Below are 115,343 nucleotides of genomic sequence, written 5' to 3'. Positions count from 1 at the left end.
GTGAGCCTTGAGCCCTGAGCCGTGTCTCTGCCCACACTCACCGGGGCTGCCTCCTCGTCGAGCATCGCGAAGAGGTCGCCGGTCGGGCGCACGACGCGTTCGGCCTCCCACAAGGCGCCGCGGCGATCGGTGCCGAAGCTGTTGAGCGCGCCAAGGCTCGCGAGCGTGTTCAGTTCGTCGCGCCGGATGCCCGTCGCCGCGACCAGCGCGTCGAGGGAGGACCAGCGCAGGGGGACGGCAGTCGGCAGTCCGCCTTCGCCTGTCGGCTTCGGCGGGACGAGTCGGCGGTCCACCTTCGCCCCTTGGGCTTCGGCGGACACGTCGGCAGTCCGGCCCGGTGCCCGGCGCCCGGTGCCCGGTGCCCGACTCGCTTCGTCCTCCCAATCGTGCGCGCAGACGCTGCAGTAGATCCGACAGCCCTCGCGATGCACGTCGCGCTCGAACATCGAGGGGTCGTCGGCGCCGCATTTGGGGCAGATCACGGGACGGGAATCGGGAGTCGGGAGTCGGGAATCGCCGAGTCGGGAGTCGCCGAGCCCACCGTTGGCGTGATTCAGCATGCCTTCTGAGCCTTGAGCCCTGAGCCTTGAGCCGCTCTCTGAGCCCTGAGCCATGAGCCTCGAGCCGTTCCCTGAGCCGTCTGCGATCTTCCTTCCCACCTCTTCGCGCAGCCCCTGCACCATCAGGAAGCCCAGGCGCACGGCGCCCTCGTCGGTGATGCGGCAGTCCCAGTGCGAGTGCTGCACGTCCACCGGCAGGAAACGCACGCCGTGGCGCTGCGCGTCCTTGATCAGCGTCGCCGGGTGGTAGAACCCGAGCGGCTGGTTGTTGAGCAGCGCCGTGTAGAACGCCGCCGGGTAGTACGCCTTCAGCCAGGCGCTCGCGTACACGATCAGCGCGAAGCTCGCCGCGTGCGACTCCGGGAAGCCGTAGAGCGCGAACGACGAAATCGACTTCAGGATCGTCTCGGCCGTCTCGCCCGTGATGCCGCGCTCGGCCATGCCGCTGCGCAGCCGCCCCTCGATCTGCCGCATTCGCGCTTCCGACCGCTTGAAGCCCATCGCGCGACGCAACTCCTCGGCCTCGCCGCCCGAGAAGCCCGCCACCACCATCGCCATCCGCAGCAGCTGCTCCTGGAACAGCGGCACACCCAGCGTGCGCTTCAGGATCGGCTCGAGCGACGGATGCGCGTACACGACCGGCTCGTCACCACGCCGACGCGCAAGATACGGGTGCACCATCTGGCCGACGATCGGCCCCGGACGGATGATCGCCACCTCGACGACGAGATCGTAGAAGCAGCGGGGCTTGAGGCGCGGTAGCGTCGCCATCTGGGCGCGCGACTCGACCTGGAACAGCCCCACCGTGTCGGCCTCCTGCAGCATCTGGTAGACGACCGGGTCGTCGGGCGGCAGGTGCGCGAGGTCGATGGCCGGCGGTGGATCGGATTCGAGGTCGCCGCCACGTTCGGCGCGCGCCTGCTCGGCCGCCGTCGTGTTGACGATCGTGATCGCCTCCTGCAGCACCGCCAGCATGCCGAGGCCGAGGAGATCGACCTTGACGATCCCCATGTCGGCGCAGTCCTCCTTGTCCCACTGCACCACCACGCGCCCCGGCATGCTCGCCGGCTCGAGCGGCACCACATCGTCCAGCCGCCCCTGGCACAGCACCATGCCGCCCGAGTGCTGCCCGAGATGCCGCGGGATGTCCTGCATCTGCATCCAGAGGTCACCGAACTGGCGGATCTGCGGCAGGTCGGGATCGACGCCGAGTTCGCGCAGGTGGCGCGCCAGCGTGTCCTGCGGGTCCTTCCACTCGAAGGGACTCATCACCCTGGCGAGCGTGTCGATCATCTCGGGCGGGCAGCCGAGCACCTTCCCCACTTCACGCGCCGCGCTGCGGCCGCGATAGGTGATCACGTTGGCGGTCATCGCCGCGCCACGCTCGCCGTAGCGCGTGTAGAGGTACTGGATCGCCTGCTCGCGCCGATCGCCGCTCGGCAGGTCGAGGTCGATGTCGGGCCACTCGCCACGCTCCTCCGAGAGGAAGCGCTCGAACAGCAGCTCCATGCCGACCGGATCGACGGCGGTGATCCCGAGGCTGTAGCAGACAGCGCTGTTGGCCGCCGAGCCGCGCCCCTGCGCGAGGATGTCCTGCTGCCGGCAGTAGTTGACCAGGTCCCACACGATCAGGAAGTAGCCGGCGAGATCGAGCTTCTCGATCAGGTCGAGCTCGCGCGCGATCTGCCGTCGTGCCTTCTCGGTGAGCGGTCGGTAGCGCCAGTGCGCGCCGGCCTCGGTGATGCGCCGCAGGAACGAGATCTGCGTCTCACCGTCGGGCACCGGATAGTCCGGAAAGCGGTACCCGAGATTGGCCAGCGTGAAGTCGAGCCGATCTGCCAGCGCGCGCGTGTTGGCCACCGCCTGCGGCAGGTCGCGGAAGAGCGCCGCCATCTGCTTCGGCGACTTGAGGTACCGCTCCGCGTTGGCGGCCAGCCGACGCCCGGCGTGCTCGAGCGTCGTGCCGTGGCGGATGCACGTGAGCACGTCGTAGAGCGGCCGCGCCTCGGGCGTGGCGAAGCGCACGCCGTTGGTGGCCAGGAGCGGCACGCGATACGCCTCGGCCGCAGACACGAGGATACGATTGTCGGCCTCCTCGTCGCGCGTGAGGTGCCGCTGCACCTCGACGTGCACCTCCCCACGCCCGAACACCCCGACGAGCTGATCGAGCAGGCCCGCGACGCCATGCCGATCGGCAGCCAGCATGGGCCGTCCGACGATCGCGACGAGCCCGGCGACCTGCCCGTCGAGATCGGCCACCGTGAGTCCGCCCTGCCCCTTCGCGGCCGCGAGCTTCATCCGCGTGACCAGCCGACAGAGCGATCGATACCCCTCGGCCGACGCCACGAGCACGGGCAGCCGCCAGATGAGCGGCGCGTGCAGGGACGTGCGTGCCGGGTCGCGCAGCGGGTTGCCCGTCTGCATCGTGAGCTCCGCCCCGACGAGCGCCCGCAGCCCCGCCTTGCGCGCCGCCTGGTAGAACCGCGGCGCCCCGTACACGCCGTCGCGATCGAGCAGCGCGAGCGTGTCGTAGCCGAGCACCTTCGCCTGCTCGACCAGCGCTTCGGGCAACGAGGCGCCGTCGAGGAACGAGAAGGCCGAGGCGGTGTGGAGTTCGACGTAGGGCACGGGAGTCGGGAGTCGGGAGTCGGGAGTCGGGAGTCGGGAATCTGGGGTCGGGAACCGGGGCAGGCTCAGAACTCGGTCAGACGGCGTATCGCGTTGCCTGCTGGTCGGCGACTCCCGACTCCCGCATCCCGACTCCCGTCCGCAAAAAGCAAACAAAAGGCGAAACCATCGTCGTCGAAAAAGGCCCCGAAGGCGGGGCCGATGGAGTGACGATAGCGCAGCAAAGAAAAGGCGTAAAGGGACGAATTTACGCGGTATCTGCCGACCTTATGACCTCGAGGAAGGCGGGCCCCACATCTTCGGCCTTGCGCTGGCCGACCCCATAGATGTCGCGGAGGGCGGCTTCCGAGGTGGGGCGAAGCCGGGCCATCTCGCGGAGGGTCGTGTCGTGGAAGATGACGTACGGGGGCACCCCGCGGCCGCGCGCCAGGCCCAGCCGCACCTCGCGCAGGCGCTCGAAGAGGTCGCGGTCCACGCCCTCCCACGACTCGGTCTCGACGCGCGACCGGCGCGGACCGGCGTCCTTGGCGCGGCGTTTCTGGCGGAACAGCGCGAGCGGCTGCTCGCTGGTCCCGTCGCGCATCAATTGGCGCCCCTCGGGCGACAGCACGAGCACAGGATAGTCACCGGGCGTCTGGCGCAGGTAGCCGAGCGCCGTGAGTTGCTCGATGTACCCGCGGACCTCGGTGAGCGGCACGCCCGCGAACAGCCCGAACGTGCTCAGCTGCGCATGCCCACGTGCCGTGACCGCCTCCGATGCCTTGCCGATGAGCACGGTCGCGACGTGCGCCGCCCCGAACCGCTGCTCCACGCGCGCCACGCACGAGAGCACCTTCCGCGCGATCGTCACGGCATCGTCGACCAGTTCGAGTTCGCCGAGGCACACGTCGCAGGCGCCGCAGTCATCACGGTCGTAGGTCTCGCCGAAGTACTGCACGAGGTGCCGGTGGCGGCACCGCGTGCTCGCGGTGTAGCGCTCGATGTCGCGCAGCAGGCCCTGCGCCGACTCGGTGAGCTCGCCGTTCTTCTCGAGCATCACGCGCCACTTCAGGAAGTCGGCCGCCGACGTGATCAGCACGCACTCGGCCTCGAGACCGTCGCGGCCGGCGCGGCCCGACTCCTGCTGGTAGTGCTCGAGCGACTGCGGCGCGCCCGTGTGGATCACGAAGCGCACGTTCGAACGATGGATGCCCATGCCGAACGCCACCGTCGCCACCACGATGTCGGCGCGCTCGGTGAGGAAGGCCTCCTGATTGGCCGAGCGCTCGTCAGAGGTGAGGCCCGCGTGATACGGCACCGCGCTCCAGCCTTCCTCCACGAGCCAGGCCGCGAGCGCGTCCACTTCCTTGCGCGACGGGCAGTACACGATGCCGGCCTCGCCGCGATGCCGGCCCAGCACGTCGAGCACCTGCTTCTTCAACTGGTCGCGCAGCAGCACGCGGTACACGAGATTGGGGCGATCGAAGGATCCGACTTCCTCGAGCGCGTCGCGCAGGCCGAGCTGCGCCACGATGTCGCGCCGCACCCGCCCGGTGGCCGTCGCCGTGAACGCGTGGATGCTGGCGCCGGGCAACTGCGCGCGAATCTCGCCGAGCCGCCGGTACTCGGGCCGGAAGTCGTGCCCCCACTGGCTGATGCAGTGCGCCTCGTCGACGGCGATGAAGCTGACGCCGACCTGCGCCAGCCAGCGCACGAAGCGATCGCCGCCCTCGCCAACGAGCCGTTCGGGCGCCACGTACAGCAGCCGCGTCGTGCCCTCGCGCACGCCGCGCGTCACCTCGCGCTTCTGCTCCTCGTCGAGCGCGCTGTGGTAGCAGGCGGCCGGCACGCCGTTGGCGGTGAGCCCGTCCACCTGGTCCTTCATCAGCGAGATGAGCGGCGACACGACGACGGCCAGTCCCGGACGCAGCAGCGCCGGCGCCTGGAAGCACAGCGACTTGCCGCCGCCGGTGGGCATCACGAGCAGCGAGTCGCGACCGGCGAGGATCGCGTCCATCACCGCCCGCTGGTGCGGCCGGAACTGCGTATAGCCCCAGTACTTCGCGAGGACGTCTTCGAGGGTGGCGGGAGGGGACGCGGTCGAACTCACTACAGGAGCGATCGTAGCTGAATCGGCAATTGGAAATTTGGCCTCTTCCGGGATCAGCGTGGGTAGAGGTCCAGGCCGCCGCAGTGAAAGTAGATGGCGGTGGTGAAGTGGTGGGCATTGCGGAAGCCGCCGGCCTTGCGCTTGATGCTCATGATCTTGCTGTTGAGGCCTTCGGCCACGCCGTTGGTGATGGGGTGCCTGACGTAGCGCAGCACGCCGTCGAGGTGCCGGTGGAGCATGCGGGCCACCTGCTTGACGGGTTCCAGGCGCGAGCGGATCGCCCACCCGTACCAGCGGGCGAAGAAGCGGCGGACCGCGGCGCCCTGCCGGTAGGTCCAGAGGTCGCGTAACAGCTCCTTGATCGCCCAGGCGCGGCCGACTTTCAGGTGCTGCCCCTGCAGCGCCGCGAACGCGTCCGTGCGATCGGCGGGCAGACGGTCCTCGCCGTAGAGCCAGAGGTATTTCGTGCCGGTGAGGGGCGAGGTGCCCTGCTCGCGCAGGAAGGTCCGATGCTCCTGCTTGCGCACGGTGTCCACCGCGCGCGTCATCTCGCGCATGATGTGAAAGCGATCGAACACGATCTTGGTGTCGCCCTGCGGCAGGCCGTCGACGGTGGCCCGGATGTAGGCCGGCCACATGTCCATCGCGACGGCCTGCAGCGCCTCGCGCTGCTCGGTGGTCAGCTGCGCGTAGTAGCCCTGCAGGCTCGCTGCCGTCCGGTCCTCGGCGACGTGCTGCACGGTCGCGGTCTCGAGGTCACACACGATCGTGTGATACCGCTGCCCCTTGCGAAACGCCTTCTCGTCGACGCCCAGGTAGCGCCGCGGCGCCGCGGTGCGCCGCTGGAGCCCCCGCGCCACCGCGCGGTCCATCACCCCCCACGCCTCGTCCCACGTGACGCGCGCGATCCGGCACGCGCCCGTGACCGTGCTGCACTGCGTGATGAGGTCGATAATGAGCCGCTCGAGCAGCAGCGTGAATCGGCTCCGCGGCGCCGCCCAAGGCACCCCGACCTGCCGAACGCCGTGCGTGGGACAGTCGACGCGCGGCACCCGCGCATGCAGGAAGGTCTGGTACTGGCAGGTGTCGAGATGCCGCCAGACCCGCTCCTCGGCATGGTCATGGCCCGGCGCCGCCGTCCCGCAGTCCGGGCACGTCCAGCGCGTGTCCGCGGCATGCTCCACCCACAGATCGACGCGCTCGCCCGAGGTGTCCAACGCCACCCGTGCGATGTGCCAGGGCGCCTGCAAGCCGAGGATCGTTTCGAAGAGCTTCGTGTCCTGCATCCGGTGGATCTACGCCACCGCTCGGCTCGGCGCAAGGCCGGCGAGCAGGCCGCTCACCCGCCGAGTGGCCCGCGCAGCCGGCCCGAGCTGCCCACGCTATTCCCGGAAGGACCGAAATTTGAAATTTGAAATTCTCGCGGGGCGCGGCTTCGCCGCCGCCCCTCGGGATGTCTCGAGCGAGCGAAGGCCGGAGGCCGAGCCGCCGATCAATTTCAAATGTCAAATTTCAAATTGCCACCGGAGTGTCAGAGTTGCGCGCCCGTCCCGTCACGTACACTGTCGCCGCATCCATCCAGCCGGCGCGACAGGAGTCACCTCATGCAGATCAACCCCTACGTGATCTTCGACGGCCAGTGCCGTGAAGCGTTCTCGACCTACGCGCAGTGCCTCGGCGGCACCGTCACCTTCTCCACCTACGGCGACATGCCGGGTGGCATGCAGCAGCCCGGCCAGTCGCCCGACCGGATCATGCACGCACGGCTCGAGGCGCAAGGCACCGTGCTCCTGGGCTCGGATGGCCCCGGCGGCGAGACCCCGAAGGACTCGGTGTGGATCTCCCTCACGCTGCATGACACGAGCGAGGCCGAGCGCATCTTCGGGGCAATGGCCGAGGGCGGCCACGTCGTGATGCCGCTGGCCGAGACCTTCTGGGCGCCGCGCTTCGGGATGCTGAAGGATCGGTTCGGCGTCAGCTGGATGGTCAACTGCGAACGCCCCGCCTGAGGGCGGCCCGGCGGGACCACGGCATGTCATGAGTCATGAGCCATGACTCATGACTTCGTGGGCGTCGACGTTCACGTCGACGCAGGCCCCATCACCCCGTCGCGGGTGCGCAGGAACGAGGTGAGGAACAGCGTCGCGAGCAGCAGGTCGATGGCGCTCACCGCGAGGACGGCGGCCGCCACCCGCCCACCCATGAACAGCCACAGCGTCGGCAGGAAGAACGCGAGCTTCTCGACGATCGCCGGCAACATCAGCGGGCGGAAGCGACGCACGTCGCTGGCGATCACCAGGAACGCGAGCTGCCACGCCAGGGCCACGCCCACGAACCCGTAGAAGTGCTCGGGGTGCGTGATCGCTGGTGGGTAGTCGCGGCCGATCTGCGCCTCCATGAAGTACTGCGGCAACAGGACGACGAGGCCGTAGATGCCGGCCCCCATGAACACGCGTCGCGCGAAGCGCTCTCCGGACGTCACGGGTTAAGTGTACGAACGGTCGGGTTCCGGGTTCCGGGTTCCGGATTCCGGGCACCGGAAGTCGGATCACGGGAGACGGGCCGAAGGCCCACTGACGAAGGCCGGCCTGTCCGCGCCGGTGAAGCCCTGCGGGGGCGGGCAGGAGTACCATCAGCCACGGAAGAGGTGGACCCATGAGCACCCCGCTCACCGCGCGTCGATGGTCGCCCTATGCCGCAGGCGCCGGCATCGGCGTCCTGTCCTGGATCACCTTCTGGCTGATGGGCGAGGCGCTCGGCACCTCGACCTCCCTGGCCGGCGCCGCCGGCATCGTCGAGGCCGCCGTGAGCCCGGCACACGTGCGCGAGACGGCGTACCTCTCGGCACTCGTCGTGGCCAAGCCGCCGGTCGACTGGCAGATGGCGCTCGACCTGCTGCTGCCCGTGGGCGCGTTCCTCGCGTGGAGACTGGGCGGCGGCGAGTCGGTGCCGTCGATGCCCGAACACTGGCGACGACGATTCGGGCCGTCACGCGTGCGCCGCGACGTCGCGGCGTTCCTGGGCGGCGCGCTGATGGTGTTCGGCGCGCGCCTGGCCGGCGGCTGCACATCAGGTCATTGCATTTCCGGCGGCCTGCAGTTGGCCGTCTCGAGCTTCGTCTTCACCGCCGTGCTCTTCGTGGCCGGCATCGTCACCACCACGGCGTTGTATCGAGGCCTGAGCAACGTCGAAGGCCGAGCGGCCGGGGAGCGATGACCATGGCATTCGATGCGGGCGTCTTCGCTGCCGGACGCGTCCTGCTCGCGGGCGCGTTCACCGGGCTGGTATTCGGGTTCATCCTGCAGAAGGCCGGGATGACGCGCTCGATCAACATCCTGCGCCAGTTCCTGCTCGAGGACTTCACGATGGTGAAGGTCATGGTGACCGCCATCGTGGTCGGCGGGGTCGGCGTGCTCGGGTTGCACCAGGCCGGCCTGGTGACGACGCTGCACGTGAAGGCGACGCTGCTCGGCGCCAACGTGCTCGGCGGCGTGCTGTTCGGCGTCGGCATGGCGGTGCTGGGCCTGTGCCCGGGCACGGCGATCGCCGCGATCGGCGAAGGCAACCGTGATGCGGTGATTGGCGTGCTCGGGGGGATCGCCGGTGCGGGCCTCTACGCCGAGACGCACCCGTGGTTCGTCGCACACGTGCTGCCGCTCGGCGCGTGGGGCAAGCTCACGCTGCCGTCGATGACCGGCCTGCCGTGGGGCGTGTGGATGGCCGTCTTCGCACTCGTGGCGGTGCTGCTCGTGCGGCGCCTGCCCGGCACGGCGGAGTAGTGCCACAGGTAATTGGAAATTGGAAATTGGAAATTCACGGCGGCTTGGCCTTCCGGCCTTCGCCGCGCCAAGCGTCGCCGGCGCGCGAGAATTTCAAATTTCAAATTTCAAATTTCGATTGACCGTGGCAACGCGCGTTCAATCGATCTCCCCCTCCACCCACCACTGCCCCGTCCTCCGATCCTGGAAGACGCGATAGGCGGCGCCGGTTTCGAGGGCCACGTCCCACTCGTCGCGGTCCCACGCCCCGTCGACCTCGGTGGCGGGCTGCCACCAGGCGCCCGACGACCGCCAGGGACCGGCGGCCTGCACGATGGCGCCGTCGCGGAAGGCCGTGTCGCGTGAATGGATGCCGAAACGGAGCGCGGTCGGCACGCGTCCCTGGCCGATCACCACCTGCACGGGCCACGGCTGGCGCAAGCGCCGCACGTGATAGCCGGCCGTGTCGAGCCAGCCCTCGCGCGCGGCTTCCCGCTCGTCCTCGCGCGCGCGGCCCGCATCGCGCGTGGCCGAGAGCCCGAGCGCGGCCAGCAACGCCGCCGGGCCGCCGTCGGGCCCTTCCGCGCCCGACGGCGTGAACGGCGCCATCGCCACGTCCCCCGGCCGATGCGAGTCCACGAGCGCCGGCGCGCCGGTGCGCCCCTGCCCCATCAGCGCGGTGAGCCGCGCCTGCAGCGACGCGAGCTGGTCGTCCGATGGCAGGGCCTTCCGCAACAGCGAGAACTGCACGATGCGGCCCGGCACCGGCTCGACGTCCACGGTGACCTTGTCGATCGCGGCGTGCGGTGGGTGCGCCTCGAGATCGAGCAGCAGCAGCGTGCGCAGCACGCGGGCCTCGCGCACGGGCACCGGCAGGTCGATAGCGCGCACGTGCACCTGCCGATCGGTGAGTTGCAGCGAGAGCCGTACGACGGCAGCGGCGCGGTCACGCGCCTCGAGATGCGCGCAGAGCGGTTCGAGCACGCGGCCGAGCACGAACGAGAGCGGCTCGAGGCCGTCGATGGGCCATTCGAGTTCGAGGGACTGCACGAAGGCGACCTCGACGGGCTGCAGCCGCAGCGGGCGCGGGTCGAGGCCGACGGCCAGGCGCTGCAGCCAGAGGCCGCGATCGCCGAGCCTGGCCTGCAGGTCGGCGGCCGGCAGGCGGCCGAGGGCGCCACACGTGGTGACGCCCCAGCGCTGCAGCGTGGCCAGCACGTCGGGCCAGGGACGGCCCGGAGGCACCCGCAAGGGCGCCGCCGGCACGGTCGCCAGCGCCGCCGCAGGCGTGTCGGGGGCGCCGGCAGGGGCCGCTCCCGGGTTCACCAGGCCGAGCCCCGCCGACAACCGGTAGTTGCGCGCGCCGCCGAGACGACGCACCCGCCCGGGGCCGTCGAGCGCGAGGTCGACGCCGGGGAGCGCGCCGAGCGCCTCCACCGGCAAGGGGGAGAGGGCCGCGGCCATGTCGCGGCCCGTGACGATCGCCTCCACGCCCGCGCCCGCGAGCACGAGTGCGGCCACCCAGGTGGGCGCGATCGCCACCTGCACGACCAGGTCGTGCTCGAGGGCGAGCGCGCGCGCCGCGGCGGCGATCTCGTCAGGGCCGCCGAAGAGGCGCTGCAGGCCCGACACGTCGAGCACGATCGCGCCATCGGCCAGGGACTCCCAGCGTGGCGTCATGTCGGCCGCCACGGCCGACAGACGCGTCAGCAGGTCCTCACGCGCGAGGCCGGCCGGGGCGGAGGCGAGATGGAGGGCGGCGAACATGGCGGCAGCAGTGCACGTTCAGAATTTCAGAATTTCAGAATTTCACGACAGTCCGCGCTCGCCTCGTGCGATGCGTACGGAAATTGTGAAATTCCTGAAATCCTGAAATTCCTGTCAGCCCGCCAGGGCGACCTGCACCTCGCGCGACGGCTCGAGGCTGGTGCGGTGACCGACCACGCGCAGGGCGCAGTCCATGCCGGCGAGGCGGCAGGCGCGCGGGCTCTCGCCTTCCCAGCGCGGACGGCCCTGCACGCGGACCGACACGCCACCGGCGCTGCGCGTGACGGGCTCGGCGCCGAGCACCACGAGCACCGACTCGCGGCCCTCCACCGCGCGGTGCAGGCGCAGCCACGTGGAGGCCGGCACCTGCCGCAACGCGAACGCAGGCATGTCGCACAGGTCGAGCGCGATGACGCCGAAGCCGCCGGCCTGTGCCACCAGGTGCGCCGCCTTCAGGGCACGCTGCAGGACGGTGTGCGTGAGATCGGGATCGCCACGACGAGGCTTGAGCGCGAGCACGCCCGGCGACAACGGCAGGCCCCGCACCCACAGCACGTGCGACAGCCTGACGCCGGCCGCCGCCGCGCCAGCCGGGTCACCCCGATCCACCGTGTCGATCCACGCCGCGACGTCGCCGCGGGTGGTCGCCGCGGCCAGCGTCGACACCAGCACGCGCGTGCGTCCCGACGAGGCCGGGCCGACGATCTCGGAGACGTGGCCCCGCGGCCAGCCGCCGCCGAGCGTGGTGTCGAGTTCGGGCAGGCCCGTGGACAGCAGGCCGGTGGCCGGCACCCGCCCGGCCAGGGTGCCGTCGAGCCGACGGGCCTGCAGCAACGCTTCGAGATGCGCGCGTGAGCGTGGGAGCGACATTCGATTTTGTTTCGCCTCCCGAGCAGCGTACCACCTCGACGGGTCGGGGACAACATCGGGCGTGTGCATGGCCGCAGGACGAGTCGTCGGCGTCCTTCTGACACTTCCCTGCCTTCGACCCGGCAGACATTGACTTTTGTCAGGGTCACTCCGGAATGCTGTGGCGGTTTGGCTGCCTTTTCGTGCAACGGCGTCGGGCGCCCTGGCGGCTCACCTCTTGCACTCCGTGAACTGTCCGTTCAGGAACACTCCGTTCACGTTGGAGCGCGCATGTCCAAGATCGCCCTGCTGGCGTCCACCCTGCTACTCACCTCGTCGGCCACGGCCGGCGCCGACATCCTCTATCAGACCTCGACGATTGGTTCCTCGGCCCGCATCTCCGACTTCGGCCAGACGTCACAAACGGGCTTCCGCTCCTTCGACGACTTCACGTTGCTCACCAACGGGTCGGTCGAGACGGTTCGCTGGAGTGGGTTCTGGATCGACCTGTCGGCCCCGATCCCAACGGCAGCGCCGAGCCCGGACGTCCTGTCGTGGGACATCGCCTTCTTTGCCGACAATGGCGGCGTCCCCGGCGCGCCGCTGGTCACCCACTCGATCGCGGCCGGCGCCGTGACCAGCACGTTCCTCGGCATCGGACAGTTCAGCGTCGGCAACATCTACAACGTCGCCTACTACGACTATGCCGTGACCCTCCCCGCGGCGTTCACGGCCACGGCGCAGACCAAGTACTGGTTCTCCGTCCTCTCGCGTTCGGACATCTATGAGCCGGCTTTCGCCTGGAGCGGTGGCACCGGCAAGGACGACTTCTCATTCCAGCAGCAACTGGGGCCAGGAATGTCGGTCACCAGTGCAGGGGTCCGAGCACGGGATCGCGCCTTCACGCTCGAGGGCACCGTGCCGGTCCCGGAGCCGGCCTCGATCCTGCTGCTCGCCACTGGCGCCGCCGCCCTGCTGCACCGCCGCAAACGCCGGGCCTGACGGCCAGCGTCGCCTCCCATCTCCCCGGCTCGCGGGAGGGTGCCGCGTCCGACAGGAAAGCGCCGGCTTCCCGGTCGGGCGCGCCCCGTGGCCCAGCCCGGCCGGCACACCGCCGCACCACACCGTCGAGCCTGTGGAAAACGGCCGGCATGCCGGCGCCCTCGTCTACTAGGATGGAGGGAGCAGCCGCGCGCCGGGTGGACCGGCGCCAGGGCTGCCACAAGGGAGATTCCGGATGCGACGTCAGATCGGCATGACCTTCGGCGCCGCGGCGCTCATGGCCGCGGGACTCGTCGGCGCGGCCCAGGCGCCGATGGTTCACGTGAACCTGCAGGACGGCAAGGGTCAATCGGTCGGCATGGCGATGATCTCGCCGGCCAAGGAGGGCGTCTCGATCGCGCTCTCGCTCAAGAACCTGCCGGCGGGTGAACACGCCATCCACCTGCATGCGGTCGCCAAGTGCGAGGGTCCGGCGTTCACCTCGGCCGGCCCGCACTTCAACCCGACCACCAAGCAGCACGGTCTCGAGAACCCGAGCGGTCACCACGCGGGCGACATGCCCAACATCACCGTGGGCGCCAACGGCACGCTCGAGAAGACCATCACCAACACCGCCGTCACCCTCGGCGACGGCCCCAACTCGCTGTTCACCAACGGCGGCACCGCGCTGGTCATCCACGCCAAGGCCGACGACCTCAAGACCGACCCGGCTGGCAACGCCGGCGACCGCATCGCCTGCGGCACGATCACCAAGGCCGCGCACTAGGTCGCGACTGCGGCAATGCTGCGATGCCGGACTGCCGCGAGGGCAGACCGGCATTCGCGGCCGTCACGGCTGATTTCCCTCCTCCCCTGACGTAGCCCCTGACCGTCGCGCAAGCGCGACGGCTGCGTCCGATGAAGGCGTCCGGCGGTTCGGGGTCCGACGTCCGACGTTGAAGACTCGCCGATCTGCGCCTCCGGCGCGCGGCGAGTTCGGCGTTCGGCGTTCGGTCAAACGTCAAACGTCAGACGTCAGACGTTACTTGTCCTGCGCCCACAGCAACTGCGCCGCGTAGGCCCGGTGCGGACGCCAGGACTCGGCGCGCTGGCGCAGCGCGGCAGGCGACGGCCGCGCCCCGAACTCGCTCGCCGCCGCCCGCAGCAGGCCGATGTCGCTCGCCGGGAAGGCATCGGGATGCCGGAGCGCCCGCAAGGCGATGTACTGGGCCGTCCACTCCCCGATGCCGGGCACCATCGTCAGTCGGGCCACGATCACGTCGAGCGAGGCGTGCGGCTCGAACAGGTCGGCGCGCTCACACGCCGCGCGCGCCAGGGCCACGAGCGTGGCGCGCCGCGCCCCCGGCAGGCGCAACGGCGACAGGTCGGCCGCCAGGACCTCGACTGGCGTCGGGAACACATGCGTGAGGCCGGGACGCACCAGGTCGGGCGGCAGCGCCGGGCCGGCGAGCCGCACGACGTGCGACACCAGCGCCCTGGCCGCGCCGATGGTGACCTGTTGCCCGAGGACCGCCCGCACGGCGAGTTCGAACGGCTCCCAGCCTCCAGGCACACGCACGCCCTGATGGCGCGCCAACAGCGCGGCCATCCAGGGATCGTGCCGGAGGTGACGCCCCATGGCGGGACAATCGCGATCGAGATCGAGCACGCGCTCGAGCCGCGCGGCGATCTCCACAGGCGCGGCGGGCGCCCGCATCGCAAGACGCACCACGAAGCCCGACCGCTCAGGCGCGTGCGCGACCTGCACCACGCCCGGCACTCCGTCGATGCGCAGCGTGCGTGCGTAGCAGTCATCGCGCAGCGACTCGACGCCCTCGAGCGCCCGGCCCTGGAGCCACGCCCGCATCGACGACCAGTCGTATGGCCCCTGGTACCGGACAAACGCCTCGATGTGCGCCAGTGTGGTCATCTCCGTACCTGCATCATCACAGACTGGCGACCGGCGTCGGCCCGCACACTCCGGTTTCGCTCCCGGCGGCGGGTCCGGCCGTGAGGCGTTGTACGATCGCGCACACCCATGAACGCTGTCTCGATCTTCAACGACGTCATCGGTCCGGTGATGCGCGGGCCGTCGAGTTCGCACTGCGCCGCGGCACTCCGGATCGGTCGCCTGGCGCGCGACCTGATGGAGGGCGAGATCACCGACGTGCTCGTCGAGTTCGATCGCGCCGGCTCGCTGCCGACGACGCACGAGAGCCAGGGCAGCGACATGGGCCTGTTCGGCGGCCTGCTCGGCTGGGAGGCCGACGACGAGCGGTTGCCAGAGGCCGCGCGGGCACTGGCCGAGGCCGGGATCACGCACCGCATCGAGACGGTCGACGTCGGCGATCCCCACCCGAACACGTATCGGCTCACCCTCCGCAACGCGCGCGACACCCACGCGCTGATCGCCATCTCGACCGGCGGCGGCATGATGGAGGTGCTCGGCATCGACGGCGTCCCGATGACGATGGACGGCGGCTACCACGAGACGCTGATCTGGATGCGTCCGGGCCCGGTGCCGGCATTCGGGGACGCCGAGGTGATCGTCCACGAGGCCGGCGACCTGCAGATCGTGCAGGTCAAGGCGGCGCGCTTCGTGGCAACCGATGGTGTGGAGGCCATCGCCGTCAGGAGGCTCGCGCCGGTGCTGCCGGTGCCTTCTCGCAAGGACGTGCAGGTGCCCTTCGCCGGCAGTGAGGACATGCTGCGCCATGACGGGGATCGACGGACGCCCCTGTGGCAGTTGGCCGTCGAGTACGAGCGGGCCCGCGGTCGCTTCAGCGAGGACGAGGTAATCGAACGGATGATCGCCCTGGTGCGCATCCTGCGTCGGTCGATCGCCAGCGGCATCGCAGGCACCAGCTACGCCGATCGCATGCTCGGGCACCAGAGCGGCCGCTTCCAGGCGTCGATGGAGGCGGGGCGACTGCTCGACGGTGGCGCGCTGAACCGCATCGTGCTCTACGTGACGGCGTTGATGGAGGTCAAGAGCTCGATGGGCGTGATCATCGCGGCCCCGACGGCCGGGGCGTGCGCCGCGCTGCCCGGCGCCGTGATCGGCATGGCCGAGACCCTGGGACACGATGAGGAAGCGATGGCGAAGGCGATGCTCGCCGCCGGGCTGATCGGCGTCTTCATCGCCACGCGCTGGACCTTCGCGGCTGAAGTCGGTGGCTGCCAGGCCGAGGGAGGTGCCGCGGCCAGCATGGCCGCCGCCGCATTGGTCACGCTCGCCGGAGGAACGCGCGATCAGGCGATCGCGGCCGCATCGATGGCCTTGCAGAGCATGCTGGGACTCATCTGCGATCCCATCGCCGGGCGCGTCGAGGCCCCGTGCCTGGGCAAGAACGTCATGGCGGCCAGCAATGCGCTGTCGTGCGCGAACATGGCGCTGGCCGACTTCGACCCGCTGATTCCGCTCGATGAGGTCATCGACGCGGCGAAGGACGTGGCCAGCCGGATGCCACGCGAACATCGCTGCACGGCCCTCGGTGGCCTGGCCATCACCCCCACCTCACGGGCGATCGAGCAGCGACTGGCCGCCGCGACAGTCGCGGGCTGCGGCAACTGCGGCTGTCGTTGAGCGGTCAGGGCGCGTCGCTTCGCAATCGCGGTGCGGTGGCGGCGACCAGCATCGACACCGCCGTGTAGAGCACGACCACCACGACGAGCCATCTCACGGTCGCCAGGTCGAGCGATCGCACGATGAAGGCGGCCAGCAGCACGCCGGGGATGCCGCCCATCGTCAGGCCCAGCGCGGGCCGCAGGCTGTAGCGCTGCTTGCGGACGAAGCGCATGCTGGCCACGGGCATCATGAAGGCGCAGGCGCCCATCATGATGGGAAAGGCCGCCGTCGGGTTCATGCCGAGCAGGCTCACGAGGATCATGCACGGGGCATAGAAGCCCACCCCGAGCGTCATCAGGGCGCCCGCCACGGCTGCCCCGCCGATGCCGATGGCCAGTCTGGGGCCCTCGAGCCCGAGGGTGTCGCCCCCGCCTGGGAACCAGCCGAACTGCGTCATCACCATCAGCGATGCTGCGGCGAGCAGGGCGCCTCCCATGCCCATCTGGATGCGCCGGCGCGACAGACCGGCGACCACGCCAGCCCCGAACCATGCGCCCGCGGCGGCCGCGGCGATGAGCAGCACCAGCGTCCACGGGTCCACCGCGATGATGCCGATGTAGATCAGCGCCTGGACCGTGACCGGCAGGGAGTGGCCGACGTTGAGCGTACCCGGCATGAGGTCGTCGGGCACCAGGCGCCTGAGCCTGAAGATCACCGTCGTCGGCGCGAAGCTCCCGATGCCGAGCGTATCGAAGAAGTTGGTCACCAGGCCGACGGCGTGATGCTCGGCGGTCGGCAACCCGGGACTGGCCTCCGGGGGCGCCGTGCCGGGCGTGCGTGCCTCCCGCACGGCGGCCACCCACACCATCACGAAGCCCAGGGCGAGGGCCGACAGCAGGATCAGGAGCGCTGCGACCATCGAGCCTCCGTGGGCCTCACAGCGCCACCAGCGTGCCGAGCCCATCGGCCGCGGCGCGCTCGAGCACGAGGTGAGCCACCGCGACATCCTCGACGGCGAGACCAAGCGACTTGAAGACCACGACGTCGCTGGCCGCCTGGCGGATGGGGACGCGCGATCGGACCACCTCCCCCAGTTCCGCGCGGATGTGGTCGGCCCCGAAGCGACCTTCCGCGATGCCCTGTACGACGTCTCCCGACTCGACGAGCGCGGCAGCGCGCGAGTCGACGACCAGGCGCGCGGCCGATACGAGTTCGGGGTCCATTTCGCGCTGGTCGGGCCGGCACGCGCCGACCGACACCACGAGGGCACCGTCTTGCACCCAACGCCGGTCGAGCACGGGATGCGGCGACGAGGTGACGAGGACGATGAGGTCGGCGCCGCGGCTCGCGGCCTCGGCCGAGTCCGATGCGACGAGAGTGGCCGCCACCTCGGTCGATATCTCCCGCACGAATGCCGCGAGATCGGCCCGCGGGCTCCACACCCGCACCTCCTGCAGCGAGGGCGCCTCGGCGACGAGCGCCCGCAGGTGACTGCGCGCCTGGGCGCCACTGCCCAGCAACGCCATGCGACGCGGGGGCGCCCCCTGCAGGTGGCGCACCGCCACGGCCGACACCGCCGCGGTGCGCGCCTCGGTGATGTGTGACCCGTCCATCACCGCACGCAGCATCCCGGTTGCGTCGTCGAGCAGCAGGATGGTCGCGAAGTGACTCGGCAGGCCTTGTGCGCGATTGGCGTTGAAGACGGTCACCAGCTTCAGGCCCAGTGCCGCGTGCGAGGCGATGTGCGCCGGCATCAGACCGAGATAGGCGCGCTCGGGGCCGACGAGCATCGAGGACCGGAGCGGCTGCACGACGTCGCCCGCTGACAGGGCGCCGAGCGCAGCTTCCATGAGGCCCACCAGGTCGACGCCGACGAGGGCGCGCTGCACATCCTGGTGAGTCAACAACCTGACGAGTGGCGACATCGCTGAGCTCCGTGACGGGTCATCCTACGCGATCGCCCCCCTGCTACCGACGCGCACCGGAACCTCCCGTCCGTGCCCCTGACCGTCGCGCACGCGCGACGGCTACGTTCCGCCTTCGCCAAGGCTCCGGCTGACAGGCCGACTCCCCGCATTCGACGTCAAGCGTTGCGTTACGCGTTAAGCGTTACCGTCTTCCCCGTCCTGGCCGCCTCGTAGATCGCCATCATGGCGCGCAGGTCCTTGAGGCCCTCCTCGCCGGGGGTGCGCGGGTCGGCATTGGTCTTCACGCACTCGGCCATGTGGTCCATCTCGAGGGCGAACTGGTTCCGATCCGGCAGTGTCCGCTGCTCGACCGTGCCGCCGCGGATGACGCGCATGCGCAGGTCCGAGTAGCTGAGGGCCGGCTCGAGTTCGAAGGCGGCCTTCTCGGCGTGGACGCGGAAGCGGTTCAGCCCCACGCCGTAGCTCGACACGCAGTTGGCCAGGAGGCCGCTCGGGAAGCGGAGCTGGAAGTTGATCGTCTCCTCGACGCCATCGGCGAACCGCACGTCACCGGGCGTCGTGTACGCCATGGCGTTGATGGCAATCGGCTCCTCGCCCGAGAGGTACCGCGCGGCGTTGAGCGCATAGATGCCGATGTCCATCAGCGAGCCGCCACCCGCGAGGCCCTTGTTCAGGCGCCACTGTTTCGGATCGCCGATGCTGAAGCCGGCCTCGCAGAGGATGACCTTCGGCTTGCCGAACTCCTGCTCGCGCGCCATCCGGATCATCGCCATGTTGTACGGCTCGTATCGCAGGCGGTAGCCGATCATCAGCTTCTTCCCTGCTGCCTTCGCCGCCGCGATCATCGCCTCGCAGTCCTGCGGCGTGTTGGCCATCGGCTTCTCGCAGAGCACGTGCTTGCCAGCCTGGTGCGCCCGCACCGTGTACTCGCGGTGCATGCTGTTGGGCAACACGACGTACACGATGTCGACGTCGGGGTTGTCCTTGAGGCGGTCGTAGGTGTCGTAGCTGTAGATCCCCGACTCCGGCACGCCGTAAGCGGTGGCCAGCGTCTTCGCCTTGGCCGCGTCTCCACTCACCAGTGCCGTCACCCTGGCGTGCCGGCAGTGCGCGAACGCCGGCAGGATCTGGTTGATGGACAGGCTGCCGAGACCGACGATCGCGAACCCGAGCTTCTTCTCGGGCGGGCCCGGCAGGCGCGGCTGCGCCGCCGCACGGGCGCCTGCGAACGAGGCCGCGGCGAGCGACAGGCCGGTGGACTGGAGGAAACGACGGCGGGACGGGGTGTGCTGTTTCATCATCGGCTCAAGGCTCAGGGCTCATGGCTTACGGCTCAGGGCTCAGGACTCAGGGCTCAGGGACGAAGGCCCGAAGGCCCAAGGCCCTCAAGAGTTCAGCTTCATCGTGATCGCGTCCACATCGTAAACGCACCCGCCCCAGGTGCCGCCGCTGGCGGCCTGCAGGGCGGCCCAGAGGCGCGTCGCGGCGGGCAGCTGCGGGTGCGGGGCGAGGTCCGGATGCGGCTGGCGTGCGGCCAGGGTGTCGGCATCCGGCAGCAGCTCACCGCTGGCGGCGTCGAGGCGCACGAGATCGACCGTACCGGTGAGCGCCCGGGTGTCGATCAGCACCCGCACGAGGTCGCCGTCGCGCAGGCGGCCGAGCGGGCCGCCGGCGAGCGCCTCCGGGCCGACGTGGCCGACGCACGGGCCGGTGGACACGCCCGAGAAGCGGGCATCGGTGATGAGCGGCGTGCCCTTGAATGCGGGCAGGTGCTTCAGGGCGGAGGTCACCTGGTAGACCTCCTCCATTCCGGTACCCATCGGGCCGATGCCGGCCACCACGACCACCTCGCCGGGCTTCAGCGCGGTCTCGGGATCGTGGCCCTTGATGGCCGCGATCGCCGCCTTCTCGCTCGTGAACACGCGCGCCGGCCCGGTGTGCCGGAACACGCCGTCATCGCCGAGCAGGTCGCGGGCGATGGCGGTGCTCTTGACGATCGCGCCCTCGGGCGCGAGCGTTCCCCGCATGAAGCACACGGTGCTCGACAGGCCGGCGGCCGCGGCCGACGACGGCGGCATGATGACGCGGTCCGGGTCGACGCCGTCGCGGTCGCGCAGGATGGTGCGGCAGCGCACCCGTCGCTCGCTCTGCGCCCACCAGTCCAGCACGGCATCGAGGGTGAGGCCACTGGCGGTCGGCACGCTGGTGTCGAGCAGGCCGAGCGCCCGCAGGTGCAGCAGGACCTCCGGGACGCCACCGGCGAGGTGCACGCGGACGGTCGGATGCGGGCCCGCCGGCAAGGCGTCGACCAGCCGCGGCACGGCGCGGTTGACCGCCATCCAGTCCTCGATCGACGGCCGTCGGATGCCGGCCGCATGGGCGATGGCCGGCACGTGCAGCAGCAGGTTGGTCGAGCCGCCGAAGGCCGCATGCGCGACCATCGCATTGCGGATCGATGCCTCGGTGACCAGCGTGCGCGCCGACCATCCGAGCGCACGCTGCGCCTGCAGGCCATGCACGGCACGCGCGGCGCCGTCGAGCCAGATCGGCTGCCCGGAGGGCGCCAGCGCGCTGTGCACCGGGGCGAGCCCGATGGCCTCGGCCACCACCTGGGCCGACGCCGCCGTGCCGAGGAACTGGCACCCGCCGCCTGGTGAGGCACACGCACGGCAACCGAGCGCCGCAGCCTCCTCGAGCGAGATCAGGCCGTGCGAAAAGCGCGCGCCGATGGTCTGGATGGTGCCGGCGTCCTCGCCGCGGTCGGAGGGCAGGGTGACGCCTCCGGGCACGATGGCCACCGGCAGGTCGCCGGCCCCCGCGATCGCCATGAGCATCGCCGGCAGGCCCTTGTCGCACGTGGCCACGCCCAGCACGGCCGAACGCGTCGGCAGCGACCGGATCAATCGCCCGAGCACGGTTGCCGCGTCGTTGCGGTACGGCAGGCTGTCGAACATGCCGGGCGTGCCCTGCGAGCGGCCATCGCACGGGTCGGTGCAGAAGCCGGCGAACGGCGTCCACCCGGTGGCGCGACAGGTCAGGGCTGCCTCACGCATGAGGAGGCCCACTTCCCAGTGCCCGGTGTGGTAGCCGAGGGCCAGCGGCGTGCCGTCGGGCTCGCGCATGCCGCCCAGGGTGCTGAGGAGCAGCGCCTGGGGCTGGCGCACCGCGTCTGGCGCCCACCCCATGCCGACGTCGAGCGACCAGCCGAAGAGGTCGCCACTCGGCTTGTCGCGCAGGTCGTCGGGGGTGAACGGCAGCTGCCCCTCGGGACCGGGGGCAGCCGTGGTGATGTCGTAGATCGCGGCGACGCCGCGATCGAGGGCGAGGGGGACGGAAGGCGTGGACACCTTCCGTCGATGCTACTGCGAGTCGGGCCTCGCTAGCGCACGGCGGCCGACGCCGAGGTGCCGGCAGCCGGGGCGGGCACCAGGCGCGCGATGCGATCCGGCTGGTTGAACGCGATGTAGATCGCGCCGTCGGGCCCCATCACCACGTCGCGCAGGCGGCCGACGTTCTTGAACAGGACCTCCTGCTTCACGCCGGTCGGCGTCAGCTCGAGGCGGCGCAGTTCCTGGGCGGCCAGCGAGCCGAGGATCAGGTTCCCCTTCCACTGCGGGAACTTCGTCCCCGTGTAGAACCCGATGGACGACACCGCGATGGACGGCACCCAGTACGTGAGCGGCTGCTCCATCCCCGGCGCGGCGGTCTTGTCGGTCATCGGCGTGCCGTTGTAGTTCATCCCGTAGGTGATCACCGGCCAGCCGTAGTTCTTGCCCTTTTCCACGAGGTTCAGCTCGTCGCCGCCGCGCGGGCCGTGCTCCACGTCATACAGCGCGCCCGTCGTCGGGTGCATCGTGAGGCCCTGCGGATTGCGGTGGCCGTAGCTCCAGATGCTCTTGATGGCAGCGGCCTTGTTCGCGAACGGGTTGTCGGCCGGGATCGTGCCGTCCTCGTTGATGCGATGCACCTTGCCGTTGGGGCGGGTCACGTCCTGGGCGTCCTGCTGCTGGCCGCGCTCGCCGATCGAGAAGAACACGTGGCCCTTGCCGTCGAACACGAAGCGCGAACCGAAGTGGACGTTGCCCGTGCGGTAGGTCGCGGCGGGCGCCTTGAAGACCTGCTGGACGTCGGTGAGCGCGTTGCCCTTGAGCTTGGCGCGGATCACGGCCGTCATCGCCGAGTCGTTCTCGCCGGGATCGCTGTACGAGATGTAGATCCAGCCGTTCTTCGCGTACTGCGGGTGCACGCCGACATCGAGCAGGCCGCCCTGGCCCTTGGACCACACGGCCGGCACGCCCTGCACGGGTTCAGGCGCGAGCACGCCCTTGGCATCGGCGATGCGCAGGGTGCCGCCCTTCTCGGTGATCAACATCCGGCCGTCGGGCAGGAAGTCGAGGCCCCACGGCGTGTTCACGCCCTCGAGGACCGTCTCGAGCTTGAAGGCGTGCTTCTCGCTCTGCACGGTGACGTTGGCGGCCGGCGCGGCATAGTTGGCGCCGGCAGCCCTGGCCTTTCCGGCGGTTTCGCGGATGTAGACAACCATCGCGCGGATTTCCTCGTCGGTCAGCAGGCCGCCGAAGGCGGGCATGCCGGTGGCGACGCGCCCGTTCTTGATCGTGGCCGCGAGCGAGGCGTCGTCACCGTTACCGGAGACCCAGGTGTCGTCGAGCATGCTGGGCGCCTGCGCGCCCTGCATGTTGGGCCCATGGCAGCTGGCGCAGACGTCGGTCCAGACCTTGGCGACGTCCTTCTTGGGGGGCGGAGCCTGTGCAAGCAGGAGGGGGCCGCCGACGAGCGCAGCGGTGCCCACAAGGAGAGCGGAAATGCGAAGCAACATCCCGACAGCGTAGCAGAACAGACAAGAGTAGAAGAGCAAAAGGGCAGAAGAGCAGAAGGCAGGCCGGGAAGGCGGAAGGGCCAAGGAAAAAGTCCTTCGCCCTTCCCGCCCTGCCTTCTTACCTTCTACTCTTCTTACCTTCTACCCTTCGCGATACCACTCCTTCACCGGCTCGTAACTGACGCCGAGGTGGTCCAGGGCTTCCTTCGGGGCGCCCGTCCACTTGGCGACGAAGGTGTTGCCCTTGTAATCGAGGTCGGCGATGCCGATCTTGCTGGTGAAGAAGCCGGTGGCCGTCAGGTCGCGGACGGCGCTGAAGAAGCGGACGCCGTGGGAGTGCTCGGGCCTGGCCTTGGCCGGGTACGCGAGCGCGTCGCAGATCTGGGTCTGCTGCGCGGCCGTGCACTTCACGAACGGCTGGCCGAACTGCTTGCGGCACTCGCTGTCGACCCACTTGATCCCGCCGCGCATCAGGAGCTGGCGGTCGGGCTGGTCGATCATCATGAAGTCGATGAACTCGGGCACGCCGGCGTCGCTGGCGTTTCCCGAGCGCTCGTCCTTCGGGATGATCAGGTTGGCGAAGGCGGTGACCGTCGCGTACTCGTGCGCGGTGAAGAACTTCGGCTTGTACGGTGCCTTGGCCGTCGCGGCGGCCTTCTTCGCGGTCTGCGCGTGCTGGTGCGCCTGCTGGGCTTCGGCCTCGGTCCACGCGATCCCGGCCATGGCGGGCGCGGTGCCGAGCACCTTGAGCATCTTGCGTCGATTCATGTCGTCCATGGTCGCGTCCTAGATCGAGAGCGCCTTGCGCTGGTCGGCGATGTACTCGCAGGTGCGCCACGCGAGCGCCATGATCGTCCACGTCAGGTTCTTGTCGGCCTGCGAGACGAACGGGCCCGCGTCGGCGACAAACAGGTTCTTCACCTCGTGCGCCTGGCAGTACTTGTTGAGCGGCGCCGCGTTCGGGTCGTCGCCCATGCGGACGACGCCGGCCTCGTGGATGATGCGGCCGCCGGCCGCCAGGCCGTAGTCCTCCTCGGGCCCGGGGATCCTGCCGAGGACCGTGCCGCCCATCTCCTCGATGAGCGCCTTGAAGGTCTCCATCATGTGACGGGCCTGCAGCCGTTCCTCGTCGCCGAACTTCCAGTGGAAGCGCGGCACGGGGATGCCCCACTTGTCCACCACGTTCGGGTCGATGTCCATGTAGGTGTCCTTGTTGGGCACCATCTCGCCGCGGCCGGCAAAGCCGATCGTCGCGCCCCAGAGGCGCCGGTACTCGTCCTTCAGGCCCTTGCCATACCCGCCGCCCGATCCACCGGGGTGGCGCTCGATGCCGCCCATGAAGCCGAAGCCCGGCATGCGGCGTCCGCCGCCCGGCTCGATGTGGTAGCCACGCGGGAACGGCAGCTTGTCCTTCACGTTGTGGAGCCACCACGGCATGTAGAGGTGCATGCCGCCGGTGCCGTCCTCGTTGTGATTCGGCATCCCGACCATCTTCGGGATGAAGCCCGACAGGCTGGCGCCGGTCGAGTCGGTGAGGTACTTGCCCACCGCGCCGCTGCCGTTGGCCAGGCCGTTCGGGAAGCGCGCCGACTTGGAGTTCAGGAGCAGGCGGGCGCTCTCGCAGGCGCTGGCCGCGAGCACCACGATCCGGCCCTGGACCGTCTTCTCCTCACCGGTCGTCGTGTCGATGTACGACACGCCGGTGGCCTTGCCCTCGGCGTTGCTGAGCACCTCGCGCGCCATCGCGCCGGTGACGATCGTCAGCTTGCCGGTGGCCATCGCCGGGGGCAGCAGCACGGTCGGCGACTGGAAGTTCGAGTGCGTCGTGCAGCCGCGCCCGCACTGCGCACAGTAGTGGCACGCGGCGCGGCCGTTCAGCGGCCGGGTGAGGATCGACAAGCGCGACGGGACGCAGGCGATCTTCAGCTTGTCGGCGGCCTGCTTGAAGTACAGCTCGTAGGCGCGCGGCAGGGGCGGCGGCTGGAACTTGCCGTCCGGCTCGTTGTGCAGGCCCGTCTGCGCGGCGTGGTTGGTGCCGAAGATGCCGACGAACTCGTCGAGCTTGTCGTAGTACGGCTTGATGTCGTCGTAGGTGATCGGCCAGTCGTCGCCGAGGCCGTCGATGCTCTTGCGCCGGAAGTCGTCCGGTCCCCAGCGCAGCGAGATACGGCCCCAGTGGTTGGTGCGGCCGCCCAGCATGCGCGCCCGGAACCAGTCGAACTGCGACCCCTTGCCTGCCGTGTACGGCTCGCCCGGCAGTTCCCAGCCCCCCCACGCGGCGTCGAACTCGCCGAACGGACGCTCGGTCGGCGCGCCGCGACGTGGCGACTCGTAGGGCCAGCCCAGCATCTTGCCGTCGCGCGCCTGGTCCCACTGCGGACCGGCTTCGAGCATGCACACCTCGGCGCCAGCCTCGGTCAGCACCTTGGCGGCAATCCCGCCGCCGGCGCCCGAGCCGACGACGACCACGTCGTACACCTTCGGGGAACGGATGACTTGCATCTGCGAGTGAGCCTCGTAAAGGGTCAGAAAAGTCCGGACATCCGAGTGTACCCCGACAGGCGCGGAGGGCGGGCGCGGTCGGAGACGGGGCCTACCTCGATGCCGGTTGCTGCTGGGTGACGCAGTGGATGGAACCCATACCCCAGACCAGCGGTTCGCACTGGATCGGCACCACGCGCCGGGTCGGGAAGAGGTCCTGGAGCATCAACTCGGCGTGCGCGTCGTTCTCGTGGCCATACATCGGGGCCAGGACCACGCCGTTGGCGATGTAGAAGTTGGCGTAGCTGGCCGGCAGGCGATCGCCCTCGGCCATCACGTGCCCGCACCCGGGCAACGTCACGATGCGCCAGGGCGAGCCGTCGGGCTGCCGCGACGCCTGGAGCCGCGCGAGGTTGTCGGCCAGCGGCTTGTGGTTCGGGTCGGCGGGATCGTCCTCGACCAGCGTGACGATCGTGTCGCGGGCGACGAAACGGGTGATGTCGTCGACGTGCCCGTCGGTGTCGTCGCCCTCGATGCCCTCGCCGAGCCAGATCACCTGCTGCACGCCGAGATACAACCGGAGGTAGGCCTCGATCTCGTCGCGCGACTTCCCCGGGTTGCGATTCGGGTTGAGCAGGCACTGCTCCGTCGTGAGCACGGTGCCGGCGCCGTTGACGTCGATCGACCCGCCTTCGAGGATGATGCCCGGCTCGAACTTCGGGATCCCGGCCAGCGCATCGAGGCGCGCGGGCACCGACGCATCGCGCATCAGCGACTCGTACTTGCCGCCCCAGGCGTTGAAGCCCCAGTGGTTGAACGCCAGTTGCCCGTCCTGCCCGAGCAGGAAGTTCGGGCCGTAGTCGCGGATCCAGGAATCGACGGTCTCGATCGGAATCAGCTCGAGGTTGGCCAGCACGGCAGGCCGCCCCGCGCAGCGCCGACGCACGTCCTCGGCCACGCCCTCGTCGTCGACGAGCAGGCACACGCGCTCGTGCGGCGTGAGCGCGTCGAGGAACTGCAGGAAGATCTCCTGCACCTGCGGCACCCGGTCGGGCCAGGTGACCGGGTCCTTCGGCCACGTGAGCCACGTGGCGGCGTGCGGATGCCACTCGGCCGGCATGCGGTAGCCGCGCGCGGCAGGCGTCGCGGCGCTTGCCGCGCCGGAGCCGGAGCGGTCCATCGGTGCTTCGAGAACTGGCGACGGGCGAAGGCGGGTCACGGCTCGATCAGCCGCTGCGTGATCGGCGCGTAGGCGTCGATGCGGCGGTCGCGGAGGAACGGCCAGTTCTGGCGCGTCTGCTCGATCAACGACAGGTCGCACTCCACCAGCAGGGTCTCTTCCTTGTCGGACGAGGCCCTGGCGAGGATGCGGCCGAACGGATCGGCCACGAACGACTGTCCCCAGAACTGCAGCGAACCCTCGAGCCCGACGCGATTGACCGAGACCACGAATACGCCGTTGGCGATGGCGTGCGCGCGCTGCGCGGTCTCCCACGCCGTGTGCTGCGCGAGGTTCATCTCCTGCTTCTCGCCCGGCAGCCAGCCGATGGCGGTCGGGTAGAACAGGAACTGCGCGCCCTGCAGCGCCGTCAGGCGCGCCGCCTCCGGGAACCACTGGTCCCAGCACACGAGCACACCGCAGTTGCCCCGCGACGTCTGGTGCACGCGGAAGCCGAGGTCGCCCGGCGTGAAGTAGAACTTCTCGTAGTACAGCGGGTCGTCCGGGATGTGCATCTTCCGGTACTTCCCCACCACGCTGCCGTCCTGGTCGAAGATCACCGCGGTGTTGTGGTAGAGGCCGGCGGCGCGCCGTTCGAACAGCGACGACACGAGCACCACCTTGTGCTTGCGGGCCGCCCTGGCCAGCACCTCCGTCGTCGGCCCGGGGATCGGCTCGGCGAGCTTGAAGAGCTCGGTGTCCTCGGTCTGGCAGAAGTACTGCGACCGGAACAGCTCCTGCAGGCACACGATGGTCGCGCCCTGCTTTGCCGCCTCGCCGATGCGGGCGATGGCCTTCTTCAGGTTCTTGTCCGGATCGGGTGAGCAGGTCATCTGCACGAGCCCGACGACGGGATTCGGCGTGGTCTTCTTCTTGGCCATCACACCTCACGCGTAGCCGTCGACCTTCAGGTCGATGGTCATCCTCAGTCGCGCTGCGCGTCGAGCTGAAGCTCGACGCCTACGTCGTTTCGTTACTGACCGTAGTATTGCGCGCGCTTCATCTTGAGGAACTCGGCCGACCGGGCCAGTTCGTCGAGGCCGTTCATGCCGTCCTCGATCGAGATCCAGCCCTGGTAGCCGACCGAGGCCAGGATGCGGAAAATCGTGTCGTAGTCGTTGAGCCCCTTGCCCGTCTCGCCGTGCTTGAGCGCCGCGCTGTAGCCCGTGCTGCCGTCGCCCTGCTTCAGGTCCTCGAGCGTCGCCCCGGGCGCGAGGTAGCGGTCGGAGGCATGCATGCTGACGACGCGGTGCTTCACCTTGTCGAGGAAGGTCAGCGGATCGTAGCCGCCGACCAGCGCGTTGGACGGGTCGTACTGGACGCCGAAGTTCGGGTGATCGATCTGCTCGATGATCTCCAGGAACACGTCCTCGGCCTGCGCAAACTCCGGGTACGTCCAGTTGCCGTCCTTGTAGTGGTTCTCCATGCAGAGCACGACGTCGCGTTCGGCCGCGTAGTCGAGCGACGCGCGGATGCCGTCCACGGTGCGCTGCACGCCCTCGGCACGCGACATCCCCGGGAGCCGCTGTCCGCTCAACGTGCGGCAGTACCGCACGCCGAGCGCCACCGACATGTCGATGGCGTCCTTCTGCCGCTGCACCTGGCGCTTGCGTTCCTCGGCATCGGGATGCGTGAAGTCGGGCGAGAAGCACAGGAGCGACGACACCTGCCCGGTCTCCTCGAGCACGTCACGCACGCGCCTGGCCGCGTCGGGACCGAGCGGCGCGAGGAACCCGTCGTAGTGCTCGATGCCCTCGCCACCGAGGGCCTTCGCATCGCGCAGCCACTGGAGATAGTCCATCCGGCCGGCACACAACTCGTCGAAGTAGCACTTGGGGAAGACGGAGATACGGGGAGGCATCAGAGACTTTGAAATTTGAAATTCGAAATTCGTGGGAGTCGGCGCCAGCCGACTACCACGCCGGCGGCGCGCCGACAGGGTACTGCTCGAGGTCCATCACCGAGCCAGTCACGCAGGCGGCCGCATCCGACACATAGTAAGCGACCGCGTAGGCGATGTCGGCTGGCTCGAGCAGCCGGCCGAACGGGCGCGTCGCGACCGCCTCGGCGACCCACTCGTCGCCCTTGCCCTCCTGCTCGCGCTTCACCTTGCGCTCGCCCTCGGTCAGCGTCCAGCCGGCGTTGATCTGGTTGACGCGGATGCGTACCGCGTTCAGCTGCGCCGCCGCGTTCTTGGTCAGCGTCTGCAGCGCGCCCTTCGACGCGGAGTAGGCCGTCAGCTTCGGCTCGCCGATGTAGGCGTTGACCGAGCCGACGTTCAGGATGGCGCCGCCGCCGCGCGCCTCGAGGTGCGGCACCGCGGCCTGCATCAGGACGAACGGCGCCCGCACGTTGATGGCGAAGATGCGGTCCCAGTCCTCCATCCGCGTGCTGCGGACGTCGCCGCGCGACGTGTCCGCGGCGTTGTTGACCAGGATGTCCAGGTGGCCGAACCGGGCGACCGTCGCCTCGACCAGCCGGCGGCAGGACGCCTCGTCCACCAGATCGCACGGCTCGAAGTCGGCGCGGCCGCCGGCGGCGCCGATGGCCGCGAGCACGCCCTGCCCTGCCTCCCGGGATCGCCCGGTCACCATCACCGAGGCGCCCAGCGCTGCCAGCTGGAACGCGATGCCCTTGCCGATGCCGGAGGTGGAGCCGGTCACCAGGGCGACGCGGCCAGTCAGGTCGAAGGCGTGCGGAAGGTTCGGACGGGTCGGATCGCTCATGACGTTCAGGGTGTGTCCTCGACAGGGTCGTAGACGCGGCGGACCGGCTTGCGTCGGCCAATGCCGCCGAGTACCTCGGTTTCGATGACCAGGCCGCGCGGCGACACGAGCGTGAACGTCTCCTCGATCGACAGGCCGTCGTCCAGGTGAGTCTCGCGCACGAGGCGTCCCTTCTTCCAGCGCGTCTCGGTCTCGACGACGCCGTTGACGGCCTGGTGCTTCTCCGGCTTGCCGTCGGTCCGGTACTTCACCGTGCGACCATCGTCGAAGGTGAACGAGATGCTGGCCGCGTCCTGCGTGATCGTCAGGCGACGCGACGGCTGCACCAGTTCGCGCACCAGGTCGGCGCGCTGCTTGCGCGCCTCCGGCGTCATGGGCGTCATCACGCCCGTGGAGCCGTACCCCCCGAGCGGGGCACGTCCGGCCGTCCCGAAGCCGCCGAGCGTCATCGGCCCCGAGTCGTCCGCGCCGTCGCCCGTGCCGCCGACGTCACTCGCCTCGGCGTTGTAGCGCCACGTGCCGGCGAGACTGGCCGGCGGCTGCGCGCCGAGGTGCGCGATGCCGAGCACCGCGACCAGCCCGAGACTCGCAAGGCGGACACGCATGAGGGGAGTGTGACACGGGGCGGCGCGAGGCCGCCCCCCGGAGTGCTGCCGAGGATTACCGTCGCGGGCCGTCGGGACCGTGCGGCAGGAGCACCGACTTGATGACCTGCCCGCTGTGCATGCCCTCGAACGCCTCATGCCAGTGCTCGAGGCCGGTGCGCAGGCCGACCACCTTGTCGGCGCCGGTCCGGCCGCCGGCCAACAACGCGATGACGCGCTCCCACACCGGGTAGTTGTGGCTGAACGAGCCGTGCAGCTTGACGGCCTTCTGCACCAGAGGATTGAGGTTGATGGGCACCAGGTCCGGGGACCAGCCCACCTTCACGACCGTCCCGTCCGGCTTGCACATCTGGAGGGCGGCATCGAGCGGCCGGCTGGCCCCCGACGCGTCGCACACCACGTCGGCGCCGAGCGGGTCGAGTCCGCGCACGACCTCCTCGAGCGACTGGTTGTCGACGTCGACCACGTGCGTGGCGCCGAGTTCCATCGCCACCTGCAGGCGCTGCCGGTCGGCCGCGCGGCCCGCGACCACGAGCGGGTACGCGCCGCTCAGCGCCGCCATCTTCGCGCACAGCAGGCCGATCGGCCCGGGGCCGAGGACCACCACCAGCTGGCCCGGCTTGATGTCGGCGTTGACGCACATCGACTGGTACGCCACCGCGTGCGGCTCCGACAGGCACGCCAGGTCGAAGGGCAGACTGTCGGGGATGTGGTGGAGGCAGCGGGCGGGCACCCGGACGTACTGGGCCATCGCGCCGTCGATGCCGTAGCCGAACCCCTTGCGGGTCGGGCACAGATTGTAGCGACCGGTGCGGCACATCATGCACTCGCCGCAGATGTAGGCGGCCGTCTCGCTGACGACGCGATCGCCTTCCTTGAAGGCCTTGACGGCGCTGCCGACCTGCGCGATGACGCCGCCGAACTCGTGGCCGAGCGTCACCGGCGCGTTCACCGGCCAGCTGTGCGTCAGGTAGGCCTGGTGGACGTCGGAGCCGCAGACCGACGCGGCGCCGACGGCGAGCAGGACGTCGGTCGGCCCGATCTCGGGAATCGGCACCTCCCGCAGCGCCACCTGCAGCGGTTGATCGAGGCCGAACTGCACGACGGCGGGTTGGAGCGCGCCCATCTACTTGCCCTCCGGGAGGCGCTTGCCATCAGCGCTCCACTTCTTCAGCGGGGTCTTCCGGATCTCGGTGCTGATCTCGCGCAGCACGGTGTGCAGGTCGTTGCTCGACGTCTTGAACTCGTTGGCGTCGATCACCAGCGGCGCGCCGAGGACGACCAGCGGCGCCCCGTGCGCGGGACATTCGATGGCCTGCGGAATCGTCAGGCCGCCCACCGCCTGCACCGGCACGTTGACGGCGTTGACGATGGCGTCGAGCTCGTCCATCGGGCTGAGCCCCTTGATCAGGCCGCGCTCGTCGAACCCGATGTGGTGGATGATGTAGTCGCACCCCAGCGACTCGAGCCACTGCGCGTTCTTCACGCGGTCCTCGGCCACCATGTTGTCGCCCATTACCCTGATGCCGTAGTGGCGCGCCGCGTCGACGACGCGACGGATGGTGGCCTCGTGCGCACGGCCCATCACCACCACGAGGTCGGCACCGGCCTTGGCCATCATCTCGGCCTCGAGGTAGCCACCGTCCATCGTCTTGAGGTCGGCCACGATCGGGTGGTCGGGAAACTTCGCCCGGAGCTTCTCGACGGCGTGCAGGCCCTCGGCCAGCAACAGCGGCGTGCCGGCTTCGAGCCAGTCCACCCCTGCCTCGACGGCGATGGCCGCCGTGTCGAGGGCTTCGTCGATGTTGGTGAGGTCGAGCGAGATCTGGACGATCGGGAACGTCAGCGAATCGAGGCGAGACACGCTGGCATTCTACTGAAATGCTGCGAGGCCGAGAACGGCCGACAATGTCGGGGCCCCCGAGGGCCTCCACATTGCCGGCATTGCCGGCATTCCGGGCATTTCAGGAAATCTTCTCTGCCTTGTATCCGCCCTTGCCCTTGTCGACCATGTAGATGGCGCCGAAGATGGCGACCAGCAGGATGGGCAGCGCCGACCAGATGGGCAGCACCTGCTCGGTGCCGTAGGTCTCGCTCAGCCAGCCCATGACGGGGCCGGACAGGGCGGTGGCGAAGCTCCCCGTCGCGCCGATCACCGCCATGCCGAGGGCGCCCGAGCGCGGGAACCGCTCCGACGTGATGCCGATCATCGTCGGCCACCAGAACGCGATGCCGACGGCGAACACGCCGGCCCACAGGAAGGCGGCCGTGACCGTCGCCGCGTGGCTGAACATGTAGAGCCCGAAGGCGGCCACGATCGACGTCATCGCGATCAGCCCGGTCGGCGCGATCTTGTGCGACACGTTGTGACCGAACTGGCGCATCAGGTACATCACCATGTTGATCCACACCACCTGCAGGATCCCGGCCTGCGTGGCGCTCTGCGTGACGCGGTTGAAGATGGTGGGAATCCAGCTGCCGGCGCCCAGCTCGGTGCCCGCGGTGAGGATCATGCAGAACCACACCAGGATGAACAGGGGCCGCGCCAGGTCCTTGAACATGTCGCCGAACGGCACACCGGCCGCCTCGCGCTCGGTCGCGGGGAACTTCTGTCCCATGAACATCGCCAGGTAGATCACCGACGGAATCAGCAGCGTGAGCGTCTTGGCCTTCCAGCCGAACCCGGCCTGCGTCATCGCGAACGCCAGCACCCCGCCGATGACGATGCCGCCCGGGAACCAGGCGTGCAGCGTCGTGAGCTTGGCGGTCTTGTTCTGCGGGTAGATCGTCGCGATGAGCGGGTTGATGGCGGCCTCGACGAAGCCGTTGGCGACCCCCACGACCACCGTCGAGAGGAAGAAGGTGGTGAAGTTGGTCGAGAACACGGTCAGCAACGCGCCGACGATGTGGCCCGCCGCGGCCAGGCGCATGATCGTGCCCATGCCGAGCAGGTCGCACAGCGGGCCGCCGAACAGGATCGACAGGCCGAAGCCCCAGAACGCCGCCGTGGCGACCCACCCGGTCTGCACGTCGGTGAGCGACAGGTCCTGCTGCACCTGGCCCAGGATGTCGCCACGGATGGCAAACGACATGGCCGTGGCGATGAGCGCGACACAGCTGGCGATGAAGAGACGACGTTGGTTCATGGCGATGCGCGAGGCCCCTTGCGTGTGACCAACCCTCATGGCCGCGCACGGGTCGCCCGCGCCGCCGGCCGGTGATTGTCCGATTTCGGGGCAAAGCATACAACGGCTTCCGCCTCCGCCGCGGCTTCGGCGGACAGGTCGTTGACGGCAGTCGGCAGTGGGCGGTCGGCAGTCCACATGTCGCCCTCGCGCCCTTCAGCGCTTCGGCCCCTGCCCCTTCGGCGTTCGGCGTCGAACGTCAAACGTCAAACGTCAAACGTCAAACGTCAAACGTCAAACGTCAAACGTCAAACGTTAAACGTTAAACGTTAAACGTTAAGCGTTATATTCCCCCCATGTCCTGGATCGACGACTACGTGCAATCGGGCAAGGCCCTCGACGTCACGGTCACCCTGAGCCCGCGGCTGGCGCCCTGGCCCGGCCAGGAGGTGTGGGAGTTCACGCCGCTGCTGCGGATGGACAAGGGCGACGTCTGCAACGTGTCGATGTACCGCGTGTCCTGCCACGCCGGCACGCACGTCGACGCGCCGTGGCATTTCGGCATGAGCCCGCAGACCGTCGAGTCGATTCCGCTCGACCAGATGATCATCCCGGCGCGCCTGCTCGACCTGACGCACGTGCAGACGGCCATCTCCAAGGCCGACCTCGTCGGGAAGATCGAGGGGGCGAAGGCCGTGCTGTGCAAGACGACCAACTCCGGCACGCTCGAGAGCGGCGCGCCCTTCAACACCGAGTTCGTCTACATCGCCGAGGATGCGGCGCAGTACCTGGTGGAGTGCGGGGTCCGGACGGTCGGCGTGGACTACCTTTCCGTGGAGGGCTTCCACGCCCCGGAGCCGGTGACGCACCGCGCCCTGCTCGGCAACGACGTGTTCATCGTCGAGGGGCTCGACCTGACGAAGGCGGCGCCAGGCGAGTACCTGTTCGTGGTGCTGCCGCTGAAGGTGGAAGGTGCCGACGGCACGCCGGCGCGCGCCGTGTTGTTGTCGTAGCGTCCGGGTAGGGCGCGGTCGCCGACCGCGCCCTGTTGATTGCGGCCGGGTGGGACACCCGGCCCTACCTGTGTAGCGCGACGCCTACGCCTGACTGCGCCGTTCCCGCGGGTACAGGACGATCGCCGTCAGGTAGCAGAGCGCAATCGCGACGAGCAGCAGTCGGTAACCGGTGATCAGGGCCAGGTACTCCCCCACCCCGCCGAGCATCGCCCCGAGCAGGTTGGCCCCGTAGGCGAACGCCACGTTGTCGGCCTGCTTCAGGCTGCCGCTGAACAGGAGCCCCGCGAGCAGCACCGGGCTGAACGTCAGCAGCGAGTAGAAGGCCGTCTCGGCGGCCAGCGACCCGAAGCCGATGCTGCCGATCGGCAGCGCGTACGCGAGCGCCAGCAGCGCCAGCAGCGGCACGCCCACCGCCCACGGGTTGATCCGGGGCAGCCGGCCGGCCAGCCACGCGCCAAGGCCCGCCATGACCAGGACGGACGCAATCGTCGCCGAGGCCACCACCCACGTGGAACCCCAGATCAGCGCAAACTGCGTGATCGCCTTGGTTTCGAGAATCATGAAGCCGGCGCCGAGCACGAAGAACGGCACCAGCGGACGCACCGCGACGCCGCCGGCCAGCGCGCCGACCGCGCGCAGGGTGGCCCCCACCGCGAGCACCGACACGACCAGCACGCCGAGCAGCGCCCACGCGTAGTGCGTCGGCAGGTGCGGCTCGCGCATGTAGAGGAACGGCCAGTCGTCGGTGGCCGGGCGGATGGACGCGTCGCGGTCGAGCGGCAGGCCGGGACTCACGACGTCGGGATGGTTGTAGGCGGCCACCTTCTCGGGCGGCGTCGGCCACTGCGCGATGCGGTGCGTGCCGGGCCCGGCGATCATCACGCCCAGGTAGCCGTGTTCCTTGTGGATGTGCACCTTCGGCTCCTCGCCGAAGACGTTGCGCGCCGAGTTGGCCAGGCGGTCGACGAGCCACTTCTCGCGGAAGTAGTTGTAGACGACCAGTACCCCGCCCGGCTTCAGGCGCTCACGCGCGGCCCGGAAGGCCTCCTCGGTGAACATGAAGCTCTCGAGCCGCACCGCCGAGAACGACGACTGCAGCGTCAGCGAGTCGATCAGCGCGAACACGATCAGGTCGTATCGTTTCTCCGCCGTCCGCAGGTAGTGCCGGGCATCGTCGTTGACCACCGTGACGCGCGGGTCCTTGTACGGGCCCTCGGGGTGGTACTGCCGGCCGAGCCGCACGATGACCGGGTCGATCTCGACGGCGTCGACACGCTTCGCGCCGTGCTGCAGCGCCGACGCGACGTCGGTGCCCGAGCCCGCGCCGAGCACCAGCACGTCCTCGAACGTGTCGCCGAAGACCGTGTACGGCCACTGGTAGAAGTATTCCTTCTCGCGGACCGGGGCCATCGACTGGTGGAAGATGTTGTTCACCTCCACCACCGTCTCCTTGCCCTGGGTGTGCGCCGTGATCTTGTAGTACGGCGACCACAGCGTGTCGCCCGACAGCTGGTGCGCCACGCCGAGCGGCACGCCGAGCAGGACGATGCCCGACCAGGCCCAGCGCGCCGGCTGCTCGAGCAGGAAGGGCACGGCCGCGAGGAACCCGAGCCCGAACCAGGCGACCGGCGGGAGCTGGAGCGCCGACACCGTGCCGAATGCGATGACGCCGGCCAGGCTGCCGGCCAGGTTGATCAGGTAGGCGCGCAGCGGCGGGTGCGCGTTCATCTCGCGTCCGAGGCGCTGCGCCAGCGTGACGAACAGCGCGGCGACGCCGATGCACAGCAGCGGCAGGAACCACGTGCCCTCGACCGGCACCACGGCGTCGGTCGTGCCGCTCGAGAAGTAGATGCTCTCGGAGGTCTGCGGAACCGCGATGTCGATGCGCCCCACGGCGACGACGATCACCAGGACAGCCTGCAGGAGCGGGAACCAGCGCATCAGGTTGGTGCGCAGTGGCGCCAGCAGGCAGCCGACCCCGATGCCCAGGAAGCTGGCCAGCAGGATGAAGTTCGAGAAGTACGCGAGCAGGCGGATGTAGGCCGGCATCCACCGGATGAGCGCGACCTCGAGGAACAGGACGAGGAAGGAGATGAGGAAGAGGGGCCAGGCGGCCCCTCGCTTGTCGCCCGCTACCATCCCAGGATGCGCGCGAACATCAGCGGCGCGACGATCGTCGCATCCGACTCGATGATGAACTTCGGCGTGTCGATGCCGAGCTTGCCCCAGGTGATCTTCTCGTTGGGCACCGCCCCCGAGTACGAGCCGTAACTCGTGGTGGAGTCGCTGATCTGGCAGAAGTAGCCCCAGAGCGGCACCTCGGGACGCTGCAGGTCCTGGTGCAGCATCGGCACGACGCAGATCGGGAAGTCGCCGGCGATGCCGCCGCCGATCTGGAAGAAGCCGATCGAGGACCGCGGCGCGAGGTCCTGGTACCAGTCGGCCAGGCTCATCATGTACTCGATGCCGGTGCGCACCGTGTGGACGTTCTTCACGTCGCCCGAGATGCAGTGGCCCGAGTACATGTTGCCGAGCGTCGAGTCCTCCCAGCCCGGGACGAACATCGGCAGGTTGCGCTCCGCCGCCGCCATCATCCACGAGTCCTTCGGGTCGATCTGGTAGCTCTCCTTCAGCACGCCGCTGAGGAGGATCTCGTACATGAACTGGTGCGGGAACAGGCGCGTGCCGGCCTGGTCGTGCGCCACCCAGCGCTCGAGCACGGCCGACTCGATGCGCCGCATCGCCTCGTGCTCGGGGATGCACGTGTCGGTCACGCGGTTCATGTGGCGATCGAGCAACGCCTGCTCGTCGGCCGGGGTGAGGTCGCGGTAGTGCGGCACGCGCTCGTAGAAGTCGTGCGCCACGAGGTTGAACACGTCCTCCTCGAGGTTGGCGCCGGTGCACGAGATGCCGGTCACCTTGCCCTGGCGGATCATCTCGGCCAGCGAGCAGCCGAGTTCCGCGGTGCTCATGGCGCCGGCGAGGGTGACGAGCATGGACCCGCCCGAGGCCAGGTGCGCCGAGTAGGCATCGGCGGCGTCCTTCAGGGCGGCCGCGTTGAAGTGCCGGTAGTGACGATCGATGAACTGCGAGATGGGTCCGGACATAGATGGTTTCTTGAAATTTGAACGTTCAAATTTCAAATTGCTGGATTTCCCGTCGGGGCGTCAGCCTAGGTGAGCTTCTCGGACTTGGCGTCGAAGCCGACGACCTTGTTCTTGCGATAGGCGGTGACGCCGCCGGCGATGGCCGCCATGGCCTTGTAGCCCAGGTCGGCGTCGAGGTTCGGCTTCTGCCGCGTGCGCATCGCCTCGAGGAAGTCGTCCATGTGCGGGTGCTCGCCACGCACGAACGGCTGCACCGGGATCCGCAGTTCCTCGGCCCCGGTCTTCTTCATGAAGTCGTCCTTGTAGTCGCGATCGGGGATCACGACCATCTCGGTGTTCTGGAAGGACTCGCTGTCCTCGGCGACCATGATGGTGCCCTGCGAGCCGTGGAACACCAGCGGCGCGCCCTTGCCGCTGGTCACCGAGCAGGCCAGCTGCATCGTCCAGTCGCTGTAGTCGACGTTCATGAAGAACGTGTCGGGCACCTCGCGGTCCTTCTGCACGTAGATGCCGCCACTGGCGGTGACGCGCAGGGGGAACTCCGGGCCGACGGTCATCAGGATGGGCGAGACCGTGTGGTAGAAGAGGTCGGTCGCGATGCCGCCCGAGTAGTCCCAGTACTTGCGCCACCGGAAGTAGCGCGCCGGGTCCCAGTCACGCTTGGGGGCGTTGCCGATGAAGGCCTTCCAGTCGAGGTTCGACGGGTTCGCGTCCGGATCGATCCTGTAGTTCCACTCGTTGCCGCGCTTGGTGCTGTTGCGCCCGAAGCCGCCCGACGCCCACACCACCTCGCCGATCAGCCCGTCCTCGATCGCCTTCTTCGCCTTGTGGAAGTGATCGAGGGAGGTGTACTGGCTGCCCACCTGCAGGATCCGCCCGTTGGCCTTGACGTACTCGGCGATCTTGCGCGCCTCGTCGACCGTGTAGGTCATCGGCTTCTCGAGGTAGACGTCCTTGCCGGCCTCGAGCGCCGCCATCGCGTGCGCGAAGTGCCAGTGGTCGGGCGAGGAAATCACCACCGCATCGATGTCGGGACGCGTCACGAGCTCGCGGAAATCGTGGTAGACGGCCTTCTCGTCGACGCCGTTCTTCTCGCGGGCGAGCTGCTTGCGCTTCTCCCAGATGTCGTTGACCGCCACGGCCTGGACGTCGCCCCGGGCCTTGTTGCGGTTCATCACGTGGGTGATGTGCGTGTTCATGCGGCCGCCGCAGCCGACGAAGCCGACGTTGATGCGGTCGTTGGCGCCGAGAACCCGGCTCCTGGCCGGCGTCGACACGGGACGCGCGGTGGCGCCGACCGGGGTCGCGAGGGTGCCGGCGGCAGCCACGGCGCTCGCGCCCACGGTGCGGATGAAGTCTCGTCGGGTGGTCGATGGGGTCACGTCGGACGGTCCTCTCTGAGGCGTGGCGGGGCTGGGGGCCGCGCCCGTGCGCCGGGCCGTGCGCCACCGGTGCGCCGGAGCCCTGGCGAAGGCGCATTGTATCCTCTTCAGGATTGTCTTCGCCCGCAGCCACGCCACCGCCAACCGCCGTCCCGGACGCCCCCGTGACGGCTCTGCAGGCGGTGCTCAGGCGCCTCGGCGCGGCGCTGCTGTCGCGCGACTTCCGGACGCTCTGGATCGGGGCCTTCATCTCCACGGTCGGCACGTGGATGCAGAAGGTGGCGCAGAACTGGCTGGTGCTGTCGCTGACCGGGTCGGCCTGGTACCTCGGGCTGGACTCCTTCCTGGGCGAGTTGCCCATCCTGCTCTTCACGCTGGTCGGGGGCGTAATCGCCGACCGACACAACCGGCGGTTGCTGCTCATCAGTTCCCAGTTCGTCCAGCTCACGGCCGCGGCCCTGCTGGCCGGGCTGATCTGGTTCGACATGGTGCGCATCTGGCACGTGCTGACGCTCTCGTGCCTCACCGGCCTGGCGCAGGCCTTCGGCGGCCCGGCGTACCAGTCGCTCATCCCGTCGCTGGTGCCGAAGAAGGACCTGCCCAACGCGGTCGCGCTCAACTCGATCCAGTTCAACCTGTCGCGCGTGGTCGGCCCGATCCTCGCCGGCGCCGCGCTCGGGGCGCTCGGGCTGGCCGCCTGCTTCGGCCTCAACGCGCTGTCGTTCCTCGCCGTCGTGGCCGCCCTGCTCCTGTTGCGCGTGCCGCACGTGCCACCGGCCTCCAGCCGGCCGATGCTCACCGAGATGCGCGGCGGCCTCGGCTACGTCAAGCGCAACCCCACGCTGGTCTCGCTCATCGTCGTGGCCACGGCGCAGACGTTCCTCGGCCTGCCGATGCAGACCTTCCTGCCGGTGCTGGCGCAGCAGGAGTTCGGCCAGGGCGTCGACGCCTACACGCGCATGATGTCGTTCTCGGGCGCCGGCGCGGTGGTCGGCGCGCTCGGCGTCGCCTGGCTCGGCCGCTTCGACGGGATGGGCACGGTGCTGCTCCGCCTGCAGGTGGTGTTCAGCGTGCTGATGATCGCCATCGCGTGGTCACGGCTGCTGCCCCTCACCTACCTGCTGCTCTTTCTGGCCGGCGTGTCGACCATCATCACGACCTCGTTCGTCACCTCGCTGGTGCAACTGGTGGCGCCCGACGAGATGCGCGGCCGGGTCATGAGCATCTACATGGTGGCCTTCCGCGGCGGCATGCCGCTCGGCAGCCTCGCGAGCGGCGCGCTGGTCACGAGCCTCGGCCTGCCGCTCGCCCTCACGCTCAACGGCGTCCTGCTCTGCCTGGCCGCCGCCTGGTTCCTCACGAGGAGGCACGGTGTCGTCCGCATCTGATCGCAGCCGCCTGATCCGGCTGGGCGCCATCGCCATGGCCTTCGGTGTCGCGCTGGGAGCGTTCGGCGCCCACGGCCTGCGCAACCGCCTGACGCCGGACCTGCTCGCCGTCTACGAAACCGGCGTGCGCTATCACCTGGTGCACGGACTGGCGCTGTTCATCGCCGCCTGGCTGATCGGCGACACGCCGGGAGATGGTAGGGCGAGCCGCGCCGCGCGCCTCGCCGGACTGCTCTTCGCGGTCGGCATCCTGCTCTTCTCCGGCAGTCTCTACCTGCTCGCCCTGACCGGCGTGAGGACGTTCGGCGCGATCACCCCGCTCGGCGGCGTGGCGTGGATCGCCGCGTGGACGATCCTCGCGCTGCGCGTGCGCTGGTAATTTGAAATTGGAAATCTGAAATTGTCGCGGGCGACGGCCTTCGGCCTGTCGCCCTCGCAACATCTCGAGCGGCAAGGCCGACAGGCCGGCCGCCGATCAATTTCGAATTTCCAATATCAAATTGCCACATCAGTCGTGGCGGCACACCCACCAGTGGAGGACCTTGCGTGCGACGCGGTCCGACGGGTCGCACGGGTCGCTGCCGACCACAGTCGCGTGAGGGCCGGCCTTCAGCGCCTGCCGCGTGTACTCGCCGATCCGGATCGCCGACGAGGGCGACAACTGCACGCGCTCGCGCGACAGGAAGTCCACGTGGTACGACACCCAGTACGATGCCCACCCGTAGCGGTCGCCGTGCGCCACGAGGTCGTCGGCCAGGACGCGGTAGGCACTCGGCGGCGGCGTCGAGCGGTACTCACGCAGCAGTTGGACGTGACTCCAGGCCATCGCCCCCGCCCACGCGACGCACCCGAGGCCGATGGCGAACGAAAGGGTACGTCGGGTCGCCGGGTGACCGACGTCCGGCGAGACGGGAGCGGCTGGCGACAGCCGCACGAAAGCAAGCGCCGTGAGGCCCACGGGCGCGAAGGCCAGCAGCAGGTGGTACCTGATGGTGAACAGGCTCTGCACGTTGCATCCGGTGGCCACGCCGCCGAGGCCGAACAGGCCGGTCAGCAGGAGCATCAGCGGCAACAGCACGCGCGGATCGTCGGGCGCGCGCCCCGGCGGCAGCCAGCGCAGGCCACGCCTGGCGACGGCCACGAGCGCCGCCAGCCCGGCAAGCGCGAGCGGCACGGCGGCCCAGGGCACGCCGGTCGGCCGCGCCGAGAGGATGAGCGCGCCCGGGGGTTGCGCCTGCACGCCGAAGAACGTCGGCACGTTGTGGCCACCGAGCCACGCGAGGTTGCTGGCCATCACGCCCGGCGCCAGGCACACGCTCCGGGCCACCAGGTCGACGTTGGTGACGCCGTCCTCGAGCCGGGGCGGCGCCGCCTCGGGCCCGAACATCGAGGCGGTGTGCCGCAGCAGCGTCACGGTCTGGCGCGCCCCGAGGAACACCAGGGCGACCACCAGCCAGTGAGCGACGCGCCGCCGCGTGAACAGCTCGCCCGTCCACGCCTCGAGGACGACGATCGCCGCGGCTGCAAACAGCGTGAACTCGCGCTGCAGGAAGCCGAACGCGAACAGCAGGCCGAAGGCGACGGCCCGCCGCCGCACCATCCACAGCAGCAGGCCATAGAACAGCGGCTCGATCGTGCCGCCCTGCGCCTGCACCATCCGGCTCGCCGTCACCGGGGGCAGGGCGACGAACCACAGGGATGCCACCCCGGCCTGCCACGCGCGCAGCCCGGCGTCACGGACGAGCAGGCGGATCAGCAACGCGCCGGTGGCGACGTTGATCAGCAGCAGCGGCAGCTTGAGCCCGAAGACCGTCGGCGCACTCGCGAGGAACACGAGCGCCGCCATCCAGGCCTGCACGCCCATCATGTACAGCTGGCCGTAGAAGAACAGCGGCCAGGCCCGGCCCTCCGACAGGTGCAGGGCCATCAACCCGACGATGGCCTGGTCGGCGTCGAAGTCCGCCTGTTCGTAGTGGAGAAAGACCCAGGAACGAAGGACAATCAGCGCCGCCGCGGCGAGGATGGCCAGCCAGCAGGCCAGCGATGACGAGGAGCGGACGGGCGTGAGCACGAGATCGGCAGGACCGGCAGGCGGGCCCGGAACGGGCGCCCCGCCGACCTCGCGCATTGTACGCACGTCGGGCGTCGCGGGGCCGGCCCTGGCGGGCGCCCTCGTCATGATCACCGTTGCGCTGGCGGTGCCCTCCACCGCCTGGCTGCCGTACGCCCGGGGGCCTGCCACGGCTGACGCGTGGAACGCGGCACTCACCGGCGTGCAGGGGGGACTCGCCGCCGCGCAAATCGCGGTCGGCGCGACGGTCGGTAGCGGCGCCGCCATCGCCGGGGCCGTCCTGGTGGCGGCGGCGCTCGGCGCGGCGACGACGGCGATCCTGGCGCGCGCGCTCCTGCGATCGGGCCTGTCGCCCCTGCTGGCGAGCTTGCTGGCGATCGTCGCAGCCGCGGCGCCGCTGTCGGCCTGGCAGGCGTCGTCGCCTCTGGGCGCTGGCCCGCTCACGATGGCCAGCACCCTCGCGCTGTGGTGGCTGGTGTCGCGCCCCTCGTCATCGCTCCGGGCCGGCGTCGGCGTGCCCGTCGCGCTGGTGGCGTTGCTGGCGGTGGCGGAAGCCGTCGCGCACTGGCGCCACGGGTCGTCGCTCGGCGCCAGCCTTCAGGTGATGCGGGAAGACCTCGGCCTGATCGGGCTCACCCTGCTCCCGGCATGGCTGGGACCTGCCGCCCCGCAGGTGCCCCGCCGGTGGGCATGGCTCGGCCTGGTGGCGGTCACGCTGGTCACCACACCGCTGACACCCGCGCTGCGCGCGGCCGTGTTGCTGCCATGGGCATGGTGGCTGGTCGGCGCCGGCATCGCCCAACTCGTCGCCTGGCGGGGCCGGTGGGCGGGTCGATGGGCGGTGGCGGGACTGATCGCCTGGGCGACCCTGCACTCCGCCCAGGTGCCATGGGGCCATCAGCGGCAACAGGCGGCCCTCGTGCGTACATGGGCGGAGGGCGTGGCCGCTCACGTGTCGCCGGCCTCGCCCCTCGTGGTGGCGCCGTCGGCGCAGGGCCTGCTCGCGCGCGCGCTCGTCCCCGAGGCCGACGCACGGACCGTGGCGCCTGAGGCGACCGCGGCGGCGGCGCGAGCTGGACGACGGCCGATCCTCGTGGACATGCCGACCCGCGACCGGCTGCGCTGGCAGGGCGTCGCGCTCGACGAGGTCGGCGATGGCCTCGGGGCGCCGCTGGAGGCGGTGCTCGAGGCGCTGCCGCGGGGCATCGTGGCCGTCGCCGTCATCTCGCAGGACGCCGCGGCGCGCTTGTCGGCGCCGCAGTGGCGCGCCCTCGCGCGGATCGGCCTCCGACTCGCCGATGCGGGTCAGCCGCGAGCGCACGCCGTGGTCGGTCTCACCGGCACGCGAGTCGAAGGACTGGAGGTGGCGCAAGCCGGATCGGCGCGCCTCGATATGCAGCCGGGCGATCCGCTCGGCCGCACCGGCGCACGCGCGCCCGTCGACCTGCGCCTCGAGGCAGGGTCCAGTCGCGTCAGCGCCTGGTTACGAGGACAGCCCGTGCTCGAGGACGAACGCGGCCTCGCGCTGCTGTTCTTCAGCACGCGCGGGGACTTCCTCGCCTGGCGCAGTGGACCGCTGCCGTCAGGCCTCGACGGCCCCGCCCTTGGCGGCGGCCCACGGACGCGCAGCCAGGTGATCACCTCGCTGCCGTGCGTCGACATCGCTCCGGATCGCGGCGCGGCCATCGGCCACCTGGCGCAGGCCGGGGCACTGGGCCTCGTCACGTCCGGGCCGGGCACGATCGACGTCCGGTTGACCCGCGCGAGCGGCATCTCCGGCGACGTCCGCCTCGCCACACGGGCCAGGCCCGACGGGCCGACGCTGTCGACGGGCCAGCACGGCTCGTTCGCCCTCGCGTTCCCTTCGTCCGGCGCCATGGGACTCCTGCTGCGGGGCGCGGTGACCGATGCGCGGGCGACCAGTACCGTGGCGAGCCGGGTGTGTGCCGCGTGGCCGATGCTCCACCCCCTGGAGGTGACGCGCGAGCCCATCGAGATGCGCGTCGCGCCGAGCCTCGAAGCACATTTCGGGTACGGCTGGCACGACGCCGAGGTCGAGCCCGGCATGGGGCAGTTCCGCTGGATGGCGGGTGGACGCGCCGACCTGCTCTTCGCGTTCCGCTCACCCGGATCGCTGGTGTTCGCCCTCGACGCGCAGGGCCCGGGCGCCCCGGAGCCCGGCGACACCGTCACGCTTGCGGTGAACGGCGTCGGGCTCGCCGCCCACCCACTCATGCCCACCCGCGGGATCTACGAGTGGCCCGTCGAGGCGACCCACCTGCATGCGGGCCCGAACACCTTCACGCTGATCACCACGCGCACGCGTCGCCCTGCCGACCTGCGACCGGGGGCCGATGGGCGCACGCTCGGCCTGCTCGTCCGCGGATGGACGATCCGCCGCCAGGAGTAGCGCACCGAGCCGCACCGGGACATTCCCCGATATCGTTCGACAGGACCGCGTGATCACCTCGCAAGGTCGCGTGGTTGCACGCGTCGCCAATCACGACGAAACACTTACGCTTTCGTCTCTGACTCGGGGCCTCGAGTGCTCCCGACATCACGGCGCACGCGTTCTTCCGGCCGTGTCCGACAGGCGCGCGACTTGCAGGGCCGTCGTTCGAACGTGCGGTACCCGGTCCGAGCGCTCGCCCACCGAACGCGCCCGGTCCTCACCCTTATGAAGTGTCACGTCGGCGGACCGGCGGCCTGTCGCCGCCAGCCCTGGTGTGACTTCAGCGAGGTTCGTGCATGACCCGTCTCGTATTTCCGGCCATGGTGCTCGCCAGCGCCATCGCGCTCTCCGTCCCGGCGCCCCTCGTGGCGGCGCCGCCGTCACTCACCACCTGGCTCTTCGCCGAGGGCTCCACCAACGGCGCATTCGGCTTCGAGGAGGAGATCCTCATCGGCAACCCGAATGCGGTGCCGGTCGTGGTGACCTTCGAGCTGTTCACGCAGGACGGCCAGGCGCTCGCGCCGATCACGCGCACGGTGCCTGCGCGGGCCCGCTTCACCGAGAGCGTCAGGCAGCTGGCCGGCGACCGTGCCGGCATCGCGCTGAAGCTCACATCCGCCCTGCCGATCGTCGCCGAGCGGACGATGTACTGGGGCGGCGGCCTGTTCCGGCCCGAGGTCAAGGGCTATCGCGGCCGCGTCAGCGACATGCGCGGAGGCCACAGCGAGCACGGCACCGACGAGGGCGCCCGCACCTGGTACTTCGCCGAGGGCGAGGGCAAGTTCTTCAACACGTTCATCTCGGTGGCAAACCCCGGTGACACGCCGGCCAACGTCGTGGTCTCGTATCGCGACGACACCGGCACCGAGGTGAAGCAGGCCGAGGTCGTCCCTCCCCACGCGCGCCGCACCTTCTGGCCCACCGCCGTGCTGAGCCGGCGCCTGCAATCGGGCCGTGCCGGATTCGCGACCATCGTCACGTCGGACGTCGATGTCGTCGCAGAGCGGCAGATGTACTGGGGCGACGGTGCGCCCTCGGGGATCCGCGGCGGCCACGCCGCGATGGGGGTGTCGACGCCTGCGCTGACGTGGCTCTTCGCCGAGGGCATCCAGGGCAGCCTGACACCGGGCGGCGATCCGTCGTTCGACACGTTCGTGCTGCTGTTCAATCCCTCCACCGGCCCCATCGACGTGACCGTCGAGTTCTTCGGCCAGGCCGGCGTGAAGCTCGCGCAGGTGGTCCGCACCGTCGAGGCCGGCGCCCGTGGGGGCGTGTGGGCGAAGGAACTGCCCGCCCTTGCCAACCAGGCGTTCTCCATTCGAGCCACGGCCACCGTGCCGTTCGTGGCCGAGCGCGCCGTGTACTGGCGCGGGTTGTCGGAGGGCACGGCGACGGCCGGCGCCACCGAGCCGTCGCGGCAGTGGGGATTCGCCGAGGGCTTGCAGGGCGGCTTCCTCCGCTACCAGGACGATGACGACGACGACAAGCGCCGGTTCAACACGTTCTTCCCGATCTACAACCCCGGCACGACCGCGGCGACGGTGACCGTGCACTTCTACACGGAACACGGTGACACGGGCGTGAGCAAGACCATCACCGTGCCCGGCCAGTCGCGCGAGACGATATGGACCCTGCTCTACGACGAGCTCGCCAACCGCCGCTTCGCGACCTTCATTTCCTCCACCGAGCCGATCGTCGTCGAGCGCGTCGTGTACTGGGGCAAGGGGAACAAGGCGGGGCACGCGTCGCTGGGCATCCCGCTGCCCGACAGCCTGACGCTCACGGCCGCCACCAAGCTGCCGCCCGCCCCGCAGGTCACGGTCCGCGAAGTCGAGCCCTCGAAGGGCGCCACGACGGGCGGCACCGAAGTCGAGATCGAGGGCACCGGCCTGGGCAACACCGAGTTGGGCACCCAGGTCCTGTTCGGCGGCGTCCCGGCGCTGCGCCTGGAGGTCGAGCACGACCGTGAACTGAAGGCCATTGCGCCGCCGCACGCCCTCGGGCGGGTCGACATCACGCTCATCACCCGTGGCACGACGGTCGTCCTGCCGGGGGCCTTCACCTACGTCGCCCCGGGGGCGTCGGGCGACGACGATGACGACGAGGAGGCAGGCTCACCCGCGGCGGGCACGAAGGTCGAGATCGAGCCGCGATGGGGCCCGGCCGCCGGCGGGACCATCGTGAACGTGGAGGTCGAGAACGTGCTGGGCACGGTCATCGAACCCGGCAGCCAGGTGTTCTTCGGCACGGCGGCGGCCCGCGTGGTGAAGGTCGAGCGCAACGAGATCCGCGTCGTCGCCCCGGCGGGCGCGGCTGGCAAGGTCGAGGTGACGGTGGTCACCCGCGGCCAGGTCGTCGCGCGTGGGGTGTTCGAGTACTTCTAGACCACCTGCCGTTCGATAGGGCCTGACGTGAACGACGCAGACGCGTCCGTTCGGACGGACGAGGGCTCCGGACCATGGAACGGGTAAATCGTTCCGGATGGATTCCGGACACCCCTCGTCTGCCGACCGTCAGCGAATAGGGACGATTGCCGCCAGTCGCCGCGCGTCGGCCTCCATCCAGCCGTTTCCGGCTCCGGCCCATCAATTGCATCTGATGGGTCGGAAGCCGCGGCGCTACGGTGCCGACCTGCCGTCACCGATGTGACCTCAGGGATTTTTTCCGGATTATTTGTTTCACCAGTTTCGGAAGGCTTCTATAGTAGAGGCCGCCCGCGTCTGTCGGTGTCCCGGCCACCGAGTGGCTGACGCGCGTTCACCACGAGGTCGTTTCATGTTCAAAGCCGTCAAGCTGGCGTCGGTGGGGCTGTGTGCCCTGACCGCGCTCCTCTCCCCGGTTGCGGCGTCCGCCACGTCCGGACCCGACCTGACCACCTGGATCTTCGCCGAGGGCTCCACGAACGCGAGTTTCGGTTTCGAGCAGGAGATCCTGATCGGGAACCCGAACACGTCGGTCGTCACGCTGACCTTCAACCTGTTCACGCAGGACGGCGAGCAGTTGGCGCCCGTGGTCCGCACGGTCGCGCCGCTCTCGCGCACCGGCTTCAGCGTCCGTTCGCTGGTCGGTGATCGCGCAGGGGTGGCCCTGAAGCTCACGTCCAGCCTGCCGATCGTCGCCGAGCGCACCATGTACTGGGGCGGCGGCCTGTACCGTGGCGACAAGGTCTGGACGCAGAAGGTCAACGACATGCGCGGCGGCCACGCCGAGCACGGCGCGACCAGCGGCGCCAAGAAGTGGTACTTCGCCGAGGGCGAGGCGCGGTACTTCAACAGCTTCATCTCGGTGGCCAATCCGAACGCGGTGGCCACCAAGGTGCGCGCCACCTATCGCGACGACGCGGGGCGCAAGTACACCGACACCGAGATCGTGCCGGCGTTCGGCCGCCGCACCTTCTGGCCGACCGCGGCCATCGGCGACAAGCTGAAGGACGGCCAGGCCGGCTTTGCGACCGTCGTCGAGTCCCTCGCCGACAACAGCACCACCGACGACGCGTTCACCGGAGAGGCGCAGGACATCGTGGCCGAGCGCCAGATGTACTGGGGCGCCGGCATCCGCGGTGGCACCGTGGCGATGGGCATCACCGAGCCCGAGGACACGTGGCTGTTCGCCGAGGGCATCCAGGGCAGCCTTGCTCCCGGTGCGCCCGTGTACGAGACGTTCGTCCTGCTGTTCAACCCGAACGCCTCGCCGATCGACATCAAGGTGGAGTTCTTCGGCCAGGGCGGCGCGAAGCTCGCCGAGGTGACGCGCACGGTGGCGGCCGACGCGCGCGACAACGTCTGGGCCCGCGAGGTCGAGTACCCGGTCGGCTCCGGCCTGTACCCGCTCCGCAACGCCGCATTCTCGATTCGCACCACCTCGGCGGCGGAGTTCATCGCCGAACGCGCCGTCTACTGGGGCAGCTTCGCGGAAGGCTCGGCGACGGGCGGCGCCTCGGCGCCCGCCCTCAAGTGGGGTTTCGCGGAAGGCCAGCAGGGCGGCTTCCTGATGTACCAGGACGACAACGACACCGACAAGCGCCGGTTCAACACGTTCTTCCCGATCTACAACCCGGGGACGACGCCGGCAACGGTGACCGTGCACTTCTACACGGAGAACGGCGACACCGGCAACCAGGGTGTGACCAAGACCATCACGGTGCCCGGCCAGTCGCGCGAGACGGTGTGGACGCTGCTCTACGACGAGCTCGCCAACGGCAAGTTCGCGACGTTCTTCTCGTCGGATCAGCCGATCGTGGTCGAGCGCGCGATGTACTGGGGCCGCGGCAACAAGGCCGGCCACGCCGCACTCGGCACACCCTTCCCCGAGGGCTTCACGTTCTCGCCGGCCCCGAACGCCCGCACGATCCCGACGGCAACGCTCACCGTGACGCCCAACCGCGGCACCCCGACGGGCGGCACGGAAGTGAAGATCGAGGGCGCCGGCTTCGGCAACACCGAGTTCGGCACGCAGGTCCTGTTCGGCGGCGTGGCGGCCAGGGAGTTCGAGGTCGAGAACGACAGCCTGATCAAGGCGAAGACACCCGGCGGCAAGGGCCCCGTGGACGTGACCGTGATCACCAGGGGACAGACCGTGACGCTGCCCGGCGGCTTCACGTTCTTCGACCCGAACGCGGCCGGCCCGGCCGTGTCGTACAACATCCTCGGCACCGTGAGCGAGGTCGCTGCCGCCCGTCCCTTCGACCTCGCCAACTCGTGCAAGGAGACCGGCGGCAACAACACCTTCATGTTCGAGGTGGTGGCTGCCCTCCGCCTGAAGTACAACACCAACCGCTTCGGCCTCAACTGGAAGCGCGGCAACGTCGGCGACATGTCGCAGGACATCGTCAACTACTACACCGGCGCCGAGGGCACGAGCATGCGCAACAGCACGTCGGTGCGCATCTACGACATCGTCGGCGGGCACTGCGGCACCCGTCCCGTGCCCAACGGCGAGGACGTCACGCAGAAGACCATCGACGGCGGCACGGTCGGCAAGTGGACGACCGACCCGATGTGCACGAACTCGCGCTACCGCGACGCCAAGTACCCCAACGGCGACTGGCTGTTCCCGGAGTGCCGGCCATAGCACAGCCGCGATGCCGCGCTGCCGACGAAGAAAGGCAGGACGGCAGAGGGCACAACGGCTGACGTACGAAGGCCGACGGCCGGATGACGAAGGCCGATCAGCAGGACGACAGGGGCGCTCTCGAGTTTCGGGAGCGCCCCTTCTGCGTGCGGCGGTCGACGTTGCCATGGCCGAGATCGGTCAGCATCTACTGACCAGTTCGCGTCGCGGCTGTGATTGCAGTCGGCGTCCCGGGGTGCCTATAGTGCGAGACGCCCCGCCCACCTGACGGCTCCCGGCCGTCGATCATCTGGGCGCGGATTCCACCGAGGTCCCGCAATGCCCCACGCCAGTCTCGTCGCGACGGCCTGCCTCGCAGTCGCCGCCGCACTCGTGTCGCCCTCGCCGGCGCTCGCCCAATCCGACCTCCGGCACTGGTACTTCGCCGAAGGCTCCACCAACACCGTGCCCGGCTTCGCCTTCGAGGAGGAGATCCTCATCGGCAACCCCGGCGGCACCACTGCGGCGGTGACGCTGCGCTTCCTCCCCGCCGGAGGGGGCGCGCCGATCATCGGCACCACGACCGTCGCCCCCTACAGCCGACAGGGCATCAACGTGCGGCAGTTCGTGCCACGCGGCGATGCCGCCCTCGAGGTGATCTCGACGGCCGACGTCGTCGTCGAGCGCTCCATGTACTGGGGACGCGGTCTGTTCAACTTCGGGCCGGCCTACACGGGCGGCTCACCGGTCACCGACATGCGCGGCGGCCACAACGTGCTCGGCGCCAACGCGCCGCAACTCCGCTGGATGTTCGCCGAAGGTGCCATCGGCGGTCCGTACCAGTTCCAGACCTACGTCCTGGTCAGCAACCCGTCCACCGAGCCGGCCTACGTGCGGGTGAACCTGTTTCCCGGCACGGGCGGGCACCTGATCGAGGGCGCGTGGATCGCGCCGGGCAGCCGCGAGACGTTCTGGATCAACGACGTCGTGGCGCGGCAGATCGGGCCACGCGAGCGTCTCGAGTTCGCCATCGACGTCGAGTCGGCCAACAACGTGCCCGTGGTGGCGGAACGGGCGATGTACTGGGGCCCGTCGCTGCGGGGCGGTCACGCCGCGCTCGGTAGCCAGGCGGCGCCGACGTGGTACTTCGCCGAGGGCGCGCAGGGCGGCCCGGCCAGCTTCGACACGTACGTCCTTCTGTACAACCCGAACCCGAGTGCAGACGTGGACGTGGTGGTGGACTTCCTCGGGGTGTCGGGCGTGGTCAGAAGCGTCACCGAACGCGTGCCGGCGCAGGGCCGCCGCAACGTGTACGCGGGCCTGTATCCCGAACTGTCCGGAGACAACACCACCTTCGCGGTGCGCGCCCACTCGGCCAACGGCCAGCCCATCGTCGCCGAGCGCGCCGTGTACTGGCGAGGCCTGCGTGAAGGCACGGCCTCGGCCGGCGTGACGACGCCGGCGCGCAAGTGGGGGTTCGCCGACGGGCAGCAGGGCGGATTCGGCCAGTTCCAGGACGGCGGCGATCCTGACCCGCGTCACTTCGCGACGTACTACCTGGTGGCCAATCCCACCGCGCAGGCCGTGACGGTGCGCGCGGTGTACTACGTTGAGCCGCAGCCCGGTGAACCCGTGGCGGCCGGCGCCGAGACCACCGTACAGGTGCCGGCGTACTCGCGCCGCACGCTGTCGCCGGCCGAGCACCCGTCGCTGCACAACCGGAAGTTCGCTGCCTTCTTCGAGGCCAGCGATGCCGTCATCGTCGAGCGCGCCGTCTACTGGGGCATCGGGCTGCAGGGGGGCCATGCGAGCGCCGGCGCGATCCTGCCCGATGGCACGCCGTCGTTCGCGGCGCCGACGCCGACGGCGGCCCCGACGCTGCTGGCCATCAGCCCGAACCGGGGCGGCCCCGGCGGTGGCACGGTGGCGTACCTGTACGGGCACGGCCTCGGCCTGTTGTCGTGGCCGGGAGGAGAGACGACGATGGCGTTCGGCGTCACGCCGGTGCCGCGCGAGAACATCACGGTGCTCAACGGCGACACCATCCGGGTCGTCACGCCGGCGAGTGGCCTGGGCCTGTCGAGCGTGCTGGTGAACACGCGCGGCGTCGCGCTGGAACTGCCCGGCGCGTTCAGGTTCGCCGATCCGTTCCTGGCCGGGCCGCCCCTCAGCTTCGGCAGCCTCGAAGGCGTGGTGGCGGAGGTGGCGGCGGCGCGCCCGTTCGATCTGGCCAACTCCTGCAAGGAACGCGGCGGCACCAACACGTTCATGTTCGAGGTCGTCGCCGAGTTACGGCGGCGGTTCAACAGCACACGCTGGGGCCTGAACTGGAAGCGCGGCAACGTCGGCGACCTGTCGCAGGACATCGTCAACTACTACGCGGGTCCGGAAGGCAGCAACATGCGCAACAGCACAGCGGTGCGGATCTACGACACGGTCTCGGGCCATTGCGGCGCGAGGCCGGCGCCGTTCTGGGCCGACCAGACGGCCGCCACGCTGGCTGGCGGGACCGTCGGGCGGTGGACCACCGAGCCGATGTGCGCCATCCCGCGCTACCGCGACGCGATGTTCCCGAGTGGCGAGTGGATGTTCCCTGAGTGCCGGTAGCGCAAGGCCGGTGATGCCGGATGCCGGGCGCCCGTTCGCGTCCCGGCGTCCGGCGTTCGACGCCAGAGGTTCGGCGTTCGGCGTTCGGCGTTCGGCGTTCATGTGTCGGCGATTCGACACATTATTCGCGGTGAAATACCAAAACGACACGATTTGCGTGAAACTTATTTCGTGTATTACACTTCGTCGTTAAACCCTGCCGTGGCGACGAACAGCTGAGATTGCGGACCAGCTTGGTCGCCTATACAGTAGGAGTCTCCCTCGCCGCGCGGTGAATCCCAGTCGCCGTGTGCCGGCGCGGGTTTCATCGACGAGGGTGTTGCATGTACCGAGCGAAACGATTCGCGAGGGCCGCCGTGTGCGCGGCCGTCGCGTTGCTGATGACAGGACCTGCGCGTGCGCAGGATTTCACCACGTGGCTGTTCGCCGAGGGCTCGACCAGCGGGCTGCTCGGCTTCGAGAAGGAACTCCTCCTCGCCAACCCCAATGCGCAGGACGTGCAGGTCACGATTGCGGCCTTCACGCAGGACGGCGACCCGATTGCGCCGTTCGTCCTGACGCTGCCGCCCCTCAGTCGCACCGGCGTCAACGTGCGTTCCCTGCCCGGGGTCGGTGATCGCGCCGGCATCGCGCTGCGCGTCACGGCGACCGGGCCGATCATCGCAGAGCGCACGATGTACTGGGGCGGCGGCCTGTTCCGCGGCGGTCGCCTCTGGGCCTCGCCGGTCAGCGACATGCGCGGCGGCCACAACGAGAAGGGCGTGGAGGCGGGCTCCTACACCTGGTACTTCGCCGAGGGCGAGGGCAAGTTCTTCAACACCTTCATCTCGGTGGCCAACCCCAACGCCGTGCCGACGCGCGTGCGCGTGCGGTACCTCGACGATCGCGGCGCGGCCGTCACGCAGGAGCAGGTGATCGCCGCCAATGCGCGCTTCACCTTCTGGCCCACCGCCGTCCTCAGCCCGCGCTTCCAGCCGGGACAGGCGGGCTTTGCGACGATCGTCGAGGCGATCGACGACGCCAACGTCGGTCCGAAGCAGGTGATCGTTGCCGAGCGCCAGATGTACTGGGGCCCGGGCGCGCCCTTCGGCATCCGTGGTGGTCATGCCGCCATGGGCGTCACGCAGCCGTCAGCCACGTGGATGTTCGCCGAGGGCATCCAGGGCAGCACGCTGAACTTCGACACCTACCTCCTCCTCTTCAACCAGAACGCCACGCCGACCACGGTCACCGTGAAGTTCTACGCTGACGGCGGCACCGAGCTCGCGACGGTCACCCGGACGATCCCGGCGCTGGCCCGCGACAACGTCCCGACGTCGACGGTCCCGGCGCTGGCCGGCCAGGCCTTCGCGATGGAGGTCACCGCGACCCAGCCGATCGTCGCCGAGCGCGCCGTCTACTGGCGCGGTCTGCTCGAGGGCCACGCGACGGCAGGCGCGACCGCGCCCGCCAGGAAGTGGGGCTTCGCCGAGGGCCTGCAGGGCGGGTTCCTGATGTACCAGGACGCGAGCCAGACCGACAAGCGCCGCTTCAACACGTTCTTCCCCATCTACAACCCCGGGGCCAGCGCGGCCACCGTCACGGCGTACTTCTACACCGAGGGCGCCAATACCGGGGTCACCAAGACCATCACGGTGCCGGCCCGCTCGCGCGCCACCATCTGGCCGCTGCTCTATCCCGAGCTCGCCAACAGGAAGTTCGCCACCTTCTTCTCGTCCGATCAGGCCATCGTCGCCGAGCGCGTCGTGTACTGGGGCAACGGGTTCACGGCCGGCCACGCCTCCCTCGGCACTCCCCTGCCGGACGGCTTCGCGCTGACCGCGCCGTCGCTGCCGCCCGCGGCGCCCGGCACCACGCTCACCGTGACGCCCGGCCGCGGCGTCCCGACCGGCGGCACGACGGTCGAAATCGAGGGCACCGGCTTCGGCCACAACGACGTCGGGACGCGCGTGCTGTTCGGCGGAGTCCCGGCCACGTCCTTCGAGGTGGAAACCGACACCCTGATCCGGGCGGTGACGCCGCCGGGGGCGCAGGGCAAGGTGGACGTCACCGTCGAGACGCGCGGCCAGACGATCGTCGCCCCGCAGGCGTTCGAGTACTTCAACCCCTGGGCCGCCACCGGCACGCCATACAACACCTTCCGCGCCAACGCCGGCTTCGGCTGTACGGGCGGCGGTCGCCCCTGCCAGATCATGCCGTCGTTCCTGAACGTGGTGTCCGACATGGCGCGGCGCCAGCCGTTCGACATCGCCAACTCGTGCCGGGCGTTCGGCGGCAACGAGAAGTTCATGGAGGACGTGGTCGCCGAGCTGCGCATCCGGACGGGCACCAACCGCTGGGCCCTGAACATCAAGCGCGGCAACCAGGGCCTGTCGGAGGACATCGTGACCTACTACTACGGTCCTGAAGGCTCCGACATGCGCAACAGCACGCAGGTGTTCATCGTCGACATCATCGCCAACCACTGCAACCCGGCGAACCGGAGCGGTGGCGCGCCGTTCTGGCTCGACCAGACGCAGGCGACCTTCGACGGCGGCACCATCGGCCGCTGGACGCTGGGCGAGATGTGCAAGAGCCCGCGCTACCGCGATGCGGTGAACCCGAACACGGGCGCGTTCCTCTTCCCGGAATGCCGGTGACATGACGACTCGGGCCCGATGCCTCTGGTGTCGGGCCCGAGCCCTTCGGCCGTGGGTCCTGGGCCTTCGGCCTGCCCTCGCTCTCCCCTCCGCACTCCGGCATCGCGGCATTCCGGCATTGGAATGATCTGGGCTACTCTGCCTCCGTGATTGTCCGACCCGACGGCGACAGCTGGCTCCTCATCAGGCAACCTGACCACGCTGCCATGGCCGCAGACCTGCTGGGCCACTGGCAGGCCGATGGCGTGCCCGCGAGGCCGACGCTCGACGTGCTGCTCGCCGCCACGCGCGCCCACGATTGCGGATGGGCCGAGGAGGACGATGCCCCGACGGTCAATCCGGAGACCGGCGCGCCGTGGGACTTCATCCACCTGCCGCTGGAACGGCGCCAGGCCGTGTGGGCGCGCGCGCTGCGCCTGCTCGCCGACACGCCGCACGTCGCCGCGCTGGTCGCCCACCACGCCCTCACCGCCTACGCGCGCTACGACGGCGACCCGGCGTGGCACGAGTTCTTCCGCACGATGACCCGGGAACGCGACAGCCGCGTCGCCGAGCTCGCCGCTGGCGGCGCCGGTTCGTTCGATGGCTTCCTGCGCGACTACGCGTCGCTCCGATCGGCGGACCTGATCTCGCTCGCGCTGTGCCACGGATGGCAGGACAGGTTCGAGCTCGATTACTACAAGGGCGTGCCCGATGGGCCGACGCTGACGCTCACGCCCGACCCGTTCGACGGTGCCGTGGTCGCCTGGCGCGTGCCGGCGCGGCGCATCGCCCGACGCGCGTACGGCTCGGACACCGAACTGCGTGAGGCCGTTGCCGCCGCACCGGTCGAGTGGCTGCAAGGCCAGGTGCAGGGACGCCCGGAGCCCCTCCCCTCATGAGCCGCATCCTGGTCGTCGAGGACGATCCCGACATCGCCGAGCTGCTGCGTCACTTCCTCGAGCGCGGCGGGCACGTCGTCGAAGCGATCACGCAGGGCTCGGACGCGCTCGGACGCCTGCGCGAGCAGGCCGCCGACCTCGTCATCCTCGACCGCATGCTGCCCGGCATCGACGGCCTCGAGGTGTGCCGCCAGGTGCGCGCGACGCCGGCGATTGCCGACCTGCCCATCATCATGGTCACGGCCCGCGCCGAGGAGAGCGACCGCATTGTCGGACTCGAACTCGGCGCCGACGACTACATCACCAAGCCCTTCAGCGCCAAGGAAGTGGTCGCGCGCGTGAACGCCCTGCTGCGCCGGTCGTCCCGCGGCCTCGGGCGGGCCGGCGAGGCGCCCGGCGGCACGGCCGCGCCGCCCCCGGCGCGGGTGCTCGAATACGGCTCGCTCCGTGTCGACCTCGAGCAGCACGTCGTGACCCTCGACGACCGCGAGGTCCGTCTCACCGCCAAGGAGTTCCTCCTGCTGCAGTACTTCCTCGAGCACCGCGGCCGTGTGCTGTCGCGCGACCTCATGCTCACCGACGTGTGGGGCTACCAGTACACGGGCGGCTCCCGGACCGTCGATGTCCACGTGCGCCGCCTGCGCGAGAAGCTGCCGCTGCTCACCGAGGCGATCGAGACGGTCAAGCAGTTCGGGTACAAGCTGCGCTAGCCCCGTGCGCATTCCCACCTTCGTCATCCTCACGGCACTGCAGACGGCGCTCTTCACGCCGCTGTTCATGCTCGGCGTCGCGTGGACGACGGGCCAGCCCCTGGAGGCGACACCCGCCTTCCTGCTGCGGGTGGCACTGGTCGGCATCGTCACGGCGGCCGTGTCCGCCGTGATCACCGGATGGATGGCCTCGACGGTGGTTGACGACCGCATCGGCGACGTCGTGACCGCCATCCGCGCCCTGGCGACCGGGGAACCGCACCGCCCGTTGCCCGAGACCCGGGGCGATGCGCTGGGTCGCGTCGCGCGGGCCGTCAATGCCGCGGCCAACGCGCTCGAGATCCGGCTGGGCGACCTCACGCGCGACCGCGCCCGACTCGAAGCGGTGCTGTCGGGCATGGTCGAGGGCGTCCTGGTGGTCAACGAGCAGGGTCAGGTGCAGATCGCCAACGAGGCCGCGCGGCAGTTGCTGCGGCTGGACGCCTCCCCGATCGGCCGCAAGTACGTCGAGCTGATCCGCCACCCCGACATCGCCCGCCAGATCGGCCAGGCCCTGCAGGGCGAGCGGCCCGGTGGCCTCGAGCTGTCGATTGGCCGCGACGGCCAGACGTTCGTCGCCCGGTGTTCGCCGGCCATCACGCCCGGCAGCCGGGGGGCCGTGCTGGTGCTGCACGACATCAGCGACCTGCGTCGCGCCGATCGCATCCGCCGCGACTTCGTGGCCAACGTGTCGCACGAGCTGCGCACGCCGCTGACGGCGATTCGTGGCTACGTCGAGGCCCTGCTCGACGGCCCGGAGCACTCGGCCGAGTCGACGCGGTTCCTCGAGATCATCGCCAGGCACTCATGGCGGATGGAGCGGTTGGTGAAGGACCTGCTCCGGCTGGCGCGGCTCGACGCCGGACAAGAGCGGCTCGACCTTGCCGACGCGTCGGTGGAGGGACTCTTCACCGCCGTCACGGGCGACCTGCAGACACTCACCGACGGCCGACGCCAGCAGGTGTCCATCGACGTGTCGCCCGCCGACCTCGCGCTGCGCTGCGACCCGGCCAAGATGCACGACGTGTTGCGCAACCTCGTCGAGAACGCCTGCGCCTACACGCCCGAGGGCAGCCGCATCGAGCTCTCCGCGCGCGCCGACGCACGGCACGTGCGGCTGACGGTCGCCGACACCGGCCAGGGCATCCCCGATGCGGAACTGCCGCGCATCTTCGAGCGGTTCTATCGCGTCGACAAGGCGCGGTCGCGCGATTCGGGCGGCACGGGCCTGGGGCTGTCCATCGTCCGGCACCTCGTCGGACTGCACGGCGGCACGGTCAGCGCCAGCAACCGCCCCGAGGGCGGCGCCGTGTTCACGATCACGCTCCCGCGGGTCTGATTGGGCATTCCGCGATTTCAGAATTTCAGACGTTCACCATTGCACGAACGGCTCGGAACACTCTGAACACCCGCAATCCCGCAATCCCGCAATCCTGAAATCCTGAAATTCTGAAATTCTGAAATTCTCACAAGCTTGTCCGGCGCGTGACCAGGTCGGCGAGCAGGCCCATGAGCGCGACCTGGATCGCGGTGAGGATCAGGATCGCCGCGCCGACGCCGAACGCCCCCGTGCGCGAGAAGTCGAGCCCCGCCTTGATCGCGCCGAGCACCAGCAGCGCAGCCGCCGTCGGCAGGAAGACGTTCAGCGGCCGGAAGGTGACCACCATCCGCACGATCAGGAGGAAGAAGTTCAGCGTGTCGCGCACCGGGCGGATCGACGAGGCGCCGGTACGACGGTAGTAGTCGATCGGCACGTACTCGACGCGGTAGCCGTTGATGTGCGAGGCGAGCGTGATCGTCGAGGTGAACGAGAAGCCCTGAGGGTACAGGCCGAAGAAGCGCTCCGCGAGGTCGCGACGGAACACGCGCATGCCCGAGTTGAGGTCGGGGATGCGGTGGCCGCTCAGTACGTTGGCCACGCGGGTCAGCAGCCACTTGACCGGCCGGCGCAGTGCCGGCACGTGCACGCTCCCGCCGGTGCGCGCCCCCACCACCATGTCCGCCTCCTCGGCGCGCTGCAGCAGGTCCGGAAGGCGGGCGATCGGATAGGTACCGTCGGCGTCGAGGATGGCGATGAGCGGGTGCGAGGTGGCGCGAATCCCGGTCTTGAGTGCGGCGCCGTATCCGCGATTGGCGCGGTGGCGCACGACGCGCGCGCCGGCTGCCGCCAGCGCCGTCGCCGTGCCGTCGGCCGAGCCGTCGTCGACGACCAGGACCTCGTACTCGCGCCCGGTCGATCGCATCGTCTCGTCGACGGTGCCGAGCGTCGAGGCGATGGCGCCTTCCTCGTTGTAGACCGGGATGATGATCGAGACGGCTTCGGGCATCGGCATCAGGGGCGCCAGGCCGCGGCCCAGCGCACGAGCGTCACCAGGCCCCACAGCTTGAATGCGTGGTTGGCGCGGCCGGCGACGTGCGCTTCCATCATCGCCTGTACGGGGGCCGGATCGAGCGCCGGAATGGCGGCGAGCGCGGCCGGAGACAGGCTGTCGCGCAGCATCGGCTGGAGCGGCCCGCGGAACCACGTCGCCAGCGGTGCGTGGAATCCCGCCTTCGTGCGGTCGACGATCTCGTCGGGGACCAGGCCGCGCATGGCCTCCTTGAAGATCACCTTGGTGTCCCGTCCGCGCAGTTTCCAGGTCCACGGGATGCGGGCGCCGAGTTCCACCAGCCGGTAGTCCAGCCACGGCTCGCGCGCCTCGAGCCCGAACGCCATCGTCGTGCGGTCCACCTTCGGAAGGATCGAGTCGGCCAGGAACGTCTTGACGTCCACGTGGAACAGGCGGTCCATCACCTCCGGCGCGCCGGAAGCGAGATAGGCGGCCAGGAACGGCGCCTCGGGGGCGCCCTCTCGATCGGCCGCCGCCTTGACGTCCGGACGCAGCAGGCTGGCGCGCTCGGCTGGCGTGCAGATGGTGCGCCAGTGATAGTGCGCCTTCTCCGGCGCCTCGCCTGCCCCGGCCACGAACTGGCGCAGCGCGTAGTCAAGGCTCATCTTGCCGGTCGAGGCCGGCAGGGCATCGACGACCGGCGCGACGATGCGCTGGCGGAACCAGCGCGGGAGGGCCCGCCACACGCGGGCCGCCCGGTCGGCGTGGTACACGGCGTAGCCGCCGAACACCTCGTCGCCGCCGTCACCCGACAGGACGACGGTGACGTGCTGCCGGGTCTGCTCGGCGAGGCGGAACATCGGCACCATCGAGATGTCGGCCACCGGGCAGTCGGCATGCCAGACGAGCCGATCGAGGCTGCTCTCGACGTCGCTCGCACGGCACACCACCTCGTGATGCGTCAGGTCGTAGCGCCCGGCGACCAGCGCGGCGAACGGGCCCTCGTCGAAGGACGCCTCCTCGAAACGCACGCTGAAGGTGTGCAGCGGTCCCCGGTGGCGTGGCCGCATGAAGTGCACGACGGCCGACGAGTCGAGTCCGCCGCTCAGGAAGGCACCAAGCGGCACGTCCGAGACCAGGCGCAGCCGCACGGCGTCGTCGCACAGCGCTCGGATCTCCTCGATGGCCGACGCACGATCGGTGAGCTGGTCCTGCCCGAACCGGACGTCCCACCAGGACTCCAGGTGCACGCCCGAGGCGTCGGCCGTCAGCAGGTGCCCCGGCGGCACCTGCGCGATCTCGCGCCAGATGGTGCGCGGGCCCGGCACGTAGTTGAGCGCGAGGAACGCGTCGAGCGCCGCGGGGTCGAGCGTGCGCTGCACGCCGGGCACGGCCAGGAGCGCCTTGATCTCCGAGCCGAACACGAGCCGCCCGTCCTGATGCGTGTAGTAGAGCGGCTTGACGCCGAGGCGATCACGCACCAGCCACAGCCGGCGCGCGCCACGGTCCCACACCGCGAACGCGAACATCCCGTTGAAGCGGCCGAGCGCCGCCGGCCCCCACTCCTCCCACGCGTGCGCGATGACTTCCGTGTCGGTGCGGGAGGCGAACACGTGACCGCGCGCGAGGAGGTCGGCGCGGATCTCGGCGAAGTTGTAGATCTCGCCGTTGTAGCAGACCTGGGTCCGGCCCTCCTCCGAGCCGATGGGCTGGCGCCCGGCGTCCGAGACGTCGATCACGCTGAGGCGTCGATGCGCGAAGCCGAGCCCCGGCTCGACCAGGAACCCGTCGGCGTCAGGTCCCCTGTGGCAGAGGCGGTCCGCCATGGCGCCCAGCCACGCCTGCTCCACTGGTCCGCCATCCTGGCGATGGATTCCCGCGATTCCGCACACGTGCCCGGCGATCGTAGCAGACGGGTCCGCTGACCGCCCCCCGCGTCCTGCCGGGGACCGACGCCGCGTGTAACACCGAGGGATCAGGCATTTAACGCGCACGTAACCCACCCGTCGTGGTGCGGTGACGCCCCGCCGCGATCCTTCATGGGGCGTTCCGCGGCCCGGCATGCTCGCGGACAGGCCCCCATCACCGAGGACCTACATGAGATCGTTCCGAAGCATCCTGATGTTCCTGGCGCTCGCCCTGGCGGCGCTGGCGCCGAGCGTCGCCCGTGCCCAACAGACCGAGTCGCGCATCGTCGGGGTCGTCGCCGACCAGAGCCAGTCGCTCCTTCCGGGGGTGACCGTCACCGCCGTGTCGAAGGAGACCGGCGCCGAGCGGCAGGCCGTGACCGGCGCCGACGGCGCCTATGCGATCACCAACCTGAGCCGAGGCACCTGGGTGGTGCGCGCCGCACTGGACGGCTTCGGCCCCGTGGAGCACGTGGTGGTGCTCGGCGTCGGCGACGTCAAGACCGTCAACGCCGCGCTGAGCGTCGCCGCGGTCGCCGAGACGGTCAACGTCACCGCCGATTCTGGCGTGATCGACGCCTCGTCGGCCAAGATCGGCGTGAACGTGACACCGGAGGAAGTCGACAACCTGCCGGTGAACGGGCGCAACTTCGCCAACCTGATGACGCTCTCGCCCGGCGCGACGACCGATGGCAACGGCGGCTGGAGCAGCATCCGCTTCAACGGCAAGTCGAACCAGCAGAACTACCTGAACTACGACGGCGTGGACGGGACGTACGTGTGGGATGCGAGCCCCGGCTACCTGAGCGCGACGGGCTCGCAATTCCGCCTCCAGACGTCGATGGAGTCGGTCGCGGAGTTCCGGGTCAACGCCGGGCTGGCGCCGGCCGAGAGCGGCCTGGGCACCGGTGGCAACATCACCGTGGTGACCAAGAGCGGCAGCAACCGCTTCACGGGCTCCGCCTTCGAATACTTCCGGGACGACGCGCTCGACGCCGCCAACGCGTACGACGACATCAAGCAGCCCCTGCGCCTCGACCAGTTCGGCGGGTCCCTGGGCGGGCCGATCGCGACCAACCGCGTGTTCTTCTTCGGCAGTTACGAAGGCCTGCGTCAGGAGACCGGCCTGAACTTCATCGAGTCGGTGCCGAGCGATCTGGCCCGGGCACAGGTGCTCGCCGGCATCCCCACGACGGCGGGCGGCGGCCGCTCGCCGGAGCGCACGCGCGCCATCGCGCCGTTGCTGGCCGGCTTCCCCACCGAGACGCTCGGCTCGAGCAACCCGCTGATCGGCCGCACCGCGGCAGGCGGCGTGGCCACGCAGCGCGAAGATGCCTTCACGGGGCGCCTGGACTGGCGCCTGTCCAACAGCCAGAACTTCTACGTGCGCTACCTGTACAGCGACGGCGAGATCGACACGCCGGACCAGACGGTGACGCCGCGACGGGTCTTGGCGACCCAGACACCGCAGAACTTCGTCGCCAACTGGCAGTCGATCGTCAGGCCGACCGTGATCAACGAGTTCAAGGTGGGCATCAACCGGCCGTTCACCGACGCGGTGGCCTTCGGCCCGGCGGGCTATCCGGCCGAGCAGGTGTCGCTCTCGGGAGCCGTGGGGTCGTCGTCGATCGACGGCCGCGGCGCGACCGGCATCGCGCGGTCGGGCCTGCAGATCCGCGCCTCGAGCGCCGCACAGGGGGCCGGCTCGATCTTCGAGCCCACGACGGTGTCCTTCTCGGACGCCCTGACGATGACGCGTGGCGCGCACACGTTCAAGGTCGGCGGTGAGTACCGGTCGATCAACGCGGGCTTCCAGTTCCTCGGCGGCGACACGTACGAGTTCAACAGCATCGCCGACTTCATCGACAACCGGCCGAACCGCGTCCAGCGCGCGCTCGATTCGCCGCAGTTCACCGCCCAGCAGTTCTACGCCATCGGGTACGTGCAGGACTCGTGGCGTCCTACCGCGAAGCTGACGCTCGACCTGGGCCTGCGGTACGAGTTCTATTCGGTGGTCCGCGAGAAGAACGATCTGGCCATGCCGTTCTTCATCGAGGAGAACGACTTCTCGACCGATGCCCGCAACTTCTACAACCCCGACTACAACAATTTCGGTCCGCGGCTGGCCGCCACCTACCTCCTGAACGAGAAGACGGTGGTGCGCAGCGGCTTCGGCGTGTACTACGGCCCCGGCCAGTTCGAGGACCGCATCCAGCCGATCGAGAACTCGATCAGCCGTTCCTCGGTCAGCGCCGCCGACGTGGCCAACAACGGGCTGCAGTACCCGGTGAGCGACGACGTGTTCCGGAGCACGCTCTCGGTGCGCGGCTACACGCACGACCGCCCCGACGAGTACAACGTGCAGTACGGCGTCAGCGTGCAGCGCGAGCTGCCGTGGGCCACCAACCTGAGCATCGGCTATACGGGCAGCCTGGGCCGCCAGTTGTTCCAGCGTGGCGTGGCCAACCTCATCGACCCGGTGACGCTGCGTCGTCCACGTCCGGAGGTCGGACAGGTCGACTTCAAGACGTCCGGCGGGCACAGCCAGTACGACGCCCTGCAGCTCGGGCTGACACGTCGGTTCCGTGGCGGCCTGACCGGCGGCCTGCAGTACCAGTACGCGCACAACACCGGCACCACGCAGGGATCCAACGAGGCATCGACGGCGCAGAACACGTTCGACTTCGAGACCGAGCAGGGCCCCAACGCGAGCGACATCAGGCACAGCACCAACGCCAGCCTGGTGTACCTGTTCCCCGGCCAGGGCCTCTGGACGGGTGGCTGGCGCGTCGGCGGCATCCTCAATGCCCGGAGCGGCCTGCCGATCAACGTGACGATCGCGCGGCCCGACAACGTCACGCTCAACGGCGTCGCCGTGGCCAACATCCCGGGCGGCAACTCGCGCGGCACCCAGCGTCCCGATCTGGTGCCGGGTGTCGACCCGTACCTCAAGGACGGCGACGTGCGGTGGCTCAACCCGGCGGCGTTCGCGACGCCGCAGCCCGGCACCTTCGGCAACCTGCCGCGCAACTACCTCCGCGGGCCGGGCTTCTGGCAGGTGGACCTGATGGCGAGCAAGGACTTCCGCTTTGCCGGCCGCCAGGGGCTCCAGTTCCGTGTCGAGCTGTTCAACATCACCAACGAGTTGAATTACGCGCAGCCCGCCGCCTCTCTCCCCAACGGCGCCCCCGGCGTCGCCTTCAACGACACGACGGCCGGCGCCACGTTCGGCTACATGCTCGGCCCGCTCAACCGCACGATCGGCCTCGGTACGCAGCGGCAGGCGCAGTTGTCGGTGCGGTACACCTTCTAGGGGGCGGGAGTCGGGAGTCGGGAGTCGGGAGTCGGGAGTCGGGAGTCGGGAGTCGGGAGTCGGGGACGGGGACGGGCTTGGCGCGAGAGCGGACCCCGTCGCATACGAAAGGCCTGCCGGAGTCTTCCAGCAGGCCTTTCGTGTCATTCGGCGTCCGGCGGGCGTTCGCGTTCGGCGTTCGGCATTCGGACAAAAAAAGGGCCCCGTTCTGCCGGAGCCCTCGGTCGTCCAGTGCGCCGCCCCGGAGATATCCCGGGTGCAGCGCAGTACCACTGTCGCGCCAACGCGTGTCGCCGTGATGACGCGCGGCTCACGTCTCCGCGACGAGGCGCACCGACATCGCCTCCGCACTGGCCGGGCAGGCGCCACGGAACTCGGCCGACGCGTGGAGTGCCTCTGGCACGTCGGCCCGCGCGATGGGCACGAAGCCGAAGCGCGGGAAGTACCGCGCCGCCGTCGTCGTCAACAGGATCACGTCGTGGACACCTGCCGACCGGGCGTGGTCGAGCGCCGCCGTCACCAGTACGGTACCGAGCCCCTCGCCGGGCTCGGCCACGGCCACCGAGCGGAGCAGCGCGGCATCGCCGTACACCTCGAGGCCTGCCACGCCCGTGATCGCGCCGCCCTGCTCGGCCACCACGAAGTGCGCGAGGTGGTCGGCGGCCCCGGCGGTGGGCAGTGCGTGGCGCGTGAGCAGGGCCTCGATTGCCGGCCAGTCACCCGGGGCAGCCCGTCGCACACGCACACTCATCGCGCCAGCGGCTTGCGGGCCCGCACGAACCCGCTGAAGAAGCGCCCGTCGGCCGCGGTGAGGTCGCCCACGGCCTGGCCGGCGTCGCGGAAGTAGGCCTCGGCATCTGCGGCCGCGTACTCGCGCCACGGTTCGACCGAGACCTCCTCGAAGCCCGCGGCGCGCAGTCCGCCGATGTATTCGTCCTCGGTCAGGGCGCCGGCGATGCAGCCCACCCACAGGCCCATGTTGTGCCGGACATCGGCAGGCACGTCGCCGCGCACGAGCACGTCGGAGACGGCGAAGCGGCCGCCCGGCTTCAGCACGCGGAAGGCCTCGTGCAGGACGCGCGGCTTGTCGGCCGACAGGTTGATGACGCAATTGGAGATGATCACGTCGACCGACGCGTCGGGCAGCGGGATGGCCTCGATGGTGCCCTCGAGGAACTCCGCGTTGGTGATCCCGGCACGGGCCTGGTTGCGTCGGGCCAGGGCGAGCATGTCGCCGGTCATGTCGAGCCCGTAGGCCTTGCCCGTCGGGCCGACGCGGCGCGCGGAGAGCAGCACGTCGATCCCGCCGCCCGACCCGAGGTCGAGCACCACCTGGCCCGGTGCCAGGTCGATCAGGGCGGTCGGGTTGCCGCATCCCAGCGACGCCTGCAGCGCCTCCGGGGGAATCGCGCCGATCTCCTCGGGCGAATAGAGCCCGCCCGTGATCGGGTCGTCGCAGCACCCGGTCGTGCCGCAACATCCGGAGGTCGGCCCCGGCTGCTCCACCGACGCCGCGAACTTCCCGTATCTCTCCTGCACCACTGCCCTGATGTCGGTCATGACCCCTCCAGGCCTTGCTACCGCGATCGCCGTCACGCGTCACGCGTTACGCGTCATGCGACACCGACGACGCCCCTGACCGTCGACATGAACGTCGACGGCCACGAGTGCGGGAGCGAGGTTGGCTGCCCGACGCGGCGGTCGACCTTCACGCCGACCGTCCGGCGTTCGGCGTTCGGCGTTCGCGTCGACGTATTCGCCAATGCGAATACACTATGGACACTGTATCCGCGTGGACGTATATTTGTCAACGCGAATACACTTCGCAGGACATCGACGCATGCCGCAGCCCCGAAGTTCCACCGCCGTCACCGACATCGCCGAGGTCTGCGCCGCGTTGGCCGACCCGACGCGCCTGCGCATCCTCTCGCTCCTGGCCGACGGCGAGATCTGCGTGTGTCACATCCACGAAAGCCTCGACATTCCACAGCCCACCGCGTCGCGCCACCTCGCCTACCTGCGGCGCACCGGGCTGGTGCAGACCCGGCGAGCCGGCCTGTGGGTGCACTACCGCGTGGCCGACAGCCTCGCGCCGCAGGTGCGCCACGCGCTCGACGCCGTGCTGCACGCCGTCGGCCACTGCCCTGAACCGGTGGCTGACGGTCGTCAACTCGCACGCACCACGGGCCGCCCCGTGACGACGATGGTCTCCCGCGTCGCCGGCTGCTGCGCGCCCCCCGAACCGACCGCGACGCCACGCACGCGTCGCTCCTCCTCGCCGAGGCTGACTCCATGAGCACTGCCCCTGCGCGCGTGATCTTTGCGTGCATCCACAACGCCGGCCGTTCGCAGATGGCGGCGGCGATGTTCAACCTCGCGGCCGATCCGACCCGGGCCAGGGGCGTCTCCGCCGGCACGGCGCCGGGGCCGCGCGTCCATCCGGTCGTGGTCGATGCGATGCACGAACTCGGCGTCGACCTGTCGGGCGCGCAGCCGCAGTTGCTCACCGACGACCTCGCGGCAGGCGCCGCGATGCTGATCACGATGGGCTGCGGCGAGGCCTGCCCCCACGTGCCCGGCCTCGAGCGCGACGACTGGCCGCTGCAGGACCCCAAGGACCGTCCCATGGAGGAGGTCCGCGTCATCCGTGACGACATCGCGCGTCGCGTGCAGGCGCTGCTCGCCCGCAAGGGCTGGGCGCGCCCCGAAGGAGCGCAGGCATGACCCGCATCGACGTCTTCGACCCACCTCTCTGCTGCTCGTCCGGCGTCTGTGGGCCGTCGGTGGACCCGTTGCTCGCGGCGTTCGCGGCCGACGTGCAGTGGCTCGGCCAGCAGGGCGTGGAGGTGGTACGTCACAACCTCGCGCAGGCGCCGCAGGACTTCGTCAGCACGGCCGTCGTCAAGGAGCTGCTCTCGCTCGAAGGCGAGGCGTGCCTGCCCGTCGTCCTGGTGAACGGCGAGGTGCTGCAGCGAGGCGCCTATCCGCGACGGGAGGCGCTGGCCCGGGCTGCCGGTCTCGCGCCGGCGGCCTCGACCGCCAAGCCGCGTCTCAAGCTGTCGATGGTCGGCAACGGCTGCACGCCGGGCTCGGGCTGCTGCTGATGTCTCCGCTCGACGCGCTGGCGACCGGGGCGACACGCATCCTGTTCTTCACCGGCAAGGGAGGCGTCGGCAAGACGTCGGTGGCGTGCGCCACGGCGGTGCGCCTCGCCGACGCCGGCAAGCGGGTGCTGCTCGTATCCACCGACCCGGCGTCGAACCTCGACGAGGTGCTCGGCACGGCCCTCGACGGCACGCCGCGCGACGTTGCGGGGGTGCGCGGGCTGCAGGCCCTGAACATCGACCCGGAGGCCGCCGCGCACGCCTATCGCGAGCGTGTCGTGGGTCCGTATCGGGGGGTGCTGCCGGCATCGGCGGTGGCCCGGATCGAGGAGCAACTCTCCGGTGCCTGCACGCTGGAGATTGCCGCGTTCGACGCCTTCACGGCCCTGCTGGCCGGTGGCGGGCCGGCAGCGACTGCCGATCACGTGGTCTTCGACACGGCTCCGACCGGACACACCCTCCGGCTGCTGGCCTTGCCGGCCGCGTGGACCGGGTTCATCGACACCAACACCACGGGCACGTCGTGCCTCGGTCCGCTCGCGGGCCTGCAGGGGCGCGTCGACGCCTACCGGCGCAGCCTCGACGCCTTGCAGGACGCCGCGACCACCACCATGGTGCTGGTCACCCGCCCCGACGCCTCACCCGTGGCCGAGGCCGCCCGCACGAGCACCGAGTTGCGCGCCCTGGGCATCGGCGCGCAGAGGCTCGTGGTCAACGGCCTGTTCCGGGCCACCGACCCGAGCGATGCGCTCGCCGTGGCACTCGAGCAACGCGGCCGGGCATCGATCGCGAGGCTGCCCGACGCTCTCAGCGGGCTGCCGCGACTCGAAATCGCGCTGAGCGGCATCGCGCCCATGGGCATCGACGGCCTGCGCGCCTTCGGCCAGGCCCAGGGCCTCCCGGTTGCCCCGGCGACGCCCGACGTGGACGCCGACCCGCTGGACGAACTCGTCGAGTCGATTGCCGCCACCGGACGCGGCGTGGTCTTCACGATGGGCAAGGGCGGGGTGGGCAAGACGACGATTGCCGCGGCGATTGCCGTACGCCTCGCCGATCGCGGGCACGAGGTGCACCTGACGACGACCGATCCCGCCGCACACGTCGCCGCGACGATCGGCGAAGCGGTCCCGCGCCTGCACGTGACGCGGATCGATCCCGTCGCAGAAACGCGCGCCTACACCGCCGAGGTGCTGGCCACCGCCGGCGCCGGACTCGATGTCGAGGGACGCGCCCTGCTCGAGGAGGACCTGCGGTCGCCCTGCACCGAGGAGATCGCGGTGTTTCGCGCCTTCGCGCGCGCCGTCGACGCCGGGACGAGGGGCTTCGTCGTGCTCGACACGGCGCCGACCGGGCACACGTTGCTCCTGCTCGACGCCGCCGAGGCCTACCACCGCGAGGTGGCGCGCGCCAGCACCGGAACGCTGCCAGAGGCCGTTGGCCAGTTGCTGCCCCGACTGCGCGACCCGCAGTTCAGCCGCGTGCTGCTCGTCACGCTGCCCGAGGCGACGCCGGTGCACGAGGCGGCGCACCTGCAGGCCGACCTGGCGCGCGCCGGCATCGCGCCCTTCGCGTGGGTGGTGAACCAGAGCCTCGCCGTCACGCCCGGCGTGCACGACCCGCTGCTTCGCCAACGAGCGGCCCGCGAGGTGCCCTGGATCGAGGAAGTGGTCCAACGGCATGCGCCACGGACGGCCTGTGTCGCGATGCATGCCGACGCGCCGGTGGGGGCCGACGCGCTGCGACGCCTCGCAGGATGCGGCTCGCCCGTGCGCGGCTAGATCCCGTCGGCTACTCCGACAGGTGCACGTCGTCGGGGTCGAGCACCTGCACCTCGCCTTCCGTCGTGGCGATCACGGGCGCGACGGAGGCTTCGGCGGGCACCGACGGCAGATTGTCGGCAAAGGCCAGGCCGAACAGCTCCCACGACGTCTGGAACAGCGCCGCGATGATCGGGCCGATGATGAACCCGAGGGCGCCGAACATCATGATCCCGCCGAGCGTCGAGAACAGGATCATGAGGTCGTGCATCTCCGTGTCACGACCGACCAGCCGCGGGCGGAGCACGTTGTCGATCGATCCGACCACGAGGCCGCAGAACGCCGCCAGCATCACCGCGCGTCCCCAGTCGCCCGTCAGCCCCAGGTACAGGCAGGTCGGCACCCACACGAGGGCGCCGCCCAGCATCGGGATCACCGACAGCACGACCATGATCGCGCCCCAGAACGACGCATGCTCGACGCCAGCCACCCAGAAGGCGATACCGGCCGTCGTCCCCTGGACCAGGCCGATCACCAGCGTGCCCTTGAGGGTGGCGCGCGTCACCGACACGAACTTGTCGAGAAGAAGGTCTCGCTCGCCCTCGCGCAACGGCAGGAACCGGCGCATCGCCTGGAGCAGGTCCGGGCCGTCAAGCAGGAGGAAGAACACGGTGTAGAGCAGGATGAAGAAGTTGAACAGGGCCGACACCGTGCCGAGTGTCGTGTCCGAGAGCGACGACACCACGAACCCGCCCGCGCTGGCCGCCCACTGCCCTGCCTTCTGCAGGATCTCCTCACGGTAGGGCTCGAAGTACTCCCCGTAGGGCATGCGCTCCAGCACCGGCCCGAGCATGCTCGGCTGCGACGAGACGCGCTCGATCCACGGCCGGACGCTGGCGCTGAGCCGGATGGCTTCCGTGGTCACCATGTAGGCCACGAGCCCCAGCGGCGCCGCGACGACGATCACGCCGACGAGCAGCGTTGCCGCGGCGGCCAGCGGACGTCGGCCGCGAAGGACGCCGACCAACCGCTGGAACAGCGGATAGGCAAGCCCCGCGAAGATCGCCGCCAGCAGGATCGTCAGCAGGAAGCTGCGGATCATGCCGAGGAACACGACCGTGATCCCCAGCACGAAGATCAGCAGGAAGGCGCGGCGGAACCGGTTCTCTCGAAAGGGCAGCGGCTGGCCGAGGACGTCTGACGCGATGGGCACGACGCCCCATGATAGCCGCGACCAGGGCTGCCCCTGCGCGCGACACGTCACGCGTGACGCCTCGTCGAGCCGGCGCGGCCGCTACCGCAGGTCGCGCACGGCCGGCCACCCCTCGAGGCCGGTGGCCTGTTCCACGCCGCGCAGGATGGCGTGCGATGCGGCCTCGGCCGCCACGGCACCGATGGCCGTCAGCGAGGCCGACGACGTCACCCGTCCCGTCGAGATGGTGATCACCTGATCGCCGTCGCCGTTGGTGTGGTACGGGTTGATGGCCCGCGCAGCGCCGGTGTTGGCCATCATCGCCAGCTTGGTGAGGCTGGTCTTGTCCAGCGCCGCGTTGGTCGCGATGACCGTGAGCGTCGTGGCCCGGAACGGCTCGTCGTCGAGGCGGCGTTCCGCTCGCGGACCGACCGCCTCGAGATCGCGTCGCAGTTGCGCGGCGCTGTCGACGAACGTGCGGCCGTCCAGGTTGCGGGCGCCCGCCACGATCCGTCCCGTCCTCCAGTCCCGGATGTCACCCGCCGCGTTGACGACGCTCAGCGCCGCGACGACGATGTCGCCGGCCCGCACCGCGACCGTCCCGACGCCGCCCTTCATCCCGCCCATCTTGCGGCCGCGAAACATCTTGCCGACGGTCGCCCCGGCCCCCACCCCGACACTGCCCTCGGCCACCGCGGCCGAGGTCGCCGCCTCGCAGGCGCGGATGGCCAGGCCCGCATCCGGCCGGATGCGACCATCGCCCAGCGCGAGGTCATCGATCACCGCCCCGACCACGATCGGGATGCGGACGTTGGGGATGCCCCAGTCGTAGCCGACCTTCTGCTGTTCGAGGTAGCGCACCACGCCGCTCACGGCCTCGAGTCCCATCGGGCCGCCGCCGGTGAGCAGCAGTCCGTGGATGTGCTGCAGTGGGCTGACGGGTTGCAGCATCACGCCGAGCATCTCGCCGGGCGCGGATCCGTCGTAGTCCACCCCGGCGATCACCGGCGCGTCGAAGAGGATGGCGGTGCACCCGGTGGGGCGTCGCGGGTCGGTCGCGTGTCCCACTCGAATGCCCGGGACGTCGGTCAGCGACCCGGCGCCCTGCGCTGTCCCCTGAGCCGCCGCAGGGGCGAACCTTGCGGCCGCCAGGCTGCCGGCAAGCGCGGTCGAGCACTCACGGACGAAACGACGACGGCTGTGCATGGGCGGACTCTACACTCAGCCGGCCAGCCTGCTCAACGCGAACGAGGGCCCCGACGCTCCTCCGGGCGGCAGACGCTCCCGGTCAGTGCGCAATGTCGACACGCGGAGGCCCGAAACCCAGAATTTACGCATCCGTCACGACCGGGAAACGGGCCGGCCGTAGCGTGGATGGCACGCATGCACCTTCCTCAGCGCTTGCCCTCCTGCTCCTGGAGTCCGACGTGACGCCTGCGCCCATGCCGGGCCACGACGCCAGGTCGCCGGCCATGTTGGCAGCGTCCCCGCCCACCCGCATCCTGGTCGTCGAGGACGAGCACGACATCGCGGGCCTGGTGAAGCACGCGCTGGAGCGGGAGCCGGGCACCCGTGTCGAGATGGTCGCCAGCGGCGATGCCGCCCTGCGCGCCGTGGCCGAGCGCCCCCCCGACCTCATCGTGCTGGATCTCAACCTTCCGGTGCTCTCGGGATTCGAGGTCTGCCGCATCCTCCGATCGCGCCCGGCCACCAGGCACCTGCCGATCATCATGCTCACGGCACGCACGACGGAGGTCGATCGCGTGTCGGGCCTCGATCTCGGCGCCGACGACTACGTCACCAAGCCCTTCAGCCTGCGTGAGCTGGCGGCGCGCGTCCGCGCCGTGTTGCGGCGGCCACGCGAGGCCCCGGAACGCTCGGCCACCACCGCGGTGTACCGCGGCGAGCGCCTGACGGCAGACTTCTCCGCCGTCGCGGTCCACGTCGATGGCGCGCCCGTGCGGCTCACGCGTCGGGAGTTCGAACTGCTGCAGTACCTGGTGGAGAACCGCGGCCGCGTGCTCTCGCGCGATCGGCTGCTCGAGCAGGTGTGGGGCTACGACACGCAGATCGAGACGCGATCGGTCGACGTCCACATCGGGCGGCTGCGCGCGAAGCTGGGGCCGGCGGGCGCGCAGATCGAGACGGTCGTGGGTCTGGGCTACAAGTTCACGGAGTCGTAGCCGGCGCGGCGTGAGTGCAGGCGCGGTCGCCCGGACCGCCCACGTCACGTCCGGGGCCGGTCAGTCGGCCCCGACCACCTTCAGTACGCCGTAGGTCACCGCGCCGACGGTCGCGGCCGCCGGAATGGTGAGCACCCACGCCCACACGATCCGGCTGGCGACGCCCCAGCGGACGGCCGAGAGGCGCCGCGTGGCGCCGACGCCGACGATCGAGCCCGTGATCGTGTGCGTGGTGCTGATGCCCACGCCCATGAGCGTCGCGATGAGGATGGCCACGGCCGCTCCGGTCTCGGCGGCGAACCCGCCCACCGGCGCCAGCTTGGTGATCTTGGTGCCCATCGTCCTGACGATGCGCCAGCCACCCGACAGCGTGCCGAGCCCGATCGCCAGGTGCGCCGACAGGACCACCCAGAACGGCACGTCGAAGGTGGAGATGTAGCCGGCGGTGAAGAGCACGCCGGTGATGATGCCCATCGTCTTCTGGGCGTCGTTGGCGCCGTGCATGAGGCTGAAGAGGGCCGCCGACAGCAGCTGCAGCCGGCGGAACAGCGCGTCGACGCGGGCTGGCGCCGTCCGGCGGAAGATCCAGAAGGTGGCCGTCATCGTGCCGAGGCCGACCATCAGGCCCACCGTCGGAGCGATGACGATGAAGATGAGCGTCTTGGTCCAGCCCGACCAGATGATGGCTGGCAGCCCGGCCTTGGCCACGGCCGCCCCGGCGTAGCCGCCGAACAGGGCGTGCGACGAGCTGGTGGGCAGGCCGTAGTACCAGGTGATCAGGTTCCAGACGATGGCGCCGGTCAGCCCTGCGCCGATCACGGCGAAGGTCACCACCTTCAGATCGACCATGCCGGAGCCGACGGTCTTGGCCACCGCCGTGCCGAACGCGAACGCGGCGACGAAGTTGAAGAAGGCGGCCCAGATGACCGCCTGGCCGGGCGACAGGACGCGCGTCGACACCACCGTGGCGATGGAGTTGGCGGCGTCGTGGAAGCCGTTGATGTAGTCGAACGCCAGCGCCAGGATGACCAGGACGATGACGACGGGGAGGGCTGCGTCCATGAGAGCGGGCGTGGCCTAGGCGTACTTGACGACGACGCCTTCAATCTCGTTGGCGACGTCCTCGCATTCGTCGGTGGCCCGCTCGAGCAGGTCGAGGATTTCCTTCCACTTCATGACCTCGATGGCGTTGGTCTCCTCGGAGAACAGCCGGCCGATGGCCTCGCGATGGATCTGGTCGGCCTCGTTCTCGAGCCGGTTGATCTCGACCACGAAGGGGTCGATGCCCTGGCGGCTCTCGAGCTTCTGCGTGGCCAGCAGGATCTGGTCGGCGCACTTCTGGATGATGGCGGCCAGTTCGCGGGCGCCGTACCGCAGCGACTGCACGCGATAGAGGCGGATGCAGCCACCGGCGGCGTCCATCATGTCCATGACGTTGTCCAGGTACAGGATCAGCGTGTGGATGTCCTCGCGGTCCAGCGGCGTGACGAAGGTCTGGTTGAGGCGATGGAGCGCATCGTGGGCGACCTGGTCGCACTGGTGCTCGAGCGCCTTCAGTTCGTCGGCGGCGTCCCAGCGCGGCATGTCGCCGGAGAGCATGTCGACGAGCACGGCCGAGGCCTTCTTGATCTCCTGGGCCAGTTGGATGAAGTCGTCGAAGAACCGGCCGTCTTTGGGAATCAGGCTGAATCGAGCCACACCGTCTCCTAGGCGAACACGCGTGGTTGGTCCGAGGGGATCACGACCGAGGCACCGAGGTGGGCGGGAGCGTCACACGCATGGACGAGAACCGTCGCGCAGGCCCCGCGGCACGCGAAGGCGAGGCCATCATATCCCTGAGGTAAGGGCCCTCCCTGTAAATTCGGCGTAAACAAGTGGCGGGGCGAGGCACATTGGTGGCACGTACGCTCTGCCGGGGCGGGCACCTTGCCAGTTGGCCACGACGGGAACTAAGGTGAGGGCACCATGCATTCGGTGCTGACCCTCATCCTGGGTGGTGGCCGCGGGAACCGGCTCTTCCCGCTCACGTGGACCCGCTCCAAGCCGGCCGTGCCGATCGGCGGCAAGTACCGCCTCATCGACGTGCCGGTGAGCAACTGCCTGCACGCCAACCTGCGCCGCATCTTCGTGCTCACGCAGTTCAACTCGGCGTCGCTCAACCGGCACGTGGCCCAGAGCTACCGCCTCGACCACTTCTCGCAGGGCTTCGTCGACATCCTCGCCGCCGAGCAGACGCCCGACAGCACCTCGTGGTTCCAGGGGACCGCCGATGCGGTGCGGCAGGCGTGGCGGCACTTCCACTCGATGCCGGCCGACCACATCCTGATCCTGGCCGGCGACCACCTGTACCGGATGAACCTGGGCGAGTTGATCACCGACCACATCGAGCAGGACGCCGACGTGACGATCGCCGCGCAGCCGTGCGATCCGGAGACCTCCACCCAGATGGGGATCTTCCTGTTCGACGGGGCCGGCCAGATCTCGGGCTTCGAGGAGAAGCCGAACCTCGAGCGCCTCGGGCAGATCGGCCAGAGCGTCCCCCGCGACAGCCGCGTCGCCTCCTGGATCTCGCCGCAACGCCCCTTCATCGCGTCGATGGGGATTTACGTGTTCTCCAAGCAGGTGCTGCTCGACGCGCTCGAGCAGTACGCCGATGCGGTCGACTTCGGCAAGGAGATCATCCCGGCGGTGATCAACACGCACCGGGTGCGCGCCTTCCTGTACCGGGGCTACTGGGAGGACGTCGGGACCATCGGGTCGTTCTTCGAGGCGAACCTGAAGCTCACCGACCCCAGGCCGGCCTTCACGTTCCACGACGCGACCTGCCCGATCTACACGCATCCGCGCTTCCTCGCCGGCTCCACCCTCCAGGGCGCGCGCGTCAACCGGGCCGTCGTCGCCGAGGGATGCGTGCTCGACCAGTGCGAGATCGACCGCGCCGTGGTGGGCATCCGCACGCAGGTGCGCGCCGGCGCGAAGATCACCAACACCGTGCTGCTCGGCGCCGACTACTACAACCGCGAAGTGGACGACACCGGCGTGCCGCTCGGCATCGGCAAGGACGTGGTGCTCGACCGGGTGATCGTCGACAAGAACGCGCGCGTCGGCGACGGCGCGCGACTGGTCAACGCCGCCGGCGTCCAGGAGGCCGACGGCAACGGCTACTTCATCCGCGAGGGCATCATCATCGTGCCCAAGGGCGCGACGATCTCGCCGGGCACGATCGTCTGACGGCCAAAAGAACGGCCTCGTGCCGGGAGGCACGAGGCCGGCGCTCCCAGGGTCGGGAACGTCGTCTGGGGAGAGTTGGTCAGGCGGTGGCGCGCACCGGCGGCTCCAGTGCCTGCACCTCGGCGCCGGCGTCCACGAACCGCTCGGCGGCCTGGTCCCACACCGTGACCTTGGCCCGCTTCAGGTCGAAGTACCACCCGTACAACCGCAAGGTCCCGGCCTCGAGGCCCCGCGCCACCGATGGGTAGGTGCGCAGGCGATCGAGTTGCTCGATGACGTTGGTCCGCGCCAAGTCGTTGTGAGGCGAGGTGGCCGACGGATGCACCGGCGCCTTCCCCATCCCCATCGTGGCGTGCCGCGTGAGCGACGAGGTGCCGTGCGACAGCCAACGCGACAGCGAGCCGCCCAGCGTCTCGTGACCGCCGAGCAGCGCCTTCATGGCGCCGCACTCCGAGTGCCCGCACACGACGATGCTGTGCACCTTCAACACGTCGACGGCGAACTCGATCGCCGAGCCCACCGAGTCGTCTCCGCCGGGCGCCTGCGTCCACGAAGGCACGATGTTGCCGATGTTGCGGAGTACGAAGATGTCGCCCGGATCGGCGTTGACCAGGTCGGCCGGCACGATGCGCGAGTCGGCGCAGGTGATGAAGAGGGCCTGCGGGGTCTGGCCGACGTCGGCCAGGTGGCTCAGCAGCGGCCTGACGTCGCGGGAGGTCGTCGCGTTGAAGGCGGCCGCCCCCTGCAGCAGGGGCTCGGTCCCGTCGGTCGCGGTCGCCGCCATCGACGTCTCCTTGCGCGCCCGGCGCCGGAGCGCCCCGAGCAGGCCGTCGAGGCGCGACTTGTCGAAGTGCGGCGTGCCCTTGGCCGCGTTGGCGTACCAGTGCTCGTGCAGTTCGTCGATGTCCACGGTGCCGCCGAGGCGCTCGTGCGACACGCGCCAGGCGTGGAGCGCCTCGAAGGCGGCGTGATCCATGAAGTCCACCGTCAGGTCCACGTCCACGTGGCTGCCGGCCGGAATCCGCTCGAGGGCCGTCGTCAGGCTCGGAATGCCCACGAAGGTCATCGAGCCGCCGATCCGCACGTGGTAGCGCCCCTGGTCTTCCTCCACCTGCACGTTGGTCTCCGACAGCCGCTTGAGCAGGAGCACCACGGCGAGGGCCAGCCCGACGCCGATCCCCGGCAGGAGCCCGAGCACGACCACGCCGGTGACGGTGATGAGGTAGATCAGCGACTCCCGGAAGGTCATCAACGTGCGGATGTGGTGGGCGTCGACGAGCCGCATCCCCACGTGCACCAGCAGGCCGGCCAGCACGCAGAGCGGGATCATCTCGATCCCCCAGCCGAGCAACAGCACGAACAGCAGGATCCAGACGCTGTGCAGGATGGCCGACAGCTGCGACTTGGCCCCGGCGTTGATGTTGGCCGACGACCTGACGATGACGCCCGTCACCGGCAAGCCGCCGAGCAGGCCGGAGATCGTGTTGGCCAGCCCCTGGCCGACGAGCTCCCGATCGAGGTTGGCGCGTGGGCCATCGTGGAGTTTGTCGGTCGCGACGGCGCACAGCAGGGATTCCACGCTGGCTACGGCCGCTACCGTGACCCCACCGATCAATACCGCCGTCCAGTGTGCGGCCGAGGGCCACGCCGCCAATTGCAGCCCCGCGGAAAAGCCGCCCTGCAGGTTGATGCGCTCGACGTCGAGACCGAGCAGTAGCGACGCGCCAGTGGCCGTCATGACCGCCACCAGGGAGGCGGGCACGGCCGAGAGCGGCCTGGGCACCCACTGCCAGGCCAGCAACAGCGCGATCGTCGCCAGTCCGAGGAACGCCGCCGGCGCGTGCAGGTCGCGCAACTGCGCCGGCAACTCCTGCAGGTTCTTCAGCGCGTGGCTCTCCGGCGCGCCACCGAGCACGACGTGCAGCTGAGCCAGCGCAATCGTGATACCAATGCCTGCGAGCATGCCGTGGACCACGGCCGGCGAGACCGCGAGACAGAGCCGGGCGATGCGCGCCGCGCCGAGGGCCATCTGGATGAGACCGCCCAGCACGATCGCCGCGCCGACGAGCCGCCAGTCGCCGAACTGCTCGACGAGGCCGAACACGATGGCGGTGAGCCCGGCCGCAGGACCGGTCACCTGCAGCGGTGCGCCGGCGACCACGCCGGTGACCAGGCCACCGACGATGCCGGCGATGAGGCCGGCCATGATGGGAGCGCCCGACGCCAGCGCGATGCCGAGCGACAACGGGATGGCGATGAGGAACACGACCAGCGACGCCAGGACGTCCTGGCGCGGCGCGGAGAAGAGTCCCGGACGACGGGCCGGGGGCGCAGCAAGCGTGACGTTGGACCTGGCCATGGGTTCCCTACTATGCATGTCCGGGCCGCAGGCGAAGTGACGGACTTGATCGGATTGGTGTGATGTTTCGGTGATGGCAAGCGAAGTCGTTTCCTATCAGTGCGATGACGTCGTCATCGACATGCGCGCGGGACGCGTCCTGCGAGCCGGGACAGCCGTGCCGCTCGAGCCCAAGGCCTACGACCTGCTCGTGCTGCTGGTCTCGCGCGCGGGTGAGCTGGTGACCCGGCAGGAGGTGCTCGATCGGGTGTGGGCCGGGGTCTACGTCACCGATAACGCCGTGGCGCGCGTGGTGGCGCAGATCCGCCGGGCGCTGGGCGACTCGGCCCGTGATTCGCGGTTCATCGAGACGGTGCCGACGCGGGGTTACCGCTTCATCGCCCCCGTCACCCGGCAGGTGGCGCCGCCGGTCCTCCCCGAGGCCACGCCCGAGCCGGCCGTGGCGCCGCCGCCGACCACCGCATGGGCCGACCGCCCCGCCGAGCCGCCCGGCCGGGCCCGCGAGCCGGTCGGGCCATCGGCGCCGGTCAGCCATCCGTGGTGGGCCGCCGGGTTCGCGCTGCTCGCGCTCGTCGCGGTCCTGCTGGCATGGCGCTCCCAGGGCCCCACGACGGCCCGACGCGGCGCCGTCGAAGCCACCTCGCGACAACAGGTCACCTCGTCGGCGGCGCTCGACGCCTACCCGGCCTGGTCGCCTGACGGCCAGTCGCTCGCCTACGCCAGCGACCGCAGCGGCAGGTTCGAGATCCTGATCCGCGATCTCGCGCTCGGCGGCGACCGACTCGCGCTCACCGCCGACGGCCAGCACAACGTCCAGCCGGCGTGGTCGCCCGACGGGTCAGCGGTGGCCTACCATTCGTCGGGGCGCGGCGGCATCTGGATCGTCTCGCGCACCGGCGGCACGCCGCGCCAGGTGTCGACCTTCGGCTCGCGCCCGTCGTGGTCGCCCGACGGCAAGCGGCTCGCGTTCCAGGGCGGCGCCTACACCGAGCCGGGCGCCTCCGCGTTCGAGACCTTCGGACCGTCGAGCCTGTGGGTCGTGGACGCCGCCGGGGGCACTCCCCGCAGGGTCACCGAGGGCTGGCGCCCCGAGGGCAGCCATGCGCGGCCGACCTGGTTCCCCGACGGGCGACGCCTCTTCTTTGCCAGCCAGGGCCTCCACGCGACTTCCTTCTGGACGGTCGACCTCGCCTCGGGTGCGCTGACGCGCGTGCACGAGGCCGGCACCCGCGCCCTCGACGCCACGCTCGCCCCCGACGGACGGGCGGTCTACTACGTCCGCCTCGAGGACCACAGCGAGGTCTGGACGCTGCCGCTCACGCCCGAGGGCACGGCGGGTGGCCCCGAGCAGCGACTGTTGCCCCCGGGCGAACTGGACCTGCGCTTCGTCGCCGTCCACCCGGCAGGCAAGGCCATGGCCTACGTCGCCATGTCGACGGTGAGCGGCCTGCGCACGCTGCCCCTCCGGCGCGATGGTCTGCCCGCCGGCCCGTCGGTGCGATTGGCCGAGGACGCCGTGCGCACGGCCCGCCGCCCCTCGTTCAGTCCCGATGCGCGGCAGGTCGCCTTCGAGCGCCAGGCCGCAGGACAGCCGCCCGGCCTCTGGCTGCTCGACCTCGCGGCGGGCCGGGTCCGCCCACTGACCCGTCCCGGCATCGCCGCACGCGATCCGGTGTGGAGTGCCGACGGGCAGTTCGTCTACCACGAGACCGGGGACGGCGCCGACGCCACGTTGCAGGCCTGGCGGGTGGCCGATGGCACGTCCAGGATCGTGACGCGCCTGGCCGACGGCGGCGACGTCCTGTTGCGGCCGCGGCTCTCGCCCGACGGGACGACGCTGGCCTACACCCGGTCGGCCGAGGGCCAGCTCGAGGTCTGGACGCGCGACCTTGCCCGGGGACGCGCGACGCGGGTGGCGCGACTGGGCGACGGGGTCGCCTTTCCGGTGTGGTCACCGGATGGTCGTGCGGTGGCCGTGGACGTGTGGCGCGACGGCCACGCGCAGGCGCACGTGGTCGACCTGGCGACCGGCGCGGTGACGCAGGTCTCGAGGGACGTCGAGCACGCGTGGGTCCGGAGCTGGTCGCCCGACGGGCAGCGCGTCTCGTTTGCCGGCGCGCGCGACGGACGATGGAACGTCTGGACGGTAGGCCGCGACGGACGAGACCCGCGCCAGCTCACCAACTACGGCGACGAGCACCACTACGTGCGCAATCCGGAGTGGGCGCCGACCGGCGACCGCCTCGTCTACGAGTTCGCCAGCTTCTCGGGAAACGTCTGGGTGGTCGGCCTGCCCTGATCAGGCGCGGTCGCCGATCAGCCGCAACTGCCTCGGCGTCAGGAACCACTCGAGACGCCCGGGGCCCCGCGTCCCGAGGCCCTGCGTCCCGATGGCCATCGCGGCGCCCTTGCGGAACTCGAGCGGTCCCTGCAGGTGCAGCAGCGCGGCGGCCAGTTCCGACAGCATCGGCTCGTGCCCGACGAGGACCACCGTGCCCGACAGGCTGCGGGCGCGGAGCGCGCTGATGACGGTGGCCGGCCCCGTGTCCGGCCGCAAGGCCTCGAACAACGACAAGCGCGGGGACGGCGTCAGGGCCTTGGCCAGGATCTCCGCGGTCTGGCAGGTCCGCACCAGCGGACTGGTGAGCAGGGCATCGACCGGGGCGATCACTTCCGCCAGTCCGCGGGCCGCCGCCTTCCACTTGCGGAGGCCGTCGCGGCTGAGCGGCCGCTGCTCATCGTCGGGCCACGCGCTGCCCTGTTCCTCCGCAATGGCGTGCCGCACCAGCACGAGACGGACTTCAGCGTCCATCGGGTCTCCTGATCCGTCCGGGCACCGGCCCGCGGACACGCGGGGCGATCCGGTCGAGGGTGTCGTCGGCAATCCGCGTCAGTGCTGACGCCGATCGCAGGTACGCGGCGTGCAGTTGCGCCGACTCGGTCTCGAGGGCCGCGACGACGCGCGCCGCCTCGTGCTGCAGGTCCTCGCCCGGCGCCGCCTCGGGCAGGTCGTGCAGCAGCGTGAGGAGGACATCCAGGTCGTGTAGCCGGCCGAGCACGTCCTGCGCGGCCTTCAATCGGGCGAGGGGGCGCGTGAGCCGGACCAGCCCTGCCTCGGCCGTCATCTCGAGCGCATATCGCAACTTCTTGGTGGCGATACGCACCTCGTGCAGGGGCTCGGGGTGGTAGAGAGCCCCGGTGCGAACGATGCGGTCACGCAGGTCCCGCGCACGGTCGGCGAGCCGGCGCGCCAGGGTCGTGCGCCACGTGAGGTCGCCGGATGCGGCCCGCACCGCTTCGAAGGCCTCGAGTTCTGTCGCGAGCACGGCCACCTGATGCGGCGACAGGGCGGCTCGCAGGTCGGACACAGGCTCGCGCCGACGACGGGCCAGGTCGCGGAGCCAGGCGCGCCGGAGGCGCTGGGCATCGCGGCCTTGCCAGTCGCGCTCGGCCAGCATCTGACCGGCGACGTCGAGTTCCCGCACCGGTCCGAGGGCGCGCGTGAGGTCCCGCAGTCGCCGACGCAATGGCTTGAGCCGCACCTCGTCGAGGCCGCGGCCGAGCACGGGTGCCACCTCGCGCAACCGCCGTGACGCGACCCGCGCCTGGTGCACGCCCTCGACCTGCCCTCGCCGGGCGCCGCGCACGTGGGCCCGGAGGGCGGCGTGGCGGCGCGCGATCAGCGCCGCCAGATCGCGCGGCGGCACGAGGCGGCGAGGGCGGCGCGGGTCGGCCATCGAACGACCACTCTAGCATCGCGCACGCTGGCCAGATCGCCGATTTTACGAGATTGAAACAACCGTGAAACGCGCGTCCGCTAGTCTGCCCCGATGCACCGGAGCCGGAGAGCCCTCGCCTGCTGCCTGGTCCTCGTGACCATCGCAGCGGGTGCCTGCCGGCCCGCCCCGGCACCGGCACATGCGGTGATCACCATCGACGGATCCAGCACCGTCTACCCGCTCGCCGAGGCGATGGCCGAGGACTTCCGGCGGGCCGAGCCAGGCACGCGGGTGACCATCGGCGTGGCCGGCACCAGCGGCGGGCTGCGTCGCTTCTGTCGCGGCGAACTCGACCTCGCGACCGCATCGAGGCCCATCACCCGGCAGGAAGCCGCCAGCTGCGAAGCGGCCGGCGTCCGCTTCATCGAGGTCCCCATCGCCTACGACGGCATCGTCATCGCGGTGCACCCGTCCAACACGTGGGTCGACGCCCTGTCGATCGCGGATCTGCGGCAGCTGTGGCGCCACGAAGCGCAGGGTCGGCTGGTGCGGTGGGCACAGTGGAAGCCGGGATATCCGGACCGCGAGATTCACCTCTTCGGGGCGGGCGTCGACTCGGGCACCTTCGACTACTTCACCGGCGTGGTGACTGGCGCCCCCCGCGACAGTCGGGGCGACTACACGGCGAGCGAGGACGACAACATGCTCGTGCAGGGCGTGGCGACCGACCCCGACGCGCTCGGCTACTTCGGGTTCGCGTACTACGAGGCCCACAAGGAGTACCTGCGGGCCGTGCCGATCCGGGCGCGCGACGACGGCGAGGCGGTGGCGCCGACGCGTGAGTCGATTCGCACCGGCGTCTACCGGCCACTCGCCCGGCCCGTGTACTTCTACGCGAGCGTTCGCGCGCTGGGCCGCGACGAGGTGCGGCGCCTGCTCGACTACTGCATGACGCATGGGCCGGAACTTGCCGAGGACGTGGGCTACGTCCCGCTGTCACCCGCCGAGCAGGCCGACGCCCGCGCGCGTCTGGCGCGGGAGCGGGTCCACTCATGACCGGGCGCACGCGCGTGATCCTCGAGGGGCTCGTCGAACGGGCTCTGGCCGCCTGCGCGGTGCTGTCGATCGCGGTGACGGCGGGCATCGTCATCGTGCTGGCGTGGGAGGCGGCGGCGTTCTTCCGCGAGGTGTCGCCAATCGCGTTCCTGACGGGCCGCACCTGGACGCCGCTGTTCATCGACCCTCAGTACGGGGTGCTGCCGTTGGTGGCCGGGACGCTGCTGGTCACCGCCATCGCGCTGCTGGTGGCGGTGCCGGCCGGCCTGGTGAGCGCCCTGTACCTGTCGGAGTACGCGCCGGGACGCGTGCGCCGCGTCGCCAAGCCCGTGCTCGAACTGCTCGCGGGCGTGCCGACCGTCGTGTACGGCTACTTCGCGCTGCTGTTCGTCACGCCGATGCTGCGGACGGTGCTCCCGGGCATGTCCGGGTACAACGCGCTCGCGCCGGGGCTGGTGATGGGCCTGATGATCCTGCCGCTCGTCTCGTCACTCTGCGAGGACGCGCTCTCCGCGGTGCCGCGCGGATTGCGCGAGGCGGCCTTCGCGCTCGGGGCCACCCGCCTGCAGGCGGCGGTCGGCGTCGTGCTCCCGGCGGCGGTGTCCGGCGTCGCATCGGCCGTCGTGCTCGCGGTGTCGCGGGCCATCGGCGAGACGATGATCGTGGCGATCGCCGCAGGGCAGCAGCCGCGGCTGACGGCCAATCCGCTGGTGCCCGTCGAGACGATGACGGCGTTCATCGTGCAGGTCAGCCTCGGTGACGTGCCGGCCGGCACGCGGGAGTTCCGGACGATCTTCGCCGTCGGCGCCCTGCTGTTCTGCGGCACGTTCGTGCTCAACCTGTGCAGCGACTGGCTGCGGCGTCGGCTGCCGGGAGTGACGCCATGACCGGCGCGGCGGGACACGACCGCGGCTTCCACGCGCTGGGCCTCGCCGTCCTCGCTCTCGCGTTGCTGGGGCTCGGCCTGCTGCTCTGGGACGTGGCCCGCGACGGCGCGGGACGTCTGTCGTGGGCGTTCCTGACGGGGTTTCCCTCGAGACGGGCGGCGTCGGCGGGCCTGCTGCCCGCGCTGGCCGGCAGCGTGTGGATCGTGGTGCTCGCCGCGGCGATGGCGGTGCCCATCGGCCTCGGCGCCGCCATCGCGCTCGAGGAATACGGCGGGCGGGGACGCGGGTGGCGGCTGATCGAGATCAACCTGGCGACGCTGGCCGGCGTGCCGTCGATCATCTACGGTCTGCTCGGCCTCGGCGTGTTCGTGCGGGCGCTCGGCATGGAACGAACGGTGCTGTCGGGCGCGGCCACCCTGGCGCTGCTCATGCTGCCGCTGGTGATCATCACGGCGCGCGAGTCGCTGCGGGCGGTGCCACGCGACCTGCGCGAGGGATCGCTGGCGTTGGGCGCCACCAAGTGGCAGACCATCTGGCACCAGGTGCTGCCGGCGGCGCTTCCGGGCGTGCTGACGGGCGTGATCCTGGCGGTCGCACGGGTCATCGGCGAGGCGGCGCCGCTCATCGTCGTCGGCGCGTTGAGCTACGTGCCGTTCGTGCCCGACGGCCCCCGCTCGCCGTTCACGGCGTTGCCGGTGCAGATCTTCGCGTGGGTGTCGAGGCCGGGCGCGGGATTCCGGACCAACGCTGCGGCCGCCATCCTCGTGCTGCTGTTCGTGCTGCTCGTGCTCAACGGCCTGGCCATCTGGGTGCGCGACCGATCGAACCGCCGGAGGACGGCCTGATGGGTCCGCAGCACCCGTCGCGGCTGTCGGCGGCGACGCGCATCGAGGCTGGCGCGCCGCCCAAGATCGAGGTCCGCGACCTGAGCGTCAGCTTCGGCGCGATCCGGGCCCTCGACCGCGTCGCGCTCGCCGTGCAACCCCGCACGGTCACGGCGTTGATCGGTCCCTCCGGCTGTGGCAAGACGACCCTGCTGCGGTCGCTGAACCGCATGAACGACATCGTGCCGGAGACCCGCGTCGAGGGCACGGTGCTGCTCGATGGCGGGTCGATCTACGGCCCCGGCACCGACGTGGTGGCCCTGCGTCGCCGCGTCGGGATGGTGTTCCAGCGCTCCAACCCGTTCCCCCGCTCGGTGTTCGAGAACGTCGCCTACGGGCTGCGCGTCAACGGCGTCACGGAGCGCCGCGAGGTGGCCGAGCGGGTGGAAGAGAGCCTGCGCGCCGCAGCGCTCTGGGGTGAGGTCCGCGACCGCCTGCACGCTTCGGCCTTGTCGCTGTCGGGCGGCCAGCAACAGCGCCTGTGCATCGCGCGGGCGCTGGCCGTCCAGCCCGACGTGTTGCTGATGGACGAGCCCGCCTCGGCGCTGGACCCCATCGCGACGCAACACATCGAGGAACTGATTCACACGCTCAAGCGGGCCTACACGATCGTCATCGTGACCCACAACATGCAGCAGGCGGCGCGCCTGTCGGACGTGACGGCCTTCCTCTGGCGCGGACAGGTGGTCGAGTGCGGCACCACGGCGGACGTCTTCACCGCGCCGCGCGAGAAGCTCACCGAGGACTACGTGACCGGACGGTGCGGATGATGGTGAACGAACCCACCACCCGGCTGGTGCCGCAGGTCCAGGAACACCTCGAAGCGCTGAAGGAGCGGCTGCTCGTGATGGGCGGGCTGGCCGAGGAGCAGGTGCGGCTGGTCACGGCGGCGCTGGTCGAGCGCGATGTCGATCTTGCCGCGCGCGTGCAGGCCAGCGACGAGCCGCTCAACGCCCTGCACAAGGAGATCGACCAGCGCTGCGTCCGGGTGCTGGCGCTGCACCAGCCCGTGGCGATCGACCTGCGCGCCGTCCTGGCCGCCGTCAAGATCAACACCGATCTCGAGCGGGTGGGCGATCTGGCGGTCAACGTGGCCGAAGCCGTCCAGCGCTACCTCCAGTACCCCCCGGTGGAACTGGCCGACCGCATCCCGCGCATGGCCGCGCTGGCCCAGCACATGTTGCGCGATGCCCTCGACGCCTACGTGCGGCAGGCGGTGCCCCTGGCCGAGCACGTGCTTGACACCGACGACCTCGTCGACGACCTGAAGGACGCGGTGTCGGCCGACCTGCTGCCCGTGATGCAGGCTGCCCCGGACCTGATTGCCCCGGCCCTCGACGTGATCCTCGTCGCTCGCCATCTCGAACGCATCGCCGACCACGCGACCAACATCGCCGAGGACGTCATCTTCATGGTGTCGGCCCGCGACGTGCGGCATCACGGACCGTAGCAGGCGTCGGTCGGAGTCGGCAAGCGGGAGTCGGGAGTCGGCGGGGACGTTTGAGGGCCGACGCCCGTCACAGGATCATGGCGCGCGGAACGTCTCCGCGGCTGCTACGATGGCCCCGTGCCCGAGCCCGACCTCTGTGTATACTGTCGCAAGCAGCCGGTGGACCCGCGCTGGCAGCCGTTCTGCAGTGAACGGTGCCACTTGCTGGATCTCGCCCACTGGCTCGACGGCGACTACCGCGTCGAGGGTCCGGCGGATGGCGCGCCGCCAGACATGGAGCCGGACGACCCCGAGGCGGCCGACCTGTAGGCGCCTCCCCCGCTGAAGCGACGCGATGGCTGACACGCTCACAATCACCGACAACCGCACTGGCAAGCAGTACGAGGTGCCCGTCACCGACGGCACGATCAAGGCCATCGACCTGCGACAGATCAAGGTCGACGATGATGACTTCGGGTTGATGACGTACGACCCGGCCTTCACCAACACCGCGTCCTGCCGCAGCGCGATCACCTACATCGACGGCGACAAGGGCATCCTCGAGTACCGCGGCTACCCGATCGAGCAGCTGGCCGAGAAGTCGACCTACCTCGAGGTGGCCTACCTGCTGGTGTTCGGCGAACTGCCGACCGCCGCGCAGCTGGCCGAGTGGATCGACGGGGTCACCACGCACACGCTGCTGCACGAGAACATCAAGCACCTGATGCGCGGATTCCGGTACGACGCGCACCCGATGGGCGTGTTCCTCAGCACCGTGGGAGCGCTGTCGACGTTCTACCCGGATGCCAAGAAGGTCCACGATCCGGCCATCCGCCTGAGCCACATCAAGAAGCTGATCGCCAAGACGCCGACCATCGCCGCTTACGCGTACCGTCACTCCACCGGGCGCTTCTACGTCTACCCGGACAACAACCTCTCCTTCGCCGGCAACTTCCTGAACATGCTGTTCAAGATGACCGAGGCCAAGTACGAGGTGAACCCGGTCCTCGAGCGTGCGCTCGACATCCTCTTCATCCTGCACGCCGATCACGAGCAGAACTGCGGCACCAACGCCATGCGGGCGATCGGCAGCTCCGAGGTCGACCCCTATTCGGCGATGGCGGGAGCCGCCGCGGCCCTCTACGGCCCGCTGCACGGTGGCGCCAACGAAGCCGTGCTGACGATGCTCCGGCAGATCGGCAACAAGGCCAACGTCCCCGACTTCATCAAGAAGGTGAAGGCCGGCGAGGGACGCCTGATGGGATTCGGCCACCGCGTGTACAAGTCGTACGACCCGCGGGCCAAGATCATCAAGAAGACGGCCTACGAGGTCTTCGACGTCACCGGCACCAGCCCGCTGCTCGACCTGGCCCTCGAACTCGAGCGGATCGCGCTCGAGGACGAGTACTTCGTCAAGCGCAAGCTGTATCCGAACGTCGACTTCTACTCGGGCCTCATCTACGAGGCGCTCGGCTTCGCGCCCGAGATGTTCACGGTGCTCTTCGCCATCCCCCGCACGGCGGGCTGGGTGGCGCAGTGGGACGAACTGCACCGCGACGCCGACCAGAAGATCGCCCGGCCTCGCCAGATCTACACGGGCCACCGCACGCGCGACTACGTGGCGATGGACAAGCGCCAGTAATTCGAAACTGAAATTCTGAAATTCACGGGGCGAGGGCCTGCCGGCCTCTCGCCTCGTTGTGTTTCGGCGCGTCGGAATGTTCGCGCGGGGAAGGCCGAAGGCCAAGCCGCCGAGCATTTCAAGTTCCAGATTTCAAATCACCCGCGTCAGTCGTCGAGCAGGCCGCCCGGACGCCCCGGCGACTCCTCGTCGGTCGACGGGCGCGTCGCCAACCACACCGAGAACGCTCCCAGCACGAACACGACGACGGCCCAGCGCGTGGCCTCGTTGATGCCGTTGCGAATGGTGCCGCGCATCCGGTCGGGGAGTGACGCCGGCGGCCCGAGCCGCAATTCGTGGCGCGCCTGATCGAGCAGGTACTGCTTCTCGCCCCGGCTCACGAGCAGTCCGAAGATGCCGTTCCACACCAGGAACGCCGTGAACAGGCAGAGCCCGTACGCCAGCCGCCGCGCGCGACGCGTCGTCATCCGCGGATCCCCCGGCCGCGACGCCGACGCACCAGCGTCCGCCAGGCCAGCACCACGAGCGCCAGCACCATGATGGTGTAGCGCACCCAGTCGGGCACCGTCCCCGTCTGCACCTGGCCCATGAACAGCGCGGCCAGGATCAGGATGATCAGGCCGATCACGAGCATCAATTGCCGCCCGCGAGCCGGCGGCCGCGCCGGAGCGTGCCTGGGCACGAAGGTCGCCTGGCCACAGCGATAGCAGATGAGCGCCTTGTCGGCGATCTCGGTCCCGCAGGTCGTACAGGTCTTGGGCATGGAAGCGGCAGTCGGCAGTCGGCAGTGGGCAGTGGGCCGTCGGCGGCAGTCGGCGGTCGGGCCCTCGACGGGGGGCCGGCAACAGGGCCTTGCGCCTGGCGCGCGGGACCGCCGAACTCCGAGTCTACAATGACTCGGTGCTGCCCATCCGCGACGTCATCCCCTCGCGAACGACGCCGTTTGTGACGATGGCGCTCATCGCGATCAACGTGGCGGTCTTCCTGGCGATGCCGGGGAGCGACACCCCTGAGTACGAGCCATTCCTGCGCGCGTGGGGACTGACGCCGGCCGCCTTCACGTGGCCGGCCGTCGTGACGGCGATGTTCGTGCACGCCGGGTTCGGGCACCTCTTCAGCAATATGCTGTTCCTGTGGATCTTCGGCGACAACGTCGAGGACCGGGTGGGGCACCTGCGGTTCCTGGTGTTCTACGGCTTGTGCGGCCTGGCGGCCGCGCTGCTGCAGGTGGGGATCGAGCGCGGATCGACGGTGCCCATGGTCGGGGCCAGCGGTGCGATCGCGGGGGTGCTCGGCGCCTACCTGATCATGTTCCCGCAGTCACGCGTGCTCACCTTCGTGTTCGTCACGTTCCTCGAGGTGCCGGCGTCGCTGTTGCTCGGCCTCTGGTTCGCCACGCAGTTGCTGAGCGGGATCGGCGCACTCGCGGTAGTGCGGCCCGAGGACATGGGCGGCGTGGCGTTCTGGGCCCATGCTGGCGGCTTTGCCGCGGGTGCGTCGCTCGTGTTGCTCTTCCGGCGCCCCGAGCGGATGCGCGTGGAGTGGTGGGACCAGGTGGCAGGCTAGAGCCGCAAGCCGTGACGACGGAGGGCCGCGCCCTGTCGCACGCCCCTCGGAGGCTGAGCGATGCACGGAGTCCACGGTGCAGGATGAGCGCGCCCATGCGCTCGAGCGCGTGCGACTGTTGTCGCGTCCGTCCGATGACGTGACGGAGCTCGTCTGGGCGGCCCCGGCGCGACGCCGCTTTCCCGCCCGCCTGACCGGCACGGTCGGCCTGTGCGTGAAGATGGGCCCGGCCCACGTCGTCCAGGCCGAGGGACGCGTGCTCGACTACCCGGCCGACGCATTGTGCGTGCGCGCCCCCTCCGTGGTCTGGGCGTGCGACGACACCGGTCCGAGCGGGTTCGTCTCCATCGACATCGACGCAAGTCGCCTGCCGGCACGTCAGCCGCGCCGCATGGCCTTCGCGAGCCCGGAGGCCGGACGGACCGCGCTGGCACTGATGCGCCGGGTGTCGGACCAGCACCAGCCGCCGCTCGCCCGCGACGAAGCCGTGGCCGCCCTGGTCGCCCTGGCGACGACGGTCCTCGGTGGGCGTGGTGATCCCGATCCGGTGGAGCCGCGCGTGCGTCTCGAGCGGATTCGCGCCTTCCTTCACAGCACACTCGATGCGCCGGTGTCGCTGGCTGACCTGGCCCGCGCCTCGGGCCTGCACAAGGACGTGCTCGTGCGGGCCTTCCGGCGCGCGTATGGCATCCCCCCGTACCGGTACCACCTGCTCGCCCGCGTCGATCGCGCGCGGGTCGCGCTCTCGCGCGGCATGCTCGTCGCCGATGTGGCGACGGCCCTGGGATTTGCCGACCAGGCACACCTGACCCGGGTCTTCCGTCGGGTCATGGGGATGCCACCGGGCGCGTATCGGCGCCGGCTGCACACAGGGCCGGCGCCCAGGTCGATTTCGTTCAAGACCTGACGGTGGGGCGTGCTGTCACAGTACGCACATGACCGGTCAGTTTCCTGTCCTGTTCGATTCGGGGGGCGTGCCTCTGGCCGGCCTCCTGCACGCGCCCGAGGCGGGATTGGCCCCCGGCACACCGCTCGTCATCGTCACCGGGTCGTGGCTCACCGTGAAGGAGCAGATGCCGGCCGTCTACGCCCGGCGGCTCGCCACGGCAGGCTATGCCGCGCTGACCTTCGACTTCGCCGGCTTCGGCGCCAGCGGTGGCTCGCCCCGGCAGGTCGAGATGCCGACGCGCAAGATCGGCGACATCCGGGGAGCCGCCGATTTCGTGCTGCGGCAGTGGGGCCTCTCGCGTCCGCTCGGCCTTCTCTCCATCTGCGCCAGCGCCCAGTACGCGCTGGCGGCGCTGGCCGCGGGCGCTCCCATCCGGGCCTTTGCCAGCGTCGCAGGCTGGTACCACGATGCTGAGACCGTGAAAGCCTTCTATGGCGGCGACCAGGGCGTGGCCAGCCGGCTCGCCCGGGCGGCGGCCGCCGCGCAGGCACTGGCGGCCGGCGAGTCTCCACGCCTGGTGCCGGCGTATGCCGACGGCGACGATCGTGCCGGCATGTTCTTTCCCGTGGACTACTACGCGCGCCCGGAGCGCGGCGCGGTCGCGACGTGGCGCAACGAGATGGACGAGATGAGCTGGCTGCACTGGCTCACGTTCGATGGCCTCGGCGCGGCGGCGCGCGTCTCGACACCCACGCTGTTGGTGCACGGCGACGGCTGCGTGCTGCCCGCTCACGTGCGGCAGGTGCACGACGCCTTGCAGGGTCCGCGGCAGCTCGCCTGGGTCGAGGGGCAGCAGACCGATTTCTACGATGACCCGGAGCACGTGGATCGCGCGCTGGCGCACGTGCTGCCCTGGTTCGCCGACACGCTTCGCGGAGGGCCGCATGCTGGATGACCGTGCGCGGCTCCTCGACCTGGTCGCGAGCCTGGCCCTCGCCATCGACATGCGGCGGTGGGACGACGTCCTCGACTGCTTCGCACCGCGGGTGCGGGTGGACTACACGTCACTCTTCGGCGGGGAGGCGGCCACTCTGACGCGCAACGACCTGGTTGCGGGTTGGCAAGGGCTCGTCCCGGGGTTCACGCGCACGCAGCACACGATCGGGTCCGTCTTGGTACGCGTGGACGGCGGCGGAGCGAGCGCCCTGGCGCCAGTGATCGGACACCACTTCCTGACCGATCCTTCCCCGCCGGACGGCGACTGCTGGGTCGTCGGAGGCCGGTACGAGTGGACGTTCACCCGTGCCGATGGCACGTGGCGCATCGACGCGATGACGCTGGCCGCCGCCTGGCAGCAGGGCAACGCCGCCCTGCCCCAGCTGGCGCGCGAGCGCCTCAGCGCATCGGCGTGACCGCGGCAGCCTGCTCGCGCAACCGCAGGGCCAGGCGCGCGATGTACTCCTGTTCGCGCGCCGGCACGTCCTTGCCCGGCGCGGGCGCGGCGGCCGCAGCGAGGCGGATCGGTGCTGCGAGGTCGCCGAGGGCCACCAGCGTGTCGAGCGCCAGCATGGTGGCGTGGTGTCCCACGGCACGGTAGTCCAGCAGCGCCGACAGCGATTCGAACGCCCGCGCGCGGGCCTGCGGCGAACCGTGGCGCACCAGGGCGTCTGCCGCCGCGACGCGCGGTGCCACGTCGTCGGTCAGCAGTGCCAGCAGCGCGGCCTCGTGCGCCGCCACAGCCGACGCGCCGAGCAGGCGCAGGCCGGTGGCACTCCAGTACCGCACCGCGGCATCCCGGTCGCCCAGCCCGCGGCGCAGCGTCTCGGCGGCCCCGGCATCGCGCATCGACGCCATCCAGGCGTGCTCGAGAACGCGTTCCACCGGGAACGCCGTCCCATCGCGTCCCAGGTCGAACGCCGTGCGCGTGCCCCGGCGGCGGTGCATGTCGCCCTCGGGCAGCAGGCCGAGGTCACGCGAGGCGATCAGGTGACGGCGGAGTGCGGCGCGGCATCGCTCCAGCGCCGCCCGGTGGGCGGGGTCGCCGGCGAGGTTGCGGACGGCATCCGGATCGGCACGGAGGTCGTAGAGTTCCTCCGGCGCCTTCTCGCGCCAGAACGAATCCTGTGCCGGCGTGAGCTGCCCGGCGTCGTGCCTGGCCTTCCACACCTGTGTCGTCGGCGTCTCGAACATGTAGGCGAGGTACTCGCCCTGCCTGCGATCGGGACGGAAGTTGCGGATGTAGAGATACCGGCCGTCGGTGATGGCGCGCGACATGTCGACGCGTTCGTCCATCCGATCCCGGCCGGCCTGCAGCCACGCGCGCGGCGACGCCGCGAACGGTCCCATGAACGCCTGCCCCTGCATCCAGGCCGGCGGGCGGATTCCTGCCGCGCTGAGCATCGACGGACCGAGATCCATCAGGCTGACCAGTCGGTCGAGCGCCTTGCCGGCGCTGTACCCCTCGGGTGCCAGGTGCCTGAAGCGCTGCGGGACGTGCACGATGAGCGGCACGTCGAGGCCCGCTGGATACAGCCAGCGCTTGCCTCGCGGCAGTCCCACGCCGTGGTCGCCCCAGTACACGACGATCGTCGACTCGGCCAGCCCGTCGGCCTCGAGTTCGGCAAGGCGCGCCTCGACCTCGCGGTCCATCTCGGTCAGCTTGTCGTAGTACTGGGCCCAGTCCTGCCTGACCTCTGGCGTGTCGGGGTGATAGGGCGGCACCCGCACCTTCGCCGGGTCGTGAACCGCGGTGTGCGGACGTCGCCGGATCTGGCTCTCGTGCGTCGTGACGCTGTTGAAGACGGCGAAGAAGGGCTGGCCAGGTCGCCGGCCACGCCAATGAGCGGTCTTCGACGAGTCGTCCCAGGTGCCGGCGGGCGTCGGGTGGTTGTAGTCCTCCTTCACGTTGTTGGACGTGTAGTACCCCGCCGCGCGCAGCAGTGCCGGAAACATCGGCATGTCGCCCGGGAGCGGCACCTCGCTGCGCATGTTGTGGCCGCCGGTGGTCTGCGGAGACAGGCCGGTGATGATGGCGGTGCGTGACGGCGCGCACACCGGCGCGGCGGCCCAGGCGCGCGTGAACCGCACGCCGCGGGCGGCGAGCCGGTCGAGCGCGGGCGTGGTGGCGTACGCGTCGCCGTACGCGCCGAGTTGCGGCCCGTTGTCCTCGCTCGAGAGCCAGAGGATGTTGGGCTGCTCCTGAGCGAGCGCGATCGACGCCGTCGCGAGGAGGGACACGAGCACGAGGGCCTGGATCAGGAGCCTTCGAGTGCACATGGGGCGAGAGGCTATCACTTCGGGCTCGGGGCTCGGGACTCGGGACTGAGGACTGAGGACTCAGGGCTGAAGGCTGAGGGCTCAAGGCTCAGAGAGCATTCTGAATGGACTCGGAGCCGCGGCGCTCGTGCCGGAGCTGGCCTGGGGTGCTCGAGCCTCGAGCCTCGCTCTAGCTCTTGAGCCGACGCCTGATGTCGCGCGACGTGCGGGCGATGTCGACGATGATGCGCTCGAGTTCGCGGGCGTAGGCGTCGTCGGGCATGAACCCCTTCTTGCGTCGGAGTTCGTCGAGCTCGGTCTCGAGCGTGTTGCGTCGGCCGATGAGCAGCGTGACGCTGGGGTCGCCCGTGGCGGTGGCCGGGTCGGGATCGAGGAACACCCGGCTGGCCAGCAGGCCGTCGTCGCCCGCCTTGGCCAGGTCGCGGCCGACGCCGTCGCCGGTGTCGTCGAGCAGTGCCCGTTCGACCGACAGCTGACCGCGCTGCTGGTAGTAGCGCTTGGACGCGTCGGCCGCGTAGGCGAACGCTTCCCAGATCGAGATGCGCCCGTCCTTGTCGAGGTCGGACTCTGCGGCCTCGGGCGTGAACGCCGCGACGAAGTGCTCCCCGAACACGGTGTCGTACTTCTGCTGCGGCGAATCGGTGGCGGTGACGACCACGCGGTTGGGCGCCGACAGGGCCGCGAGGAACGGAAAGCTCGCGCTGGCGGTCTGCACGAACACCACGCGCCCTGGCATGCCCTGCAATGCGTCGCGCCAGTCGCGCGCGGTCAGGTCGGGGCCCACGAGGTTGAACTTGGCGTCGACGCCGTCGAAGGTGCCGTGGCCGAACAGGACGATGAGCAGCGTGTCGTCGGCGCCCTGCGCGGCCTTCAGGGTCGCCAGCGCCTGCCGGAGATTGACCGCCGTCGAGGCCTGCAGGCCCTCGCCGGCCTGTTCGGCGAGCACCGTCACGCGCGAGGCGGGCACGCCCAATCGCGTCGTGAGCTGCGTGACCAGGGTCTCGCGCCACTGCTTCTGGCGCGCCGCGTACTCCTCGCTGCCGGCGGCACCCGAAACCACGAGCACACGCGACTGAGGCGGCCGCGGCGGCGCTCCCTGGCCGTACGCAGTCGCCGCAGCCAGCCACAGGCCAACGCCGACCACCCCGGTCATCAGCACTCGCGGACTCATCGCAACCCCCATCGTCGGCGCAGTGCCCACTCGGTGCCGAGCACCATGCAGAGCCCCAGGAAACTCCAGCCATTGTGCCAGAGGTCGCGTTCGACGAGACGCGCGGTGGGCGAGGCGGCTGCCTTGCGGATCAGCGCCGGAAGCCCCTCGAGATCGCTCCGGTCGAGGCGGGTCCCTCCGGTCGACTCGGCGAGCCGCTGCAGCAGGGCGTCGTTGCGTCGAGGGTCCACGAACTCGGGGTCCTGCCCGCCGGCGAACACCTGCACGCTGCTGCGGCCGAGCGAGGCGCCCGCACGCTGCGCCTCGACGTCGAGCCGGTGCACGCCGGCATTCAGCGTGAGCAGCGTCGCGCGGTAGAGGCCGGGCTCGCCGGCGTCGAGCACGGCCGGCAGCGTCCGCGTCGCGCCCCCCGGCTCCTCGACGCGCACCTGCACGTTCGCATCACCGATGGGCTCGAATTCCGGCGAGACGACGCGCACGGCGATCGGCGTGGGCGCACCGATCGAGGGGGCCTCGACCTCGACGGCGACGCGGGCCGGCGCCTGCACGGCGAGCCACCGCAACGCCTGGCGCCAGAAGGTCTCGTACGCGAGGTTGCTGGCCGGGAGTCCCATCCGCCATCGCCACGCGCCCTCGCCGGTGAAGACGAGCGTGCGACCGCGCCCGGCGCGCTGCACGGCGACCAGTGGCTGCGGTTCCCCTGCCGGGCCCGACACCATCGCGAGAATCTCGGCCCCCGGCCGCGGGCGACCGACCGCCGCCGCCGCGGCCAGCGACGGCAGGCTGCTCCACGGCGAGACGGAGGCATCGCTGCCGGGCGCCGGCGTAAGGGTCATCACCGGGTGCCGCTGCCCTGCCGAGGTCAGATCGATCCGGGTTCCCTGCCGCGAACTGGCCGCCGCGGCCGCGTTGATGGCGCCCGCGCCCCGCGCCTCGACGCCGAGCACGCGCCCGAGCTCGGTGCCGATCACGCCGCGCTCGCCGAACGAACGCGCGCCGATGATCGCCAGACCGCCGCCCCGCTGCTCGACGAACGACAGCAGCATGTCGAGCTGCGCGCGGCTGAGGAAGTCGGCCTCGACGTTGCCGAGCACGATGGCCGCGTACCTGAACAACTGCTCGCGGGTCTTCGGGAACCCGTCCACGAGCGCCGCGGTGCGCGACGCCGCGCCCTGCACGTAGAACGTCGGATCGCCGTTCTCCTTGCGGCCCTTGCGCACGACGATGTCGACGTCGAGGCCGGTGTCGCGGGCGAGCGCGCGCGTCAGGAAGTTGTGCTCGAAACCGGGAGCGCCCTCCAGGATCAGGACGGCGTGCGGCTCGCCAGGCGCTGGCACGAACACCGTCCCCCGGTTGTTGGCCGCGGTGAGCTCGCCGGCCACCTCGGCGACCTCCACGCGATACTCGGTGGCGGCCGTCCGCGGCGGCGTCACGCGGAAGCGTTCGCGCACGGGTTGGCTGTTCCCGGGCAGGCGCACCTGCCGGACCTCGAGCGGCCGGCCGTTCTCGAGCAGGCGCACGTCCACCGTGTCGCGTGGACCGTGCGACACCAGGCTGGCCGTCACCTCGGCCACCGAGTCGACCACGGAGACGTCGCTCACCGCCACATCGCGGACCTCGCGATCGATCACGCTGCCCGCCGCGCCGACGCCGATGGTGAAGACGGGCAACGTCCCCGGCGAGGGCGGCACCGGCGTGGAGGCCGCTCCGTCACTGACGAGCACCATCCCCACGAACTCGCCGGCCGCCGCGCGCTCGGCCATCGCCGAGGCCGCGCCGGCCAGATCGGAGCCGCGACCGCCGCCGGTGAGCGCGTCTTCCGAGGGGATCTCGCGGAGCGCGTCGGCGGCCGCGAACACGCGCAGGTCGAAGTCGCCCTGGAGCAGGGGTCGCAGGCGGGTGGCGACCAGTTGGCGGGCTCGCTGCAACCGCGTCTCGGTGCCCTGCGCGTCGGGCAACTGCATCGAACGCGAGTCGTCGACCACCACGGCGACGGCACGGCCGGTGGCGGCGGGCGCCGGCTCGAGACGCACCGGGCGCATCAGGATGATCGCGACGCCGGCGAGCGCCAGGGTGCGCAGCGCCACCAGCAGCAGCCAGCGCCCGGGCGAGAGGACGGTGCGCGCGTGCCGGTACGCGGCGACCGCGAAGAGCACGAGCGCCAGGCCACCGACTCCCCAGGCCCACGGTGGCAGGGCATGCGCGAACCGGATACCCAACGTCAGCGGGACTCCGGGCGTCGGCTCAGCGACTGGTAATAGCGCACGACCGACTCGGCGTAGCGGTCGGGGACCTTGTCGCGCAAGGGGGCCTGCACCCGCTCGGCCGCCTCACGCTCGGCGAGGCGCTGGGCGATCGACGCCTCGTAGCGGTCCATGGCGTTGGCGACGCCCTTGCGCAACGACTCCCACCGGGCGAAGTCCTGCTTGAAGGCCTCGGTGCCGGGGGCAGAGCGACTGAACTCGTGGCCCTCGGGCGTGGCCATCCGGCCACCGCGGTCCTGCCCGCCGTCGCGCCCCTGCACCATGCGGGCGGCGTCCTGCAGCTCGCGGGCGTACTCCTGCTGCAGTTGCCGCAACTGCTCGAGCGTGTCGCCGGCCTGGCCTCTCCCCTGCCCCTGCGCCGAGCCGCGCGAGCCGGCCTGCGACGCCTGTTGATCGCCACGCGGCCCTTGCTGTGCGGCACTGGAACTTCCGCGCTGCCCCTGCTGGCCGTCGGCACGCTCCTGCTGGCCGCCCTGCGTCGGGGCCCCGTTGGCCTCGCGCTCCGCCTGCTGCGCCAGCTGAGCGATCCGATCCTCGAGCGAGCGCAAGCGATCGCGGAGATCCCGTGCGTCGGACAGCCGCTCCGAGAGCGCCTGCGTCTCGCCGGTGCCGCGGCCGCTCGCCTGCCCGGCCAGCGCCGACACGCGGTCGAGGACGCGCGCAGCGTCGCGCTGCTGCCGGGCCAGGTCGGTGCCCTGCGGCGTGCCGCCCTCGCGCAACTGCCGCGCGGCCTGCTGCAACTGCTCGGCAGCCTTGCTGCGCTGCAGTTCGCGCGAGGCCTGCCCCAAGGGGTCACGTGCCGGGTCCGCCCCGCGGGCGAGCTCGCGCACCTGCCGCTCCAGTGAAGCCACACGGTCGGCGAGGCGCCCCTGCTCACCGGCCAGCTGGCGTCGCCGCTCGTTGGCCGACGCGCCGCTCTGGGGCTGGCCGAGCTCGCCCGCCTGCTGCGCCAGCTGGCGCTGGGCCTCCGCGAGCTGCCGCGCCTCGAGCTGCACGTCGCCGGCCGCGCGCTGCCGCTCGCCGGGAGTGCCGGCCTGCAGCGCGCGCTCGGCGTCGCGGAGGGCCTGTGCCGATCGGGATCCGCGCGCGGCGGCCTGTTCCGGCGACTGCTGCTGCAGCTGCGAGGTGGCTTCGCCCATCTGCTGTGCCGCCTCGCGCAGGCGATCACGCGACGCGTTGGAGGCCCCCTGCGACTGCCCACCGCCGGAGGACGCCTGCTGGCCCTGTTGCCCTTGCTGGCCGCGCGACTGTCCGGACTGCTGCCCCTGCTGGCTGGCCTGCTGCTGGCCGTTCTGCTGCTGCTCGCTGCCCTGCTGCCCCGCCTGGGCCGACTGCTGGGACTGCTGGGACTGCTGCCCGTTCTGCATCTGCTGGGCGAGCTGCTGCGCCTCCTGCTGCAGCCGCTGCTGCTCGCGCGTCAGCCGCTCGAGGCGACGCTTTGCTTCTTCCGCAGTCAGCTGCGAGCGCTCGCGCGCCAGCTGCTGCTGCTCGCGCGCCAGGTCGTCCTGCCGGCGCGCCAGCTCGCGGATCCGATCGAGGGCCGACTGGCCCTTGGTGGCCTCCTGGCGCGACTCGACGCTGCTCTGCTGCTGGTAGTTGGTCTGCTGGCGCATCAGCTCCTGATCGAACAGGGCCGAGAGGTCCTCGTTGCCGGTGCGCATCCGACCGCTGCCCTGCCCGCCCTGCTGGCGTGCCAGCTGCCGCCGCCGGATCTCCGCTTCGGCCTTCAGTAGCTCGTTGAGGGCGGTCATCTCGTGCGTGATCGCGCTGCGCGTGTCGAGCTTGTCGAGCTGCGCCACGGCGCGGTCCATCGCCTCGCCGGCTGCCTGCAGCGGTACCGGGGGCGCCTCCGCCTCGGCGGGGTCGACGCCCCGGCGTCGGCGCGGCGAGGGAGACGGTGCGCCGCCGGCCCCGGCCGCCTGCTGCCGCAGCTTCTCGCGCACCTCGGCCTGGGCCCGGCCGACCGCCTTGATGTCGGTGGCCGAGCGTCCGCCGGCCGCGCGGCGTTCGAGCTTCCACGTCGCCGACACGACGTCCTTCTGCGCGGCCACCAGGTCGTCCATCTCGCCGCCGCCCCCGCCACCACCGGCCATCGCGCTGCTCTGCGCCGCCGTGAACTCCTGGGCGGTCGGCTTGACCTCGAGGAAGAAGATGTCGCTGCGCGCCTCGGTCGATCGCTTGCCCCGGCCGATGTCGCGCGCCCGGGCGTAATAGCTCACGAAGTCGCCCGGCTTGACGTCGAGATCCTCGAGGTAGATGGTGTGCGCGCCGCTCACGGCCGTCGCCCCGCCGCCGCCCAGCGGCACCACCTTCTCGGGCCCGCCGCGCACCGCGTAGACGAGCTCGAGCGCCTGCACGCCGTAGTCGTCCTCGGCGCGCGCCTCGAGCCGGACCTCCTCGAGGCGAGTGGCCCCGCGGTCGCCGGCCGGCCTGATGATGCGGACGTCGGGCGGACGGTCGTCCATCACGCGCACGAAGTACTCGGTCTCGTCGCCGTTGGCGATCGCGTCGATGTCGGTGAGGGCGATGCGATACGCGCCATCACGCGCGACGGTGAACGCCACCTCGCCGGCCTTGTCGCCCACCAGCGACAGCGGCAGCGCGCGCGCGCCCTCGCCATCGGTGGCGCGCAGCTCGGCGGCACGCAACGCCTTGCTCGTGCGCACCCGCACGGTGACCGTGGTGCCGGCCGGCGCATAGATGTCGCCGGTGTCGGTCTCGGTGCGCGGCTTCAGTCCGGAGAACGACGGATACACGTACGAGAGGTCGATGCCCTCGACGCGCGGGCGGTCGAGCGCCTCGACACGATAGCGGTCCGATCGCAGCCCGCCGGCGACGACCCGGTACGAGAAGTCGCGATCGACCGACGGGATGCGCACTTCGTACACGCCGTCGGGGCGACGCGTCAGGGCCCCGGCCGCCCGGACCCCTTCGCCTTCCACCTGCAGCGTCGGCGCGGCGACGTCGAGATCGCGCGGCGCGCCCTCGACCGCCGCCGTGATCGTCAGCGGCGTCCCCTTCACCAGTCGCTGGGCACCGGGGGTGACGCGCAGCGTGAGCGACGGCGGCGCCACGACGAAGCGCGCCGTGCGCGCCGCGCGCACCGCCGTCGGCGCGGCCAGTCCCGCCGCGACGAGTACCGAGGCCACCGCCGCACCGGCCCAGAGCATCGCCCGGCGCCGGTCGTCGGGGTCGATGATCCGCGCCTCGTCGAGGCGCGCGAGCGCGTCAGCGGCATCGGCCTGGACGATCGCGCCGAGCGGGCTGCGCTCGACGGCGGGGTCGAGGGCCGTCCGCAACGTCGCCTCGAGCTCGGGGCACTGCTCCTCCACCAGGCGCGCCATGCGTTCGGCTGCCGGGTGAGCCAGCGCGCGTCGGCGCATCCACCATGCCGCTGCGGCGACGATGCAGGCCACCAGCGCCCCGGAAGCCAGCAGCGGCCAGCGCCCGAGGGGCCGGAGACGGTCGACCAACGCCCACGCCAGCAGCACGCCGGTGACCACGGCGGTCGTGCGCGCCACCACGCGCAGCCAGCGTACGCGCCACCACGCCACGGCAAGGCCCTCGAGCGATCGGCGGACCGGATCCAGTGCAGGACTCACGACACTCCCTCCGTGGCGACACGGGGCCGGCGGGCGAGCACGCTCTCGACAAGGAGCGTCAGCCCGAGCAAGGCGATCCCGTAGCGCCACCATCCCTGATCACGCTCGAGCCGTACGGCTTCCACACGCGCGACGCGCGCCTCGTCGGCCGGCGGCCGCGCGATGGCCTGTGCGAATTCCTCGACGCCGATGGCGGTCTGGTCGGCCTCCGAGACGTCCACGTTGACGGCCGCCTCCTGCCCGCGGGGGCCGACGGGCCAGATGCCGGGGCGCTGGTACCGCGGATCCTCGATGGTCGCCAGCGCGACGCGCTGCCCCGCGCCATCCCCCAACAGGTGTCGCGCCAGCTCGCCGATCAGCGGCACGAAGGCGGCCTGCACCGGCAGGTTGTTCCACTGGCGACCGAGGTCGGTCGCCAGCACCAGCAGGTGCCCGGCTCCGACGCGCGCCTCGGCGATCGCGGGTCGGCCATTCGAGAAGCGCACGATGGTGCTGGCCGGCGCGGCGACCCCCATGTCGCACGCGTCCGCCACGTCGGTCCGGGCCAGATCCTGGCGCGCCTCGCCGAGCGCGGCGAGCATCGGGTGGCGGGGATCCTCGACCACCAGGCTGCCGGGCGGCCCCTGTCGGTCGTTGCGCCCGCCGAGCGTGATGCCGAACGGGCGCGTCACGACGTCGGCGACGCGTGGGTCGAGGCCGGGACCGCAGGCCACGACGAGGCGGCCGCCGTCGCGAACGAAGGGTTCCAGCGAGGCCACCGCGCGCCTGTCGATGCCGGTGGCCGACAGCCAGATCACGAGGTCGCCGGCACGCTGGGCCACCGCGTCCCGACCGAACGCCGCCGCGCCGGTGGCCACCTGCACGGTGAAGCCTGTGGCCGCCGACGCCCCGAGCGCCCCGAAGGCCCGGTCCACGAAGAGCGCGCGGGGGCGATCCACCTCGTCGCCGACCAGCACGTGCACGCGAGTCGGAGCCGTGTCGCGCAGCACCGCGAAGCGCTGGTCGTCGGCCGGGAAGCCGCCCTCGTGTCGCACGCGCGCCACGAAGCCGCCCGGGGCGTGCGGGCCCGGAAACACGAGTTCCCGGGACACGCCGCCGTCGAGCGACACCTGCTGGGTGGCGCCGCCGCCGTCGAGGCGGCCGAGGGTCACCGTCAACTCGGCGGGCACCTGCCCGGCGTTGCTCACCACGACGCGCGCCTGCTCACGCGACACCACCAGGTCGCGCAGCAGGACGTTGTCGACCCGCGCGCCGACCGCCCGCACGTCGAGCCGGACGTTGTCGGGCAGGCTCGTCGTGCCGCGCGACCAGCCACCCGCCTGCATGTCGGTGACCAGGACGATGCGCCCGGCGCGGCCGTCGAGCAGCCCGCGGGCCGCCTCGAGGGGACCGGCGTATCGCGTCGCGCCGGGACCGGCCTGCAGCGTCGCCAACTGCGCGCGTACGGCACCGTGATCGGTGCTCGGCTCGGCCACCACCTGCGCACGGTCGGCGAAGGTCACCAGGCCGACGGGCGTCGAGCCGGGCAACTCGTCGAGCGCGGCGGTCGCCGCCCGGCGCGCCGCGTCGAGGCGTCCGGGAGCCCCCATGCTGTAGGACAGGTCCATCGCGATGACGACCGGCGGCACGACGGGGACGTCCCCGCGCAGGTACGGCCGCGCGAACGCCAGCGCCAGCAACGCAAGGGCGATCACGCGCAGGAGCAAGAGCCAGGGATCCTGAATCCGCTGGCGCTCCTGCCGCTCGATCGTGCGCTTCTGCAGGAAGCGCACGGCCGTGAACGGCACCGGCGGCGCAACCTCGCGACGGAACAGGTGCAGCACGATCGGCACGGCGATCGCGGCGAGCCCGGCGAGGAAGATCGGCGCGAGCAGGCCCATCGCTAGAGGGTCCTCCCGCGGGCGCCCAGCCAGCCGAGCAGCGACAGGTCGAGCGGCGCGCTGGTCCGCGCCAGCTGGTAGTCGACGCCCGCCGCGCGCAGTTCGGTGACGTAGGTCTCGCGCCACGCCCCGACGGCGTCGAGGTAGGCCTGCCGGGCCGACGCGCCATGCGTCAGGATCTCCTCACCGGTCTCGACGTCGCGGAACGTGCCGGCCTGCTCGAAGGGGAACGTCAGCTCGGCCTCGTCGAGCACGTGGAAGACGACCACTTCCATGCCGCGCGCGCGGAGCAGCCGCAGGCCCTCCACCACGCGCGCCTGGTCGTCGAGCAGGTCGGAGCAGACGACGATGAGCCCGCGTCGCCGCAGCCGATCGGTGACCTGCTTGAGCGCCGCCGCCGTGTCCGACGTGGCGCCGGGGCGGGCATGATCGAGGGCCACGAGCAGTCGCGTCAGCTGCCCCGCCTTGACCGCCGACGGCACGTAGTCGCGCAGCCGGTCGTCGTAGAGGCCGAGCCCCACCGCGTCGCGCTGCCCCGTCAGCAGGTACGCCAACGCTGCCGTCAGGCACTGCGCGTACTGCAGCTTGGTCATGCCCGTCCCGCTGCGATACGCCATCGACGCGCTGGTGTCGACCAGCAACTGCACCTCGACGTTCGTGTCGTGCTCGAATTTCTTGACGTAATGGCGATCGCTGCGCGCGTAGACCTTCCAGTCCACCGTGCCGGGGTCGTCGCCGGGCATGTACTGCCGGTACTCGGCGAACTCGACGCTCGACCCGCGGAACGGGCTGCGATGCAGCCCGAGCAACAGGCCTTCGACAATCGTGCGAGCCTTCAGCTCGAGCGTGCCCAGGCCGGCGACCACCTCCGGCGACAGGAACCGCGATGGGCCCGGCGCGGACACGGCCATGGCGATCAGGCCAGCCCGCTGGAGGGCGGCGTGATGCGCTCGAGCAGGCGCGCGACGACCGCGTCGGTGGTGAGCCCCTCGGACTCGGCCTGGAAGTTGATCAGCACGCGATGGCGGAACACCGGCGCCGCCAGGGTCCGGATGTCCTCAGGCGTCACGAACGCGCGGCCGAGGGTGAGGGCCCGCGCCTTGGCCCCGAGCACCAGCGCCTGCGAGGCCCGCAGGCCCGCGCCCCACTTCACGTACTTCCGGACGAAGTCGGGGACGTTGGGCTCGGTCGGCCGGGTGGCCGCCGACAGCCGCACGGCGTAGCGCGCGACGTCCTCCGCGATCACGACGTGACGCACCAGTTGCTGAATCTGCAGGATGTCCTCGCGCGACAGCACGCGCTCGGGCGTCTCGCGCCGCACGCCGGTGGTCTGCGTCACCACCTTCACCTCGTCGTCTTCCGGGAGGTAGGTCATGACGATGTTGAACAGGAAGCGATCGAGCTGGGCCTCGGGCAGCGGGTACGTGCCTTCGAGCTCGATCGGGTTCTGCGTCGCCAGCACGAAGAACGGCGGCTCGAGTTCGTAACTGCGGCCGGCGGCCGTCACGTGCCCTTCCTGCATGGCTTCGAGGAGCGCCGCCTGCGTCTTGGGCGGCGTGCGGTTGATCTCGTCGGCCAGCAGGAGCTGCGTGAAGACCGGGCCGCGGACGAAACGCAGCGCCCGGATGCCATCGGCCTCGTCGAGCACCTCGGTGCCGGTGATGTCGGACGGCATGAGGTCGGGCGTGAACTGGATGCGGCGGAACCCGAGGTCGAGGATCTGCGCCAGCGTCCGCACCAGCAGCGTCTTGGCCAGGCCGGGCACGCCGGTCAGCAGGCAGTGGCCACCGGCGAACAGGGCCGCCAGCACGAGGTCCACCGAGGCGTCCTGTCCCACCACCACCTTGCGCAGCTCCGTCAGGACGCGGGCGCGGCTCTCGGCCACCCGGGCGACGAGCGCACGGGCCTCGTCGGCGGTGAGGGGCTGCGGTTTCTGCTGCGCGATGTCGTTCACTCGATCCTCATGCGAAGGCTCAGGGCTCAAGGCTCGGAGTTCTCGGTCGTGGCGTCAAGGCTACGGGCTCGACGCTCAGAGAGCACTCTTCCAGGCTGTGTGCTTTCTGAGCCATGAGCCCTGAGCCTGGAGCCCCTAATGCGTCAGCGTGTAGATGACCTCGTTGATCATCATCCGGTACGCCTGCGCGGTGTGTTGTATGTACCCCGGGTACTGCTCGGCGTTGGACCACTCCCAGCCGTCGCCCATGTCGGTGTTCCAGTTCAGGAGCACCATGGCGCGGCCGTTGTCGTCCTCGATGGCGCGCAGTTCCGGATTGATGCCGCCCTTCTCCCACGTGCGCCCGGCGAAGAACGAGCCGAGCCCCGGGACCTGCGGGAACCCGTCGAGCTGGTAGAAGCACGAGAAGATCGGGTGTGACGGCGGCAGGGTGATCACCTTCCGCTCCGGGAACACCCGCTTCATCTCCTGCAGCACGTTCTCCATCTCGATGTCGCCGTGGAAGTCGTCCATCACGGCGGTGCCACCGCGCAGGAGGAACTCCCGAAGGATCGGCACCTCGGATTCCTTCAGCCGGAGCGTCCCGGGTTCCACGAAGTAGACCCACGGATGGTTGAACAGCTCGGGGTCCTCGATTCGCAGCACCACCGGCTCGCCGACGTCGATGTTGGTGACCGACCGCAGGCGGCGCGACAGGTTCTGCTCGGCGGCCGGCCCATCGATGGCCCACGAATCGCTCCAGTACCGCGCCCGGAACTGCTGGGCGTTGTGGGCGTCGTAGCGGATGCGGGTGAACTGCCAGCGCAGGCCGGCGAACCGCGGGTCGCTGTCCTGCCCGAGTTGCGCCCACACGCGGGGCAGCAGCGAGGGGCCCAGCAGCGCGGCCGCGCAGACGAGCACGCCGATCGCGCCCCGTACACGCCCGCGCCGCCCGGCTTCCCGGTACCAGGCGGTCCACCCGAGGCGCCCGCTCATCGCCTGTCTCCTCCCCCGGGGCCATCGATGATGCGCAGCAGCAACTCCTGCGCCCGCTCGTGGCGCGGCGTCGTCTCGAGCGCCCTGATGAGGTGACGCTTGGCTTCGTCGCTCCGTCCCGAGCGCATCGTCGCTTCGGCGAGCGAGGTCAGGGCCTCGGCGGGATTGGTCGGTCCGGCATCGACCGCCGCCTTGAGCTCGCGAAGCGCCGTGGGGACGTCGCCGCGGGCCAGGGCCAGATCGCCGAGGGCCGTGTGCGCGGCCGCGTCGAAGGGGTCGATCTCGATGACCCGCTCGGCGGCCCGCTGCCGCAACGCCGCGTCCTCCGGCGCTTGCGCTTGCGCCACCAGCTGGCGCAGCGTCTGCGCCGCGGTGTGGTCGCGATCGAGCACCTCGACCATGAAGCGCCGGGCGTCGGCAGCCTGTTCCTGCTTCAGCGCCGTCGAGGCCAGCAGGCGCCAGGGGCTCGCGTCCCCCGAGGCGAAGGGCACCAGTGCGGCCGCGCGCTCCAGCACCACACGGGCGCCGGCCAGGTCGCCAAGCCGCAGCAGCGGCGAGGCCGCCACCATCTGCAGCCGGAAATTGCCGGCGTGCTGATCGGCGAACGCCTTCCAGTCGGCGGCCGTGGCGGTCCGGCCGGGGGGCGGGGCGTCCACCTCGGTAAGGGCCGGCACGTAGGGGCCGTACTTCTGCTTCACGTAGGCGTCGAACTCGGGCTGCAGGGTCTCCCAGGTGCGGCCGTAGGCACGCGTCAGCGCGGCCTCGTTGTCGAGTCCCTCGCCGAAACTCCGCACGAACGCCTGCAGCTTCTCGTCGCCGTGCGTCTCCACCAGGTAGGCCACGAGCACCGACGCCTGCTGGTACGCGAGGTTGATCGTCTCGATCTTGGCAAAGCCGCTGTTGAGGTCCTTGAGCGGCAACAGGCGTCCGGTCGCATACGCCTGCGCGAACAGCAGCTCGGACTCCCTGCCCCACCCGGCGCGGGCCCGCGTCTCCTCGAAGGTCGAAATGCCCTCGCTGAGCCAGCGCGGCAACCGGTTGCCCGACATCTGGAGCGTGATCACGTGCGCCAGTTCGTGCCACAGCACCGCCGCCCAGTTGAACGTGCCCGGCGGACGCGCCTTGGGCGAGTCCATCGTCACGACCTTGCCGAAGCACGCGCCGAGCGCCCCGAGCATGCCGGGCAGGCCCATGGTGCGCACGGCGAAGTCGTCGTGGCGCGGGAAGACCTCGACCAGGATGGGCCCCTGCGGGGTGAACGCGTACCGCTTCGACAGATCGGCCAGCGCCTGCTCGGCGAGCGGCACCAGGTACGGTTGCAGCACGGGGGCTTCGGCCTCGTGCAACCTCACCACCAGGTTGCGCGCCGGCACGGACACGAACTTCTCGAGCCCGTCGAGCATCGTCAGCAGGTTGTACGTGACGGTGTCGAACGGGTCCTTCGTGAAGGCGGCATCGAGCGCCGCGCGCGCGCCGGCCTCGTCACCCGTGCGCAGCAGGTGCAGGCCGAGCGAGGCCTGCGCACGACTGTTCTCCGGATCGAACTCGACGGCCTGGCGCAGGAAGCGCACCGCCTCCTCGAAGCGGTACTGGCGAGCGACACGCTCGCCGATGATGCGGGGCACGTCCGGGTTGCGCTCGCGCACCGCCATCGCCCGTTGCGTGAAGGCGGCGACGTCGGCTGGCCGGTCCTCGATCTGCGCGATGGCCGCCGACAGCGCCAGCGCCTCCACGTGCCGGGGGTTGATCGCCAGCACCTGCTCGAGTCCGGCGCGAGCCTCGGGCCGCTTGCTGGCATCGAGCGCCTCGGCGGCCAGCAGCACGATGGCGTCGGGGTTGGACGGATCGATGGCCAGCGCCTCACGTGCCGCGGCCTCGGCGGCCGTCGGGTTGCTGTCGGCGAGCGACCGGGCCAGCCCGACCATGGCGGGTACGTAGCGGCTGTCGGCCTTCAGGGCGGTCTCGTACGAGGAGCGCGCCTCGGCCTCGTTGAACTTCTCGAGGAACAGGTCGCCCCACCGCGTGTGGATCTGCGCGTCGTCGGGCGACAGGTTGGTGGCGCTCTGGAAGTACGAGTTGGCCAGTCGCACCTGCGTGAGCGCCTGCGCCGCGCGCGCCGCGCGTCCGATCGCGGTGCCGGTCCGCTGCGCCTGACCGGCTCGGAGGATGGCCGACCACAGCGGCACGGCCTCGTCGCGCCGGCCGAGCAGCGTCAGCAGTTCAGCGAGCGCAACGGCCGGCTCGCCGGTCGGCTGCTCGACGAGCGCCACCCGGTACGACTGCTCGGCCTCGTCGTACGCGCCACGACGCTCGGCCGCGCGGCCCGAGATGTAGGCCCTGGCCCACGGCACGTCAGCCGCCTGCGCGAGCGCCTCGTCGAACCTGCCCTCGACCAGCGGACGACGCCACGCGGGCACGACCTCAGGGGCCGGCTCGCTGGCGGCGGGCTGTTGCGAGACGCCGGGGGTGATGATCCGCGGGACGGTGAACGCCGGCGGCGCGCCCTGCGCGCGGGTGAAGGTCGCTGGCAGGCAGAGGCCACCGACGACGAATGCGATGCGGAGCAAAGCCCGCATCGCCTGGCGGGCTGGGGATGCACCCGTGGCGTGCCACCGCGACATCTGCGCCTGTGCCCGCATTATATGCACACGCTCCCGTCGACCCTGCCCCTTCGGCTTCGCCTCAGGGTGAGTCCCTCGACTGCACTCAGGCAACCCGACGAGGACCCCACGTCCACGCCGCTCGTGCTCAGTAGGACGTGCCGCGCCGCCGTTCGGATGGCGCCATGACGCTCAGTAGACCTGGCGCCACGTGAAATGGAGCACCGCGAGGGCGACCTGGAGCCCGAAGCCGGCCAGCAGCACGTGCTGGAGGACCTGCCCGCGCAGTCGCCAGCCCAGGTAGATGAACATCGGGAACAGGGTCGAGGTCACCCGACCCATCGACAGGAAGCCGCCCATGAAGAGCGGCGGCAGGACCATCACGAGCAGGAACGCGCTCCAGGCCCAGCCCAGGCGACGACCGACGGGCCAGCTCACGCCGATGACCAGGAATGTCGCCGCCATGTTGAGCAGTTCGACGGCGTGGACCACCGAATACGTGTACACCCCCAGGCCCATCAGGTCGCGCCAGCGCTGCATCGCGAGCACGTGCACGCCCGAGAAGTGGCGCCCCCACGCGGCGTGCGCCTTCATCCACAGGAACCACTCACCGCTCTGGGCATAGAGGAACGCCGTGAAGGCGAGCATTCCGAGACCGGCACACGCGGCAGTCGACATCGCGGCGGCCAGCGTCTGCCAGCGCCACCGATCGCGCCGCCACATGTCGAGGGCGAGCAGGCCGAGCGGCACGCTCAGGAAGCAGCCGTTGGGGCGTGACAGGCCGGCCAGCAACCCGAACGCGGCGGCCGGCAGCCACCGACGGTGACGGAAGTGCCACGTGGCCCCCGTCGCCGCCAACAGGAACAGCCCTTCGGTGTAGACCGCCCCGTAGAAGAACCCGAACGGATAGGTGGCGATGAGCGCGAGGGCGCTCGTCGCGGCCGCCTCGTCGCCCGTCAACTCGCGGGCCAACCGGAACAGGTACGCCAGCGCCCACACGAACGCGAGCACGGAGACCAGGAACCCGGCCTGCAGCAGCCGCACCTTGCGCCGCTCGGTGAACGCCTCGAAGCTGTCGGTCGGATCGTCCGGTGACCCCCATCGCGCGCCGAGCAACGCCGCGGCCGTGCGGACGGTGAGCGGGTAGGCCGGAAAGAAGGCCACGTTGGTCTGCGTCTGCGCGTTGCCCCAGTAGTTGTAGCCGCCCTCCGCAATCGTCACGTACCAGCCGGCATCCCACCGTCCGAGGAGGTTGCGCCACTCGTTCTGCGCCATGCGGAACGGCGGCGCGGCCTGCGGATACCCGATCACCACCACCGCGAGGTAGGTGGCGTACAGCACCAGCACCCGGGTCGTGAACACCCAGGGCAGCGCCGCCCGCACGCCCCGGTCCTGCCGCACGGCGCGCCAGCGACGGGCGACGCGCGACCACCACGAGTCGCCGCGCCAGGCCCACGCGCGCAGCGCCAGCAGCGCTGCCGCCACCACGCCGAGCCGCCACGGCGACTCCGCGGTGATCCGCAGGTCGTCGAAGCGCACGCGCAGGCCGCCGGTGAGCAGGGCAGACAGCAGCAGCACCACCACCACCCCGATCGCGGTGTCGAGCAGCCGCAGCCACACCGGGCGAGGGGCGTCGGTGCCAGGAACGGCGTCGACGGTCATGCGCGGGAGGCCAGGCCGAGCGCGCGTTCCTCGACGCGGATCCGCCACAGGAGAATCAGGCCGAACGTCACGCCGAACAGGGTACCGGTGAACGGCGCGCGCATCCACCACGCGATGCCGACGACCTCGAGCCCGACGCCGACGTAGTTGGGATGACGAAGCCACCGATATATGCCCGACGCGACCAGCGGCGCTCCCGGCAGGACGAGCACGCGGAAACTCCAGCGGTCGCCGAGCGTCGCAATCGCCAGGTACTTGATGGCCTTTCCTGCCAGGAAGATGCCCAGTCCTGCGAGGGCCGGCATCGACCATGCCGCCGCGCGCCACCACGCCTCGAGGCAGACGAGCAGGAATCCGGCCGGGTAGGCGACCCGCATCCACCGATAGCTCGGGTCGTCGACAACGCGGGCGCCGCGGGCCAGGAGACGCCGTTCGTTGGCCGTCGACCGCAGCGCCTCGAGCCCCATGGTGCCGAACGCGACCAGCAGGCCGACCACCGGCATCGACCAGGCGCTCGTCATGCGGCCCTGGCGCGAGCCCGGCTGACGTCGCCGGCGGTCGCGATCACGAGCCGCAACACCGCGGGCGCCAACGAGGCCCCCAGCGCCCCGAGCCGCACGCCCATCGGCGATCCGACCAGTGCCCGCAGGGCCCGGTTGAAGCGGAGCTTGGCCCCGAACGCCTCGCGTCGTGCGGCGGCCAGCTGCCCGAGCACGCGAGCATCGACGCTGGCGCCGGCCGACAGGATGGCCTCGGCGGCGAGCGCGCCGCCACGCAGCGCCAGGTGCAACCCGTCGCCGGTCATCGGATCCACGAAGCCCGCCGCGTCACCCGCCAGCAGCAGGCCAGGCACGCCGACCCCGCTGGCATCGACCGCCAGGGGCCCCAGGGTGACGGCCGGCGCCACCTGCCGCGCCGCGCGACAGCGCTCGCGCAACACCGGGTCGTGCCTGACCAGGCTCCAGAGACGCGCGCCGGGGTCGCCCATGCCCGTGCGATCCGCGGTCACCAGGCACAGGTTGGCGAGCCCGCCTTCGGCTGGCGCGACGCCGATGTAGTAGCCGTCACGCACGTGCATCTCGCCGCGGCGTCCGAGCCCCTCGACACCCTCGGCGTAGGTGCCCACCGCCCAGCGCCGTGGCGTGCGCGGATGGCTGACCAACCCGAGGGCCAGGCCGAGCGGCGAGCGTCGCCCGTCGGCGGCCACCGTCCATCGCGCCCCGATCGTCGACCGTCGCCCCGCCGCGTCGCGCGTCACGACGCCGTCGACGCGGCCGTCGTGCAGGTGCGGCGAGACGACGTGCACGCCGGTCCGCACGTCGACGCCTGCCGCGGCAGCGGCGGCGAGCAGGTGCGCATCGAGCCGCGCCCGTGGCCACGCCCGGCCGACGAGACCGTCGCCGTAACGGCCGTCGATGGCCACCCCCGTCCCACCCGTCACGAGCATGCCGTCGAGTGGCAGGCCCTCCGTGGCCACGGGTCCCGCCAGGCCCATCTGCTCCAGCAGCGCCATGGCGCCAGGGTTGAGGGTGTCGCCGCAGAGCTTGTGCCGCGGGAACGTCTCCCTGTCGACCAGCACCACGCGGGCGCCCCCGCGCGCCAACGTGAGCGCCGCGAGGGCACCGGCGGGCCCGGCGCCGGCGACGACGACGTCGGCGGCCCTCATGGCCGGCGCATGCCTCGTGCGCGTGTCGTCATGACGCCCGGCCGAGCACGACGGCGCTGTTCTTGGAGCCGAACCCGAGGCAGTTGCACAGCGCGGCCTCGACCTCGGCGGCGCGGCCCTCGTTGGGGAGCACGTCCATGTCGCACGCCGGGTCGAGCGACCGCACGTTGATCGTCGGTGGCAGGAAGCCGCGCTGCAGAGCCAGCGCGGTGGTCACCACGCCGCAGGCGCCGCTCGCCCCTTGTGGATGCCCCACCATCGACTTGGTGGACGACCCTGGCACGCGATCGGCGTACCCGTCGAAGACCTCGCGGACGCAGCGGATCTCGATGGCGTCGTTCAGCTGCGTCGACGTGCCGTGGAAGTTCACGTAGCCGATCGACTCGGGGGCGCGCCCGGCGCGATCGAGGGCCATGCGCATCGCGCGGACGATCTGCACGCCTTCGGGATCCATCTGCACACGGTGATAGGCGTCGCAGGTCGAGCCGTAGCCTTCGACGGCGGCGTAGATGGTCGCGCCGCGCGCCCGGGCGCGGTCCTCGCGCTCGAGGACGTACATCCACGCGCCTTCGCCGAGGACGAACCCGTCGCGGGTGGCGTCGAACGGACGCGAGGCCTGCTCCGGCACGTCGTTGAACGCCGTCGACACGACGCGCATGCGCGAGAAGCCGAAGATCATGCCCGGCGTCACGCACGCGTCGACGCCACCGCACAGCAGCACGTCGGCCTCGCCCGCCCGCAGCAGGCCGAGGGCGTAGCCCGTGGCGTCGGTCGAGCTGGTGCACCCGGTGGACAGGACGTGGCTGATGCCGTGCGCCTGCAGGGCCATCGAGATCTCGCTCGACAGCATGCCGCAGATGGAGATGGGAATCGCGTACGGGGTGACGCGCTTCTGCCCGTCGGTGAAGAACTCGCGGTACTGCTTCTCGCCGAGCTCGATGCCTCCGCCGCCGGTGCCGATGATCACGCCCGCGCCGGGCTCGCCGATGCGCAGGCCGGCATCGGCCCAGGCCTCGCGCGCCGCGATGACGCCCGCCAGCGAGGCGCGGGAGTACCGCTTCGCCTCCGCGCGATCACGCAGCACGTCGTCGACGGCACGGGGATCGAGATCGGGGTGGATGTCCGGACGCGGGGCATGCTCGATCGACAGCGCCGGCAACGGCGCGGCGACCTGGCACGCGTAGGGGCTGGGGTCGAACTCGTCGATGCGGCGCGTGCCGCTGGCGCCCCGCCGGACGTGATCCCAGAAGCACTCCCGGCCCGCACCGAACGGCGATGCGACGCCGATGCCCGAGATGACGATGCGGGGTGGAGGCCCCATGGGCGGCACTATACTATGCCGCCTCGAGCTGAACGGTGCCTGCCTCCGCGTCTTCGTCCGTGTTCGTCCGCGCGCTGCAATGGGTCGGCGCCATCCTCTTCGTGTGGTCGCTCGCGTGGGGCGGCAGGGCCTATTTCCAGCGGTTCGACGCGGTCGCTCCGGCCGGCTCGTCGGGCCTCGTGCCACTGCTGATCGACGTGGCCCTCTTTTCCGCTTTCGCGCTGCACCACAGCGTGCTGGCACGCACGCCACTGAAACAGTGGCTGCACGCGCGGGTCGGCCCCGACGTCGAGCGCGCCCTCTACGTGATCCTGGCCAGCTCGCTGTTCTTCGCCTGCACCTGGGGATGGCGGCCACTACCGGGCACGTGGTACGCGCTCACCGGCGCGTGGTGGTGGGTCGGCGCCGCCGTCCAATGGCTCGGCGTGGCGGTCACCTTGCTGGCCGCTCGGACCTTGAGCCTGAAGGAACTGATGGGGCTCGACCCGGCGCGCCAGGTCAGATCGACCACCGAACCGCCGACGCTGGAGACACGCGGCCTCTACCGCCTCGTGCGCCATCCGATCTATTTCGGATGGGTGCTGTTCGTCGGCGGCGCGCCGCTGATGACCTCGACGCGCCTGCTGTTCGCGGTGGTGAGCGTCCTGTACCTGGTCATCGCAATCCCGTTCGAGGAGCGCGGCCTGATCGAGAACTTCGGCGAGCCGTACCGCGCGTACCGCCGCACCGTGCGGTGGCGGATGGTGCCCGGCATCTACTGACGCTGGCAATTTGAGATTCGAGATTGGAAATTCGCGCGGCGCTGGCCTTCGGCCACGCGCCTCCGGACGTCTCGAGCGTCAAGGCCGACAGGCCGGCCGCCGGTCAATTTCAAATGTCAAATTTCAAATTGCCAGGTGCTCCAGGTGGTGCTGCACGTGCCCGGCGATGATCCAGGCGAGCGCGCGCACCGAGATCGGATGCCCGTTGGCGATCCCCCGTCGACTGGCGGCCTGCTCCGGCAGGCCTTCCACCAGGGCGATGGTCGCGCGGCGCACCGCCGCGAACTCGTCGAGCGCCTGGGCCACCGTCCGCCGTGACGCCCCGCTCTCGCGGGCCCACGCGTCCTGATCGAACCCCGGCAACTCGGCCGCATCGCCGCGGGCGAACCAGAGCAACCGGAACGCGAACACCCGTTCGGTGTCGCTCAGGTGCGTGATCATGTCGAGGAGCGACCACTTGCCCGGCGCCAGCGGCAGCGCCGCTTGCTCGTCGGCCACCCCCGCCAGTCGAGCCTCGAGTTCGCCTGGCTGCCGGTACAACCGCTCCAGCCAGGCGCCGTCGGGCACCCTCGCCACGTAACCCGCGTAGAACGCGCCGTACTCATCAGCCTGGGGACGCATCGCCAGCATGGCCGGATGATAGCGCGCCCCCCGGGTCGCCCGCTGATAGACTGACCGTGGGCGACGCGCGGCCTCAGGACTGCGCCCCGCCCTCTCGGGGCGCCCCGGCCAATCGCCCGGGTCCACGGACACGACGCGGCGTCCCGACGTCAAATGGTGAGGAGCCGCGGCACGGAGCCCGGCTCCCCGTTCCGGAGATGACGATTCGTGGCTGACGCCGCACAGGATCCCCCGCTCCCTTCGCGCCTGCCCGTCCTGCCGCTGCGCAGCACGGTGGTGTTCCCGCTGACGGTGCAGCCGCTCGCCGTGAACCGTGCCGTGTCGGTGGACGCGGTGAACCGTGCGCTGGCCGGGGACCGGATGCTCGTCCTGGTGATGCAGGTCGGCGATGCCGAGGACCCGCAGCCGAACCAGTTGCGCAAGGTGGGCACCGTCGCCGTCATCCGCCAGATGGCCAAGGGCGCGATGGGTCTCCAGATCCTGGTCGAGGGCGTCGCGCGCGTGCGCCTCGACGAAGTGACCCGCGACGGCAACGTGATGGACGCCGCCATCACCGCGGCCCCCGAGCCGGATACCGCGGGCCTCGAGATCGACGCCTACCTGCGGACGCTGCGCGACCTGGTGGAGAAGGCGTTCTCGCTGGCGACCGGCCTGTCGCCCGACCTGCGCTCGATCGTCTCGGGCATCGACGAGCCCCTGCGGCTGGTCTACCTGCTGGCGACGCTGATCGACATGAAGCCCGAGGACAAGCAACTCCTCCTCGAGCAGGACGATCTCCGGGTGAAGTTGAGCGCCATCACGGCGGCCCTCCGCCGCGAGGTGGAGTTGCTCGAGCTGAAGGGGAAGATCGAGTCACAGGCGCAGCAGGAGATGAGCGACGCGCAGCGACAGTACTACCTGCGGCAGCAGCTCAAGGCGATCCAGTCGGAACTCGGTGAGGAGGAAGGCCAGGAGATCGCCGAGCTCCGCAAGCGCATCGACGAGGCGAAGCTGCCCGAGGCCGTGCTGAAGCAGGCGACCCGCGAGGTGGACCGCCTCGAGCGGATGTCGCAGGCCTCGCCCGAGTACCAGATGCTGCGCACGTACCTCGACTGGGTGCTCGAGGTGCCGTGGAGCGTCACCACCGAAGACCGCCTCGACCCGCGCGCCGCGCGCGTCGTGCTCGACGAGGACCACTACGATCTCGAGAAGGTCAAGGACCGCATCGTCGAGTACCTCGCGGTGCGCAAGCTGAAGAACGACATGAAGGGCCCGATCCTGTGCTTCGCGGGCCCCCCGGGTGTCGGCAAGACGTCGCTCGGGCAGTCGATCGCGCGGGCGATGAACCGCAAGTTCGTGCGCATCTCGCTCGGCGGCGTGCGCGACGAGGCCGAGATCCGCGGGCACCGGCGCACCTACATCGGCTCGATGCCCGGGCGTTTGGTGCAGGCGCTGAAGCAGGCCGGGTCGATGAACCCCGTGTTCATGCTCGACGAGATCGACAAGCTGCAGGCGGGCGGCTTCTCGGGCGATCCTGCGGCCGCGATGCTGGAGGTGCTCGACCCGGCGCAGAACCACACGTTCCGCGACCATTACCTCGAGGTGCCCGTGGACCTGTCGAAGGTGCTGTTCATCGCCACCGCGAACAACCTGGGCACGGTGCACCCGGCGCTGCTCGATCGCATGGAGATCATCAGCCTG

91 protein-coding genes (2 of these 91 running past the window's edge) are annotated in these 115,343 nt (G+C 70.5%); 38 read left to right on the top strand and 53 right to left on the bottom strand.

Translation table 11 applies throughout. From position 1 onward, the window contains the following. The 3 genes from TBR22_RS10890 to TBR22_RS10880 all read right to left on the bottom strand — a co-directional run. On the bottom strand, positions 1 to 3,188 hold the 5' portion of the coding sequence (locus TBR22_RS10890; protein WP_239493008.1) for a DNA polymerase III subunit alpha. The gene continues 793 nt to the left of window position 1, outside the view; only the first 3,188 of its 3,981 coding nucleotides appear in the window; it begins with the start codon at positions 3,186 to 3,188; its stop codon lies beyond the left edge, outside the window. Positions 3,189 to 3,435: 247 nt separating this feature from the next. Continuing rightward, positions 3,436 to 5,277 carry a DNA helicase RecQ gene (gene recQ, locus TBR22_RS10885; RefSeq protein ID WP_239493007.1) on the bottom strand — a complete coding sequence of 614 codons (1,842 nt, stop codon included), beginning with the start codon at positions 5,275 to 5,277 and terminating at the stop codon, positions 3,436 to 3,438. Between the two features lie 53 nt (positions 5,278 to 5,330). Continuing rightward, the gene (locus TBR22_RS10880) at positions 5,331 to 6,563 is read right to left on the bottom strand and encodes an ISL3 family transposase (RefSeq protein ID WP_239488874.1); all 1,233 of its coding nucleotides are present in this window, start codon (positions 6,561 to 6,563) and stop codon (positions 5,331 to 5,333) included. A 318-nt stretch (positions 6,564 to 6,881) separates the two neighbouring features. Between TBR22_RS10880 and TBR22_RS10875 the strand changes: the two genes are divergently transcribed. Next, positions 6,882 to 7,286 (top strand): VOC family protein, encoded by a 405-nt coding sequence (locus TBR22_RS10875; RefSeq protein WP_239493006.1) that lies wholly within the window; start codon positions 6,882 to 6,884, stop codon positions 7,284 to 7,286. Between the two features lie 71 nt (positions 7,287 to 7,357). Here the strand turns inward: TBR22_RS10875 and TBR22_RS10870 are convergent, their stop codons facing one another. Next, positions 7,358 to 7,759 (bottom strand): hypothetical protein, encoded by a 402-nt coding sequence (locus tag TBR22_RS10870; RefSeq protein WP_239493005.1) that lies wholly within the window; start codon positions 7,757 to 7,759, stop codon positions 7,358 to 7,360. 173 nt (positions 7,760 to 7,932) lie between these two features. Here TBR22_RS10870 and TBR22_RS10865 point away from each other — a divergent pair, with 173 nt between their 5' ends. Next, entirely contained in the window at positions 7,933 to 8,493 is a 561-nt protein-coding gene (locus TBR22_RS10865; protein ID WP_239493004.1) for a YeeE/YedE thiosulfate transporter family protein, read from the top strand. A 2-nt stretch (positions 8,494 to 8,495) separates the two neighbouring features. Beyond that, a complete protein-coding gene (locus tag TBR22_RS10860) occupies positions 8,496 to 9,056 on the top strand; it encodes a YeeE/YedE thiosulfate transporter family protein (protein WP_239493003.1) in 561 nt (186 codons plus the stop codon). A gap of 138 nt (positions 9,057 to 9,194) precedes the next feature. Here the strand turns inward: TBR22_RS10860 and TBR22_RS10855 are convergent, their stop codons facing one another. After that, positions 9,195 to 10,802: a hypothetical protein gene (locus TBR22_RS10855; protein ID WP_239493002.1), complete on the bottom strand. Its 1,608-nt coding sequence runs from the start codon at positions 10,800 to 10,802 to the stop codon at positions 9,195 to 9,197. 114 nt (positions 10,803 to 10,916) lie between these two features. Next, positions 10,917 to 11,672, bottom strand: coding sequence for a hypothetical protein (locus tag TBR22_RS10850; RefSeq protein ID WP_239493001.1), 756 nt, complete (start codon positions 11,670 to 11,672; stop codon positions 10,917 to 10,919). A 270-nt stretch (positions 11,673 to 11,942) separates the two neighbouring features. Between TBR22_RS10850 and TBR22_RS10845 the strand changes: the two genes are divergently transcribed. Together TBR22_RS10845 and TBR22_RS10840 are read left to right on the top strand one after the other, a co-directional pair. Beyond that, positions 11,943 to 12,653 (top strand): PEP-CTERM sorting domain-containing protein, encoded by a 711-nt coding sequence (locus TBR22_RS10845; RefSeq protein WP_239493000.1) that lies wholly within the window; start codon positions 11,943 to 11,945, stop codon positions 12,651 to 12,653. A 235-nt stretch (positions 12,654 to 12,888) separates the two neighbouring features. Beyond that, positions 12,889 to 13,419, top strand: coding sequence for a superoxide dismutase family protein (locus TBR22_RS10840; protein WP_239492999.1), 531 nt, complete (start codon positions 12,889 to 12,891; stop codon positions 13,417 to 13,419). 255 nt (positions 13,420 to 13,674) lie between these two features. Here TBR22_RS10840 and TBR22_RS10835 read toward each other — a convergent pair whose 3' ends face one another. Next, the gene (locus TBR22_RS10835; protein WP_239492998.1) at positions 13,675 to 14,562 is read right to left on the bottom strand and encodes a DNA-3-methyladenine glycosylase; all 888 of its coding nucleotides are present in this window, start codon (positions 14,560 to 14,562) and stop codon (positions 13,675 to 13,677) included. A gap of 108 nt (positions 14,563 to 14,670) precedes the next feature. Between TBR22_RS10835 and TBR22_RS10830 the strand changes: the two genes are divergently transcribed. Next, the gene (locus TBR22_RS10830; RefSeq protein ID WP_239492997.1) at positions 14,671 to 16,218 is read left to right on the top strand and encodes an L-serine ammonia-lyase, iron-sulfur-dependent, subunit alpha; all 1,548 of its coding nucleotides are present in this window, start codon (positions 14,671 to 14,673) and stop codon (positions 16,216 to 16,218) included. 4 nt (positions 16,219 to 16,222) lie between these two features. Here TBR22_RS10830 and TBR22_RS10825 read toward each other — a convergent pair whose 3' ends face one another. The 15 genes from TBR22_RS10825 to TBR22_RS10755 form a co-directional block, all read right to left on the bottom strand. Then, the gene (locus TBR22_RS10825; protein WP_239492996.1) at positions 16,223 to 17,119 is read right to left on the bottom strand and encodes a TSUP family transporter; all 897 of its coding nucleotides are present in this window, start codon (positions 17,117 to 17,119) and stop codon (positions 16,223 to 16,225) included. A 16-nt stretch (positions 17,120 to 17,135) separates the two neighbouring features. Then, positions 17,136 to 18,125: an ornithine cyclodeaminase family protein gene (locus TBR22_RS10820; RefSeq protein ID WP_239492995.1), complete on the bottom strand. Its 990-nt coding sequence runs from the start codon at positions 18,123 to 18,125 to the stop codon at positions 17,136 to 17,138. Positions 18,126 to 18,295: 170 nt separating this feature from the next. Then, the gene (locus TBR22_RS10815) at positions 18,296 to 19,426 is read right to left on the bottom strand and encodes a Gfo/Idh/MocA family protein (protein WP_239492994.1); all 1,131 of its coding nucleotides are present in this window, start codon (positions 19,424 to 19,426) and stop codon (positions 18,296 to 18,298) included. A gap of 87 nt (positions 19,427 to 19,513) precedes the next feature. Then, positions 19,514 to 21,475 (bottom strand): YjhG/YagF family D-xylonate dehydratase, encoded by a 1,962-nt coding sequence (locus TBR22_RS10810; protein ID WP_239492993.1) that lies wholly within the window; start codon positions 21,473 to 21,475, stop codon positions 19,514 to 19,516. Between the two features lie 32 nt (positions 21,476 to 21,507). After that, positions 21,508 to 22,965, bottom strand: coding sequence for a PQQ-dependent sugar dehydrogenase (locus tag TBR22_RS10805; protein ID WP_239492992.1), 1,458 nt, complete (start codon positions 22,963 to 22,965; stop codon positions 21,508 to 21,510). A 141-nt stretch (positions 22,966 to 23,106) separates the two neighbouring features. Beyond that, on the bottom strand, positions 23,107 to 23,742 hold the full coding sequence (locus TBR22_RS10800) for a gluconate 2-dehydrogenase subunit 3 family protein (protein WP_239492991.1): 636 nt from the start codon (positions 23,740 to 23,742) through the stop codon (positions 23,107 to 23,109). A 9-nt stretch (positions 23,743 to 23,751) separates the two neighbouring features. Beyond that, positions 23,752 to 25,467: a GMC oxidoreductase gene (locus TBR22_RS10795; RefSeq protein ID WP_239492990.1), complete on the bottom strand. Its 1,716-nt coding sequence runs from the start codon at positions 25,465 to 25,467 to the stop codon at positions 23,752 to 23,754. 91 nt (positions 25,468 to 25,558) lie between these two features. After that, positions 25,559 to 26,665 carry an agmatine/peptidylarginine deiminase gene (locus TBR22_RS10790; protein WP_239492989.1) on the bottom strand — a complete coding sequence of 369 codons (1,107 nt, stop codon included), beginning with the start codon at positions 26,663 to 26,665 and terminating at the stop codon, positions 25,559 to 25,561. After that, on the bottom strand, positions 26,662 to 27,546 hold the full coding sequence (locus tag TBR22_RS10785) for a carbon-nitrogen hydrolase (protein ID WP_239492988.1): 885 nt from the start codon (positions 27,544 to 27,546) through the stop codon (positions 26,662 to 26,664). The genes TBR22_RS10790 and TBR22_RS10785 overlap by 4 nt, the downstream gene beginning before the upstream one ends. 92 nt (positions 27,547 to 27,638) lie before the next feature. Continuing rightward, positions 27,639 to 28,526, bottom strand: a complete 888-nt coding sequence (locus TBR22_RS10780; RefSeq protein WP_239492987.1) for a sugar phosphate isomerase/epimerase — start codon at positions 28,524 to 28,526, stop codon at positions 27,639 to 27,641. Positions 28,527 to 28,578: 52 nt separating this feature from the next. Then, the gene (locus TBR22_RS10775) at positions 28,579 to 29,391 is read right to left on the bottom strand and encodes an oxidoreductase (RefSeq protein ID WP_239492986.1); all 813 of its coding nucleotides are present in this window, start codon (positions 29,389 to 29,391) and stop codon (positions 28,579 to 28,581) included. A gap of 5 nt (positions 29,392 to 29,396) precedes the next feature. After that, the gene (locus tag TBR22_RS10770; RefSeq protein ID WP_239492985.1) at positions 29,397 to 29,996 is read right to left on the bottom strand and encodes a hypothetical protein; all 600 of its coding nucleotides are present in this window, start codon (positions 29,994 to 29,996) and stop codon (positions 29,397 to 29,399) included. A gap of 55 nt (positions 29,997 to 30,051) precedes the next feature. Next, positions 30,052 to 31,122 carry a zinc-binding dehydrogenase gene (locus TBR22_RS10765; protein WP_239492984.1) on the bottom strand — a complete coding sequence of 357 codons (1,071 nt, stop codon included), beginning with the start codon at positions 31,120 to 31,122 and terminating at the stop codon, positions 30,052 to 30,054. Further along, complete coding sequence (locus TBR22_RS10760; RefSeq protein WP_239492983.1) at positions 31,123 to 31,860, bottom strand: orotidine 5'-phosphate decarboxylase / HUMPS family protein; 738 nt, start codon at positions 31,858 to 31,860, stop codon at positions 31,123 to 31,125. Positions 31,861 to 31,960: 100 nt separating this feature from the next. Next, positions 31,961 to 33,142 carry a sugar MFS transporter gene (locus TBR22_RS10755; RefSeq protein WP_239492982.1) on the bottom strand — a complete coding sequence of 394 codons (1,182 nt, stop codon included), beginning with the start codon at positions 33,140 to 33,142 and terminating at the stop codon, positions 31,961 to 31,963. Between the two features lie 335 nt (positions 33,143 to 33,477). Between TBR22_RS10755 and TBR22_RS10750 the strand changes: the two genes are divergently transcribed. Continuing rightward, positions 33,478 to 34,134, top strand: coding sequence for a cyclase family protein (locus TBR22_RS10750; RefSeq protein ID WP_239492981.1), 657 nt, complete (start codon positions 33,478 to 33,480; stop codon positions 34,132 to 34,134). Between the two features lie 84 nt (positions 34,135 to 34,218). Here the strand turns inward: TBR22_RS10750 and TBR22_RS10745 are convergent, their stop codons facing one another. The 3 genes from TBR22_RS10745 to TBR22_RS10735 all read right to left on the bottom strand — a co-directional run bounded on the left by TBR22_RS10745 (position 34,219) and on the right by TBR22_RS10735 (position 38,626). Further along, positions 34,219 to 36,276, bottom strand: a complete 2,058-nt coding sequence (locus TBR22_RS10745) for a methyltransferase domain-containing protein (protein WP_239492980.1) — start codon at positions 36,274 to 36,276, stop codon at positions 34,219 to 34,221. Next, on the bottom strand, positions 36,270 to 37,244 hold the full coding sequence (locus TBR22_RS10740; RefSeq protein ID WP_239492979.1) for a deoxyhypusine synthase family protein: 975 nt from the start codon (positions 37,242 to 37,244) through the stop codon (positions 36,270 to 36,272). The genes TBR22_RS10745 and TBR22_RS10740 overlap by 7 nt, the downstream gene beginning before the upstream one ends. A gap of 65 nt (positions 37,245 to 37,309) precedes the next feature. Then, on the bottom strand, positions 37,310 to 38,626 hold the full coding sequence (locus tag TBR22_RS10735) for a Gfo/Idh/MocA family protein (protein WP_239492978.1): 1,317 nt from the start codon (positions 38,624 to 38,626) through the stop codon (positions 37,310 to 37,312). A 164-nt stretch (positions 38,627 to 38,790) separates the two neighbouring features. On the opposite strand from TBR22_RS10735, the gene TBR22_RS10730 reads away from it, so the two are divergent. Together TBR22_RS10730 and TBR22_RS10725 are read left to right on the top strand one after the other, a co-directional pair. After that, positions 38,791 to 40,014 carry an MFS transporter gene (locus tag TBR22_RS10730; RefSeq protein WP_239492977.1) on the top strand — a complete coding sequence of 408 codons (1,224 nt, stop codon included), beginning with the start codon at positions 38,791 to 38,793 and terminating at the stop codon, positions 40,012 to 40,014. A gap of 34 nt (positions 40,015 to 40,048) precedes the next feature. Continuing rightward, a complete protein-coding gene (locus TBR22_RS10725; RefSeq protein WP_370651509.1) occupies positions 40,049 to 40,393 on the top strand; it encodes a DUF423 domain-containing protein in 345 nt (114 codons plus the stop codon). Between the two features lie 129 nt (positions 40,394 to 40,522). Here TBR22_RS10725 and TBR22_RS10720 read toward each other — a convergent pair whose 3' ends face one another. Then, entirely contained in the window at positions 40,523 to 42,193 is a 1,671-nt protein-coding gene (locus tag TBR22_RS10720; protein ID WP_239492975.1) for a hypothetical protein, read from the bottom strand. On the opposite strand from TBR22_RS10720, the gene TBR22_RS10715 reads away from it, so the two are divergent. From TBR22_RS10715 to TBR22_RS10680, 8 genes are all read left to right on the top strand, one after another. Continuing rightward, positions 42,192 to 44,495 (top strand): hypothetical protein, encoded by a 2,304-nt coding sequence (locus TBR22_RS10715; RefSeq protein WP_239492974.1) that lies wholly within the window; start codon positions 42,192 to 42,194, stop codon positions 44,493 to 44,495. The genes TBR22_RS10720 and TBR22_RS10715 overlap by 2 nt on opposite strands. Before the next feature lie 338 nt (positions 44,496 to 44,833). Continuing rightward, entirely contained in the window at positions 44,834 to 46,921 is a 2,088-nt protein-coding gene (locus TBR22_RS10710) for an IPT/TIG domain-containing protein (protein WP_239492973.1), read from the top strand. 391 nt (positions 46,922 to 47,312) lie between these two features. Beyond that, positions 47,313 to 49,607, top strand: coding sequence for an IPT/TIG domain-containing protein (locus tag TBR22_RS10705; RefSeq protein ID WP_239492972.1), 2,295 nt, complete (start codon positions 47,313 to 47,315; stop codon positions 49,605 to 49,607). 318 nt (positions 49,608 to 49,925) lie between these two features. Continuing rightward, on the top strand, positions 49,926 to 52,193 hold the full coding sequence (locus tag TBR22_RS10700) for an IPT/TIG domain-containing protein (RefSeq protein ID WP_239492971.1): 2,268 nt from the start codon (positions 49,926 to 49,928) through the stop codon (positions 52,191 to 52,193). Positions 52,194 to 52,573: 380 nt separating this feature from the next. After that, on the top strand, positions 52,574 to 54,832 hold the full coding sequence (locus tag TBR22_RS10695; RefSeq protein ID WP_239492970.1) for an IPT/TIG domain-containing protein: 2,259 nt from the start codon (positions 52,574 to 52,576) through the stop codon (positions 54,830 to 54,832). A 146-nt stretch (positions 54,833 to 54,978) separates the two neighbouring features. Then, on the top strand, positions 54,979 to 55,713 hold the full coding sequence (locus tag TBR22_RS10690; protein WP_239492969.1) for a DUF3891 family protein: 735 nt from the start codon (positions 54,979 to 54,981) through the stop codon (positions 55,711 to 55,713). Further along, positions 55,710 to 56,423: a response regulator transcription factor gene (locus tag TBR22_RS10685; protein ID WP_239492968.1), complete on the top strand. Its 714-nt coding sequence runs from the start codon at positions 55,710 to 55,712 to the stop codon at positions 56,421 to 56,423. The genes TBR22_RS10690 and TBR22_RS10685 overlap by 4 nt, the downstream gene beginning before the upstream one ends. A 4-nt stretch (positions 56,424 to 56,427) precedes the next feature. Continuing rightward, a complete protein-coding gene (locus tag TBR22_RS10680; RefSeq protein WP_239492967.1) occupies positions 56,428 to 57,801 on the top strand; it encodes a cell wall metabolism sensor histidine kinase WalK in 1,374 nt (457 codons plus the stop codon). Between the two features lie 127 nt (positions 57,802 to 57,928). Here the strand turns inward: TBR22_RS10680 and TBR22_RS10675 are convergent, their stop codons facing one another. Both TBR22_RS10675 and asnB read right to left on the bottom strand, forming a co-directional pair. Next, entirely contained in the window at positions 57,929 to 58,789 is an 861-nt protein-coding gene (locus TBR22_RS10675) for a glycosyltransferase family 2 protein (RefSeq protein ID WP_239492966.1), read from the bottom strand. A gap of 5 nt (positions 58,790 to 58,794) precedes the next feature. Next, on the bottom strand, positions 58,795 to 60,855 hold the full coding sequence (gene asnB / locus TBR22_RS10670; protein WP_239492965.1) for an asparagine synthase (glutamine-hydrolyzing): 2,061 nt from the start codon (positions 60,853 to 60,855) through the stop codon (positions 58,795 to 58,797). Positions 60,856 to 60,889: 34 nt separating this feature from the next. On the opposite strand from asnB, the gene TBR22_RS10665 reads away from it, so the two are divergent. Continuing rightward, positions 60,890 to 64,012 carry a TonB-dependent receptor gene (locus TBR22_RS10665; RefSeq protein WP_239492964.1) on the top strand — a complete coding sequence of 1,041 codons (3,123 nt, stop codon included), beginning with the start codon at positions 60,890 to 60,892 and terminating at the stop codon, positions 64,010 to 64,012. A 310-nt stretch (positions 64,013 to 64,322) separates the two neighbouring features. On the opposite strand, the gene arsN2 is transcribed toward TBR22_RS10665, so the two are convergent. Continuing rightward, positions 64,323 to 64,763, bottom strand: coding sequence for an arsenic resistance N-acetyltransferase ArsN2 (arsN2, locus tag TBR22_RS10660; protein WP_239492963.1), 441 nt, complete (start codon positions 64,761 to 64,763; stop codon positions 64,323 to 64,325). Beyond that, on the bottom strand, positions 64,760 to 65,572 hold the full coding sequence (locus tag TBR22_RS10655) for an arsenite methyltransferase (RefSeq protein WP_239492962.1): 813 nt from the start codon (positions 65,570 to 65,572) through the stop codon (positions 64,760 to 64,762). Before TBR22_RS10655 ends, arsN2 begins: the two co-directional genes overlap by 4 nt. A 280-nt stretch (positions 65,573 to 65,852) precedes the next feature. Between TBR22_RS10655 and TBR22_RS10650 the strand changes: the two genes are divergently transcribed. The 4 genes from TBR22_RS10650 to arsA are packed head-to-tail and all read left to right on the top strand — an operon-like array spanning position 65,853 to position 68,894. Further along, the gene (locus tag TBR22_RS10650) at positions 65,853 to 66,308 is read left to right on the top strand and encodes a helix-turn-helix transcriptional regulator (protein WP_239492961.1); all 456 of its coding nucleotides are present in this window, start codon (positions 65,853 to 65,855) and stop codon (positions 66,306 to 66,308) included. After that, entirely contained in the window at positions 66,305 to 66,736 is a 432-nt protein-coding gene (locus tag TBR22_RS10645; RefSeq protein WP_239492960.1) for a hypothetical protein, read from the top strand. The genes TBR22_RS10650 and TBR22_RS10645 overlap by 4 nt, the downstream gene beginning before the upstream one ends. Further along, positions 66,733 to 67,116: an arsenite efflux transporter metallochaperone ArsD gene (arsD, locus tag TBR22_RS10640; RefSeq protein WP_239492959.1), complete on the top strand. Its 384-nt coding sequence runs from the start codon at positions 66,733 to 66,735 to the stop codon at positions 67,114 to 67,116. Before TBR22_RS10645 ends, arsD begins: the two co-directional genes overlap by 4 nt. Next, positions 67,116 to 68,894, top strand: coding sequence for an arsenical pump-driving ATPase (arsA, locus tag TBR22_RS10635; RefSeq protein ID WP_239492958.1), 1,779 nt, complete (start codon positions 67,116 to 67,118; stop codon positions 68,892 to 68,894). The genes arsD and arsA overlap by 1 nt, the downstream gene beginning before the upstream one ends. Before the next feature lie 10 nt (positions 68,895 to 68,904). Here arsA and TBR22_RS10630 read toward each other — a convergent pair whose 3' ends face one another. Further along, positions 68,905 to 70,086, bottom strand: coding sequence for an AI-2E family transporter (locus tag TBR22_RS10630; protein ID WP_239492957.1), 1,182 nt, complete (start codon positions 70,084 to 70,086; stop codon positions 68,905 to 68,907). A gap of 81 nt (positions 70,087 to 70,167) precedes the next feature. Further along, complete coding sequence (locus TBR22_RS10625; protein ID WP_239492956.1) at positions 70,168 to 71,271, bottom strand: P1 family peptidase; 1,104 nt, start codon at positions 71,269 to 71,271, stop codon at positions 70,168 to 70,170. A 221-nt stretch (positions 71,272 to 71,492) separates the two neighbouring features. Here TBR22_RS10625 and TBR22_RS10620 point away from each other — a divergent pair, with 221 nt between their 5' ends. Then, a complete protein-coding gene (locus tag TBR22_RS10620; protein ID WP_239492955.1) occupies positions 71,493 to 72,248 on the top strand; it encodes a response regulator transcription factor in 756 nt (251 codons plus the stop codon). 60 nt (positions 72,249 to 72,308) lie between these two features. Here TBR22_RS10620 and TBR22_RS10615 read toward each other — a convergent pair whose 3' ends face one another. Both TBR22_RS10615 and TBR22_RS10610 read right to left on the bottom strand, forming a co-directional pair. Continuing rightward, positions 72,309 to 73,310: an inorganic phosphate transporter gene (locus TBR22_RS10615; protein WP_239492954.1), complete on the bottom strand. Its 1,002-nt coding sequence runs from the start codon at positions 73,308 to 73,310 to the stop codon at positions 72,309 to 72,311. Positions 73,311 to 73,325: 15 nt separating this feature from the next. Then, positions 73,326 to 73,946: a DUF47 domain-containing protein gene (locus TBR22_RS10610; protein WP_239492953.1), complete on the bottom strand. Its 621-nt coding sequence runs from the start codon at positions 73,944 to 73,946 to the stop codon at positions 73,326 to 73,328. A gap of 267 nt (positions 73,947 to 74,213) precedes the next feature. On the opposite strand from TBR22_RS10610, the gene TBR22_RS10605 reads away from it, so the two are divergent. Beyond that, positions 74,214 to 75,479 (top strand): glucose-1-phosphate adenylyltransferase, encoded by a 1,266-nt coding sequence (locus TBR22_RS10605; protein WP_239492952.1) that lies wholly within the window; start codon positions 74,214 to 74,216, stop codon positions 75,477 to 75,479. 79 nt (positions 75,480 to 75,558) lie between these two features. Here TBR22_RS10605 and TBR22_RS10600 read toward each other — a convergent pair whose 3' ends face one another. After that, positions 75,559 to 77,838 (bottom strand): bifunctional SulP family inorganic anion transporter/carbonic anhydrase, encoded by a 2,280-nt coding sequence (locus TBR22_RS10600; protein WP_239492951.1) that lies wholly within the window; start codon positions 77,836 to 77,838, stop codon positions 75,559 to 75,561. 73 nt (positions 77,839 to 77,911) lie between these two features. On the opposite strand from TBR22_RS10600, the gene TBR22_RS10595 reads away from it, so the two are divergent. Continuing rightward, entirely contained in the window at positions 77,912 to 80,137 is a 2,226-nt protein-coding gene (locus TBR22_RS10595; RefSeq protein ID WP_239492950.1) for a winged helix-turn-helix domain-containing protein, read from the top strand. On the opposite strand, the gene TBR22_RS10590 is transcribed toward TBR22_RS10595, so the two are convergent. Then, positions 80,138 to 80,650 (bottom strand): histidine phosphatase family protein, encoded by a 513-nt coding sequence (locus TBR22_RS10590; protein ID WP_239492949.1) that lies wholly within the window; start codon positions 80,648 to 80,650, stop codon positions 80,138 to 80,140. It lies immediately after the preceding gene. Next, on the bottom strand, positions 80,640 to 81,575 hold the full coding sequence (locus TBR22_RS10585) for a CHAD domain-containing protein (RefSeq protein ID WP_239492948.1): 936 nt from the start codon (positions 81,573 to 81,575) through the stop codon (positions 80,640 to 80,642). Before TBR22_RS10585 ends, TBR22_RS10590 begins: the two co-directional genes overlap by 11 nt. Positions 81,576 to 81,710: 135 nt before the next feature. On the opposite strand from TBR22_RS10585, the gene TBR22_RS10580 reads away from it, so the two are divergent. The 7 genes from TBR22_RS10580 to TBR22_RS10550 all read left to right on the top strand — a co-directional run bounded on the left by TBR22_RS10580 (position 81,711) and on the right by TBR22_RS10550 (position 87,455). Then, positions 81,711 to 82,613 carry a PstS family phosphate ABC transporter substrate-binding protein gene (locus tag TBR22_RS10580; protein ID WP_239492947.1) on the top strand — a complete coding sequence of 301 codons (903 nt, stop codon included), beginning with the start codon at positions 81,711 to 81,713 and terminating at the stop codon, positions 82,611 to 82,613. Then, entirely contained in the window at positions 82,610 to 83,500 is an 891-nt protein-coding gene (pstC, locus tag TBR22_RS10575; protein WP_239492946.1) for a phosphate ABC transporter permease subunit PstC, read from the top strand. The genes TBR22_RS10580 and pstC overlap by 4 nt, the downstream gene beginning before the upstream one ends. Further along, a complete protein-coding gene (gene pstA / locus TBR22_RS10570) occupies positions 83,497 to 84,345 on the top strand; it encodes a phosphate ABC transporter permease PstA (protein ID WP_239492945.1) in 849 nt (282 codons plus the stop codon). Before pstC ends, pstA begins: the two co-directional genes overlap by 4 nt. 65 nt (positions 84,346 to 84,410) lie before the next feature. After that, the gene (gene pstB, locus TBR22_RS10565; protein ID WP_370651508.1) at positions 84,411 to 85,154 is read left to right on the top strand and encodes a phosphate ABC transporter ATP-binding protein PstB; all 744 of its coding nucleotides are present in this window, start codon (positions 84,411 to 84,413) and stop codon (positions 85,152 to 85,154) included. Next, entirely contained in the window at positions 85,154 to 85,834 is a 681-nt protein-coding gene (gene phoU, locus TBR22_RS10560) for a phosphate signaling complex protein PhoU (protein WP_239492943.1), read from the top strand. The genes pstB and phoU overlap by 1 nt, the downstream gene beginning before the upstream one ends. 117 nt (positions 85,835 to 85,951) lie before the next feature. Continuing rightward, complete coding sequence (locus TBR22_RS10555) at positions 85,952 to 86,143, top strand: DNA gyrase inhibitor YacG (protein WP_239492942.1); 192 nt, start codon at positions 85,952 to 85,954, stop codon at positions 86,141 to 86,143. 25 nt (positions 86,144 to 86,168) lie between these two features. Beyond that, the gene (locus tag TBR22_RS10550) at positions 86,169 to 87,455 is read left to right on the top strand and encodes a citrate synthase (protein WP_239492941.1); all 1,287 of its coding nucleotides are present in this window, start codon (positions 86,169 to 86,171) and stop codon (positions 87,453 to 87,455) included. Positions 87,456 to 87,601: 146 nt separating this feature from the next. Here the strand turns inward: TBR22_RS10550 and TBR22_RS10545 are convergent, their stop codons facing one another. After that, positions 87,602 to 87,922 carry a hypothetical protein gene (locus tag TBR22_RS10545; RefSeq protein WP_239492940.1) on the bottom strand — a complete coding sequence of 107 codons (321 nt, stop codon included), beginning with the start codon at positions 87,920 to 87,922 and terminating at the stop codon, positions 87,602 to 87,604. Next, entirely contained in the window at positions 87,919 to 88,218 is a 300-nt protein-coding gene (locus TBR22_RS10540) for a hypothetical protein (RefSeq protein ID WP_239492939.1), read from the bottom strand. Before TBR22_RS10540 ends, TBR22_RS10545 begins: the two co-directional genes overlap by 4 nt. A 137-nt stretch (positions 88,219 to 88,355) precedes the next feature. Here TBR22_RS10540 and TBR22_RS10535 point away from each other — a divergent pair, with 137 nt between their 5' ends. The 4 genes from TBR22_RS10535 (at position 88,356) to TBR22_RS10520 (ending at position 91,322) form a co-directional block, all read left to right on the top strand. Then, on the top strand, positions 88,356 to 89,021 hold the full coding sequence (locus tag TBR22_RS10535; RefSeq protein WP_239492938.1) for a rhomboid family intramembrane serine protease: 666 nt from the start codon (positions 88,356 to 88,358) through the stop codon (positions 89,019 to 89,021). Between the two features lie 76 nt (positions 89,022 to 89,097). Next, positions 89,098 to 89,928, top strand: coding sequence for a helix-turn-helix transcriptional regulator (locus TBR22_RS10530; RefSeq protein WP_239492937.1), 831 nt, complete (start codon positions 89,098 to 89,100; stop codon positions 89,926 to 89,928). 28 nt (positions 89,929 to 89,956) lie between these two features. Further along, on the top strand, positions 89,957 to 90,865 hold the full coding sequence (locus tag TBR22_RS10525) for an alpha/beta hydrolase (protein WP_239492936.1): 909 nt from the start codon (positions 89,957 to 89,959) through the stop codon (positions 90,863 to 90,865). Next, a complete protein-coding gene (locus TBR22_RS10520; protein WP_239492935.1) occupies positions 90,855 to 91,322 on the top strand; it encodes a nuclear transport factor 2 family protein in 468 nt (155 codons plus the stop codon). Before TBR22_RS10525 ends, TBR22_RS10520 begins: the two co-directional genes overlap by 11 nt. Here the strand turns inward: TBR22_RS10520 and TBR22_RS10515 are convergent. The 13 genes from TBR22_RS10515 to TBR22_RS10455 form a co-directional block, all read right to left on the bottom strand. After that, positions 91,306 to 93,186: a sulfatase gene (locus TBR22_RS10515; protein ID WP_239492934.1), complete on the bottom strand. Its 1,881-nt coding sequence runs from the start codon at positions 93,184 to 93,186 to the stop codon at positions 91,306 to 91,308. The genes TBR22_RS10520 and TBR22_RS10515 overlap by 17 nt on opposite strands. Before the next feature lie 169 nt (positions 93,187 to 93,355). Beyond that, positions 93,356 to 94,357, bottom strand: coding sequence for a hypothetical protein (locus tag TBR22_RS10510; RefSeq protein ID WP_239492933.1), 1,002 nt, complete (start codon positions 94,355 to 94,357; stop codon positions 93,356 to 93,358). Continuing rightward, complete coding sequence (locus TBR22_RS10505; protein ID WP_239492932.1) at positions 94,354 to 96,576, bottom strand: hypothetical protein; 2,223 nt, start codon at positions 96,574 to 96,576, stop codon at positions 94,354 to 94,356. Before TBR22_RS10505 ends, TBR22_RS10510 begins: the two co-directional genes overlap by 4 nt. A gap of 2 nt (positions 96,577 to 96,578) precedes the next feature. Beyond that, a complete protein-coding gene (locus tag TBR22_RS10500) occupies positions 96,579 to 100,223 on the bottom strand; it encodes a DUF4175 family protein (protein ID WP_239492931.1) in 3,645 nt (1,214 codons plus the stop codon). Then, entirely contained in the window at positions 100,220 to 102,103 is a 1,884-nt protein-coding gene (locus TBR22_RS10495) for a BatA domain-containing protein (RefSeq protein ID WP_239492930.1), read from the bottom strand. Before TBR22_RS10495 ends, TBR22_RS10500 begins: the two co-directional genes overlap by 4 nt. Positions 102,104 to 102,105: 2 nt before the next feature. Then, entirely contained in the window at positions 102,106 to 103,014 is a 909-nt protein-coding gene (locus TBR22_RS10490; RefSeq protein ID WP_239492929.1) for a DUF58 domain-containing protein, read from the bottom strand. Positions 103,015 to 103,019: 5 nt separating this feature from the next. Continuing rightward, positions 103,020 to 104,048: an AAA family ATPase gene (locus TBR22_RS10485; RefSeq protein ID WP_370651507.1), complete on the bottom strand. Its 1,029-nt coding sequence runs from the start codon at positions 104,046 to 104,048 to the stop codon at positions 103,020 to 103,022. Positions 104,049 to 104,192: 144 nt separating this feature from the next. Next, complete coding sequence (locus tag TBR22_RS10480; protein ID WP_239492927.1) at positions 104,193 to 105,032, bottom strand: DUF4159 domain-containing protein; 840 nt, start codon at positions 105,030 to 105,032, stop codon at positions 104,193 to 104,195. Next, positions 105,029 to 107,608: a tetratricopeptide repeat protein gene (locus TBR22_RS10475; protein WP_239492926.1), complete on the bottom strand. Its 2,580-nt coding sequence runs from the start codon at positions 107,606 to 107,608 to the stop codon at positions 105,029 to 105,031. Before TBR22_RS10475 ends, TBR22_RS10480 begins: the two co-directional genes overlap by 4 nt. Before the next feature lie 216 nt (positions 107,609 to 107,824). After that, positions 107,825 to 109,294, bottom strand: a complete 1,470-nt coding sequence (locus TBR22_RS10470; protein WP_239492925.1) for a mannosyltransferase family protein — start codon at positions 109,292 to 109,294, stop codon at positions 107,825 to 107,827. Beyond that, the gene (locus TBR22_RS10465; RefSeq protein ID WP_239492924.1) at positions 109,291 to 109,815 is read right to left on the bottom strand and encodes an isoprenylcysteine carboxylmethyltransferase family protein; all 525 of its coding nucleotides are present in this window, start codon (positions 109,813 to 109,815) and stop codon (positions 109,291 to 109,293) included. Before TBR22_RS10465 ends, TBR22_RS10470 begins: the two co-directional genes overlap by 4 nt. Continuing rightward, positions 109,812 to 110,960, bottom strand: coding sequence for an NAD(P)/FAD-dependent oxidoreductase (locus TBR22_RS10460; RefSeq protein ID WP_239492923.1), 1,149 nt, complete (start codon positions 110,958 to 110,960; stop codon positions 109,812 to 109,814). The genes TBR22_RS10465 and TBR22_RS10460 overlap by 4 nt, the downstream gene beginning before the upstream one ends. 28 nt (positions 110,961 to 110,988) lie before the next feature. After that, positions 110,989 to 112,281 (bottom strand): beta-ketoacyl synthase, encoded by a 1,293-nt coding sequence (locus TBR22_RS10455; protein ID WP_239492922.1) that lies wholly within the window; start codon positions 112,279 to 112,281, stop codon positions 110,989 to 110,991. A 59-nt stretch (positions 112,282 to 112,340) separates the two neighbouring features. On the opposite strand from TBR22_RS10455, the gene TBR22_RS10450 reads away from it, so the two are divergent. Further along, positions 112,341 to 113,042: an isoprenylcysteine carboxylmethyltransferase family protein gene (locus TBR22_RS10450; protein ID WP_239492921.1), complete on the top strand. Its 702-nt coding sequence runs from the start codon at positions 112,341 to 112,343 to the stop codon at positions 113,040 to 113,042. Between the two features lie 123 nt (positions 113,043 to 113,165). On the opposite strand, the gene TBR22_RS10445 is transcribed toward TBR22_RS10450, so the two are convergent. Next, positions 113,166 to 113,672, bottom strand: coding sequence for a DinB family protein (locus TBR22_RS10445; RefSeq protein ID WP_239492920.1), 507 nt, complete (start codon positions 113,670 to 113,672; stop codon positions 113,166 to 113,168). Positions 113,673 to 113,870: 198 nt separating this feature from the next. On the opposite strand from TBR22_RS10445, the gene lon reads away from it, so the two are divergent. Further along, positions 113,871 to 115,343, top strand: partial view of an endopeptidase La gene (lon, locus tag TBR22_RS10440; RefSeq protein ID WP_239492919.1) — the 5' portion only. Its footprint extends 1,215 nt past the window's final position; 1,473 of the gene's 2,688 nt are visible here — the first part of the coding sequence; its start codon is at positions 113,871 to 113,873; its stop codon lies beyond the right edge, outside the window.

Source organism: Luteitalea sp. TBR-22 (genome assembly GCF_016865485.1).
GTDB lineage: Bacteria > Acidobacteriota > Vicinamibacteria > Vicinamibacterales > Vicinamibacteraceae > Luteitalea.
The sequence above is the reverse complement of the archived record's forward strand: the minus strand, read 5'-3'. Positions and strand labels throughout refer to the sequence as shown.

Bases quoted from the DNA above. Each gene is read 5' to 3' on its own strand.
- TBR22_RS10880 (WP_239488874.1), bottom strand. From the start codon at position 6,563: ATGCAGGACACGAAGCTCTTCGAAACGATCCTCGGCTTGCAGGCGCCC.
- TBR22_RS10875 (WP_239493006.1), top strand. From the start codon at position 6,882: ATGCAGATCAACCCCTACGTGATCTTCGACGGCCAGTGCCGTGAAGCG.
- TBR22_RS10865 (WP_239493004.1), top strand. From the start codon at position 7,933: ATGAGCACCCCGCTCACCGCGCGTCGATGGTCGCCCTATGCCGCAGGC.
- TBR22_RS10860 (WP_239493003.1), top strand. From the start codon at position 8,496: ATGGCATTCGATGCGGGCGTCTTCGCTGCCGGACGCGTCCTGCTCGCG.
- TBR22_RS10855 (WP_239493002.1), bottom strand. From the start codon at position 10,802: ATGTTCGCCGCCCTCCATCTCGCCTCCGCCCCGGCCGGCCTCGCGCGT.
- TBR22_RS10850 (WP_239493001.1), bottom strand. From the start codon at position 11,672: ATGTCGCTCCCACGCTCACGCGCGCATCTCGAAGCGTTGCTGCAGGCC.
- TBR22_RS10845 (WP_239493000.1), top strand. From the start codon at position 11,943: ATGTCCAAGATCGCCCTGCTGGCGTCCACCCTGCTACTCACCTCGTCG.
- TBR22_RS10840 (WP_239492999.1), top strand. From the start codon at position 12,889: ATGCGACGTCAGATCGGCATGACCTTCGGCGCCGCGGCGCTCATGGCC.
- TBR22_RS10835 (WP_239492998.1), bottom strand. From the start codon at position 14,562: ATGACCACACTGGCGCACATCGAGGCGTTTGTCCGGTACCAGGGGCCA.
- TBR22_RS10830 (WP_239492997.1), top strand. From the start codon at position 14,671: ATGAACGCTGTCTCGATCTTCAACGACGTCATCGGTCCGGTGATGCGC.
- TBR22_RS10825 (WP_239492996.1), bottom strand. From the start codon at position 17,119: ATGGTCGCAGCGCTCCTGATCCTGCTGTCGGCCCTCGCCCTGGGCTTC.
- TBR22_RS10820 (WP_239492995.1), bottom strand. From the start codon at position 18,125: ATGTCGCCACTCGTCAGGTTGTTGACTCACCAGGATGTGCAGCGCGCC.
- TBR22_RS10815 (WP_239492994.1), bottom strand. From the start codon at position 19,426: ATGAAACAGCACACCCCGTCCCGCCGTCGTTTCCTCCAGTCCACCGGC.
- TBR22_RS10805 (WP_239492992.1), bottom strand. From the start codon at position 22,965: ATGTTGCTTCGCATTTCCGCTCTCCTTGTGGGCACCGCTGCGCTCGTC.
- TBR22_RS10800 (WP_239492991.1), bottom strand. From the start codon at position 23,742: ATGGACGACATGAATCGACGCAAGATGCTCAAGGTGCTCGGCACCGCG.
- TBR22_RS10795 (WP_239492990.1), bottom strand. From the start codon at position 25,467: ATGCAAGTCATCCGTTCCCCGAAGGTGTACGACGTGGTCGTCGTCGGC.
- TBR22_RS10785 (WP_239492988.1), bottom strand. From the start codon at position 27,546: ATGGCCAAGAAGAAGACCACGCCGAATCCCGTCGTCGGGCTCGTGCAG.
- TBR22_RS10780 (WP_239492987.1), bottom strand. From the start codon at position 28,526: ATGCCTCCCCGTATCTCCGTCTTCCCCAAGTGCTACTTCGACGAGTTG.
- TBR22_RS10775 (WP_239492986.1), bottom strand. From the start codon at position 29,391: ATGAGCGATCCGACCCGTCCGAACCTTCCGCACGCCTTCGACCTGACT.
- TBR22_RS10770 (WP_239492985.1), bottom strand. From the start codon at position 29,996: ATGCGTGTCCGCCTTGCGAGTCTCGGGCTGGTCGCGGTGCTCGGCATC.
- TBR22_RS10765 (WP_239492984.1), bottom strand. From the start codon at position 31,122: ATGGGCGCGCTCCAACCCGCCGTCGTGCAGTTCGGCCTCGATCAACCG.
- TBR22_RS10755 (WP_239492982.1), bottom strand. From the start codon at position 33,142: ATGAACCAACGTCGTCTCTTCATCGCCAGCTGTGTCGCGCTCATCGCC.
- TBR22_RS10750 (WP_239492981.1), top strand. From the start codon at position 33,478: ATGTCCTGGATCGACGACTACGTGCAATCGGGCAAGGCCCTCGACGTC.
- TBR22_RS10745 (WP_239492980.1), bottom strand. From the start codon at position 36,276: ATGGTAGCGGGCGACAAGCGAGGGGCCGCCTGGCCCCTCTTCCTCATC.
- TBR22_RS10740 (WP_239492979.1), bottom strand. From the start codon at position 37,244: ATGTCCGGACCCATCTCGCAGTTCATCGATCGTCACTACCGGCACTTC.
- TBR22_RS10725 (WP_370651509.1), top strand. From the start codon at position 40,049: ATGGCCTTCGGTGTCGCGCTGGGAGCGTTCGGCGCCCACGGCCTGCGC.
- TBR22_RS10715 (WP_239492974.1), top strand. From the start codon at position 42,192: ATGATCACCGTTGCGCTGGCGGTGCCCTCCACCGCCTGGCTGCCGTAC.
- TBR22_RS10720 (WP_239492975.1), bottom strand. From the start codon at position 42,193: ATGACGAGGGCGCCCGCCAGGGCCGGCCCCGCGACGCCCGACGTGCGT.
- TBR22_RS10710 (WP_239492973.1), top strand. From the start codon at position 44,834: ATGACCCGTCTCGTATTTCCGGCCATGGTGCTCGCCAGCGCCATCGCG.
- TBR22_RS10705 (WP_239492972.1), top strand. From the start codon at position 47,313: ATGTTCAAAGCCGTCAAGCTGGCGTCGGTGGGGCTGTGTGCCCTGACC.
- TBR22_RS10700 (WP_239492971.1), top strand. From the start codon at position 49,926: ATGCCCCACGCCAGTCTCGTCGCGACGGCCTGCCTCGCAGTCGCCGCC.
- TBR22_RS10695 (WP_239492970.1), top strand. From the start codon at position 52,574: ATGACAGGACCTGCGCGTGCGCAGGATTTCACCACGTGGCTGTTCGCC.
- TBR22_RS10685 (WP_239492968.1), top strand. From the start codon at position 55,710: ATGAGCCGCATCCTGGTCGTCGAGGACGATCCCGACATCGCCGAGCTG.
- TBR22_RS10675 (WP_239492966.1), bottom strand. From the start codon at position 58,789: ATGCCCGAAGCCGTCTCGATCATCATCCCGGTCTACAACGAGGAAGGC.
- asnB (WP_239492965.1), bottom strand. From the start codon at position 60,855: ATGCCGGGCCGCGGAACGCCCCATGAAGGATCGCGGCGGGGCGTCACC.
- TBR22_RS10665 (WP_239492964.1), top strand. From the start codon at position 60,890: ATGAGATCGTTCCGAAGCATCCTGATGTTCCTGGCGCTCGCCCTGGCG.
- arsN2 (WP_239492963.1), bottom strand. From the start codon at position 64,763: ATGAGTGTGCGTGTGCGACGGGCTGCCCCGGGTGACTGGCCGGCAATC.
- TBR22_RS10655 (WP_239492962.1), bottom strand. From the start codon at position 65,572: ATGACCGACATCAGGGCAGTGGTGCAGGAGAGATACGGGAAGTTCGCG.
- TBR22_RS10650 (WP_239492961.1), top strand. From the start codon at position 65,853: ATGCCGCAGCCCCGAAGTTCCACCGCCGTCACCGACATCGCCGAGGTC.
- TBR22_RS10645 (WP_239492960.1), top strand. From the start codon at position 66,305: ATGAGCACTGCCCCTGCGCGCGTGATCTTTGCGTGCATCCACAACGCC.
- arsD (WP_239492959.1), top strand. From the start codon at position 66,733: ATGACCCGCATCGACGTCTTCGACCCACCTCTCTGCTGCTCGTCCGGC.
- arsA (WP_239492958.1), top strand. From the start codon at position 67,116: ATGTCTCCGCTCGACGCGCTGGCGACCGGGGCGACACGCATCCTGTTC.
- TBR22_RS10625 (WP_239492956.1), bottom strand. From the start codon at position 71,271: ATGCACAGCCGTCGTCGTTTCGTCCGTGAGTGCTCGACCGCGCTTGCC.
- TBR22_RS10615 (WP_239492954.1), bottom strand. From the start codon at position 73,310: ATGGACGCAGCCCTCCCCGTCGTCATCGTCCTGGTCATCCTGGCGCTG.
- TBR22_RS10605 (WP_239492952.1), top strand. From the start codon at position 74,214: ATGCATTCGGTGCTGACCCTCATCCTGGGTGGTGGCCGCGGGAACCGG.
- TBR22_RS10600 (WP_239492951.1), bottom strand. From the start codon at position 77,838: ATGGCCAGGTCCAACGTCACGCTTGCTGCGCCCCCGGCCCGTCGTCCG.
- TBR22_RS10595 (WP_239492950.1), top strand. From the start codon at position 77,912: ATGGCAAGCGAAGTCGTTTCCTATCAGTGCGATGACGTCGTCATCGAC.
- TBR22_RS10590 (WP_239492949.1), bottom strand. From the start codon at position 80,650: ATGGACGCTGAAGTCCGTCTCGTGCTGGTGCGGCACGCCATTGCGGAG.
- TBR22_RS10585 (WP_239492948.1), bottom strand. From the start codon at position 81,575: ATGGCCGACCCGCGCCGCCCTCGCCGCCTCGTGCCGCCGCGCGATCTG.
- pstC (WP_239492946.1), top strand. From the start codon at position 82,610: ATGACCGGGCGCACGCGCGTGATCCTCGAGGGGCTCGTCGAACGGGCT.
- pstA (WP_239492945.1), top strand. From the start codon at position 83,497: ATGACCGGCGCGGCGGGACACGACCGCGGCTTCCACGCGCTGGGCCTC.
- phoU (WP_239492943.1), top strand. From the start codon at position 85,154: ATGGTGAACGAACCCACCACCCGGCTGGTGCCGCAGGTCCAGGAACAC.
- TBR22_RS10550 (WP_239492941.1), top strand. From the start codon at position 86,169: ATGGCTGACACGCTCACAATCACCGACAACCGCACTGGCAAGCAGTAC.
- TBR22_RS10545 (WP_239492940.1), bottom strand. From the start codon at position 87,922: ATGACGACGCGTCGCGCGCGGCGGCTGGCGTACGGGCTCTGCCTGTTC.
- TBR22_RS10540 (WP_239492939.1), bottom strand. From the start codon at position 88,218: ATGCCCAAGACCTGTACGACCTGCGGGACCGAGATCGCCGACAAGGCG.
- TBR22_RS10525 (WP_239492936.1), top strand. From the start codon at position 89,957: ATGACCGGTCAGTTTCCTGTCCTGTTCGATTCGGGGGGCGTGCCTCTG.
- TBR22_RS10520 (WP_239492935.1), top strand. From the start codon at position 90,855: ATGCTGGATGACCGTGCGCGGCTCCTCGACCTGGTCGCGAGCCTGGCC.
- TBR22_RS10515 (WP_239492934.1), bottom strand. From the start codon at position 93,186: ATGTGCACTCGAAGGCTCCTGATCCAGGCCCTCGTGCTCGTGTCCCTC.
- TBR22_RS10510 (WP_239492933.1), bottom strand. From the start codon at position 94,357: ATGAGTCCGCGAGTGCTGATGACCGGGGTGGTCGGCGTTGGCCTGTGG.
- TBR22_RS10495 (WP_239492930.1), bottom strand. From the start codon at position 102,103: ATGGGCCTGCTCGCGCCGATCTTCCTCGCCGGGCTCGCCGCGATCGCC.
- TBR22_RS10490 (WP_239492929.1), bottom strand. From the start codon at position 103,014: ATGGCCGTGTCCGCGCCGGGCCCATCGCGGTTCCTGTCGCCGGAGGTG.
- TBR22_RS10480 (WP_239492927.1), bottom strand. From the start codon at position 105,032: ATGAGCGGGCGCCTCGGGTGGACCGCCTGGTACCGGGAAGCCGGGCGG.
- TBR22_RS10475 (WP_239492926.1), bottom strand. From the start codon at position 107,608: ATGCGGGCTTTGCTCCGCATCGCATTCGTCGTCGGTGGCCTCTGCCTG.
- TBR22_RS10470 (WP_239492925.1), bottom strand. From the start codon at position 109,294: ATGACCGTCGACGCCGTTCCTGGCACCGACGCCCCTCGCCCGGTGTGG.
- TBR22_RS10465 (WP_239492924.1), bottom strand. From the start codon at position 109,815: ATGACGAGCGCCTGGTCGATGCCGGTGGTCGGCCTGCTGGTCGCGTTC.
- TBR22_RS10460 (WP_239492923.1), bottom strand. From the start codon at position 110,960: ATGAGGGCCGCCGACGTCGTCGTCGCCGGCGCCGGGCCCGCCGGTGCC.
- TBR22_RS10455 (WP_239492922.1), bottom strand. From the start codon at position 112,281: ATGGGGCCTCCACCCCGCATCGTCATCTCGGGCATCGGCGTCGCATCG.
- TBR22_RS10445 (WP_239492920.1), bottom strand. From the start codon at position 113,672: ATGCTGGCGATGCGTCCCCAGGCTGATGAGTACGGCGCGTTCTACGCG.